This window comes from Streptomyces sp. NPDC048521, from assembly GCF_043199855.1.
Classification (GTDB): Bacteria; Actinomycetota; Actinomycetes; order Streptomycetales; family Streptomycetaceae; genus Streptomyces.
This window is the reverse complement of record NZ_JBICWR010000015.1, coordinates 57672-173014: the sequence shown is the minus strand read 5'-3', so window position 1 is coordinate 173014 and position 115343 is coordinate 57672. Positions and strand designations below refer to the sequence as shown.

General features: G+C 71.7%; 82 protein-coding genes (2 of these 82 cut by a window edge). 42 read left to right on the top strand and 40 right to left on the bottom strand.

Going from position 1 to position 115343, the window contains the following annotated elements:
* The 3 genes in view from ACGFRF_RS30315 to ACGFRF_RS30305 are tightly spaced (at most 20 nt apart) and all read right to left on the bottom strand, a layout consistent with a single transcriptional unit that may run on beyond the window.
* Positions 1 to 190 carry the beginning of a trehalase family glycosidase gene (locus ACGFRF_RS30315; RefSeq protein WP_393745353.1) on the bottom strand. Its footprint begins 1166 nt before the window's first position, so the window shows 190 of its 1356 coding nt (coding positions 1–190); the start codon lies at positions 188 to 190; its stop codon lies off the left edge, out of view.
* Positions 187 to 987, bottom strand: coding sequence for a sugar phosphate isomerase/epimerase family protein (locus ACGFRF_RS30310; protein ID WP_393745351.1), 801 nt, complete (start codon positions 985 to 987; stop codon positions 187 to 189). Before ACGFRF_RS30310 ends, ACGFRF_RS30315 begins: the two co-directional genes overlap by 4 nt.
* Before the next feature lie 20 nt (positions 988 to 1007).
* Positions 1008 to 2054 (bottom strand): zinc-binding alcohol dehydrogenase, encoded by a 1047-nt coding sequence (locus ACGFRF_RS30305; RefSeq protein ID WP_393745350.1) that lies wholly within the window; start codon positions 2052 to 2054, stop codon positions 1008 to 1010.
* A 127-nt stretch (positions 2055 to 2181) separates the two neighbouring features.
* On the opposite strand from ACGFRF_RS30305, the gene ACGFRF_RS30300 reads away from it, so the two are divergent.
* From ACGFRF_RS30300 to ACGFRF_RS30280, 5 genes are all read left to right on the top strand, one after another.
* The gene (locus ACGFRF_RS30300; RefSeq protein ID WP_393745349.1) at positions 2182 to 3585 is read left to right on the top strand and encodes an ABC transporter substrate-binding protein; all 1404 of its coding nucleotides are present in this window, start codon (positions 2182 to 2184) and stop codon (positions 3583 to 3585) included.
* 31 nt (positions 3586 to 3616) lie between these two features.
* Positions 3617 to 4639, top strand: a complete 1023-nt coding sequence (locus ACGFRF_RS30295) for a carbohydrate ABC transporter permease (RefSeq protein WP_393745348.1) — start codon at positions 3617 to 3619, stop codon at positions 4637 to 4639.
* A complete protein-coding gene (locus ACGFRF_RS30290) occupies positions 4636 to 5502 on the top strand; it encodes a carbohydrate ABC transporter permease (RefSeq protein ID WP_393745347.1) in 867 nt (288 codons plus the stop codon). Before ACGFRF_RS30295 ends, ACGFRF_RS30290 begins: the two co-directional genes overlap by 4 nt.
* Before the next feature lie 3 nt (positions 5503 to 5505).
* Positions 5506 to 6720 carry an ROK family protein gene (locus ACGFRF_RS30285; protein ID WP_393745346.1) on the top strand — a complete coding sequence of 405 codons (1215 nt, stop codon included), beginning with the start codon at positions 5506 to 5508 and terminating at the stop codon, positions 6718 to 6720.
* Between the two features lie 84 nt (positions 6721 to 6804).
* Entirely contained in the window at positions 6805 to 7698 is an 894-nt protein-coding gene (locus ACGFRF_RS30280) for a Gfo/Idh/MocA family protein (protein WP_393745344.1), read from the top strand.
* A gap of 90 nt (positions 7699 to 7788) precedes the next feature.
* Here ACGFRF_RS30280 and ACGFRF_RS30275 read toward each other — a convergent pair whose 3' ends face one another.
* From ACGFRF_RS30275 to ACGFRF_RS30265, 3 genes are read right to left on the bottom strand one after another with little or no spacing between them, the layout of a single operon-like run.
* Complete coding sequence (locus tag ACGFRF_RS30275) at positions 7789 to 10782, bottom strand: amino acid adenylation domain-containing protein (RefSeq protein WP_393745342.1); 2994 nt, start codon at positions 10780 to 10782, stop codon at positions 7789 to 7791.
* 40 nt (positions 10783 to 10822) lie between these two features.
* Positions 10823 to 11647, bottom strand: a complete 825-nt coding sequence (locus tag ACGFRF_RS30270) for an SDR family oxidoreductase (protein ID WP_393745340.1) — start codon at positions 11645 to 11647, stop codon at positions 10823 to 10825.
* Positions 11644 to 12351, bottom strand: a complete 708-nt coding sequence (locus tag ACGFRF_RS30265; RefSeq protein WP_393745338.1) for a thioesterase II family protein — start codon at positions 12349 to 12351, stop codon at positions 11644 to 11646. Before ACGFRF_RS30265 ends, ACGFRF_RS30270 begins: the two co-directional genes overlap by 4 nt.
* Before the next feature lie 374 nt (positions 12352 to 12725).
* Here ACGFRF_RS30265 and ACGFRF_RS30260 point away from each other — a divergent pair, with 374 nt between their 5' ends.
* The 3 genes from ACGFRF_RS30260 (at position 12726) to ACGFRF_RS30250 (ending at position 24397) form a co-directional block, all read left to right on the top strand.
* Entirely contained in the window at positions 12726 to 12911 is a 186-nt protein-coding gene (locus ACGFRF_RS30260; protein WP_393745336.1) for a hypothetical protein, read from the top strand.
* A 184-nt stretch (positions 12912 to 13095) separates the two neighbouring features.
* Positions 13096 to 20466: an SDR family oxidoreductase gene (locus ACGFRF_RS30255; RefSeq protein ID WP_393745334.1), complete on the top strand. Its 7371-nt coding sequence runs from the start codon at positions 13096 to 13098 to the stop codon at positions 20464 to 20466.
* Positions 20459 to 24397: a type I polyketide synthase gene (locus tag ACGFRF_RS30250; protein ID WP_393745332.1), complete on the top strand. Its 3939-nt coding sequence runs from the start codon at positions 20459 to 20461 to the stop codon at positions 24395 to 24397. The genes ACGFRF_RS30255 and ACGFRF_RS30250 overlap by 8 nt, the downstream gene beginning before the upstream one ends.
* A 48-nt stretch (positions 24398 to 24445) precedes the next feature.
* On the opposite strand, the gene ACGFRF_RS30245 is transcribed toward ACGFRF_RS30250, so the two are convergent.
* Positions 24446 to 25711, bottom strand: coding sequence for a condensation domain-containing protein (locus ACGFRF_RS30245; RefSeq protein ID WP_393745331.1), 1266 nt, complete (start codon positions 25709 to 25711; stop codon positions 24446 to 24448).
* 288 nt (positions 25712 to 25999) lie between these two features.
* Between ACGFRF_RS30245 and ACGFRF_RS30240 the strand changes: the two genes are divergently transcribed.
* Entirely contained in the window at positions 26000 to 26812 is an 813-nt protein-coding gene (locus ACGFRF_RS30240; protein WP_393745329.1) for an SDR family oxidoreductase, read from the top strand.
* A 16-nt stretch (positions 26813 to 26828) separates the two neighbouring features.
* Positions 26829 to 27656, top strand: a complete 828-nt coding sequence (locus ACGFRF_RS30235; RefSeq protein ID WP_393745327.1) for an alpha/beta hydrolase family protein — start codon at positions 26829 to 26831, stop codon at positions 27654 to 27656.
* A 427-nt stretch (positions 27657 to 28083) separates the two neighbouring features.
* Here the strand turns inward: ACGFRF_RS30235 and ACGFRF_RS30230 are convergent, their stop codons facing one another.
* Together ACGFRF_RS30230 and ACGFRF_RS30225 are read right to left on the bottom strand one after the other, a co-directional pair.
* On the bottom strand, positions 28084 to 28695 hold the full coding sequence (locus ACGFRF_RS30230; RefSeq protein WP_393745325.1) for a DNA-binding response regulator: 612 nt from the start codon (positions 28693 to 28695) through the stop codon (positions 28084 to 28086).
* 92 nt (positions 28696 to 28787) lie between these two features.
* Positions 28788 to 30002 (bottom strand): sensor histidine kinase, encoded by a 1215-nt coding sequence (locus ACGFRF_RS30225; protein ID WP_393745323.1) that lies wholly within the window; start codon positions 30000 to 30002, stop codon positions 28788 to 28790.
* Between the two features lie 707 nt (positions 30003 to 30709).
* Between ACGFRF_RS30225 and ACGFRF_RS30220 the strand changes: the two genes are divergently transcribed.
* Positions 30710 to 31546 (top strand): BTAD domain-containing putative transcriptional regulator, encoded by an 837-nt coding sequence (locus tag ACGFRF_RS30220; RefSeq protein WP_393745321.1) that lies wholly within the window; start codon positions 30710 to 30712, stop codon positions 31544 to 31546.
* Between the two features lie 102 nt (positions 31547 to 31648).
* Here the strand turns inward: ACGFRF_RS30220 and ACGFRF_RS30215 are convergent, their stop codons facing one another.
* A complete protein-coding gene (locus ACGFRF_RS30215; RefSeq protein ID WP_393745319.1) occupies positions 31649 to 32446 on the bottom strand; it encodes a thioesterase II family protein in 798 nt (265 codons plus the stop codon).
* Positions 32447 to 33071: 625 nt separating this feature from the next.
* Here ACGFRF_RS30215 and ACGFRF_RS30210 point away from each other — a divergent pair.
* Entirely contained in the window at positions 33072 to 33659 is a 588-nt protein-coding gene (locus ACGFRF_RS30210) for an RNA polymerase sigma factor (RefSeq protein WP_393745317.1), read from the top strand.
* A gap of 124 nt (positions 33660 to 33783) precedes the next feature.
* On the opposite strand, the gene kynU is transcribed toward ACGFRF_RS30210, so the two are convergent.
* From kynU to paaA, 7 genes are all read right to left on the bottom strand, one after another.
* Entirely contained in the window at positions 33784 to 35064 is a 1281-nt protein-coding gene (gene kynU, locus ACGFRF_RS30205; protein WP_393745315.1) for a kynureninase, read from the bottom strand.
* Positions 35057 to 35902: a tryptophan 2,3-dioxygenase gene (locus ACGFRF_RS30200; protein ID WP_393745313.1), complete on the bottom strand. Its 846-nt coding sequence runs from the start codon at positions 35900 to 35902 to the stop codon at positions 35057 to 35059. The genes kynU and ACGFRF_RS30200 overlap by 8 nt, the downstream gene beginning before the upstream one ends.
* 80 nt (positions 35903 to 35982) lie before the next feature.
* A complete protein-coding gene (locus tag ACGFRF_RS30195) occupies positions 35983 to 37086 on the bottom strand; it encodes a 2Fe-2S iron-sulfur cluster-binding protein (RefSeq protein WP_393745311.1) in 1104 nt (367 codons plus the stop codon).
* 7 nt (positions 37087 to 37093) lie between these two features.
* Complete coding sequence (gene paaD, locus ACGFRF_RS30190) at positions 37094 to 37591, bottom strand: 1,2-phenylacetyl-CoA epoxidase subunit PaaD (protein WP_393745309.1); 498 nt, start codon at positions 37589 to 37591, stop codon at positions 37094 to 37096.
* Positions 37588 to 38376, bottom strand: a complete 789-nt coding sequence (paaC, locus tag ACGFRF_RS30185) for a 1,2-phenylacetyl-CoA epoxidase subunit PaaC (RefSeq protein ID WP_393745307.1) — start codon at positions 38374 to 38376, stop codon at positions 37588 to 37590. The genes paaD and paaC overlap by 4 nt, the downstream gene beginning before the upstream one ends.
* Positions 38366 to 38668, bottom strand: a complete 303-nt coding sequence (paaB, locus tag ACGFRF_RS30180; RefSeq protein ID WP_393745305.1) for a 1,2-phenylacetyl-CoA epoxidase subunit PaaB — start codon at positions 38666 to 38668, stop codon at positions 38366 to 38368. Before paaB ends, paaC begins: the two co-directional genes overlap by 11 nt.
* On the bottom strand, positions 38665 to 39678 hold the full coding sequence (gene paaA, locus ACGFRF_RS30175; protein ID WP_393745485.1) for a 1,2-phenylacetyl-CoA epoxidase subunit PaaA: 1014 nt from the start codon (positions 39676 to 39678) through the stop codon (positions 38665 to 38667). Before paaA ends, paaB begins: the two co-directional genes overlap by 4 nt.
* Before the next feature lie 212 nt (positions 39679 to 39890).
* Between paaA and ACGFRF_RS30170 the strand changes: the two genes are divergently transcribed.
* The 14 genes from ACGFRF_RS30170 (at position 39891) to ACGFRF_RS30105 (ending at position 63620) form a co-directional block, all read left to right on the top strand.
* Complete coding sequence (locus ACGFRF_RS30170) at positions 39891 to 40142, top strand: acyl carrier protein (protein WP_393745303.1); 252 nt, start codon at positions 39891 to 39893, stop codon at positions 40140 to 40142.
* Complete coding sequence (locus tag ACGFRF_RS30165; RefSeq protein ID WP_393745301.1) at positions 40142 to 41647, top strand: class I adenylate-forming enzyme family protein; 1506 nt, start codon at positions 40142 to 40144, stop codon at positions 41645 to 41647. The genes ACGFRF_RS30170 and ACGFRF_RS30165 overlap by 1 nt, the downstream gene beginning before the upstream one ends.
* Before the next feature lie 292 nt (positions 41648 to 41939).
* On the top strand, positions 41940 to 44948 hold the full coding sequence (locus ACGFRF_RS30160; RefSeq protein ID WP_393745299.1) for a glycosyl hydrolase: 3009 nt from the start codon (positions 41940 to 41942) through the stop codon (positions 44946 to 44948).
* 237 nt (positions 44949 to 45185) lie between these two features.
* Positions 45186 to 47747 (top strand): beta-L-arabinofuranosidase domain-containing protein, encoded by a 2562-nt coding sequence (locus tag ACGFRF_RS30155; protein ID WP_393745297.1) that lies wholly within the window; start codon positions 45186 to 45188, stop codon positions 47745 to 47747.
* 35 nt (positions 47748 to 47782) lie between these two features.
* A complete protein-coding gene (locus ACGFRF_RS30150) occupies positions 47783 to 51169 on the top strand; it encodes a glycosylhydrolase-like jelly roll fold domain-containing protein (protein WP_393745295.1) in 3387 nt (1128 codons plus the stop codon).
* Between the two features lie 458 nt (positions 51170 to 51627).
* Positions 51628 to 54894: a family 78 glycoside hydrolase catalytic domain gene (locus ACGFRF_RS30145; RefSeq protein WP_393745293.1), complete on the top strand. Its 3267-nt coding sequence runs from the start codon at positions 51628 to 51630 to the stop codon at positions 54892 to 54894.
* 425 nt (positions 54895 to 55319) lie between these two features.
* Positions 55320 to 56516: an exo-beta-N-acetylmuramidase NamZ domain-containing protein gene (locus tag ACGFRF_RS30140; protein ID WP_393745291.1), complete on the top strand. Its 1197-nt coding sequence runs from the start codon at positions 55320 to 55322 to the stop codon at positions 56514 to 56516.
* Positions 56517 to 56728: 212 nt separating this feature from the next.
* Positions 56729 to 57709 carry a GNAT family N-acetyltransferase gene (locus tag ACGFRF_RS30135; RefSeq protein WP_393745289.1) on the top strand — a complete coding sequence of 327 codons (981 nt, stop codon included), beginning with the start codon at positions 56729 to 56731 and terminating at the stop codon, positions 57707 to 57709.
* A complete protein-coding gene (locus ACGFRF_RS30130) occupies positions 57706 to 59046 on the top strand; it encodes an ABC transporter substrate-binding protein (protein ID WP_393745287.1) in 1341 nt (446 codons plus the stop codon). Before ACGFRF_RS30135 ends, ACGFRF_RS30130 begins: the two co-directional genes overlap by 4 nt.
* Positions 59040 to 59999 (top strand): carbohydrate ABC transporter permease, encoded by a 960-nt coding sequence (locus ACGFRF_RS30125; protein WP_393745286.1) that lies wholly within the window; start codon positions 59040 to 59042, stop codon positions 59997 to 59999. Before ACGFRF_RS30130 ends, ACGFRF_RS30125 begins: the two co-directional genes overlap by 7 nt.
* Positions 59996 to 60883 (top strand): carbohydrate ABC transporter permease, encoded by an 888-nt coding sequence (locus tag ACGFRF_RS30120; RefSeq protein ID WP_393745284.1) that lies wholly within the window; start codon positions 59996 to 59998, stop codon positions 60881 to 60883. The genes ACGFRF_RS30125 and ACGFRF_RS30120 overlap by 4 nt, the downstream gene beginning before the upstream one ends.
* A gap of 125 nt (positions 60884 to 61008) precedes the next feature.
* On the top strand, positions 61009 to 61626 hold the full coding sequence (locus ACGFRF_RS30115) for a TOPRIM nucleotidyl transferase/hydrolase domain-containing protein (protein WP_393745282.1): 618 nt from the start codon (positions 61009 to 61011) through the stop codon (positions 61624 to 61626).
* Between the two features lie 130 nt (positions 61627 to 61756).
* Positions 61757 to 62545, top strand: coding sequence for an SAM-dependent methyltransferase (locus tag ACGFRF_RS30110; protein ID WP_393745280.1), 789 nt, complete (start codon positions 61757 to 61759; stop codon positions 62543 to 62545).
* Positions 62546 to 62627: 82 nt separating this feature from the next.
* Positions 62628 to 63620 (top strand): phosphotransferase, encoded by a 993-nt coding sequence (locus ACGFRF_RS30105; protein WP_393745278.1) that lies wholly within the window; start codon positions 62628 to 62630, stop codon positions 63618 to 63620.
* A 178-nt stretch (positions 63621 to 63798) separates the two neighbouring features.
* On the opposite strand, the gene ACGFRF_RS30100 is transcribed toward ACGFRF_RS30105, so the two are convergent.
* The 3 genes from ACGFRF_RS30100 to ACGFRF_RS30090 are packed head-to-tail and all read right to left on the bottom strand — an operon-like array spanning position 63799 to position 69021.
* The gene (locus ACGFRF_RS30100; protein ID WP_393745276.1) at positions 63799 to 66549 is read right to left on the bottom strand and encodes an alkaline phosphatase family protein; all 2751 of its coding nucleotides are present in this window, start codon (positions 66547 to 66549) and stop codon (positions 63799 to 63801) included.
* A gap of 52 nt (positions 66550 to 66601) precedes the next feature.
* The gene (locus ACGFRF_RS30095; RefSeq protein ID WP_393745274.1) at positions 66602 to 68002 is read right to left on the bottom strand and encodes an ABC transporter permease; all 1401 of its coding nucleotides are present in this window, start codon (positions 68000 to 68002) and stop codon (positions 66602 to 66604) included.
* The gene (locus ACGFRF_RS30090; RefSeq protein WP_393745272.1) at positions 67999 to 69021 is read right to left on the bottom strand and encodes an ABC transporter ATP-binding protein; all 1023 of its coding nucleotides are present in this window, start codon (positions 69019 to 69021) and stop codon (positions 67999 to 68001) included. The genes ACGFRF_RS30095 and ACGFRF_RS30090 overlap by 4 nt, the downstream gene beginning before the upstream one ends.
* 383 nt (positions 69022 to 69404) lie before the next feature.
* On the opposite strand from ACGFRF_RS30090, the gene ACGFRF_RS30085 reads away from it, so the two are divergent.
* On the top strand, positions 69405 to 69851 hold the full coding sequence (locus ACGFRF_RS30085) for a DUF5709 domain-containing protein (protein ID WP_393745483.1): 447 nt from the start codon (positions 69405 to 69407) through the stop codon (positions 69849 to 69851).
* A gap of 262 nt (positions 69852 to 70113) precedes the next feature.
* Here the strand turns inward: ACGFRF_RS30085 and ACGFRF_RS30080 are convergent, their stop codons facing one another.
* Positions 70114 to 71172: a LacI family DNA-binding transcriptional regulator gene (locus tag ACGFRF_RS30080; protein ID WP_393745270.1), complete on the bottom strand. Its 1059-nt coding sequence runs from the start codon at positions 71170 to 71172 to the stop codon at positions 70114 to 70116.
* 227 nt (positions 71173 to 71399) lie between these two features.
* Between ACGFRF_RS30080 and ACGFRF_RS30075 the strand changes: the two genes are divergently transcribed.
* From ACGFRF_RS30075 to ACGFRF_RS30055, 5 genes are all read left to right on the top strand, one after another.
* Positions 71400 to 72695, top strand: coding sequence for an extracellular solute-binding protein (locus ACGFRF_RS30075; RefSeq protein WP_393745268.1), 1296 nt, complete (start codon positions 71400 to 71402; stop codon positions 72693 to 72695).
* A gap of 6 nt (positions 72696 to 72701) precedes the next feature.
* The gene (locus tag ACGFRF_RS30070) at positions 72702 to 73607 is read left to right on the top strand and encodes a carbohydrate ABC transporter permease (RefSeq protein ID WP_393745266.1); all 906 of its coding nucleotides are present in this window, start codon (positions 72702 to 72704) and stop codon (positions 73605 to 73607) included.
* On the top strand, positions 73604 to 74524 hold the full coding sequence (locus tag ACGFRF_RS30065; protein WP_393745265.1) for a carbohydrate ABC transporter permease: 921 nt from the start codon (positions 73604 to 73606) through the stop codon (positions 74522 to 74524). Before ACGFRF_RS30070 ends, ACGFRF_RS30065 begins: the two co-directional genes overlap by 4 nt.
* 32 nt (positions 74525 to 74556) lie before the next feature.
* Positions 74557 to 75843, top strand: coding sequence for a glycosyl hydrolase (locus ACGFRF_RS30060; RefSeq protein ID WP_393745263.1), 1287 nt, complete (start codon positions 74557 to 74559; stop codon positions 75841 to 75843).
* Between the two features lie 64 nt (positions 75844 to 75907).
* Entirely contained in the window at positions 75908 to 78928 is a 3021-nt protein-coding gene (locus ACGFRF_RS30055) for an alpha-mannosidase (RefSeq protein WP_393745261.1), read from the top strand.
* Between the two features lie 137 nt (positions 78929 to 79065).
* Here ACGFRF_RS30055 and ACGFRF_RS30050 read toward each other — a convergent pair whose 3' ends face one another.
* The 5 genes from ACGFRF_RS30050 to ACGFRF_RS30030 form a co-directional block, all read right to left on the bottom strand.
* Positions 79066 to 80325 carry an MFS transporter gene (locus ACGFRF_RS30050; RefSeq protein WP_393745259.1) on the bottom strand — a complete coding sequence of 420 codons (1260 nt, stop codon included), beginning with the start codon at positions 80323 to 80325 and terminating at the stop codon, positions 79066 to 79068.
* Positions 80322 to 80996, bottom strand: a complete 675-nt coding sequence (locus tag ACGFRF_RS30045) for a class I SAM-dependent methyltransferase (RefSeq protein ID WP_393745257.1) — start codon at positions 80994 to 80996, stop codon at positions 80322 to 80324. Before ACGFRF_RS30045 ends, ACGFRF_RS30050 begins: the two co-directional genes overlap by 4 nt.
* Positions 80993 to 81604 (bottom strand): serine O-acetyltransferase EpsC, encoded by a 612-nt coding sequence (gene epsC / locus ACGFRF_RS30040; RefSeq protein ID WP_393745255.1) that lies wholly within the window; start codon positions 81602 to 81604, stop codon positions 80993 to 80995. The genes ACGFRF_RS30045 and epsC overlap by 4 nt, the downstream gene beginning before the upstream one ends.
* Complete coding sequence (locus ACGFRF_RS30035; protein WP_393745254.1) at positions 81597 to 82880, bottom strand: ATP-grasp domain-containing protein; 1284 nt, start codon at positions 82878 to 82880, stop codon at positions 81597 to 81599. Before ACGFRF_RS30035 ends, epsC begins: the two co-directional genes overlap by 8 nt.
* Before the next feature lie 65 nt (positions 82881 to 82945).
* Complete coding sequence (locus ACGFRF_RS30030; protein WP_393745252.1) at positions 82946 to 83977, bottom strand: PLP-dependent cysteine synthase family protein; 1032 nt, start codon at positions 83975 to 83977, stop codon at positions 82946 to 82948.
* 648 nt (positions 83978 to 84625) lie between these two features.
* Here ACGFRF_RS30030 and cysD point away from each other — a divergent pair.
* The 3 genes from cysD (at position 84626) to ACGFRF_RS30015 (ending at position 90089) form a co-directional block, all read left to right on the top strand.
* Positions 84626 to 85564: a sulfate adenylyltransferase subunit CysD gene (gene cysD, locus ACGFRF_RS30025; RefSeq protein ID WP_393745250.1), complete on the top strand. Its 939-nt coding sequence runs from the start codon at positions 84626 to 84628 to the stop codon at positions 85562 to 85564.
* Positions 85561 to 86922 (top strand): GTP-binding protein, encoded by a 1362-nt coding sequence (locus ACGFRF_RS30020; protein ID WP_393745248.1) that lies wholly within the window; start codon positions 85561 to 85563, stop codon positions 86920 to 86922. Before cysD ends, ACGFRF_RS30020 begins: the two co-directional genes overlap by 4 nt.
* 131 nt (positions 86923 to 87053) lie before the next feature.
* Positions 87054 to 90089, top strand: a complete 3036-nt coding sequence (locus tag ACGFRF_RS30015; RefSeq protein WP_393745246.1) for a BTAD domain-containing putative transcriptional regulator — start codon at positions 87054 to 87056, stop codon at positions 90087 to 90089.
* Between the two features lie 173 nt (positions 90090 to 90262).
* Here the strand turns inward: ACGFRF_RS30015 and ACGFRF_RS30010 are convergent, their stop codons facing one another.
* The 8 genes from ACGFRF_RS30010 to ACGFRF_RS29975 all read right to left on the bottom strand — a co-directional run bounded on the left by ACGFRF_RS30010 (position 90263) and on the right by ACGFRF_RS29975 (position 97410).
* Positions 90263 to 90451: a hypothetical protein gene (locus ACGFRF_RS30010; protein WP_393745244.1), complete on the bottom strand. Its 189-nt coding sequence runs from the start codon at positions 90449 to 90451 to the stop codon at positions 90263 to 90265.
* Positions 90452 to 90603: 152 nt separating this feature from the next.
* Positions 90604 to 91776, bottom strand: coding sequence for a hypothetical protein (locus ACGFRF_RS30005; RefSeq protein WP_393745242.1), 1173 nt, complete (start codon positions 91774 to 91776; stop codon positions 90604 to 90606).
* 144 nt (positions 91777 to 91920) lie between these two features.
* Positions 91921 to 92559 carry a thioesterase domain-containing protein gene (locus ACGFRF_RS30000; RefSeq protein ID WP_393745240.1) on the bottom strand — a complete coding sequence of 213 codons (639 nt, stop codon included), beginning with the start codon at positions 92557 to 92559 and terminating at the stop codon, positions 91921 to 91923.
* Positions 92560 to 92808: 249 nt separating this feature from the next.
* Positions 92809 to 93795 carry a formylglycine-generating enzyme family protein gene (locus tag ACGFRF_RS29995; protein WP_393745238.1) on the bottom strand — a complete coding sequence of 329 codons (987 nt, stop codon included), beginning with the start codon at positions 93793 to 93795 and terminating at the stop codon, positions 92809 to 92811.
* Positions 93792 to 95498, bottom strand: a complete 1707-nt coding sequence (locus tag ACGFRF_RS29990; RefSeq protein ID WP_393745236.1) for a WD40 repeat domain-containing protein — start codon at positions 95496 to 95498, stop codon at positions 93792 to 93794. The genes ACGFRF_RS29995 and ACGFRF_RS29990 overlap by 4 nt, the downstream gene beginning before the upstream one ends.
* On the bottom strand, positions 95495 to 96205 hold the full coding sequence (gene ribA, locus ACGFRF_RS29985) for a GTP cyclohydrolase II (RefSeq protein ID WP_393745234.1): 711 nt from the start codon (positions 96203 to 96205) through the stop codon (positions 95495 to 95497). Before ribA ends, ACGFRF_RS29990 begins: the two co-directional genes overlap by 4 nt.
* 326 nt (positions 96206 to 96531) lie before the next feature.
* Positions 96532 to 96684: a hypothetical protein gene (locus ACGFRF_RS29980; RefSeq protein ID WP_393745232.1), complete on the bottom strand. Its 153-nt coding sequence runs from the start codon at positions 96682 to 96684 to the stop codon at positions 96532 to 96534.
* Positions 96685 to 96819: 135 nt separating this feature from the next.
* Positions 96820 to 97410: an NADPH-dependent FMN reductase gene (locus ACGFRF_RS29975; protein ID WP_393745230.1), complete on the bottom strand. Its 591-nt coding sequence runs from the start codon at positions 97408 to 97410 to the stop codon at positions 96820 to 96822.
* Between the two features lie 243 nt (positions 97411 to 97653).
* Between ACGFRF_RS29975 and ACGFRF_RS29970 the strand changes: the two genes are divergently transcribed.
* A complete protein-coding gene (locus ACGFRF_RS29970) occupies positions 97654 to 97782 on the top strand; it encodes a hypothetical protein (protein ID WP_393745228.1) in 129 nt (42 codons plus the stop codon).
* Positions 97783 to 97924: 142 nt separating this feature from the next.
* Here ACGFRF_RS29970 and ACGFRF_RS29965 read toward each other — a convergent pair whose 3' ends face one another.
* The 3 genes from ACGFRF_RS29965 to ACGFRF_RS29955 form a co-directional block, all read right to left on the bottom strand.
* A complete protein-coding gene (locus tag ACGFRF_RS29965) occupies positions 97925 to 98110 on the bottom strand; it encodes a hypothetical protein (protein WP_393745226.1) in 186 nt (61 codons plus the stop codon).
* A gap of 117 nt (positions 98111 to 98227) precedes the next feature.
* Positions 98228 to 100261 carry a hypothetical protein gene (locus ACGFRF_RS29960; protein WP_393745224.1) on the bottom strand — a complete coding sequence of 678 codons (2034 nt, stop codon included), beginning with the start codon at positions 100259 to 100261 and terminating at the stop codon, positions 98228 to 98230.
* 155 nt (positions 100262 to 100416) lie between these two features.
* Complete coding sequence (locus ACGFRF_RS29955; RefSeq protein ID WP_393745222.1) at positions 100417 to 103503, bottom strand: BTAD domain-containing putative transcriptional regulator; 3087 nt, start codon at positions 103501 to 103503, stop codon at positions 100417 to 100419.
* 349 nt (positions 103504 to 103852) lie between these two features.
* Between ACGFRF_RS29955 and ACGFRF_RS29950 the strand changes: the two genes are divergently transcribed.
* A complete protein-coding gene (locus ACGFRF_RS29950; protein WP_393745220.1) occupies positions 103853 to 104299 on the top strand; it encodes a nuclear transport factor 2 family protein in 447 nt (148 codons plus the stop codon).
* Between the two features lie 57 nt (positions 104300 to 104356).
* On the opposite strand, the gene ACGFRF_RS29945 is transcribed toward ACGFRF_RS29950, so the two are convergent.
* The 3 genes from ACGFRF_RS29945 to ACGFRF_RS29935 all read right to left on the bottom strand — a co-directional run bounded on the left by ACGFRF_RS29945 (position 104357) and on the right by ACGFRF_RS29935 (position 109002).
* On the bottom strand, positions 104357 to 105355 hold the full coding sequence (locus ACGFRF_RS29945; protein WP_393745481.1) for a response regulator transcription factor: 999 nt from the start codon (positions 105353 to 105355) through the stop codon (positions 104357 to 104359).
* A gap of 684 nt (positions 105356 to 106039) precedes the next feature.
* Positions 106040 to 107170, bottom strand: a complete 1131-nt coding sequence (locus ACGFRF_RS29940; RefSeq protein ID WP_393745218.1) for a dihydrofolate reductase family protein — start codon at positions 107168 to 107170, stop codon at positions 106040 to 106042.
* 560 nt (positions 107171 to 107730) lie between these two features.
* Positions 107731 to 109002 (bottom strand): helix-turn-helix domain-containing protein, encoded by a 1272-nt coding sequence (locus ACGFRF_RS29935; RefSeq protein WP_393745216.1) that lies wholly within the window; start codon positions 109000 to 109002, stop codon positions 107731 to 107733.
* A gap of 540 nt (positions 109003 to 109542) precedes the next feature.
* On the opposite strand from ACGFRF_RS29935, the gene ACGFRF_RS29930 reads away from it, so the two are divergent.
* The 5 genes from ACGFRF_RS29930 to ACGFRF_RS29910 form a co-directional block, all read left to right on the top strand.
* Positions 109543 to 110844: an ATP-grasp domain-containing protein gene (locus tag ACGFRF_RS29930; RefSeq protein WP_393745214.1), complete on the top strand. Its 1302-nt coding sequence runs from the start codon at positions 109543 to 109545 to the stop codon at positions 110842 to 110844.
* 53 nt (positions 110845 to 110897) lie between these two features.
* Positions 110898 to 111926, top strand: a complete 1029-nt coding sequence (locus ACGFRF_RS29925) for an asparagine synthetase A (RefSeq protein ID WP_393745212.1) — start codon at positions 110898 to 110900, stop codon at positions 111924 to 111926.
* Positions 111927 to 112043: 117 nt separating this feature from the next.
* Entirely contained in the window at positions 112044 to 113357 is a 1314-nt protein-coding gene (locus ACGFRF_RS29920) for an acetyl-CoA carboxylase biotin carboxylase subunit family protein (RefSeq protein ID WP_393745210.1), read from the top strand.
* 49 nt (positions 113358 to 113406) lie between these two features.
* Positions 113407 to 114354 (top strand): asparaginase, encoded by a 948-nt coding sequence (locus ACGFRF_RS29915; RefSeq protein ID WP_393745208.1) that lies wholly within the window; start codon positions 113407 to 113409, stop codon positions 114352 to 114354.
* 38 nt (positions 114355 to 114392) lie between these two features.
* Positions 114393 to 115343, top strand: partial view of an MFS transporter gene (locus ACGFRF_RS29910; protein ID WP_393745206.1) — the 5' portion only. The gene runs 330 nt beyond the window's last position; only the first 951 of its 1281 coding nucleotides appear in the window; it begins with the start codon at positions 114393 to 114395; its stop codon lies off the right edge, out of view.

Sequence of the window (115343 nt, the reverse complement as noted above, 5' to 3'; positions counted from 1 at the left end):
GGCGCACCGACAGGTGGCGCAGCCCGATGGCGATGAAGGCGGAGTCCCAGCTCCACTGGTGGGGGTAGAGGGTGCGGGACGGAACGGTCGAGGTGCCGGTCCAGTTGTCGATGAGGACCCGCGTCGCACCGCCCCGCAGTGTCAGGGCTGCGGTGGTGGTGGACGCGGGCCGGTCCAGGAGGGACTTCACGCGCCGGACCTCTTGAGGAAGGCGGGCACGGAGCGGACGGCTTGTGCCGGGTCGCCGGTCAGCCTGCACTCGAGGGCGAGGTAGCCCTCGTAGCCGATGGTGTGCAGGGCGCCGAGCCAGGCGGGCCAGTCGAGGTGGCCGGCTCCGGGCTGGAAGCGGTTGGAGTCGGAGACCTGGGCGTGGCCGATGACGTCGGCGTGGGCGAGGATCGCGGCGGCCGGGTCGGTCTCCTCGATGTTCATGTGGTAGCTGTCGATACCGATCCTGAGGGAGTCCAGGCCGGTGGCGCGGATCAGGTCGGCGGCCTGTTCGAGCCGGTTGACCATGTGGTCCTCGTACCGGTTGAGCGGCTCGAGGAAGAGGGTCACGCCCTCCTTGCGGGCGTGCTCCCCGAGTTCGGTCAGGCCGGTCAGCAGGACCTCCCGGTCCTCCTCCTCGCTGCGCGGGGGTTCGAAGGGCGGCAGGCGGCGGGAGAACATGCCGTACGAGGCCGGGGTCTGGGCGCCCAGGCCGCCGATCTCCGCGATCACGGTGAGCTGGGACTTCATCTGGTCGATGGCGTCGCGGCGCAGGTCCGCGTCGAAGGCGCCGAGGAAGTGCAGCATGTCCACGCACACGGTGGGCATGACGACGCCGTCCTTGCGGGCCTGCTCGAGTTCCTCGAGGCGGGAGGCGAAGTGGAGGTCGCCCTTGCCGCGCAGTTCGATGGCGTCGTAGCCCGCCTCCTGGGCGAACTCCCACTTGGCCTGCAGGGTGTCTCCGGGCAGGAGTTGCTCCTGCGCCGCGGTCTTGAACATGGGGGGCCTTTCGAGAAGGTTCAGAATTCCAGCACGACCTGCAGCGCCTCGGCGGGGCGCTCGTCCAGCAGCACGTAGGCGTCGGCGGCGTCGGCGACCGGGACGACGTGGCTGACCAGGGAGGTGACGTCCACCTGGCCCTCGGCCACCAGCCGCAGGAAGGTCTGCTGGAGGCGCTCCACGGTCCAGCGGTGGGACAGCTGCGGGGGGACCCCGCCGATCTGTGAGCAGACGAGTTGGACGCGGTTGTGGTGGAACTCGTCGCCGAGCCGCAGGCCGATGCCGTCGCCCTGGTAGAAGCCGGAGGCCACCACGCGGCCGCCGGCGGCGACCGAGCGCAGGGCCTCGTGCAGGGCGGGGTAGGCGCCGCTGATCTCGATGGCGAGGTCGGCGCCGAGGCCGCCGGTGGCCTCCCGGATGCGTTCGGCCACGGCGTCGGTGCGGGCGTTGAGGGTCTGGTGGGCGCCGTAGCGCTTGGCGGTCTCCAGGCGGCCGTCGAGGGCGTCGACGGCGGTGACGCGGGCGCCGTTGAGCTGGGCGAGGCGGGTGGTGAGCAGCCCGATGACGCCCTGGCCGAAGACGGCGACGTCCTCGCCGAGGTGGATGTCGCCGGCCAGGACGGCGTTGTAGGCGATGGCGCCGACGCGGGCGAAGGCGCCGGCCAGCGGCTCGAGGCCGGCGGGCAGGGTGTGGCCGATCATGCGCTCGGCGGGGACGATGCCCTCGCTGCGGTGGCCCCAGATGCCCCAGACCAGGTCACCGGGGTGCGGCAGGCCGGGGGTGCCGGCCAGGTCGGGGGCGACCTCGATGACCTCGCCGACCTCGGAGTAGCCCCAGCCGGCCACCGGGTACTGGATCCCGGCCGCGCCGTCGCGGAACAGCCGTGCCTCCGGGTCCCAGGTTCGCGTCAGGTAGGGGTTGGTGCCGCGGTAGGCGGTGAGTTCGGTGCCGGCCGAGATGCCCGAGTAGCGGGTGCGGACCCTCAGGTGCCCGGCGGGCAGATCGGCCCTGACCTGCTCGGCTACCTGCACCTGGCGGGGGCCGGTGAATTGGACGACGCGTTCCACGGATGACTCCGGAAGGGGGTTGCGAGTGCGGTTGCGTCGACAATAGTCACAACTTATGTCTTGTCAACAAGCAAAAGTGATGCTGTGATGCGTCACCAGTAGACGTAAGTCGGAACGAGGACATGCAATGCGCACCAAGAGCCGGCGATCAAGAGCGATCGCGGTGGGCATCACGGCAGCCCTGGGTTTCGGGCTGCTCACGGGCTGCGCCAGCAGCACCGGGCCCGGGAAACCCGACCGGGAGATCACGGTCTGGTCCCAGGAGAACCTCCCGGATCGCGTCGCCGTGACGCAGAAGATCATCAAGGGGTTCGAGCGGAAGACCGGGATCAAGGTCCATCTCGTCGGGGTCGACGAGGGCCAGATGCCCCAGCTGATCATGTCGGCCGCCGCCTCCGGAACGCTGCCCGACGTCATCGGCGCCGCGCCCATGGGCCAGGTCTGGCAGATGTACAGCAACGGGCTGCTCAACACCGGGATACCGAAGCAGATCATCGCCGAGCTGGGGCGGAAGACGTTCAACAGCAATGCGCTGGAGCTGACGTCGGACGGCGGGACCAGCCTCGGCGTCCCCTCCGACGCCTGGCTGCAGCTGCTGGTCTACCGCAAGGACCAGTTCGACCAGAAGCACCTGAAGGCGCCGGACACCTATGCGACCGCGCTCGACGCCGCCAAGGCGCTGACGGGCAAGGGGCGCTACGGTGTCTCCGCGGCCACCGACCCCGGGGACGTCTTCACCTCGCAGAGCTTCGAGAGCCTCGCGCTCGCCGACGACTGCCAGCTCGTCGACGACCAGCACCAGGTGGCCCTCGAGTCCCCGCAGTGCCGGACCGCGTTCACGACCTATGACCGGCTCGCCCGCACCTACGGCGCTCCGGGCACCCAGACCGTCGACTCCACCCGCGCCACCTACTTCGCGGGCCAGTCCTCCATGATCGTCTGGTCCTCGTTCCTGCTGGACGAACTCGCCGGCCTGCGCAAGGACGCCCTGCCCAGCTGCCCGCAGTGCAAGGACGACCCGCAGTACCTGTCGCGCAACAGCGGCATCGTCACCGCGATGAAGGGCCCCGACGCCACCGAGCCGGCCCAGTTCGGCGAGATCACCTCGTGGGTGACCACCAAGACCGCAGAGACGGCGGCCTCCCGGGAGTTCATCGAGTACATGATGGGCACCGGCTACGAGTCCTGGTTCGGCATGGCGCCCGAGGGCAAGATCCCCGTCCGCAAGGGCACCGCCGCGCAGCCCGAGCGCTACCTCGACGCCTGGCGCCACAGCGAGATCGGCGTCGACACCAAGAAGCCCTTCGACCAGGTCTATCCCGCGAGCCTGCTCAACCAGCTCGCCGCCGGGGTCAGCAACATGCGGCGCTGGGGCATCACCCAGGGCGAGGGCGCCCTCGTCGGCGCCACCAACGGCGAACTGCCCGTCCCGAAGGCCATCGGCGCCATGACCAGTGGGCAGACCTCCCCGTCCGAGGCGGCCCGCGAAGCCGACGACGACGTCGCCGCCCTGCAGAAGTCCCTCCAGTAGCCGCCCTCCTGCACGTCACGAAGGTCACCTCATGACTACAGCTCCAGCCGGCGCACCGCAGCGCCGGAAAACCGGCGCCGTGCCCGCGGACCGTCCCGCCGCACGCGGGCGCCGTCCGATGACCGCGAGCCGCCGCGCCAACCGCGCGGGCCTCGCCTTCGTCTCCCCCACCTTCATCGTGGTCCTCGTGGTGGTGATCCTGCCCATCCTGTGGACCGTCCTCCTCGCGTTCCAGCACGCCAAGCTGGTCGACATCCAGGGCATGGGCCTGTTCGGGAACTGGTCCCTGGACAACTTCACCCAGGTCTTCGACTCGGCAGGCTTCTGGTCCAGCCTGTCCACCACCCTGATCTACACGTTCGGGGCCACCTTCGGCTCCATCGCCCTCGGCCTGATCGCCGCGCTCGCCCTGCGCAAGCCGTTCCGCGGCCGGGGTCTGCTGCGCGCGGCGATGCTGCTGCCCTACGTCGCCCCCGTCGTGGCCGTCTCCTTCGTGTGGGAGGTGGCGCTGAGCCCGCAGTACGGCGTGGTCAACACCTGGGGCCGGCGGCTGTTCGGCTGGGACGACCCCATCGCCTTCCTGTCCACCCGCGCGTACGAAGTGCACCTGCTCGGCCTGCACTTCGACATCCCGCTGGCGCTGCTGACGGTCATCGCCTTCGAGACCTGGCGGTACTTCCCCTTCGCCTTCCTGTTCATCCTGGCCCGGCTGCAGGCGGTGCCCGACGGGCTGGAGGAGGCCGCCCTGGTGGACGGCGCGACCCCCACCCAGCGGTTCCGCCACATCCTGCTGCCGCAGCTGATGCCCGTCATCGCCCTGCTGTGCGTGCTGCGTTTCATCCTGACGTTCAACAAGTTCGACGACGTGTACCTGCTGACCGGCGGCGGCGCGGGCACCGACGTCGCGGCCGTACGCGTCTACGACTTCCTGACCGCCCGCTACGACGTGGGGGCGGCGGCCGCCCAGGCGCTGGTCCTGGCGGTCGCACTCATGATCCTGCTGGGCGTCTACTTCAAGTTCTTCGGCAACAAGCTCCAGGAGGAGTCGTCATGAGCCGGGCTCAGTTCGAGGAGCGGTTCTTCGGCGTCGCGCGCTGGTTCGTCATCGCGTTCCTCGCCCTGATCACGCTGCTGCCCTTCTACTACATGGTGCTGCTGTCGCTGAAGCCCATCGACGCGCTGCTGCTGGACCCGGGCTCCCTGTGGGTCTCGGGCAAGGACTTCACGCTGTCGACGTACCGGGACGTGCTGCGCTCCACCGACGACGGCGGCCAGGGCTTCCTCAAGTTCCTGATCAACTCGGCGCTGGTGTCCCTCGGCACGGTCGCCCTCACCCTGCTGGCCTCGGTGCCCGGCGCGTACGCGGTCAGCAGGCTGAAGTTCTTCGGGCAGCGTCAGGTCAGCGCGTTGTTCCTGGCGGTCTACATGTTCCCCGCGACCCTGCTGGCCGTCCCGCTGTTCGTCGTCTTCGCCAAGCTGCACCTGTCCTCCAGCCTGGTCGGACTCGCCCTCGTCTACGTCGCGCAGACCGTGCCGGTGTCGATCTACATGCTGAAGAACTACCTCGTCACGATCCCCTACTCGATCGAGGAGGCGGCGGCGCTCGACGGCGCCAGCCGGCTGCAGACCGTCCGCAAGGTGATCCTGCCGCTCGCCCTGCCCTCGTTGATGGCGACCGGCCTGTACGTCTTCATGATCGCCTGGAACGAGTTCCTGTTCGCCCTGCTGTTCCTCGCCGCCGACCCCGGCAAGTGGACGGTGCCCCTCGGCCTGGCCCAGCTCTCCAACGGCGTCGAGGTGCCCAAGACCGTGCTGATGGCCGGCTCGGTGGTGCTGACGATCCCCGTGGTACTCCTGTTCTTCGCCGCGGAGCGGCTGCTGACCGAGGGCCTGACCAGCGGCGCCGACAAGAGCTGAGACATGGGGAACCAGATGCTGACACCGAACCAGATCAGCGCGGGCGAGCTGCTGCAGCTGATCCGCAGCGGCCGCGCGCACACGCGCGCCGATCTCCAGCGGATCACCGGGCTGTCCCGTTCGACCGTCGGCCAGCGACTGGACCTGCTCAACCGGGCGGGGTGGCTCAAGCACGTCACCGGCTCGTCGACCGGGGGCCGCCCCTCCCAGCAGATCGTCTTCGATCCCCGGCACGCCTCGGTCATCGCCGTGGACCTCGAGACCCGGTACGCCCGTGCCGCGGTCCTCGATCTCGCGGGCACCCTCCTCGCCGAGAACACCGGACCGCTGGACATCAGCGAAGGACCGGACGCGGTGCTGGACCAGCTCGCCGGCTGGTTCCCGGACCTGATCACCGCGGCCGGCGTCGACGCCGGGCACGTCTGCGGGATCGGGCTGTCCGTCCCCGGCCCCGTGGAGTGGGACACGGGCCGGGTCATCGAACCACCGATCATGCCGGGCTGGGACCGGTACCCCATCCGCGAGCGCCTGCAGAAGGCCTACGCCGAACATGTGGGCGCGAGTTCGGAGGACGGTCCCGTCCCCGTCTTCGTGGACAACGACGCCAACCTCATGGCGTTGGCCGAACACCAGGCCAACCACCGGGACTGCACGGCGTTCGTGCTCGTGAAGGTCTCCACCGGCATCGGCGCCGGCGTCGTCGTGGACGGCAAGGTGTACCGCGGCATCGACGGCGGCGCCGGCGACATCGGCCACATCCGGCTGCACGACAAGCCCGACGTCCTGTGCCTGTGCGGCTCCCACGGCTGCCTGGGCGCCGTGGCCAGCGGCCGGGCCCTGGCCAGGGAGCTGTCCGCCCTCGGGGCCGACGCCACCTCGGCCTCCGACGTCAAGCGCCTGCTCGCCGAGGGCCACCCGGACGCCCTGCGTCTGGCCCGGGAGGCCGGGCGCCGGGCCGGCGAGGTCCTGGTGACCGTCGTCAGCCTGCTCAACCCCGGAGTCCTCATGATCGCCGGCGAACTTTCCGGGGTGCCGTTCATGACCGGTGTCCGGGAGCTGCTCTACCAGCGCGCCTTCCCCCGTGCCACCGCGAACCTACAGGTCGTCACCTCACGCCTGGGCGACCACGCGGGCGTCATAGGGGCCGGCGCCATGGTCGTCGAGATCCTCTACTCCCCCTACCGCGCCGACGCCCGCCTCGGCCGCCTCGCGGCCTGAACCGGCGAGCCGCGCACCCCCGTCGCAGCAACCGAGGTTCGCGAGCAGCTTCTCGCCCGGCCTCCCCGTACAGACAGGAACACCGTGACCGCCATATCCGCCCCCTGGACGCACCGGCCCGTCGAGGTCGGCCTCGTGGGTGCCGGCCCCTGGGCCCGGGCGATGCACGCCCGCATGCTCGCCGCGGGGCCGGAGACCCGCCTCGCCGCCGTGTGGGCCCGCCGCCCGGAGGCCGCGCAAGAGACCGCCGCGCCCTACGGCGCGCACGTCGCCGCCTCCTTCAGCGAACTGCTCGACCGATGCGAGGCCGTAGCCTTCGCCGTGCCTCCCGCGGTGCAGGCCGACCTGGCACCCCTGGCCGCGCGACAGGGCAAGGCGCTGCTCCTGGAGAAGCCGCTCGGACCCGACCTGCCCGCCGCACAACGCGTCGCCGATGCCGTCGCGGACGCCGGAGTCGTCTCCCAACTGGTCCTGACCAAGCGCTACCACCCGGTCACCGACGCCTTCCTCGACGCCGCACGCACCCGCGAGGTCACCGGCGCACGCTCCTGCTACCTCCACGGCGCCTTCCTCGGCGGCGACTTCGCAACCGGCTGGCGTCTCGAGCACGGAGCGCTGCTCGACCTCGGCCCGCACCTCCTCGACCTGCTGGACACCGCCATCGGCCCCATCACCGGCATCCGGCGCACCGGCGACCCGCGCCGCTGGATCGAGCTGAGCTGCGAGCACGAGAACGGTGCGGTCAGCCAGGCGACCCTGTCCGGCTCCGTCGCCGTGCCGCGGACGCTCACCCGTGTCGAACTCTTCGGGCCCGAAGCCCCGTTGACCTACGACACGGCGGACATCGACCACGAGGAATGCTGGCCGATCCTACGGCGGGCCTTCGCCACCGCCGTACGCACGAACCGGCCCACGGCCCTTGACGCGGCGCGCGGCCTGTACCTGCAACGCCTCATCGATCAGGCAGCCCGGTCATAGCCCCGACCGGGCAGCGCAGGACCTCGTGTCACCGAACGCCCGGAGGGCGCGGCCCGGGCCGCGCCCTGCGGGTGTCGGTCGGTCCAGCGGTCACCGCTCCAGTTGGGCGGCGAGCGTTCTCGGTGTGGGATTGCGGTACAGGTCCCGTGTCTGCGGGGCCGGCAGGCCCTTTTCCCGGAAGACGGCCGCCAGTCGGGTGGCGAGCAGGGAGTTCCCGCCGATGCCGAAGAAGTCGTGGTCGGGCCCGACGCTGAAGCCGAACACCTCGCTCCAGACCGAGCACACCTGGGCGAGCAGCCCGGACTCCGCCGCCTCGGACGCTTCGGGTCCGGGCACCGTGTCGGCGGGGCGGACGCTCCCCGGCGCGGCGGGCCGCGGTGCCGGGAGCTTGCCGGTGTCCAGCTTTCCGTTGATCGTGCGGGGGATCTCGGAGATCGGCGTCCAAGTGCTGGGCAGCATGTACTGCGGCAGGGTCTTGGCGGCGCGTTCCCGCACCTCCGCCGTGCCGTAGGCGGTGCTCACGCCGCCGCGGAACATCAGATAGGCGTCGAGCCGGAGACCGCCGACATGGTCGCGGCCGGGGATCACCACGGCGTCGGACAGGGCCGGGTCCTCCAGCAGGACGGCCCGCACCTCGTCCGTCTCGATGCGGTAGCCGCGTATCTTGACCTGGTTGTCCAGTCGGCCCCAGTGCTCGATGCGGCCGTCGGGAAGAAGCCTGCCGCAGTCGCCGCTGCGATACAGGGTGCCGCCGCCGGCCGGATCGTCGAGGAAACGTTCGTCGGTGAGTTCCGGACGGTCGAGATAGCCGAGCGCCACGCCGGCGCCACCGACGTAGATCTCGCCCCGTACGCCCTGCGGGAGCAGTCGGCCCCTGCTGTCCCGGACGGACACGCTCCAGCCGCGCAGCGGACGGCCCACCGACCGGTCGCCGTGCAGTATCCCGGTCCGTGTCACGGTCTGAGCCGTGACGTGCACCGTGGTCTCGGTGATGCCGAACATGTTGACGAAGCGGCACTGTGACCAGCCGTCGGTGTCCAGGCAGGGCCTGAGGATACGGGGGTCGAGCGCCTCTCCGCCGAAGACGAGCAACCGCACCGACACCGTCCCGTCTCCCGCACCGGGCCTCACGAGCCGGACGAGCTCACCGAACGCCGATGGCGTCTGGTTCAGCACGGTCACCCGCTCCGACACCAGCAGGTCCAGGAAGGTCTGCGGTGACCTGGCCGCAAAGTAGGGGACGATCACCAGCCGTCCGCCGGTGAGCAGACAGCCCCAGATCTCCCACACGGAGAAGTCGAAGGCGACCGAGTGGAACTGCGACCACACGTCGTCGGCCGAGAGCGCGAAGTCCGAGCGGGTGGCTTCCACGAGTGCGGTGACGTTGCGGTGTGGCACGACCACCCCCTTGGGATGGCCGGTGGTGCCGGAGGTGTAGATGACGTATGCGGGCCGTCCCGGGTCGGTCCGGTCGGTCACGGGCGTGTCCGGTTCCCGCTCGGCGTGCGACGCCAGGTCGGTGACGGACACCGTGCGGACGCCGGCGATGTCCGGCACCGAGTCCTTCTCGGGACCGATCACGAGCCGCAGACCGGCGTCCTTCACCGTGTAGGCGATCCGCTCCGCGGGATAGCCGGGGTCCGTGGGGACATAGGCCGCTCCGCTCTTGAGGACGGCCAGCAGCACCACCACCAGGTCGGCGGAGCGTTCCATGCAGACCCCGACCCGGTCCCCCTCCCGCACGCCCAGGGACCTCAGCGCGTGGGCGAAGCGGTTGGCCCGCGCGTCGAGCCGGCGGTAGGTGAGGGTCTGCTGCTTGTGTGTGACGGCCACGGCATCGGGCTGGGCGGCGGCGACCTCCTCGAAGGCACGGTGGACACAGCGGGGTTCCGCATCGAGCGGGCCTCCGTCCGCCAGTTCCCGGATCGAGGCCTCCTCCTCGTCGTCCAGGATCCGCAGACGGTCCACGGGCGTCGTGGGCGGCTGTTCGAGAAGCTGTCCGAGGACTGCGGTCAGGTGTCGGCAGAACTGTTCGACGAGGGTCCTGTCATGGCCGCTCTCGTCGAAGAGGCACACCCCTTCCAGTCCCTCGGAGCCCTTGTCGAACCAGTGGACGGCGAGGGGGGTGCCGGGCCAGGTGCCGGGGAAGTACGACATCTCGCGGCCGGGGCTATCGTCGTCGAACGCCACGGTGATCCGCGACATCCCGCCCTCGCCGCCGCCCCCGGCCTCCGATCCGGCACCTGCGAACCGGGCGGGATCGTCGAGGGCGGACCGCGCCTGAGCGAGCAGCTCGCCCGTCGTGTCGGCCTCCGTCAGCGTCAGCGGCACCGTTTCCTCCGCCGCTCCCAGTACGGCGGCGCTGCGGTGGCGGCGCCGCACCACGTCCACGGTCGCCTCGGCGCGGTCCAGGTAACGCATCGCCGTGTACGCGACGGCGGCCAGCTGGGCGGCGCGGAGTTCCGGCGTACCCGGTGCCGGGCGTTGGCCGGGCGGGGCCGCGGGAACCGTGAACCGGTGTGCCGCACGGCAATCGGGACCGCCGTCGGCGCCGGGCACGCCGGCGTTCGCCGCCCGTGAAAAGCCCGCCCCGTCGTCCGGGCCCGCGACCGGAAGATCCCACCACAGCCGCGGCACCGGGCTGTCGGGGCTCTCCGCCACGGCCCTGGCGACCGAGGTGAGGGACGCCCGGTCGAGACACCACCGGGCTGCGGTGAAGACGAGTTGGTCGCCGTCCGCGCAGCGCAGGATCACCAGGCGCACCGGCGCCGGACCGTACCGGGGTACCGGCCGCAGCAGTTCCCGGTGCAGTGCCCGCACCGCCCGAGGGTCGTCCGAGCGATGCGGCACCGTCTCCAACCACACCGTCCGGGATGCCCCGGCACCGCGCCGCACCGCCGCGCAGAGGTCTCGTTCGTCGGGTACGGGGCATCCGTCGACGACGTCCCGCAGGCGCTCGGCGAGGACCTCCGGGTCCACTCGCCGGCCCTTGCGGAGGACGACCGCGTGGTGGTCGAAGGGGCGGGAACGCTCGGTGGGCGAGAGCGCGTTGTGTGACTCGTATGCGGTCAGGACCGCTGACATCTGGGCTCCCTGTCGCAGGTGCGGGCCGTGGGCGGCCGTGCTACTTGGCCGTGAATCCGCCGTCGACGGTGACCACGCTGCCGGTGACACCGCGCGAGCCGTCACCGACCAGCCACAGCACGGCTTCGGCGACATCGCCCGCTTCGACCAGTTCGTTCGTCGGCTGGGCCTGGACGAAGATCTCCTCGTGCTCCGAGACGGGCACGTCCAGGGACTTGGCTATCTCGGAGAGCATGCGTCCTTCCAGCACCGGGTCGTCCCGTACCGACCCGGGGCACACGGCGTTCACGCGTACCTTGAGCGGCGCGTAGTCCAGGGCGGCGGCACGCGTCAGGCCGATCAGTCCGTGCTTGGCCGTGACGTAGGCGGCGAAGTTGCGGTAGCCGACCAGCCCGGCGGTGGAGGAGACGTTGACGATGCTGCCGGAGCGCTGCCGCGCCATCACCTCGCCGACCGCCCGGGTCATGCGCCAGGCCCCGGAGAGGTCCACGTCCAGCATGATGTTCCACTCGTCCTCGCCGATCTCGTGGACCGCCTTGCCCGACGGGGCGGCGATGCCGGCGTTGTTCACCACGGCGTCGACACGTCCGAAGCGCTGAACGGCCGTCGCGACCGTGGCCTCGACGGCGTGGAGATCACGTACATCGGCGGGGCAGGAGACGACGGCGGCCCCGTGCGCCCGGCACAGCTTCTCCGTGTGGGCCAGCTGGCCCTCGCTGCCGAGGGCGTACGGGACGAGGGGGAGATCGTCCGCGACGTCGACCAGCACCAGGTCGGCGCCGTGGGAGGCCAGCAGTTCGGCGCAGGCGCGGCCGATGCCGCGGGCGGCGCCGGTCACGATGACCGCTTTTCCACCCAGCCTCATGCCCACGCCTTGAGTTCGTCGTCGATGAGCTTCAGCAGCGGCCCCGGGTACTCGGTCAGGTACATGTGGCCGCCGGGCAGTTCCTCCAGACGGAACCCGGACCGGGTGGCCGTCTCCCACTGAGCGGCCTGCTCGGACGAGACCAGCGCGTCGTCCAGGCCGCGCACGGACGTGATCGGCGCGTCGAGAGGGTCCTTCGCGGTCGAGACGTACGCCTCGTGCATCTCCACATCGGAGCGGAGGGTCGGCAGCAGCAGCTCCAGCAGTTCCGGGTCCGCCATGGTCGGGTGGTCGTACCCGGCGAACTCACGCACCCGGGCCAGGAACTCCTCGTCCGGGAGCCCGGTGGCACCCGCCTCGCGCCTGGTCGTGGGGCCGGCCGAACCGCTGACGAAGAGGTGGGCCACCGGTATCCCATGCCGCTCGCGCAGGTGACGCGCCATCTCGTAGGCGAGGACCGCCCCGAAGCTGTGGCCGAAGAGGGCCACCGGTCCCGGCGACAGATCGGCCTGGGCGACGAGTTCGCCGGCCAGCGACTCCACCGCGGTGAAGACGTCCGGGAAGGGCGGGTCGTCGAGGCGCCGCTCGCGCCCGGGGAGCTGGACGGGATGAACCCGGGTGGCCTTCAGGTCGTAGCGCTGCCACGGGGTGAAGAAACTGGCGCCTGCTCCGGCGAAGGGGAAGCACAGCAGGGGAACGGTCATGGGGGTACGGCTCCTGTCAGTCGCCTGTACAGGCTGTCGGTCGGGGATGGGCCGTGCGCGGGCGAAGGGTGGCGCGCGGCACCGGAACGCCCCTCTGCGGCGCGGGACGGCCATGACGGTGCATGCGGAAGTCGCGACAGCCGCCTGCCGGTCAGCAGCCTGTCCATGCCGTGGCCCGGACGATGCCTTCCGCTGTCCGTTGCACGGCGACGTGCCCTCGGCGCGCAAGGCGATGTGACTGTGTCACGGCATGCTTGAGCCGCCCTTGAGGGTGCCTGTCTGTCGCGATCAAGTTTTTCAACCGCTTTTTGACCGCGGTTCTAGGCGGGGTGCCCGAAGCTGGCTGCCCTGAGCATTCCGACGCTGGAGACCCGATGGACACCCCCGCGCACTCCGAGTGGACCACTGCCCTGGCGACCGGCGGCATCGCCCGGGCCGTGCCGTTCGGCGGACCGGATTCCCGCGTGGTGAAGTGCCAGGCCCGCGCGCCGGTCGTCCAAGGGCCCCCGATCCGCTCCGGTACCTCTCCCGGACGACGGGAGTTCGACGACAGGACCTAGCCCAGCGGGGTGGACCGGGGAAGGACGGTCCGCATGCCTCGGCGGCCGATCTCCGGTGCATGAGGTCCCCCGCGGGTCGGCCGCCGCCCCTGCCTGTCCGGGGCGGCCGGGACCCCCGCTCCGTCGCTACCACGGCGTGCGAGCCACGCAGCCGTTGTCCATTTGTCTGACGAGGGTGATAACCGTGCTCCAAGACGCAGACGGATCCAAGGCTTCCACGTCGCCGCCGCGGCGTGCTCCCGAGCCGGCCACGGCCTCAGGCCCTGCGGCGTCGGCGGCGCAGAACCATGCGCCGGCGGGCCTCACCGGAGCGCAGGAAGGCATCTGGTACGGGCAACAGCTCGACCCGCGGAGCCCGGCCTACAACACCGGCGAGTACCTGGAGATCCACGGGCCGGTCGACAGGGACCTGTTCGAGACGGCGCTGCGCCGCACCGTCGCCGAGACGGAGGCACTCGGGCTGCGCTTCGTCGACACGCCCGAGGGGCCGCGCTGTCTGTCGGCGCCCAGCACCGACTGGGTGCTGCACGTACGGGACGTGAGTTCCGCGCCGGACCCCGTGGCGGCGGCCGAAGCATGGATGCGCGCAGACCTCACCACCGCGGTTTCGCTGGGTGACGGCCCGCTGTTCACCCAAGCCCTCTTCAAAGCGGCCGACGACCGCCACCTGTGGTTCATGAAGGTCCATCACATCCTCCTGGACGGCTACGGTTACCTGCTCGTCTTCCGCAGGACCGCCGAGATCTACAGCGCCCTCGCGTCCGGGCAGGAGGTACCCGGCGCGTCGTTCGCCTCCGTCCGGACCCTCCTGGACGAGGAGGCCGCCTACCGGGCCTCGGACCGGTACGAGCGTGACCGCGACTACTGGACCGAGCGCTTCGCCGGCCTCTCCGAGGCCGTCACTCTCACCGAGGGCACCGCGCTGCCCTCGCCGGCCTTCCTGCGCCGTGCCGCGGCCTTGTCCCCGGCCACCGCCGAACGGCTCTCGGCCGTCGCGTCCGAGGCCGGCGCGAACCGGAACGAACTGCTGCTGGCGGCCGTCGCCGCGTACACGCACCGGGTGACGGAACGCGAGGACGTGATCCTCGGCGTGACGACCATGAGCCGGCTCGGATCCGCCGCTCTGCGCACACCGGGCACGGTGTCGAACAACCTCCCGCTGCGACTGTCCGTGCGGCCGGGCACCACGGCGGGAGAGCTGCTCTCCGCCGCGGCCGCCGAGCTGCGGGGCGTGCGCAGGCACCAGCAGTACCGCGGGGAGGACCTGCGCCGGGACCTGAAGCTCCTGGGCGGTGACCGACGGCTGTTCGGGCCGCTCGTCAACCTGGTCCCCTTCTCCCACCGGCTGCACTTCGGCGACCACCCCGCGACGCCGCACCACCTGTCGGGCGGCGCGGTCGACGACCTGCTGATCACCGTGCGGCCGGGCGCGGACGGCACCGGTCTGGACTTCGCCTTCGACGCCAATCCGGCGCTGTACACCGAGGACGCGCTCGCCGGGCATCTGGAGGGACTCCTGGCCCTGCTGGACCGACTGGGCGCCGCAGGAACGGGGTTCACGGTGGGCCGGGCGGGCCCGCGGCCGTCGGGTGAGGCTTCCGCCCACGTGTCCCCCGTGCCGGCCGGCGGTCCAGCACCGACCGCGGAAGGCACGCCGGGCCGCGAGGCGCTGCCGACGGCCGACGTCGAGACCCCGGGCGGCTCCGGGGCCGCCGGGGCCGAGGCCGTGGTCCGCCGCCTCTTCGAGGAGCTGCTGGGGCTGCCCGCGTGCGCGGTCGGGCCGAACGACGACTTCTTCGACCTCGGCGGGCAGTCCCTGCTCGCCTCCAAGCTGCGGGCCAGGCTGCGTGCCGTCACCGGCGCCGAGGTGGCCCTGAGGACGATCTTCACCAAGCCGACTCCCGCCCAGATCGCCGCGGAGCTGTCGGCCCCCTCCGCCGCGCGGGAAACGGCACGGCCGGCGCTGGTACCCGCGAAGCGCCCGGCCCGGATCGCGTTGTCCTCCGCCCAACAGGGCATGTGGTTCCTCAACCAACTCGACACCACGGCCGCCACCTACAACATGCCGCTCGTCGTACGGCTGGAGCGTCCGGTCGCCGACGAGGCCCTGCGCGCGGCCCTGGCGGACCTCGTCGACCGGCACGAGAGCCTGCGCACCCTCCTGCCGCAGGCCGACGGCACTCCGTACCAGGACATCCGCGCGCCGGGAACCGCGCAGCCGGCTCTGGAGGTCGTGGACTGTCCTGCCGAGGAGGTGGAGGCGCATGTCGCGACGGCGCTGCGCCGCCCGTTCGACCTGACGCGGGACCTCCCCCTGTGGGCCGGGCTGTACGGCCCCCGAAGCGGGCCCCGTGCGCTGGTGCTCGTCCTGCACCACAGCGCCGCCGACGGCTGGTCGCTGGTGCCGTTCGCACACGACCTCTCGACGGCGTACGCGGCCCGGCTGGAGGGCCGGGCGCCCGACTGGGCGCCGCCGGCCGTCCAGTACGCCGACTACACGCTGTGGCAGGAGAAGCTGCTCGACGGGTTGCGCGACCCTCATTCCCTGATGGGCCGTCAGCTGGCGTTCTGGAAGAAATCCCTGGCCGGCCTGCCGGAGGAGATCCCGCTGCCGACGGACAGGGAACGTCCGGCCGTGCCCGGTCGCCATGGCCGTGGCCTGACCGTGGACATCGGCGCCGACCTCCACCGCGCCCTGCTGCGGCTGGCCGACACCGGCGGGGCCAGTCTGTTCATGGTCCTTCAGGGCGCCCTGGCCGCCCTGCTCACCCGCTGCGGCGCCGGCACCGACATCCCCCTGGGCACCCCGGTCGCGGGACGCGCCGACGCGGCCCTGGACGAGATGGTCGGCCTGGTCACCAACACCCTCGTCACGCGCACCGACACCTCGGCAGACCCCGCGTTCCGCGACCTGCTGGCCCGGGTGCGGGCCTTCGACCTGGCCGCCTACGACCATCAGGACCTGCCGTTCGACCGGCTCGTGGAGGAGCTCAACCCGGCCCGCGCGGCCGCCCGGCATCCCCTGTTCCAGGTGATGCTGGCCCTCCAGAACAACACCGAGGCGGTCCTGCGGCTCGGCGCCGACGCGGCCCCTCTGCATCCCACGGCGACCGGCACGGCGAAGTTCGATCTGTTCGTCGAGTTCACCGAGCGCCGGGCCGACGACGGGGCACCCGGTGGGCTGACCTGCCATGTCGAGTACGACACCGACCTCTTCGACGAGGCCACGGTCCGTCGGCTGGCCGACTCACTGCGCGAGACCCTCGCCGCCGTGGCCGCGGACCCGGACCTCAGGATCAGCGGGCTGCCCGACCCCGGCCCGTGGTCTTCGCGGGCCGCCGCGGTGGACGAACCGTTCGACCCGCAGGCCCTGGAACGGGCCGTGCTCGCGGTGGGCGGCATCCGGGAGTGCGTGGTGCTGCCGCCCGAGGACGGCGACGCCGCCGGGCCGACCGTCCTGGCCGTACCCACCCGGGCGAACGCGGTCGAGAGGGCGGAGCGGGAGCTGCGGCGCGCGGCCCCCGAGGGACGAGCGCCGCGGGTCGTGGGCGTCTCCGACCTGCCCCGCACCGCGGACGGCTCCCTGGACACCGCCGCGCTGCGAAGCCTGCCGAGGATCGGCACGGAGCAGGCGGAGCGGTGGCAAAGGGCGCTGGCCGAGCTGCCCGGAGTGTCCGACGTCGCCGTGGAACTGGAGGAGGACGCGGAGCCGCTGGGCCGGCTGCACGCGGGGCCGGCCGCCTCCCGTCCCGCCGAGCGCCCCGGTACGGGGGCCGAGGCAACCGCGAAGGCGGCGGCCGGTTCCACCGGGCAGGACGCGGTTCCCTCGCTCAGCGAGGGGCCCGAGTTGCCCGAGCCGCAGGTGCGGACGTGGGCGGAAGCCCTGCGCCGGGCGGCGGCCGGCGGACCGCATGCCGAGGTGGTGCATGTGCGGGCCGACGGCAGCGTCCTGCGCCGCAGCTACGCGACCCTGGCGCAGGAGGCGTCCCGGGTCCTGGGCGGGCTGCGCGGACTGGGACTGCGCCCCGGCGACCAGGTGATCCTCCAGTGCGACGACACCGAGGACTTCCTGGCGGCCCTGTGGGGCTGCATCCTCGGCGGGTTCGTCACCGTGCCCCTGACCGTCCCGTCCTCCTACGCGGAGGACTCCGCGGCGGTGAACAAGCTGGAGGGCGTCTGGGGGATGCTGGGCCGCCCGTGGATCGTCACCTCGGGCGGCCACGAGGAGGGGCTGCGCGCATTCGCCGACCGGCGCGGGCTGACGGACCTGCGGCTGACCACGGTGGACGAGCTGCGCTCGGGACCCGCCGACTCCGCGTGGCATCCGGCGCGCCCCGACGACCTGATCCTCCTGCTGCTCACCTCCGGCAGCACCGGCCTGCCCAAGGCGGTCCGGATCAGCCACCGGGGCGTCCTCACCCGTTCCGCGGCCACCGCCCAGGTCAACGGCCTGACGGAACACGACGTGTCGCTGAACTGGATCCCGCTCGACCACGTCACCGGCGTCGTGATGTTCCACCTCAGGGACGTGTACCTGGGCTGCCGGCAGGTCCACGCGCCCACGTCCTGGGTCCTCGAGGACCCGCTGCGCTGGATGGACCTGGCGGACCGGCACCGGGTCACCGTCACCTGGGCGCCCAATTTCGCCTTCGGTCTGTCTGCCGAGCACGCCGACCGGATGGTCGACCGCCGCTGGGACCTGTCGGCGATGCGGCTGGTGATGAACTGCGGAGAGGTCGTGGTGGCCGCCACCGCCCGCCGCTTCCTCCAGGTGCTCGCCCCGTTCGGACTGCCGCCGACGGTCGTGCACCCCGGCTGGGGGATGTCCGAGACCTGTTCGGTGGTGACGGACGCCGAGCTGCCGGCCGAACCGGCGGCGGACGAGGACGGCTTCGTCAGCTGCGGGCTGCCCTACCCCGGATTCGCCATGCGGGTCGTGGACGACCAGGGCCATGTCGTGCCGGAGGGCACGGTCGGGCACTTCCAGGTCCGCGGCACCTCGGTGACCTCCGGCTACCACGACAACCCGGAGAAGAACGCCGAGTCGTTCACCGAGGACGGCTGGTTCGACACCGGTGACCTGGCCTTCCTGCGCTCCGGCGAGCTGTACATCACCGGCCGGGCCAAGGACGTCATCATCATCAACGGCGTCAACCACTACAGCCACGAGATCGAGGCCTGCGTGGAGGAACTGCCGTTCGTGGAGCGGTCGTTCACGGCCGCCTGCGCGGTGCGGCCGGACCCGGCGGCGGACACCGACGAACTGGCCCTGTTCCTGCGTGTCGTCCCCGGTACGGATCTGGCCGACGCGCTGCGCACGGTACGCGGCAAGGTGACCCGGCAGATCGGGATCACGCCCGCCTACGTGGTCCCGGTGGAGCCGTGGACCATACCCAAGACCGAGATCGGCAAGATCCAGCGGACGCAGTTGCGGAAGCGGTTCGAGGCCGGCGAGTTCGACGAGGACGTACGGCGCACCGAAGTGCTGCTGGGCACCGCGGCGACGGTGCCGGACTGGTTCCTGCGGCCGGTGTGGCAGCGCGTGCGGCGCCCGTGGACCACGGCGTCCCCCGCACGGCACACCCTGGTGCTCGCCGGACGCGACGCCCTGGGCGCCCGGGTCGCCGAGGAGGTGGCCGCGGAGCTGCGGCGAGGCGGTGCCCTGTGCACGGTCGTCACCGCGGCCGCCGGGTTCCGCCGTATCGACGCGGCCCGCTACCACATCCGCGTCGACCGGCCCGAGGACTACGAGGCACTGCTCGCCGCCCTGACCGTGGACGGGCGTGCGGTGGACACCGTGGTCCATCTGGGAGCGCTGACCGCCGGCCGCGAGGAGCCCGAGTGCGTGCGGGACCTGCAGGAAGCCCAGCGGGACGGTGTGGACAGCCTGGTGTGCCTGGCCAGGGCCCTGTCACGGAACGGCACCCCGGACCGCTCCGTCGGCCTCCACCTGGTGACCGGCGGAACCCAGGACGTGCTGGCCGAGGACCGGCCCTCCTGCCTTGACGCGGCCACGGGCGGCCTGCTGAAGAGCCTGCGAGAGGAACTGCCCTGGCTCGACGCCGGCCGGCTCGACCTCCCGGTCGCCGACCCCGCCGAGGCGGCCCGCCTGATCCTCGCCGAGGCGGGCGGTCCGGTGACCGACCCCGAAGTGGCGTACCGCAACGGCGAGCGCTGGGTGCGCCGCCTGGCACCGCTGCCCGATCCGCTCCCCCGCAAGCCCCTGGCCGCGGCCGACGGCTTCCTCCTGGTGAGCGGCGGTCTGGGTGGCGTGTCCGCCCTGGTCGCCGAGCATCTGCTCGCGGCACCGGGCACCCGGCTCCTGCTGGTCGGCCGCACCGAGTTGCCGCCCGAACACACCTGGGACGCACCGGCCGGTCAGGACCGTGAGACGGCCCGGCGCATCGAGACGTACCGCAGGCTGCGCGAACGCGGGGAGGTGCGCTACGAGTGCGCCGACGTCACCGACCCGGCGCAGGTGCGCGCCGCGGTGGACAAGGCCGCCGCCGAGTGGTCGGCCCCGCTGGCCGGGGTGGTCCATCTCGCGGGCGCTTTCGACCAGCGGCCCGTGGCCGAGTACGACCTGGACGGGTGGCGTGCCGCGCTCGCCGCGAAAGTCACCGGCGGCTGGGTGCTGCACCGGCTGGCCGAGGAGCACGCGGCCTCCTCGTTCCTGTCCTTCTCCTCGGTCAACGGCTTCTTCGGCGGCTCCATGACGGGCGCGTACGCCGCCGCCAACGCCTTCCTGGACGCCTTGGCGGTACGTCAGCACCGCGAGGGCAGGCTGACCGCCCACAGCCTGTCGTGGAGCATGTGGGACGACATCGGCATGAGCCGGGGCTACGCGTTGCGGGCGCTGACCGAGGCGCGCGGTTACCGGGTCCTGGACCACAGGGCCGCTCTGCGCTCCCTCGACCTCGCCCGGTCCCTGGACGAGCCGCACCTGCTGATCGGCGTCGACCGCGCAGCTCCCTGGGTACGCGGCCGGCTTTCGGGCCCGGCGCGCCCGGTGCACCGGCTCGCGGCCCGCGTGGCGCTGCGCGAGGGCACGGACATCGGGGAGCTGTACCGGGCCGCGGCGAACGGCGCCGGGCTGGTCGGGGCCGCCGACAGGTGGGTCCTGCGGGCGGCCGGGACGGCACCCACCGGAGCGTCGCCCGTACCGCCCGCCGATCCGGACACCGACCGGCGCCGGGCGCTGGAGGACCGGCTGTGCGGCATCTGGAGCCGGGTCCTGGATCGTGACCAGGTGGGGGTCGACGACAGCTTCTTCGACCTCGGGGGCACGTCCCTGCTGCTGGTGCGCGCGATGACCTCGATCAACCGGGAACTGGGCTGCGCCCTCACCGTCGTGGACCTGTTCAGCCATCCCACGGTCGCGGCACTGGCCCGGCACCTTGCCGACCGGGTGACCGTCCCCATGACGGGGGACGGCGGACCGGTCGGGGACGGATCCCTGGCAGACGCACGGCAACGGGCGCAGCGGCAACGCACCGCACGGAACAGGACCACTCGGCGGAACAAGCAGGACAAGGGGACCGACCGCGATGACTGACACTCCGGAGAACGGCCTGTCGGACAGCGAGTTCCCGGGCGACGGGCTCACGGACGACAGGCTCGCGGACGACGACATCGCCGTCATCGGCATCGCAGCGCGGTTCCCCGGAGCCGACACGGTGGAGGAGTTCTGGGAGAACGTCGCCGCCGGCAAGGAGTCGATTCGCCCTGTCTCCGACGAGGAGTTCCTCGCCGCGGGCGGGGATCCGGCAGACCTGAAGGACCCTTCCTTGGTGCGCAGGGCGTCGGTGGTCGACGGGGTCGACCTGTTCGACGCGGCCTTCTTCGGCTACAGCCCCGCCGAGGCCGCGATCGTGGACCCGCAGCAGCGGCTGCTGCTGGAGTGCGCCTACCACGCGCTGGAGGCGGCGGGGTACGCGGCCGACCGGGAGAAGCGGAAGATCGGTGTCTACGCGGGTGCCGGGGACAGCCGTTACTACGCGTCCCACGTGTATCCGAGGTTCGCCGGCCGGCCCGGCTCGGTGGAGCTGGTGCACAGCACCGCCGCCAACTCGCTCGGCACCCTGGCCACCAGGATCTCGTACGAACTCGGGCTGACGGGCCCGAGCCTGTCTCTCCAGACGGCCTGTTCCACCGGGCTGGTGGCGATCCACACCGCCTGCCAGGACCTGCTGAACCACGCCTGCGACATGGCGCTGGCCGGGGCGGTCTCGGTCAACCCGTCGGCGAAGCTCGGCTACCGCCATGTCCCGGGCGGCATGTTCTCCCCGGACGGCCGCTGCCGGGCCTTCGACGCGGACGCCGCGGGCACCGTGCCGGGGGACGGGGTGGGCGCGGTGGTCCTCAAGCGCCTGGGCGACGCCCTGGCGGACGGCGACCGGATCAGGGCCGTGATCAGAGGATCGGCGGTCAACAACGACGGTCGCCGGAAGGTGGGTTTCAGTGCGCCCAGCACCGAGGGCCAGGCCGAGGTGATCCTCACGGCTCAAGCGCTGGCCGGCGTCGAAGCGGACTCCATCGGCTACCTGGAGGCCCACGGCACGGGCACGAACCTCGGCGACCCCATCGAGGTGGAGGCGCTGACCCAGGTGTTCCGGGAGACCACCGACCGCACGCGGTTCTGCGCCCTGGGGTCGGTCAAACCCAACATCGGCCACCTCGGGGCCGCGGCCGGCATGGCGGGTTTCATCAAGGCCGTGCTGGTCCTGGAACATCGGCTGATTCCGCCGGTCCCGCATTTCCAACGCCCCAACCCGCTGATCGACCTGGCCGACGGGCCGTTCCGGGTGCCGACCGAACCGGAGGAGTGGCAGTCGGGGAACGGTCCGCGCCGGGCCGGCGTCAGCGCCTTCGGCATCGGCGGTACGAACGCACACGTCGTGGTGGAGGAAGCGCCGCCGGCACCGCACCGGGACCGGCCGGTGCGCCGGAGCGACACCGCCGGGGCGCGGTGGCAGGTGCTGCCCCTGTCCGCCCGCACCCCCGGAGCCCTGCGCGGTCAGTGCGACCGGCTCGCCCGGCATCTGTCGGACCACCCCGGCGCGGACCTGGCCGAGGTGTCCCACACCCTGCGCACCCGCCGCCCCGCGATGCCCCACCGGGCCGCGGTCGTCGCCGAGAACGGCCGGGACGCCGTCGAGGCGCTGGGCCGTCCGCTGTCCGACACGCCGGTGCGCGGCGCGGACCGCCCCCCGCGGGTGGCCTTCCTGCTGCCCGGCGGCGGCGCCCAGTACACCGGCATGGGCGCGGAGCTGTACCGCGGCTGCGACCCGTACCGCGACGTCGTCGACCACTGCGCCGGCCTCCTGCGGCCCGTGCTGGGCCGGGACCTGCGGGACACGCTGTTCGGCTCCGGCACCGCCGACGCCGGCGTGCAGGGGCTGCTGTCGGTGGTGGTCACCGAGTACGCCCTGGCGACCGTGCTGATGGAGCGCGGGGTCCGTCCGGACGCCATGATCGGCCACTCCCTCGGCGAGTACACCGCGGCCTGCCTCGCCGGGGTCATGAGCCTGGAGGAGATGCTGCCGCTGGTGGCGGAGCGCGGGCGGTTGATGGTCGCGGCCGGCGGTGCCACCGTCAGCGTGGCCCTGGAGGAGGCGCGGCTGCGCCCGCTGCTGACCGGCGGTCTCTCCCTCAGCGTGGTGAACGGTCCGGACGCCTGCACCGTCGCGGGCAGCGAGGAGGCGGTGGCCGCGCTGGAGCGGCGGCTGGCGGTCGAGGAGATCCCGCATCGCCGGCTGGCGCTGTCCCTCGCGGCCCATTCGCACCTGCTCGACCCGATCCTCGGCGACTTCGCCGAGGCCGTTCGCGGCGTCACCCTGCGCCCGCCCCGGATCCCCTACGTCACCGACACCACCGGCACCTGGGTCACCGGCGAACAGGCGACCAGTGTCCAGCACTGGGTCGACCAGCTCCGCCAGACCGTCCGTTTCGCCGACGGCGTCAGGGCCCTGTGGGGAGACGGCGAACCACTGATGGTGGAGGTGGGCCCCGGCGACACGCTGTCGAAGCTGACCCGGGCCTGTCTGACGGAGGCGTCGCCGACCACGGTCACCACCATGCGCCACGCCAAGGGCACGCGGTCCGACGTCCAGGTGTTCACCGAGGCACTGGCCCGGCTGTGGACGGCCGGGGTACCGGTCGATCTCGCACCGCTGGACGGAGCCCGGAACCACGGGCCGGGGGCGCCTCTGCCCCCCTACGCCTTCGACCGCCGCCGCCACTGGATCGACCCGCCGCAGCGTGTCGCCCGCCCACGGACGGAGGCCGCCTCGCCGGCCGCCCCGGACACCTGGTCGAGCGCCACGGACGCCTCGTCGCGCTCCGAGAACCCCGAGGATGTCCCGGAGAGCACGGTCGCACCGGCCCACTCGCCGGCCCCTCGGCCGTACCTTCAGACCTCGTACGACGCCCCTCGCAGCAGCCTCGAACGCGCGGTCGCCGAGCAGTGGCAGGAGGTCCTGGGGGTGGAGCCGGTCGGCGTCCACGACAACTTCTTCGACCTGGGCGGCGACTCCATGCGTGCGGTCATCCTGGCCGGCCGGCTGCGCGACGCGGGCCTGCTCGACGTGCCGGGCTCTGCGGTGCTGGCCACCCCCACCGTCGCCGGGCTGCTGAGCCACGCGGGCCGCCGCGGCAGCGGGCTGGACGCCTTCGCCCCGGTCCTCCCCCTGCGCGCCGCGGGCGATCGGCGCCCATTGTTCTGTCTGCATCCCGGCGGCGGCATCGGCTGGCGGTACGCCGGGCTCCTCGCCCACCTGGGAGATCAGCAGCCGGTCTACGCCATCCAGGCGCGCGGTCTTGACGGCTGCGCACCGCCCGCGACGGACCCGAAGGACATGGTCGAGTCGTACCTGAGACTGCTGCGCGAGATCCAGCCGGAGGGCCCCTACCGGCTCCTCGGCTGGTCCTACGGCGGCATGGTGGCCCACGCCATGGCCACCGCGCTGCAAGGGGAGGGCGAGCGGGTGGAGTTGCTGGCCATGCTGGATGCCCCGCTGCTGCACCAGCACCCCCCGTCCCCGGAGGTGGCCGAACGGCAGGTGGTGTCCCTGGTCTCCAGGCTGACCGGGGTCCACCTGCCGGACGGTGCGCCCGCCGACGTCGCCGAACTGCTGCGGCTGCTCGACTCGTCCGGCCCGGCGGCGGGCGCGGAGGTGACGGCTGTGGAGGCGGACCGGATCGCCCGCGTCATGCGCAACAACCTGCGCATCGCGCCCCGGTTCAGCCCGGAGGTGTTCCACGGGGACGTGCTGTTCTTCAGCGCCGTCGGCGGTTCGGCCGGGGCCGGCGGCTCGGACGACCCCTCGGACGCCCAGGGCAAGGCCGAGGAGTGGCGTGCGTATGTCGACGGTGTGGTCGAGGACCACGAGGTGGCCTGCGGCCACTACGACATGACCGAGCCGGAGCCGATCGCGCGGATCGGTGGAATCGTGGCGGCGGCTCTGGAGAAGAAGAATCTCCCGTAGCGCTTCACCGTCCGCGCATTCCGCTGCCCTTTCTTTTCCGCCCTCGCCTTATTCGGCGAGGGCGAGCAGGCTCGCGCCGACCTCGTCACGCAGTTCGCGCATGAACGGTCGGCTGAAACAGGCGGTGTGGTGGGGGAATTCGATGGCGAGACGGCCGTCGAAAGAGGTGACGCAGGCCATGATCGGGCTGCGGCCGGCCTGCGGAAAGTAGTGTTCGCGGGCGGGCACGAGCCGCACGTCGGTGAGCCGCGTGCCCTTGGGGAGGCGCGGGCCGGACACGACGCCCATATTGGTGACGATGACCGTGCCGAGGTGGAGTGCCGGATGCTGTGGAGCCGATGGCATGATCCGCATCTCCCGGACATGGTCGCCGCGGTCGAGGAGGTCCCGTATCCCGGCGCCGGCTTCGCGGGCCAGCTCCAGGATGTCGGTGTCCTCGGCGACGGGCAGGGTCTGGAGGTGCATGGTGACCGCGGCGACCATGCGGCCGGCGGGCACCGGCGGCGACAGGCGCGAGCGCAGATCGACCGGTGACACGCAACCCAGGACACGCGTGCCGGTGCCCTCCAGGCGCCGACGGGCGACGAGCAGCATGACGGCACTGATGAGGGCGTGCACGGACACGCCTTCCGCACGGGCCCGTTCACGCAGCCGGGCGGTCGCTCCGGCGTCGAGCAGCAGCCGCCGGACCTCGATCCGGTGGGCTTCCCCAGGCGCTTCCTCCCCCCTCGCGTCGGTGTCGAACGGGACGAGTGCGACGGGGTGGCGGCCGATCTGCTCCACCCGCTGCCGCAGGTACTTCTCGGTCTCCTCCGGGTCCGCGGCCGGCAGCAACGCGCTGATGGGCCCGGGGAGTTCGGTCACGGGCGCACGCCGGACCGCGGTGCCCTCGACGAGCTCCCGGTAGCGGTCCCAGACAGCGTTGAGGAGGGCGATCGCGCTGTGCCCGTCGGTGATGACGTGGTCGATGCTCAGCACCAGGGTGTGCCGCTCGGTTCCGGGGTGACTGACGAGCACCGCGCGGGTCAGCGGGCCCCCCACCGGCAGCGGGGTGTTGAACTCCTCCAGGTACGCCTCCGCGCCGCCGGTGCGCAGCCGCAGCCGGGGCCGCTCGGCCGCCGGGAGGGGGGCGAGGGCGTGACCGTCACCGTCCGGGACGATACGCGTCAGCAGCGTGGGGTGCTCCGCGGTGACCGCCTCGAACGCCGCGGCCAGGACCGCCGGTTCGACGGGGCCGTCCAGGACGCAGGAGAGGACCGCCCTGCTCCGCTGGGCGACGTAGAGGTTTTCCGCGGGGCACAGCATGCGTCGCATGTAAACAGCCTTTCTCCGCACTGTGTGATCTTTTCACACGGCAGGATAAGGCGTTTCGGCACCAGGAGGAACGGAACATCGGAAGACCGAAAGGGAATCAAGACGAATTCAAGGGACCCCTTCTACGGGCGAAACCTGAAGAAGCGCCTTGACATCACCTGGAGTCATTCTCCACATCCGGCTTGAGTTTACCTGGAAAACCTTGACCGGCCAACTCCTCGTCGACCACTGTCAGGTGGCGGAATACGGCGTCACCATCGCGCTCTCCCACCGAACGAGACGACCCACATGCCCGAGCAGGACAAGAAGGAGAAGACATTGGCAGGCGCAGGACGACACCAGGGCAAAACCGCCCTGGTCACGGGAGGCAGCCGCGGCATCGGACGGGCCATCAGCAGACGGCTCGCGAGGGAGGGCGCGCTGATCGCCGTCCACTACGGGCACGACGAGGCGGCGGCGGACCGTACGGTCAAGGAGATCGAGACGGACGGCGGCCGGGCGTTCGCGATCCATGCGGAGCTGGGCGTCCCCGGCGACGCGGCCGCCCTGTGGACCGCGTTCGACCGCGAGCTGGCCGCGTACGCCCCGGACGCCGAACCGGGTCTGGACATCCTGGTCAACAACGCCGGGATCACGCTTCCCCGGCCGATCGAGCAGGTCACCGAGGAGGCCTACGACCGCGTCTTCGCCGTCAACACCAAGGCCCCCTTCTTCATCCTCCAGCAGAGCCTCGGCCGGCTGCGGGACGGCGGCCGGATCATCAACGTCTCGTCGGCGGCGACGCGTTTCGCGTACCCGTCGATCATCGCGTACTGCATGACCAAGGCGGCCATGGACCATCTCACGCTGCCCCTCGCCGTCCAGCTCGCCCCGCGGAACATCACGGTGAACGCGGTCGCCCCCGGCTTCACCGAGACCGAGATCAACCCGACCCTGAAGGACCCGCGGATCCGGCAGGCGCTGTCCGCGCACTCGGTGTTCGACCGGCTCGGCCAGCCGGAGGACATCGCCGACGTGGTCGCCTTCGTGGCGAGCGACGACGCCCGCTGGGTGACCGGTCAGTGGCTCGACGCGGCCGGTGGCGTCCACCTCGGCCTGTAGGCGGAAGGAGCACCGCATGACCTTCAGGGAGATCTCGGCCTTCGCCGCCGAGGAGGAGCGGCGCGTGCTGAGCCTCAGGCCGGTCCTCGCGCCGGTGCACGGGAGATACGGCGACCATCCCCACCAGGTCTACGACGCCTGGCCCGCCGAGGACGCGGACGCACCGCTGGTGCTGCTGCTGCACGGCGGGTACTGGCGCTACGACCGGATGCATCTGACGCCGTTCGCCGCCTGGCTGGCGAAGCAGGGCTTCTCCGTGCTGCTGCCGGGCTTTCGCCGGTCCGGAGGTGCCGGCGGCTATCCGGAGACGTTCGACGACGTCGCCCGGATCGTCGACACCCTGCCCGAGGGGCGGCCGTACGTCCTGGCCGGCCACTGCTCCGGCGGCCATCTCGCCCTGTGGTGCGCGGCGCGGGCCCTGCTGCCCGCCGACTCGCCGTGGTACACGTCGTCCCTCCCGCCCGCTGTGCTCGCCCTCGCTCCGCTGACCGACCTGGAGGCCACCCGCCGGGACCGGCTCAGCAACGACGCGGCGCTGCAGCTCCTGGGCGGGCACGACCTGTTCGAGGCACGATTGCCGTACGTGGATCCGCTGACGCTGCTCAAGGGGCCGAGGACGACGGGTGTGCGGACCGTACTGCTGCACGGGGCGGTCGACGAGGAGGTACCGCTGTCGCAGTTCGCGGACTACGCGGCGGTCCACGACGACGTGGAGACGGTCGTGCTGCCCGGCATCGGCCACTACACGCTCATCGAGCCCGACGCCCCCGGCGCGCTCGCGGTCGCCGCCACCCTCCGCCGCCTGACCGCGGCCCTGCCCGCCGGCGGCCACCGGTGCCCCTGACCGTCACCTCCGCTCGAGCTCACTTCATCTCCTACGACCCCGTCGACCACGACCGCATGGTGCGACTGCGCCCGGCCACGGTGGACGGCACGACCCGTCCGGGGGACGCCCGGCCGCCAGTGCCGGGCTGGGGCCCGGCCTACGGCCGGTCAACGCGGCGGTACGCCAGGTGCGGGCCACCCGTGGCAGGGCCGCGAGGACGCGTCCGCGCCACCTCGGGAGGCGCGCTGGAGCTCGTCCGAGGGGGCGGGAGGCGGGAGGTGGACCGGGCACGGCGGGCGCAAGCCGGTCCGTCGCCCCGATGAGCGACGCTCGCCAGGGAGGGCGTCTCGCGGCCGGCACCCGTCGCGGTGATCGTGCCGGCCGCTTCCAGGCCGGCGTACCGGCCGGGGGTCTGCATGGCGCGGACGCCCGGCATCTGGCCGGCTCAGGAGACCCATCCCTCCTCGTAGGCGATCCGGACCGCGTCGATGCGGTTGCGCGCGCCGAGCTTGCAGACGATGGAGGTCAGATAGTTCCGCACGGTCCCCTGGGACAGGCACAGGCTCGTCGCTATCTCGACGACATCGGCGCCCCGGGCAGCATGCTGCAGGACCTCCGCCTCCCGGGCCGAGAGGGGGTTGTCCTGATGGTTCCAGGCGTCCAGCAGTAGCTCGGGGGCGATGGCGGGCCGGCCGGCGGCGACCGCGCGCACCGACGTGGCGAGTTGGGCGGGCGGAGCCTCCTTGAGGAGGAACCCCTGAACGTGGGCGGCCAGAGCACGCCGCAGCAGGCCCGGCCGACCGAAGGACGTGAGGATCAGGGTGGGGCAGCTCGGCAGCTTGTGATGGAGTTCCTGCGCTGCCGTGAGCCCGTCCATACCAGGGAGGTTGATGTCGAGCACCGCCACGTCGGGTCGGGTCTCGAGGGCGGCCGGCACGATGTCGTCCCCCCGGCTGACGGAGGCGACGACGAACAGGTCTTCTTCCAGTTCCAGCAACGCGGCCAGTGCCCCGCGGACCATCTGGACATCCTCGGCGAGCAGGATTCTGGTGGCCATGATTCCGCACTTTCGTCTCGATCGATGCGCCCCGGCCCCAGGCCGGTGCGCTCCTCAGCCCCCGTTGTCGTCGGCGGTCGCCGCCCGCCCGCCTAAGAGTTGAGTGGTGCCTCCGCGAGGAGCAGGAAGCGGCCGCCCTCGCGGACGCCCGCCTCCGCGCGTCCGCCCAACTCCGCCATACGGGCGCCGAGATTGGCCAGTCCCTGGCCGCCGCGGAGTTCGGCGGCCGCCGGGACGACGCCGTCGTTCACCATGACCAGTCGCGCGGAGCCGCCGGACGCGGTGAGCGTGACCTGGCAGTTCTTGGCTTCGCTGTGCCTGATGACGTTCGCGGCCCCTTCCCTGAGCACGATGGCCAGGGCCTCGTCGAGCGCCGGGTCCAGCCTGTGCGGGGCGGTGATGTCCATGGTCACGTCCACGCCGGCCATGGTCAGGACCGACCGCACCGACTCCTGCTCGGCCGCGAACGAGAGGGGACTGCGATAGCCCCTGGCCATCACGCGCAGGTCGGTGAGGGCCTGACGTGAGGTGGCCACGATCGCCTCGATCTCCTCACGGGCGCGGCCCGCCTCCGCCGGGACCAGTCGGTGGGCCAGCTCCCCCTTCAGGATGAGGGAAGAAAGGCTGCAGCCGAACAGATCGTGCAAGTCCCGCGAGAAGCGCAGCCGTTCCCGCGACACCGCGGCCCTGGCCAGTTCCTCCCGATCCTCGTGCACCTCGGCGACAAGGCTGGAGAGCCTGCTGAATCCCCAGATCATCCAACCCATCAGCACCGTGTGCACGGCGTGCGACGCCGCTGGCAGGAACGGTGCCCGCGACCAGGAGATGCCCAGGACGCTGAGCACGACCAGAGACCAGACGAGCCAGGCTCCGCGCACGTTGACGAGCAGGACCGAAGCCGCCAGCAGCCCCGTCATGCTGGTCCACGGATCGCCGTACCAGAGCAGGGGCAGATAGGTCAGCGCAGCCTGCACCCCGAGGATCGGCAGCAGCCGACCGTCCGTCCGATGCCGGGTCCCCGCCGTCATGACGACCGCCTGCGCGGCGAACATGACAGCGACGAGCACGAAGAAGGCCACCAGGAGCGCGGGCCGCGTGTGCTCGCGCAGCAGGCCGAGCAGGCTCTGCGAGACGATCCATGCGAACGGGACGAAGGTGATGAACCGGGTCAGGCGGTACGCGGGAATGTCATGGTCCGGCAGCCGGTCGAGTCGGGCCAGCCACGATTTCAGCACCGTCGGGGCAGTCTCGCCCGGGGCGCCGACGCGCCGTGCGGGCCGGGCGGCCACCACAGTCTCTCCCGTCACGAGCGCCGGCCGTTCGCCGTACCGGACCGGCCATGGCCCCGATGAGCAGAGCAATGCGGGAGTTCTCGTCCGCATGTCGCATGCCAGGGGTGCGAATGCCTTTTGCGGTCGCCCGGGCGGTGTCGCGTCGTGAAATTCGACGCACCCATGAATAAATAAGGGTACGGCAATAAAACGGAGGGGAAATCCGGGGAGACACCCCCTCCCGCTTCACCGCATGAGGTCCATGCCCCACGACGCCCGCAGATAACCCCGCCGACCCGAATATGACGTAGATCACCGGCGACCTGCGCACCCTCATTGCCCTGGTGGGACGGGCGTTCCCGATTCCGCGGTCCACGACACGCAGATAATTGCGCAAAGCAAGTACCGGAGAGGAAGCATGGGGGGACGTTCATGGGTCCATTAATGACGGAACCGGCTACTCTGTCAAGAAGTCTGAGTTTAGAAGACTCACATTTCCATGCGTCGACCTGCATCAATGGGCGCGCGATTATCGTGGTTTGAACTTTCGATCCGGCAAAAAGGTCCGATTTGTGAGGGATCGACGTTTGCTCAGGGGCCGACGCCCACTCCGGCCATCGCTGCGGCAGGCTTGCGTCGCGACATGACATATTCACGTACGGACTTGTGAAGGGATCACTGGGCCCCACGACACGCTTTTGCGAGGCTGCATGGCAGGTTCCGCCTGACAGTGGAGGACTCAGATGACAGACATCACGGTTCTCGGGCCGTTCACAGCTGCCTACAAACAGTCATCGTTCGCGCCCAACGCCACCAAAGCCCGCCAGATCCTGGCGCTCCTCGCACTACAGGCAGATCGCGTCGTCGCCGCGTCGACCCTGATGGAGGAGATATGGGGCGAGAAACTGCCGCGCAGCGCAGCCACGACACTGCAGACCTACATCGTGCAACTGCGCCGGAAGCTCTCCGCCGCACTGGAGGACGGCACCGACCCCAAGGAGGTGCTGGTGACCCAGCACGGCGGGTATCTCCTGCGGGTCCGGCCCGGACGTGTGGACGCGCAGGAATTCGAGAAGCTGGCCGCTTCCGGAGGCAAGGCCTTCGAGGGGGGTGACGACCGCACGGCTTCCAGGCTCCTCGGCCAGGCTCTCGGGCTCTGGCACGGCCCCGCACTGATGGACGTGAAGGTGGGCCGGGTGCTGGAACTGGACGTCGTCCGGCTGGAGGAGAAGCGGATGACCGTCCTGGAGCAGCGGATCGACGCGGACCTCGCACTCGGCCTCCATGGCGAGCTGGTGCCGGAACTCTCGGTCCTGGCCGCCCGGCACCCCATGCACGAGGCGTTCTGCGCGCAGCTCATGACGGCCCTGTACCGGTCCGGCGGCGCGTGGCGGGCCCTGGAGGCTTACCAGCGATTGCGCTCGGCCCTGGTGGAGGAACTGGGCCTGGAACCCTCGCAACGGCTGAAGCGGCTGCACCAGGCGGTGCTCTCCGGCGAGGAGTTCTCCGACCACCGCAGCTTCGCCACACCCCACCCCCACACCAGGGTCCGCATGAGCAGGCGGACCACGGCCGCCTGAGGCCGCGCCGCGCGCCGGTCCCGGGGGCCCTGTGGCCCCCGGGACCGGCGCGTCCTGGACCCCGCGGGGCTCGACGACGGCAGTCGCGCCCCGCCGTTCCCGTCAGTGCTCGGGTGACGCGGTTGCGCCCCCTTCGGTCGCCGTCGGGACGGGCGACAGAGCGATCCGGGTGAGCCGGTCCTCGAAGGCTCCACGGAAGCCGGGTTCGTCGAGGAAGAAGTGGCCGCCAGGCAGGAAGGCCAGATCGAAGGCCCGTGAGGTGAGTTCGGACCAGGCCTTCATGCCCTCCGTGTGGGTCAACCGGTCCCCGAGGCCGGCGAAGGCGGCGATCGGCACATCCAGGGGCTCGGTGTGCGGGTGCACATAGGTCTCGACCATCCGCAGGTCGGCCCGGAGGGACGGCAGGAACAACTGCAACACCGCCGGCGTGGCGAACAGGGCTTCGGGGATGCCGCCCATTCGGCTCAGCCCGGCCGTGAACAACGGATCTGGGAGCATGTGCAGCGGCTCGTGCGTCGGCGGCCACGCCGGGCTGATGCGCCCGGAGACGAGCAGCAGCTCGGGTACTGCGCCAGACTGCCGCAGCCGCCGCGTGGTCTCGTAGGCGACGAGTGCGCCGAAGCTGTGACCGAACAGGGCGAAGGACCGGTCACGTCCGTCCCCGTCGCCCTGCTCCTCCTGGTCCCTCCGTATCAGCCGGACCACCTCGGTCACGACCAGCTCCATCTCCCCCAGCAGGCTCTCGCGCAGCCGCGTCCCGTGGCCGGGCAGTTCCAGCGGGACCACCCGCACTCCCCGTGGCACCGCTGCGCCCAGCCGGCCGTACGGCTGCGCGCTGCCGCCCGCGTGCGCCAGGCAGTAGAGCGTGAGCCAGGTCCCGGAACAGGACAGCCGCGTCATCGATCGGTCCCTTCCACGGCGCGGCACGGCCGGCCCCTGCCGCGATCAGCGATGGGTTCGGGACGACCTCGACCGAGGCGCTCCCGGTGTCTCCTTCGGGCGGGGTTCAGGCAGGACGGATCGGTGACGCCCAGCCCCTCGCGAGGGGCCGTGCAGAGCACTGCCGGATCCGCGCCGGCCGGCACGGCCTCGGTCGGAGACGACACGGAGATTCCTCCCGCTCGCCCCGCAGCGGTTTCTTTCCCGGCTTCGACCTCGGCAGGCGCGGTGCTGTGCTCGCACGGCTCCGACGGTCGGGGGACGTGGGCCCCGTCCGGATCACACCACTGCCGGGTCGCATGTCGGCGGAGATCCGCTTGAGGCCCGGCAGGACACCGCGCGGCCCCGTTCACCTGTTGTTCAAGGCAGATTCCAGGCGGGCTGGCCAGGCTTCGGAGCATGAGGAATCCCTATCTCGCAGACGACGGGCGGGAGCGGAGGAACCTGGTCCGGCCCCGCCGCGAGCCGGCACCGCGCCGCCAGGAGCCGCGCGGCACTCGCCACTGACCACGGCGACCGGCGCCGAGGGACGTCCTCGAGGAGAGTCGCCCATCCCCCCGACCATCCGCCGCACTCGTGAGGCCTCATGTCCACCCCCCGTACATCCGCCACGCCCACAACCGGCGCCGAGCCCCGCGACGCCGACGTCATCCCCCTCCGCGATCGCCACGCCCCTGTGGTGAACCTGCTGTTGCCCCGCGCTCAGGCCGGCGACCGGCAGGCCATGAACGATCTGCTGCGGCACGTCGCCCCCATGGTCGTGCGACAGTGCCGGCGGGTCACCCAGCGGCACGGCTCGGATGCCGCGCAGGAGGCCATGCTCGCGATCTACCGTGGCCTGCGTGGCCTGCGCGATCCGGGCGCCTTCTACTCCTGGGCCCGTGCGATCGCGGTGCGGGAAGCCGTCCGCACCCGCCGCCGCCTGGGTGACTTCTGCGACCAGGACCTGCCCGATCTGGTGCAGGACACCAATCCCATGACCACCGTCCACATCAGCGACGTACTGGACCGGTTGCCGCACCACCATCGTGAGGTGCTCACCCTCCGCGCGGTCTACGGCCTGGACGAGCAGGAGATGGCGACGGCACTCGCCCTCCCGCTCGGGACGGTCCGCTCCCGGCTGCATCGGGCTCGGCGGAACTTCCACGACGCCTGGCACCAGCAGTCCGCCTGACGATCCCGGACATCGACGGCCACCGGGGCACGGCACGGAGGTCCTCGGGATCACGAAGGCCTCCGTTCCGTGGCCGTGCTGCCGGGTGCTCCGTGCGGTACGGCGGTCCTTGTCGCGTCGGCCGTCAGGTGACGGCAGCGCGCTGCCGGTGGCGTGGTTCCAGGTGCTCCCGCAGGGTCAGGGCCTGCCGCAGATGCCGTACGGCGGTCAGGACGTCGTGGTGGGAGACGTACAGGGAGTTGACGCCGAACCGCAGCAGGTCGGGTGCGCGCATGTCGCCGATCACGCCGCGGGCTGCCAGCGCGCTCACCAGTGGGTAGGCCTCCGGGTGCCGCAGAGCCACCTGGCTGCCGCGCCGGTGCGGTTGCCGTGGGGTGACCACGGTGAAACCCAGACCGTCCAGCAAGATGTCGGCGCAGTCCATGAGGAACCCGGTCAGCGACAGGCTCTTGGCCCGGACCTGCTCCATTCCGATTCCCTCGAAGGCGGTGAGGGCCGCCTCCAGGGCGAGCAGGGAGAGGATCGGCGGCGTGCCGATACGGGCCCGCTCCACTCCGCGGGCCGGAGAGTAGTCGCCGCTCAGCGCGAAGGGGTCCGCGTGCCCGTTCCAGCCGGTGAGCGGCTGGTCGAAGGCGTCCTGATGGCGCCGGGCGACGTAGAGGAAGGCAGGGGCGCCGGGGCCGCCGGACAGGAACTTGTAACCGCAGCCCACTGCCAGGTCGACGCCCAGTTCGTCCAGCCGTACGGGCAACGCACCGGCCGCGTGGCACAGGTCCCACAGCATCACTCCCCCGGCTTCCTGAACGGCACGGGTGACGGCGGCCATGTCGTAGAGCTCGCCCGTGCGGTAGTCGACCGGGGAGTAGCCGGCCACTGCCACCTCGTGGCCGCGTTCGGCCAGGCAGCGCGGCAGGTCGGCCACCGCGACCCGGAGGACCTCCAGGCCGAGCAGCCGGGCCACCGAGTCGGCGATGTACGTGTCGGTGGGGAAGTGGCCCGGGTCGGTCAGCAGCAGCCGCCGCGCGGGGCGCAGCCGCGCCGCCGCGGTCAGGGCGTTGAACAGGTGAACGGAGGTGGAGTCCCCCGCCACCGTCTGCCCGGGCGCCGCGCCGAGCAGGCGTCCGATCGTGTCCCCCACCCGCAGGGGCGCCTGCCACCACCGGTGCTCGTTCCAGGAGCGGATGAGGCCTTCTCCCCACTGCCGGCGGACCGCGTCCGCGAGCGCCTCCGGCACGGCGGCCGGCAGCGCGCCGAGCGAGTTGCCGTCCAGGTAGACGATTCCGTCCGGCAGGAGGAAGCGTTCCCGCTGTGCCGCCAGCGGGTCCGCGGCGTCGAGCACGGATGCCTGTGCCCTCAGTTCCTCCAGGGTGGTCGCGCTCTCGGTGGGGACCGGCTGCCTAGACAAGACCGCGCACCGTCCAGATCTCGGGGAACACGGGACGGACGGCTCGTTTCTCCAGCCAGGCGACGCCCGACGAGCCGCCGCTGCCGCTCTTGGCGCCCATGGCCCGGCGGGTGGCGAGCAGATGGTCGCCACGCCATCGCATGACCGCCTCGGCGATGTCGGTCAGCGTCTCGCCCAGGGCCAGCAGCGGGTCGTTCTGCGGGCCGGCGTACACGCGCCGCCAGACTTCCTCGACGCCCGGGTCGGCCTCGTAGGGGGCGGTCACGTCGCGTTCCAGCACGTGCTCCGGGACGGGCAGTCCGCGGCGGTGCAGGTAGGCCAGCGTCTCGTCGTACAACGAGGGCTGGTTCAGCAGTTCCTCCAGTTCGGCGTACGCGATGGGGTCCGCCCGCTGCGGGTTCATCAACGAAAGGGACTTGTCGCCGAGCAGAAACTCCAACTGCCGGTACTTGGCCGACTGGAAGCCGGACGCCGCGCCGAACGCCGCGCGGAACCCGTTGAACTGAGCCGGGGTCATCTTCGCGATCGGCCGCAGGGAGTCGTTGAGCGCATGGTGCGCGCTGACGCTGCGGCGCAGGGCGTCCATGGCGCCCTCGTGGTCGTCGTCGACCAGCGCTTCCCGGGCCGTGCGCCACTCGTGGACGACCAGGGTGAACCACAGTTCCATCACCTGGGTCGTGACCAGGAACGACATCTCGTGCGGGGCGTCGGTCAGGGGCTGTTGCAGGGAGGACAGTACGGAGGCGTGGACGTAGTCGTCGTAGGGGGTCCTTCCCCGGAAGGCCACCACAGGGTCGTCCGTGCCCAGGTCGCGGGGCAGTGACGTGGTGTCGGTCATCGCGTCTCCTCAATAGGGGCACTGGTCAGCGGGAGCGGAGATACGTCGGGCAGTCGTCGAGCGGCGCTCTTCCCGCCCACTCACAGGTCGAAGTCCAGCCCCGTCTCGTCGGTCTCCGGACGGGCGCGGCAGGCGAGCGTGTATCCCGCCGCGAGTTCCGCGGGCCCCAGCACGTACTGACGGCCGGTCGTGACGGCTCCGTGGGTGACCTTGGCGCGGCAGCTTCCGCACAGGCCTTCTCGGCAGGAGTACGGAATGTCCGGCCAGACTCGCACCAGCGCGTCGAGCACCACGCGGTCCTCGTCCGCCATGGCGGTCACGGCCGTACGTCCGCCGGAGGAGGCGGTGATCCGTTCGCGGCGACCGCGCTGTTCGGCCTCCGGCGGTGCCAGGCCCCGCGGTGCGGCGGAGAAGAGTTCGAAGCGGGTCCGTGCCGGGTCGGCGCCCCATCCGGTCAGAGCCTCGCGCAGCGACGTGACCATCTCCCAAGGCCCACAGAGGTAGAAGTACGTGTCGCTGTCCGGCTCCGCGCCGACCGCACGCATGAGGGCCGGCAGCCTCGTGGTGTCGAGGCGACCGGAGAGCAGCTCTGCCTCCCGGGTCTCCCGGGTCAGCAGGTACAGCGGCTGGAACCGGTCGACGTACGCGTCCTTGAGGTCGGCCAGTTCGTCGGCGAGCAGCACCGACCGGGCCGTACGGTTGGCATAGACCAGCGACACCCGGCAGCGCGGGTCGTCGCGCAGGGCCGCCGTGGCCATGTCCAGCAGCGGGGTGATGCCACTGCCGGCGGCCACCATCACATGGTGTGCGCCGGGCCGTTCCGCGAGCCCGAAGCCGCCGCTCGGAGGTGCGACGTCCAACGTCTCACCGGCTCTCATCGCGGTCGTGGCGTACTCCGCGAAGCCGCCGGGTCCGAGCCGCTTGACCACCAGGCGCAGTTCGGGCCGCGCGAAGGGGGGCGGGCAGATGGAGTAACTGCGCCGGATCTCCGTCCCGTTCAAGACGTGCCGTACGGTCACGTGCTGGCCCGGCCGATGGGCGAAGGCATCGGTCAGCCGTTCCGGGAGGTCCAGGGTGAGGGCCACCGCGTCATCGGTGAGCGGCCGCACCCGCCCCACCCGCAGCCGGTGCCACCCGGTGGCCTGTCCGGTGGGCGCCGCCGTGCCCTGCTCGGTCGTCGTCATAGGGCCGTCACACCGCCTTCAGGTGGGCGAAGGACTCGCGGCAGGCGGCGCACATCAGGATCGTCTGGCATCCGGTGGGGCCGAACGGGCCGACCGGGCGGGTCGCCACGGAACCGCAGTTCGGACAGGGCCGGCCGAGGCCGAGCCGGACCGGCAGCGGCGCTGCGGCGGGGGCGGGGGGCACGATGCCGTGTGCGGCGAGCTTGCGGCGGCCCTCCTCGCTGATCCGGTCGGTGGTCCAGGCGGGCGCGAGCGCACGCGTCACCCGTCCTTCAGGATGCCCGCACTCCGCGAGTACGGCCCGCAGGTCGGTCTCGATCACCGGGAGCGCCGGACAGCCGAGGTAGGTCGGCGTGAAGACGACCTCCATCACGCCGTCCACGCCCTCGCCCACCGACCGGATCACGCCGAGGTCGGCCAGGGTGATCATCGGCAGTTCCGGGTCCGGTACTGCCTCCACCCGGGCGCGGACCCGGTCGGCGTCCAGCCGCGGGGCCGCGCTCACCAGACGCCTCCGGGGTACTGCCGGAAGACCGACTGGAACTCGGCCAGGAGCGGGGCGAACGCCTCGGTGTGCACTCCCGCCCGCCCTCCGGTCGCCTGCCAGGACGGTGCCGGGACGGTGAGCCCGGCCTCCGTCAGGACCTCCGTCACCTCCCGTTCCCAGGCGGCCCGCAGCCGGTCCGGGGCGCAGGCGATACCGTCGGCGTCGAGCCGCGCCGTCAGCGCGTCGCCTTCGAACAGCTCGGCCGTGTACGGCCAGACGTGTTCCAGCCCCGCCTGCATCCGCCGGCGGCTCTCCTCGGTTCCCCGGCCCAGCCGTACGGTCCACCGTGCGGCGTGCAGGCGGTGGTACTCCGCGTCCTTGGCCGCGCGGGCGGCGAAGGACGCCAGTTCCTCGTCGGCCGATGCCGCCAGCTCCGCGTAGAGCAGGCTCGTGCCGTGCGCGTACGCCAGCTGCCGGGCGATCGTGACAGCGAAGTCGCCGTTCGGGAGCTCCGACAACAGCACGTTGCGGAACTCGCGCTCTCTCCTGCGGTAGGCGAGGTCGTCGTCGCTGCGGTTCGTCCCGTCCCGCCGGCCGCTGAGGGTCAGCAGGGTCCGGGCGTGACCGAGCAGGTCCAGCGCGATGTTGGACAGGGCGAGGTCCTCCTCGACGGTGGGCGCGTTGGTCACCCAGGCACACAGCCGCTGACAGAGGATCAGCGCGTCGTCACCGAGCCTGAGGGCGTACTCGGCGATGTCGTGGTCCCGGGTACCGGCGAGGGAACCGGGGAGTTCACTGGTCATGGTCGTCTGCCTCGCTGAGCGGCGTGTACATCTGCGGATACCGGTAGGGCTTGTCGGCTCCGTTGCTGAAGAAGGGGTCCTTCTCACCGGGGGAGGAAGCCCGCACCGCGTCGGAGCGCACCACCCAGATCGACACCGGGTCGCCGCGGCGGGTGTAGAGATCCCGGGCGTTGGCGATGGCCATGTCGGCGTCCGCGCCGTGGACCGAACCGACGTGCTGGTGGGAGAGGCCGCGGCGTGACCTGAGGAACACCTCCCAGGACGCCTGCGCCCGGCCGGTCTCGCGGCTCATGCCTCCTGCCCTTCCGTCGCCCGGCGTGCCGCGTAGGCGTCGGCCGCGGCGCGCACCCAGGCCCCGTTCTCGTGGGCCGCCACCCGGTGCGCGAGGCGCTGTCTGCCGGTCTGCGCGCCGCCGGCCAGGGCCGTGCGGTACAGCGGCCAGTCCACCGGGGTGAAGTCGTAGTGCCCGCGCTCCTCGTTCCAGCGGATCGCGGGGTCGGGCAGAGTCACGCCGAGACGCTCCGCCTGCGGGACGACGTTGTCCACGAAGCGCTGCCGCAGCTCGTCGTTGGTGTGGCGTTTGATCCCCCATGCCATCGAGCGCCGGCTCACCGCGGCACCCAGGGCCGCGGCCCGTGCGTCCCCGCCGCCCTCGGACGTGTCCGGCGGGCCGAACATCAGGGCCACCGCGGGCAGCCACCACCGGTCGACCGCGTCCTGCGCCATCTCCCGCTGCTCCCGAGTGCCCCGGCACAGCGCCCACAGCAGGTCGTAGCCCTGGCGGACGTGGAAGGTCTCCTCCTGGCACACCCGCTGCATGGCCCGCGCGTACGGGCCGTAGGAGGTGCGGCACAGCGGAGCCTGGTTGATCACCGCCGCGCCGTCCGTCAGCCAGGCGATCGCCCCGGTGTCGGCCCAGGTCAGGGCGGGATGGTTGAACGTGTCGGAGGACCGCTGGTGTCCCTTGTGCAGCGCTTCGAGGAGTTCGGCGCGGGTGACGCCGAGGGTCTCCGCCGCCGCGTACAGGTACAGGCCGTGTCCCGCCTCGTCCTGCACCTTGGACAGCAGCACGGCCTTGCGCTGCAACGACGGTGCCCGGGTCAGCCAGGATCCCTCCGGCTGCATCCCGATGATCTCCGAGTGCGCGTGCTGGGCGATCTGCCGGATCACCATCCGCCGGTAGCCGTCGGGCAGCCAGTCCCGGGGTTCGATCGTCTCGCCGGCGGCGACGAGTGACTCGAAGTACGCGTCGCGCTGCCCGCCGTCGTCCGCACCGGCGGCCGTGGATCCTGCCTCCGTGATCACCTGGAACCTCCGCTCGCCTCTGTCCGGCCCGTGTGCTCGAACTCCCGGGCAAGGCCTCACATACGAAGGGAGTGCCGACGTGACCGGTCCAATCCCTCACCCCCTGCCGGAATTCGAGTGAGGCACGCCACAGTGGCGGCGGGGATTGTCGGGGCGTCCCCAGCCCTCCTTACCGATCGAGATCTTGGCGTACCGAAAGGTGGACGGGCATGGGCACCATACGAGAGCTACTCACCGAGCTGACCGGGACGTCGGAGTACGCTGAGAAACTCAGCGACGACACCGATCTGGCCGCCAGCGGCATCGACTCGGGGGACCTCGTCCGACTGATCCTGCTGATCGAGCAGCGCACGGGGGTGGAAATCACCGCCGGGGACATGGAGCACCTGTCCACGATCGCGGACTACGAACGTTTCCTCACCGACCGGGCCGGCTCCGGTGCGCGGCCGGGCAGTGCGTGATGTGGCTGACCCAGCTGCTGCACCGCAACCGTCAGTGCTTCCCCGACCGGACGGCGCTCGTGGACGCGCGCCGTTCGGTCACCTGGGCCGAGCTTGACGACCGGGTGGCCCGGCTCGCCCACGGACTGCTCGGACACGGCATCCGCCCCGGCGACCGGGTGGCCGTCCTCTCCCTGGACCGCATCGAGGTGCTGGAGACGTACTTCGCGTTGGCCCGGCTGGGTGTGCTGTTCGTCCCCCTCAACCACAGCCTCACCCCCGCCGAGGTGACCGCAATCGCGGAGCGCTGCGACCCGGCGGCGGTGATCGGTGAGTCGGCCCTGCTGGAGCGCCACCCGGATCTGCCGGTGCGGATCCGACTGCCCCTGGACGGCCCGGAGTTCGCCGCACTGTGCGAGGCGGACGGGTCGGCACCCGCCGACACCGCACCGGCCCCGGCGGGGACCTCAGGTCTTCCCGACGTGGCGGACGACGCCCTGGCGGCGATCCTGCACACCTCGGCGACCACGGGCCGGGCCAAGGGGGTCGTAGTCGACCACGCCTCCTTCCGGGCCATCGCGCTCGGCTGGCTCGCCCAAGTGCGGCCCACGGACGACATGGTGCTGGTCAACTGCTGCCCGCTGTACCACGGCAGCCTGGTGGTCTCGCTCACCTACATGGCCGCGGGTGCCACCGTGGTGCTCATGCCGGGCTTCCAGCCGCAGCGGGCGCTGGCCGCGATCGCGGGCAACCGGGCCACGCACATCTGGCTCGTGCCACAGATGCTCCGTTTCCTTCTCCGGGCGAAGTCGCTGCGGAGCACGGACCTGTCCAGTCTGCGCGAGGTGCTCTACGGTGCCGCGCCGATGCCCCCGGAGATCCACGCCGAGGCCGCCGAACGGCTCGGCTGCGGCTTCCGGCAGGTCTACGGGATGACCGAGGTGGGCGGTCCGTTCGTCACGCTCGGTCCGGACGAGCACCCCGCGCCGGGCACCGTCGACGTGATCCCGGCCGGCCGGGTGATCCCCGGCATGTCGGTGAGAGCCCTGGACCACAAGGACCGGGAGGCGCCCCCCGGCGTCATCGGGGAGATCTGCGCACGCGGCCCCGGAGTGATGCGCGGTTACTGGAACGACGACAAGGCCACCGCGGACATCACGACGGACGGCTGGATCCGCACCGGCGACCTCGGCTTCGTCGACGGCGAGGGCCGGGTGCATCTGATCGACCGGTGCAAGGACCTGATCATCCGGGCGGGGCAGAACGTCTACCCGAGGGAGATCGAGCAGGCGCTGCGTTCCCACCCCGCGGTGCACGACGCCGCCGTGATCGGGGTGACGGACGCCGACTACGGAGAGGTGCCGCTGGCCTTCGTGGTGGCCGAGGACGGGACGACGGCCGACGAGGTGCAGGCCCACCTGACCGGCCTCCTCGCCGCGTACAAGCGGCCCCAGCGCATCCGGTTCATCGAGGAGGTGCCCAGGAATCCCGCGGGCAAGATCCTCAAGAAGGCGCTGCCCGTCTGACGATGCCAGGGGCGACCACCTGGTCGAACTCGCCTGAACCCCACCGGTGTCGCACCGCCCGAGCGTGACCCGCGTTCGGGCGGTGCGTGTTTCACCGCCAGTGCCCGGCAGGCGGCGTCGCCCGTCGTGACGGGGGCGAACCCCGGCTGTCAGAGCACTGGTTCGGGCCGTGCGCGCGAAGTTACCGGCCGGCCACGTCTTGACCCCCCGGAGCCACAGGCTTAGCGTTCCGGCGTTCACATCGGATTGAAACGATTCAATCCGGTCTCGAGTCATCTTGTGGGGCGCACCTATGCCTGAATTCCTCTCGCAACGTGGCGGGATGTCCCGGCGCACGGTCCTCGCCGTCGCGCTGGCGGCCGGAACCGTCGCCGCCGTCGGTACCGTCTCAACCGGCGCCGCCGCCCTTCCCGCGGACGGTACCGCCGGGCCGGCCGCCGACTGGTTCGCGCGCCCGCCGCGCTCCGTGCGTCCCAAGTTCCGCTGGTGGTGGCCCGACGGCCTCGTCGACCCCGACGAGATCGCCCGAGAGATCGACCAGATCGCGGACGCGGGCTTCGGCGGAGCCGAGATCGCCGCCGTCCACCACAGCGTCAAGAACAAGTCCCTGCTGGACACCGAGCACCACGGGTGGGGCAGCGCACCCTGGCGCGCAGGAGTCGAGGCGGCCCTGAGCCGGGCGGCCAGACGCGGCCTCACCGTCGACCTCACCCTCGGCCCCAGCTGGCCCGTGGCCGTGCCCGGCGTCACCCCCGACGACGAGGCCGCCGCCCAGGAACTCGCCCACGGCCGCGTCACGGTGACCGGCGGAACCGCCTACCGGGGCCCGGTCCCGCCGCCGGTGCACGCGGCGGCGGCCGGCGTCACCCGCCAGAGTCTCCTCGCCGTCCAGGCCGCCCGGATCAACCCGGCCTACTCCACCCGCAAGGAGACCGGGCTCGACCTCGACAGCGTCCGCGACCTGACCTCCTCCGTCACCGACGGCACGCTCTCCTGGACGGCCCCCGCCGACGGGGACTGGGCGCTGATCTCCTACTGGCGGCGCGGTTCCGGCCAGCAGCCGGAATCCGGGCCGCACTCCGCGCCCGCCGCCTACGTCGTCGACCACTTCAGCGCGGCCGGCACCGCCGCGGTCACCGGCTTCTGGGAGCGGGCCGTGCTGACCGACTCCCTGCGCAGCCTGCTGAAGGCGGCGGGCGGCGCGTTCTTCGAGGACTCCATCGAGATGGAGACCGACGGGCTGACCTGGACCCCACTGCTGCCGCGAGCCTTCGAGGAGCGCACGGGACGGCCGCTGCTGCCGTACCTGCCCGCCCTGGTCCTGGACAACAGCAACCAGGTCTTCGCCTTCGAGGCCCAGCTGACCCGGCAGGTCCGGCACGACTTCTGGGCGACCGTCTCCGACCTGTTCAACCGGCACCACGTGCGCGCCCTGCGGGACTGGGCGCACTCCCTCGGCATGAGCCTGCGCGCCCAACCGTACGGGCTGCAGACCGACGCCATCGAGTCCGCCGCGCTGCTGGACATCCCCGAGGGCGAGTCCCTCGGCTTCAAGAACCTCGACGACTTCCGCTGCCTGGCCGGTGGCCGGGACATGGCCGGCCACACCGTGCTGTCCTGCGAGTCCGGCGCCTACAACGGCTCGGCCTACAGCACCACCTGGGACCGCTTCCTGCGCACCATGGGCGGCGCCTACGCGGCGGGCGTCAACCAGACCGTCGTGCACGGCTTCTCCTACGCCACCGCCCCGGAGGCCCAGTGGCCCGGCTTCGCGGCGTTCAGCCCCTACAACGGCGCCCCCGGCTACGGCGAGTCATGGGGCCCCCGGCAGCCCACCTGGCGGCACGTCGAGGACATCGCCGGCTACCTGGGCCGCGTGCACCGCGTCCTGCAGTGCGGCACCGTCCGCGCGGACGTCGCCGTCTTCCGGCAGACCGGCTACACCGCCACGGGCATCGGCGCGTCCTGGTTCACGGCCACCGGCGTCCCGCTCGGCTGGACGCACCAGTTCCTCAGCGGCCCCCTGCTCGACCTGCCGAACGCCACGGTCTCCGACGGCCGGCTCGCCCCGGACGGCCCCGCCTACAAGGCGCTGTTCGTCGAAGGGGACTTCTTCTACGGCTCCACCCCGACCCTCGCCCTGGCCGACGCCCGCAAGCTGCTCACGCTGGCACGGGCCGGCCTGCCCATGGTGCTGCTCGGCGCCTTCGACCAGGCGCTCACCCCGGGCGTCCCCGGTGCCGGCGAGACCGACGAACTGCGCGCGGTGCTCACCCGGCTGCTCGCGCTGCCGAACGTCGTCCGCGTCACGGACAAGGCGGCGGTCGGCGACGCCCTCGCCGGCCTCGGCGTCACCGCCGACGTGCGGCACGCCACCGCGTCCACCCTCCTCAACGCCCACCGGGTCACCAAGGACGCGGACTTCTACTACTTCTGCAACGGCAAGCACGCCGAGACCGTCAAGCCGCCCGTCGCGGCCATCGACCACGACGTCACCCTGCGCCGCACCGTGGGCGGCCACACGGTGCCGTACCTGCTCGACCCGTGGAGCGGCGAGGTGGTCCGCCTCGCCCGCTACACCGAGGACGGCGACGACGTCACCCTGCGCATCAGCCTCCAGCCGGGCCAGACGACGATCGTCGCGCTGGGCCGGCCGGGACTCTTCGGCGACCGGCTCGGCAGCCGCCCGCACGCCGTCGCCACCGACGCCGACCAGGTGCTGTTCACCGAGCGGGGGCTGACCGTCCGCGCCGGCGCCGCGGGCACGTACACCACCCGTCTGTCCCAGGGCCGCACGGTCACCACCACGCTCCCGCCGGTGCCCGCCTCCATCGTGCCGGGCCGCTGGGAGCTGGACGTCGAGGACTGGTACCCCGGATCCTCCCCGGCCCGCACCGAGACCGTGCGGCGCACGCTGACCCTCGACACCCTGCTGCCCTGGTCGCAGATCCCGCAGCTCGCGGACTGCGCCGGCATCGGCCGGTACCGCACCACGGTCGTCCTCCCGGCCGACTGGAGCGACGCCCACGGCGCCGTACTGGAGCTGGGACAGGTCAGCGACACGGTCCGGGTCACGGTCAACGGCACCCGGACCGCACCCGTCGACCGCATCCACCCGGTCGTCGACCTCGGGGCGCTGCTGCGGGCGGGCGAGAACACCGTCGAGATCGAGGTGGCCACGCCGCTGATCAACCGTCTCCGGGTGACGCGGCCCGAGGTCTTCGGGACCACCGCCCGGCAGGCCTACGGGCTGACCGGTCCGGTCCGGCTGGTGCCGTACGCCCAGGCCACCGTCGAGTGACCCCTCGAGGCGCACCGGCCACCGGTGCGCCCCGCCCGGCCCTCATGGCACGGCCGCCGGAGGGCCACGTCGTCGATCCACCTGCTTTGAACGATTCAACCCCGCCTTCCTCCCCGCCCTCCTCCCCGCCCTCCTCCCCGACCGAGCGTCCTGGTCCGCGACCGAGCGTCCTCGTCCCCGCTCGGGCCACCCCCCGTTCCGGAAGTCAGTGCCGTCTACCCGAAGGGAAACCGTCCTGTGCCCGCACAGCACCACGGATCGCGCCCGTCCCGACGCCACGTCCTGTTCGCCGCCTCCGCCGCGGCGGCCCTCACCGTACTGCCGGTGACTCCGGCGGCCGCCGCCGAGCCGCCCGGCGCGGCACGGTCCGCGCCGACGCCGCCCCTCACCCCGTTCCCGCTCTCCGCCGTCCGGCTGCTGGAGAGCCCGTTCCTCGCCAACATGCGCCGCACGTGCGCCTACCTGCTCTTCGTCGACATCGACCGGCTGCTGCACACCTTCCGGCTGAACGTGGGCCTGCCGTCCTCGGCGGAGCCCTGCGGCGGCTGGGAGGCCCCCACCGTCCAGCTCCGCGGCCACACCACCGGGCACCTGCTCAGCGCCCTGGCCCAGGCACACGCCAACACCGGTGACACCGCCTACGCCGACAAGGGGCGCCGGCTCGTCGCGGCGCTGGCCGAGTGCCAGCAGGCCGGGCCAGCGGCCGGCTTCCACCGCGGATACCTCTCCGCGTTCCCGGAGACGGTCTTCGACCAGCTGGAGGCGGGCGGCAGGCCCTGGGCGCCGTACTACACGCTGCACAAGATCATGGCCGGTCTGCTCGACCAGTACCGGCTGAGCGGCAACCGGCAGGCGCTCACGGTGCTGCTGGAGATGGCGGCCTGGGCGGACGCGCGCACCGCACCGCTGTCCCGGGAGCGGATGCAGAGCGTGCTGAAGGTCGAGTTCGGCGGCATGAACGACGTCCTGACCCGGCTGTACCTGGAGACCGGGGACCCGGTGCACCTGCGCACCGCCCGGCGCTTCGACCACGAGGAGCTGTACGCGCCGCTCGCCGCGGGCCGCGACGAACTCGCCGGACGGCACGCCAACACCGAGATCGCCAAGGTGGTCGGCACGGTGCCGGGCTACGAGGCCACGGGCGACGCCCGCTACCTGGACATCGCCGACACCTTCTGGACCCACGTGGTGGACCACCACTCGTACGTCATCGGTGGCAACTCCAACCAGGAGCTGTTCGGCCCGCCCGACGAGATCGTCAGCCGGCTCTCCGACGTCACCTGCGAGAACTGCAACAGCTACAACATGCTCAAGCTCGGCAGGCACCTGTTCCTGCACCGGCCGCAGCGCACCGCCTACATGGACCACTACGAGTGGACCCTGTACAACCAGATGCTCGGCGAACAGGACCCCGACTCCGAGCACGGGTTCGTCACCTACTACACCGGCCTGTGGGCCGGCTCCCAGCGGCAGCCCAAGGGCGGACTCGGCGCCGCTCCCGGCAGCTACAGCGGCGACTACGACAACTTCTCCTGCGACCACGGCACCGGCCTGGAGACCCACACCAAGTTCGCCGACACCGTCTACTTCCGCGGCGTCGGCACCGACCGGCCGACGCTGTACGTCAACCTGTTCATTCCCTCGGAACTGCGCTGGCAGGAAACGGGAGTGACGATCCGTCAGGATACGTCTTACCCGACCGGCGACCGCACCCGCCTCACCGTCACCGCGGGACAGGCGCGCTTCAGCCTCCGCCTCCGCATCCCCGGCTGGGTCGCCGCCACCGGCAGGCCCGCCGTCCTGAAGGTCAACGGCCTCCCCGTCACCGCCCGCCTCCGGCCCGGCACGTACGCCGACGTGGAACGGCAATGGCACCCCGGCGACACCGTCGACCTCGTCCTGCCCCGGGTGCCGGTCTGGCACCCGGCGCCCGACAATCCGCAGGTGCAGGCGCTGTCGTACGGCCCGCTCGTGCTGGCCGGCGAGTACGGCGACACTCCGCCGGCCACACTGCCCACCATCAGCCCCGCCGGCCTGAGCGCCGCCTCCGCGGGCGGGACCGCCTTCACCGCGCTCGCCGACGACCGGGAGGTGTCCCTGCGGCCCTTCCACGAGGTCCACCACCAGCGCTACAACGTCTACTGGGCCGTGCCACCGCGCCGCACACCCGAACGGGACGTCGTCCGCTACCCGTTGGACGAGGGCTGTGGCACGACCGCCGCGGACCGCACCCGGACCTTCCCCGACGCCGCGCTGGTCGGCGGCGCCGCCTGGAGCACGGACGGCGGGAACCCCTGCGTGACCCTTGACGGCCTGGGCGGCCACCTCCTGCTCCCGCCCGGCCTGCCCAGCGCACTCGACGAGCTGACCGTCGCCGTGCGCGTCCGCGTCGACACCCTCGTGCCCTCGGCCCGCGTCTTCGACCTCGGCTACCACAAGGACACCTACCTGTTCCTCGCCGCGGCCACCGGCGCCGGACGCGCCCGCGCCGCGCTGAAGATCGCCGGGATGAAGGTGGAGGACGTCATCGACGCCACCGGCCCGCTGCCGGTCGGCCGCTGGACCCATGTGGCGCTCACCCTCGCGGGCGGCACCGGCGTGCTCTACATCGACGGCCGGGAGGCCGGGCGGAACAACAGCATGGTCGCCGGTCCCCTCCTGCTCGGCCGTACCAGCCGCAACTATGTGGGCCGCTCCCAGAACAGCGCCCACCCCTACCTGCACGGGGCCGTCCGCGATGTCCGGCTGCACAACCGTGCCCTGACCGCCGCCGGCGTGCTGGCCCTCGCCCAGGGCTGACCTTCGCGTTCCCCCTCGACACCAGGAGCTTCGCCATGCCCGACAACGCCCTGTCCAGACGCCGGTTCGTGGCCGCGGCCGGCGCCACCGGCACCCTGCTCGCGGTGGGCCTGCCCGGCACCGCCCGCGCCGCCGGCTCACCCACCGCACCCGATACCACCGCCTGGTCGGCGAGCCGGTTCGCCGACCCGCGCCGTGACAGCCGCCCCACCGTCTACTGGTACTGGAACGGTCCCGTCACCCCCGACCTGGTCGACCGCCAGCTCGCGGACCTGCGGTCCAAGGGCATGTACGAGGTGGTCCTCTTCCCCTTCGACAACGCCGAGATGCTGCCGGTGTTCTTCACCGAGGACTGGTTCGCCGTCGTCGGACACGTGCTGGAGACCGCCGAGCGCACCGGCATGCGGGTGTGGATCTTCAACGACGACCACTTCCCGAGCGGCCGGGCCGGGGAGTTCATCGTCAACGGCGGCCGGGTCGGCGCCCGCACCTACGCGCCGCGCCCGGATCTGCGCCTGAAGGCGCTGTGGCGTTCGACCACCGTCGTGCACGGCCCCGCAACGGTCGACCTGCTGCGCAGCACCGGCGTCGGCGTCGAGGCCGGCCGCCTGGTCGCCGACGGCACGGTTCTCGCCGGGGCCGCCGTCCTGCGCGGCAGCGACGGCTGGGGCGACTGCACCGTCACCGGCAGCGCCAAGGCCGAGCACACCGCGGCCGGCCTCGTCGTGCGGGCGTCCGCCGACGGCGGCAGCGGATACGCCGTCGCCTTCGACCAGACCGGCGTCGTCACCGTCCAGCGCCTCACGCCCGGCTCCGACCCGGTCGAGCTGCTGCGCAGCAGACGCACCGACGGGTTCAACAAGACCAAGTTCCACACGCTCCGGGTCACCGTGCGGGGCACGGCGCTGTCCGTCACCCTCGACGGCGTCGACAAGGGCAGCGTCGACGATGCCGCCCACACCACCGGCGGCGTCGGTGTCCGCGCCGTCGACGACCAGCGGGCCCTGTGGGACAGCCTCGCGGTGACCGCCGCCGACGGCACCGCCCTCTACCAGGCCACGTACGACGAGCCCGCCGCCGCGGGCGACTTCCCCGACCGCGCCCTGCCCGGCACGGGCATCACCGTCGCCGCGGCGGCCGCCCGGCCCGCCGGCCAGGGCGACGGCGACGACGTCGTCGAGCTGACGGACGAACTGGCGGACGGGCACACCTGGCAGGCGCCGGCGGGCACGTGGCAGGTCGACGTGTTCGGCGGCGTCGTCCTCGTCGACGACTCCCAGGGCTACAGCCGCGGTTACGTCGACCTGCTCGACGACGAACCGGTCGACCTGTTCCTGGACATCGTGCCGGGTGAGTACCACCGCCGCTTCGGCCGGCACTTCGGCACGGTCGTCCCCGGCTTCTGGGACGACGAGCCCTTCTTCGCCTCGGCCGAGGCCCACTTCAAGCGGCTGCCCTGGTCGCCCACCCTCGACCGGGCCCTGCGCGCGGTCGGCGTCACCCCCGGCCTCGCCTACGCGAGCGCGTTCGACGACCTGGGCCGCGCGGGACGCATCGCCCGGGGACGGTACTGGCGGGCCGTCTCCGACCGCTTCGCCGCCGCGTTCGAGAAGCAGTCCCGCTGGTACGAGGAGCGGGGCGTCGCCCTGATCACCAACCCGCTCTACGACGAGACCGCCCCCGCCAAGCGCATCCCGTCCACCGGCGACCTGCACAAGGTCAACCAGTGGGCGCAGGTGCCCGGCGGCGACATCATCACCGCCGAGTACGTCGCCGGCCGGCCCACCATGATCCCCCGCAACCCGGCCTCCGTCGCCCACCAGCAGGGCCGGGAGCGGGCCCTGCTGGAGATGTTCGGCAACATGGGCTGGCAGGTCACCCCCGCCTTCGTGCACGCCACCGTCGGCGCGCAGGCCACGCGCGGCATCAACCTGACCGTGCTGCACGCCCTGTGGACCGACGAGACCCGGGTGTACTTCCCGCCGCCGTTCGGGCCGCGCGCCCCCTGGTGGTGGGCGATGCGGCCGCTCGCCGAGTGGATCGGACGCGTCATGGAGGCCGGCCGCGGCACCTCTGCCGCCCGCACCGCGCTGCTGCAGCCGCAGCGCGCCGCCGAACAGTGGACCGGCACCGCACGCCAGCAGGACGTCGACGGCCCGCTCGCGGACACGGCCTACGCCCTCGAACGTGCCCAGGTCGACTTCGACCTGCTCCACGAGGGCGCCCTCAGCGGCGACCCCGCCCTCCTCGCCCACGCACAGGTGCGCGGCGGACGGCTCGTCGTCGGGGCGGCCGCCTACGACCTCGTGGTGGTGCCCCCGGCACCGACGCTGGACGCGGCCGGTCTGCGGGTGCTGCGGGCCTTCGCCGAGGCGGGCGGTACCGTCGTCGCGGTCGGCGCCCTCGACAGTGACGACGCCGACGGCAACGACCGGTCCCTGGCACACGGTCTCGCCGACCTCTTCGGCGACCGGCTGCCGGGCACCCGTCCCCTGGGCCGCGGCAGCGCCGTACGCGTCGCCGACACCGCCGGGCTGGCCGCGGCCGCCCACGCCGCCGGAGCGGCCGCCGCCGTCCTGGACCCGCCGCAGGACGCCGTCCGGGTGCTGCGGGTGCGCCGGGCCGCCGACACCGTCTTCCTCGTCAACAACGAGAGCGGCGCGCCGGTGCGGACGGTGGCCACGCTCCCCGCGTCCGGCGCGCCGGAACTGTGGGACCCCGCCACCGGCACCGGGGGCCCGGCGCCCCTGCACACCAGCGGCCACGACGCCGTGCGGCTGCCGCTGACCCTGGAGCCGTACCAGACCCTCGTCGCCGTGGTGCACGCCGGCACCCGGCCCGGACCGCACCTCACCGACTCCCCGCTGCCGGTCCTCGGCGTCGAACGGCAGGGCACCGGCCTGACCGCGACCGTCGAGGCGGACACCCCCGGCACCTACACCCTCACCGGCACCGACGGCAGCCACCGCTACCGCGGCACCGTGCGCGTCGACGACCCGCTCACCCCGCTCCCGGTGACCGGTGACTGGACCCTCATGCTCGAACGGGACGGCGCCACCCCGGTCACCGGGCCCCTGGGCAGTTGGACCGGGCGCGACCCGCTGTTCTCCGGTACCGGCGCGTACGTCACGGACATCGACGTCGACGCCGCCCGGCTCGACGGACTCCGCGTCCTGCTCGACCTCGGCGACGTGCGCGACGTCGCGGAGGTCACGGTGAACGGCCGGACGCTGGCTCCGCTGCTGTGGGCGCCGTTCACGGCCGACGTCACCGGACTGCTGCGCACGGGCCGCAACACGGTGCGGGTCCGCGTGGCCAACACGCTGTCCAACGAGCGCAACAAGCCGCTCCCGTCCGGCCTCCTCGGGCCCGTGACCCTGCGCTTCAGGCGCCGCGTCACCGCCACGCTCCACCGCATCTGACACCCCGTCACCTTTTGCAAGGAGCCGCCATGCGCAGACCGCGCTTGCGCCAGGAGCACAGGCCGACCGCACTCCTGGCCGCCACCACCGCCCTCGTCACCCTGCCGGCCGGCGCCGTCACCGCCACGCTCCACCGCACCTGACACCCCGTCACCTTTTGCAAGGAGCCGCCATGCGCAGACCGCGCTTGCGCCAGGAGCACAGACCGACCGCACTCCTGGCCGCCACCACCGCCCTCGTCACCCTGCCGGCCGGCGCCGTCACCGCCACGCTCCACCGCACCTGACACCCCGTCACCTTTTGCAAGGAGCCGCCATGCGCAGACCGCGCTTGCGCCAGGAGCACAGACCGACCGCACTCCTGGCCGCCACCACCGCCCTCGTCACCCTGCCGGCCGGCGCCGTCACCGCCACGCTCCACCGCACCTGACACCCCGTCACCTTCTGCAAGGAGCCGCCATGCGCAGACCGCGCTTGCGCCAGGAGCACAGACCGACCGCACTCCTGGCCGCCACCACCGCCCTCGTCACCCTGCTGGCCGGCGCCGTCACCGCCGAGGCCGCCGCCCCCGGCACCATCTCCCCGACCCGGCTGCGGAGCCAGCACCTCACCCGGGCGCTGGGCATCGACGACACCACACCCGACCTCAGCTGGCAGACCACCGCCACCGCACCGGACACCCGGCAGACCGCCTACCGCGTGCAGGCCGCCACCTCGCCGGGCCTGCTGAACGCCTCCCGGCCCGACCTGTGGGACTCCGGGAAGGTCGGCTCGACCACGCCCGCGACGACGTACGCGGGCAAGGACATCGGCTCGAGAACCCGCGTCTACTGGCGCGTCATGCTCTGGTCCCAGCGCGGACCGCAGCACTCGGCCTGGAGCCGGCCCGCCGTCTTCGAGACCGGCCTGACCCGGCCGTCCGACTGGGGCGCCGACTGGATCACCCACCCCGCCTGGCAACTGAGCGAGCGCACCGTCGAACCCGTCGTCGTCCGCCTGCCCCGCACCACCGCCCGCTACGTGCGTCTCGACGTCACCAGGCTCGGACTCCCGCTCGCCGAGAGCTTCCCGGACCGCACCTGGCGCCTCCAGCTCGGTGAGATCGACCTGCGCGACTCCGCCACCTCCACCACCGGCCTCGCCCGCGGCGCCGCCGTCACCGCCTCCGAGAGCAACACCGTCCGCAAGACCTGGGAACCGGCGCTGGCGGTCGACGGTCTGCCCAACAGCGCCCTGCAGACCGCGGCCGGATACGCGAGCGCCGCCCACACCGGACCGGACGTCTCCGCCGCGCCCGTGACGCTCACCCTCGACCTCAAGAGCACCAAGACCTTCGACGAGATCGCCCTCTACCCGCGCGCCGACGTCCTCACGGACGACGGCCGCGTCCCCGGCTTCCCCGTCGACTACGCCGTCTCCGCCGCCGACGCGGCGAGCGGCCCCTTCACCTCCCTCGCGCAGGTCACCGGCCGGCAGCCGCCCACGCCCTATCTGCCGGCCGGACTGCCGCTGCTCACCGACGACTTCACACTGCCGCAGGACGCGCGCAGCGCCCGCCTGTACATCGCGGGCCTCGGCGTCTACGACGCCACCCTCAACGGCAGGCCGGTCGGCGACGCCGTCCTGGAGCCCGCCAACACCACCTACGCCCAGCGCGTCCAGTACGCCACGTACGACGTGACCGACCTGCTGCGCGCCGGGGCCAACACCGTCGGCGTCGCCCTCGGCAACGGCATGGCCAATGTCGTCAGCACCGCCGACCGCTACCGCAAGCTGTACGGCAACCTCAGCGACCCCAAGCTCATCGCCCGCCTGGAGGTCACCCTCGCCGACGGCAGCGTCCGCACCGTCACCAGCGGCGACGGCTGGCGCACCACGCTCGGCCCCACCACCGCCGGCAACTGGTACGGCGGTGAGGACTACGACGCCCGCCGCGAGATCCCGCGGTGGGACGAGCCCGGCGGCGACCGGCACGCCTGGCCGCACGCGGTGGCGGTGAGCGCACCAGGAACGGCCGACCGGCCCGCCGTCCTCAGCGCCCGCGAGACCGAACCAGTCAAGGTCGTGCAGACCCTCACCGGCACCGAGGTCGCCGGCGCGGACAGCCGCGTCTTCGACCTCGGACGCAACATCGCCGGCTGGCCCCAGCTCACCGTCGACGCCCCCGCCGGCACCACGGTCCGCGTCTACCCGGCCGAAAGCCTCAAGGACGGTCACGCGTTCCAGTCGATCAGCAACGTCGGCGCGCCCCTGTGGGACAGCTACACCACCCGCGGTGACGGCAGCGAGACCTGGCACCCCCGCTTCGGCTACCACGGCTTCCGCTACCTGGAGGTCAAGGGCCTGCCCGAGGGTGCGACGGTCACCGTCCGCGGCGAGGTCCTGCGCACCGCCAACGCCCCGGCCGGCGACTTCACCAGCTCCGACCCGCTGATCAACGACATCCACGGGCTGATCCGGCGGGCCATCGAGGGCAACATGATGAGCGTCCTCACCGACTGCCCGAGCCGGGAGAAACTGGGCTGGCTCGAACAGGACCAGCTCGTCTTCCCCGCCCTCGCCGCCAATTACGACATGCAGGCCTACCTGCGCAAGATCGTCCGCGACATGGCGGACGCACAGACCACCGACGGGCTGATCCCCAGCACCGTCCCCGAGTACACCAGCCTGCCCGGCGCCTACCGCAACGACTCCAACTGGGGAGGCGCCTTCGTCCTCGTCCCCTGGCAGCTCTACACCACCTACGGCGACCGGCAGACCCTCCAGACGTACTACCCGCGGATGCGCGCGTACGCGGCCTTCCTCGAACGGCAGGTCAGCGGGGGCATCCTCGACTACGGGCTGGGCGACTGGTTCACCCCCGACCGCACCTTCCCGCGCGCCGTCGCCGGCACCTACGGCTACTGGCGGGTCGTCGACGCCCTGAGCCGCATCGCCGGTGTCCTCGGCGACGCGGAGGCCGCCGCCACCTACCGGGCCAAGGCCGACGCCGGCGCCACGGCACTGGCCGCCAAGTACTACGACGCCGCCACCGGGACCTTCGGCGGGGGCGGCCAGGGCGCCGAGGCGCTCGCCCTGGACATGGGCGCCTACCCGGCAGGGGAACGCGACCGCCTGCTCGCCCACTTCACCTCGTCCGTGCGGAACGCCGGCTACCACCTGCTGCTGGGCGAGATCTCCCTGCCCGCGGCCTTCCGCGTGCTCAGCGCCGCCGGCCGGGACGACATCGTCCACGCCGTCGCCACGCAGACGACCAGCCCCAGCTACGGCTACCAGGTGAGGGCCGGCAACACCACTCTGGGCGAGTCCTGGGACGGCGGCCCCGGCCAGTCGCAGAACCACTTCATGCTCGGCGCGATCGACTCCTGGTTCACCACCCGGGTCGCCGGCCTCTCGCAGACCGCCGACTCCGTCGCCTACGCCGAACTGCTCGTCGACCCGGCCGTGGAGGGCGACATGACGTCCGCGTCCGCCTCCCACCGCACCCCCTACGGCACCGCCCGCACCGCCTGGCAGCGGGACGCCGACACCTTCCGGCTGACGGTCGACGTCCCGGCCGGCAGCACCGCGGAGGTCCACGTCCCCGCGACCGAGGGCTCCGTGCGGGCACCGGAAGGGGCGCGGCTGCTGCGCACGGACAGCGCGGAGGCGGTGTACCAGGTCGGCTCGGGCCACTGGGAGTTCGGCTCGGCCCTGCCGGCGACCGGGTCACCGACCGTGAACTGACGGCGCATCAGACAGCCTCCGGCGCATCCTTGCCGGCCCCGGGGCCCGGTCGTCGTCCGACCGGGCCCCCGCGGGGGGCGGAGACGGCTCATCCACGTCTGGGCTCAGGTGCTGTTCCACCCGTACCGGCCGGGCCGGCGGACGGTGTCCCGGCGGCACCGCACGGTGCACGCCATGCCCGAGCTGTCGTTCCAGGCGTCTCGGGCACGCGGCACGCCGTCGAGCGGATCCTGGCCGGCCGCCCTCACCCGGACGGGTTCGTCACGGCCAGGCAGGCGACGGAAGCCGTTCGGCCGAGCCACGGTCCGTGCGGGCACCGGCAGTGCCGCCACGGGCTGGGACAAATCACTGCTAAATTCCGATACCGGCACGTATGGAGGTTTCCGACCGCCGCTTCGAGATGTCACCGCAGACGGGGGCAAAGGATGAGCACGGACCACCGCGTCGCGGTGACGACCGGGATCGCTCGGCTGCACGTGTCGCCGGAACTCGCCGGGACCGGCCGGCTCGGGCTGGTGACCAACCACACCGGCGTCCTGCCCGACCTGCGCCCGGCCGCGCCCGCGCTGCTCGAGGCGGGCGCGCGGGTGGTCGCCCTGTTCGGTCCGGAGCACGGGCTGCACGGGACCGGGCAGGCCGGCGAGAGCGAGGCCGCTCGGGTGGACCCCGCCACCGGTCTGCCGGTGCACGACACCTACCGGTGCGACGGCGAGCGGCTCGACAAACTGGTCATCGACAGCGGTGTCGACGCCCTGGTGTACGACCTGCAGGACATCGGGGCCAGGTTCTACACCTATGTGTGGACCATGTTCGACCTGATGGCCTCGGCGGCTCGCACTGGCGTACGGTTCGTGGTCGCCGACCGGCCGAATCCCCTCGGTGGACTCGTCAGCGAGGGCCCGCTGCTCGACCCGGCGTGGGCCGGCTTCGTCGGGCGCGCCGCGATTCCCGTCCGGCACGGCCTCACCTGCGGTGAACTCGCCCGGCATCTCAACGCCGCGGCGGTGCCCCGAGTGGCGGGCCGGGCCGCCGACTTGACGGTGATCGAGGCCGTCGGCTGGGAGCGCGCCATGGACGCGGCGGCCACCGGCCTGCCCTGGGTCGCGCCCTCGCCGAACATCCCGACGCCCGCCACTGCGGCCGTCTACCCCGGCACCTGCCTGTTCGAGGGCACGAATCTCTCGGAGGGCCGAGGGACCACGCAGCCCTTCGAGATCGTCGGGGCCCCGTACATCGACGCGCGGTTCGCGCCCTCGCTCGCCGAGCTGGCCCTGCCGGGAGTGCACTTCCGTGATCTGCGGTACGTACCGACCTTCCACAAACACGCCGGACGGACGCTGCGCGGGGTCCAGCTCCACATCACCGACCGCGAGGTGTTCGCTCCGGTACGTACGGCCGTCGCGATGCTCGCCACGCTGCGGCGGCTGTACCCGGACGACTTCGCCTGGCACACCACGGACGGTGGTGGCGAGAGGACCGGCCGGCGTCACTTCATCGACCTGCTGTGGGGATCCGACCGGTTGCGGCGCGCCGTCGACGCGGGCGACGACCCGTTGCCGCTGTGCGATCCCCCGGCGCCGCCCGGCCGGTGGGCCGGCGACGACGTGCTGCTCTACCCCTGAGACCCGCTGCCCCCACCCCCGCGGCTGCGCCCCTGAAAGGAGCAGACGCTCATGACGACTCGACAGCCGCCCACCCGGACCGCGTTGCGCCTCCGCGCCGGCCGGACCGTTCCGATCGCCCCGGCTCAGCCCACCCCGCCATGGACCGACGCGGCGCGGCGGGCGGCGTTCAGTACCGTCCGCGACCGGCGTATGGAAGGACGACCCCGTCGATGACCGCTCGCACGACGACCTCCGGGGCCGCGATCCGTGGCTTTCGCACGGGTGACGGCCCGCCGTTGGTGGAGGCGTGGCGCCGGAGCGCGCCGGCCGACCCCGTGACCCCGGACCGCTTCCGCTCCCTGGTGCTGCTCGACGCCAACTTCGATCCGCAGGGGCTGCGCGTCGCCGTCGACGGCGGCCGTGTCGTCGGTGCCGCCTACGCGGTGCGCCGTCTGACGCCGATGACCGGCACCGATCTGGAGCCGGAGCAGGGCTGGATCCCGTTCTTCTTCGTCGACCCGGCCGCCCGCGGGCGCGGTCTCGGCCGCCGGCTGCTGACCGACGCCCTCGACTGGCTGCACGGCCACGGCCGCACCCGGGTGGACTTCTCCTCGTACACCCCGAACTACCTCCTCCCCGGCCTGGACACCGAAACCTATCCGGAAGCGGCCGGGCTCCTCGGGTCCCTGGGCTTTCGCACGCTGTACGAGGCGGCGGCGATGGACCTCTCTCTGGTCGGCTACCGCCTGCCGGCGGAGGTCGCGTGCCGCGTGGACGAACTGACGGCGCGCGGCTACCGGTTCGCCACCCCGTCCGACGACGACCTGGTGGAACTGGTCGCTCTCGCCGGGAACCACTTCAACCCGGACTGGGCGCGCGCGATCCGGGAGTGTCTGGCCGCGGGCACCCCGCTCGACCGGATCGTCGTCGTCCGGTCCCCTTCGGGTCGCCTGGTCGGCTGGGCGATGCACGCCGCGTACGAGTCGGTGGACGAGCGGTTCGGCCCGTTCGGGGTGCTGGAGGAGATGCGCGGCACCGGACTCGGCAAGGTCCTGCTCCACCTGGTCCTGCAGCGGATGCGGGCGCGCGGCGCGCACTCGGCGTGGTTCCTGTGGACCGGCGAGCGGTCCCCGGCGGGCCACCTGTACCGCAAGGCCGGTTTCACCACGACCCGGGTGTTCCGCGTGCTGCGCCGGGAGGCCGCCCGGTGACGCCGTCGCGCCGCACCGGCGGCCTGAGCCGCCGTCACTTCGCGCTCGCCCTGCCCTCGGCACTGCTCGCCGGCGGGTGCGCCGCGCCGCACCAGGGCACCGGGCGGCCCGGGGACCCGATCGTCCTCACCCTGCTCTCCCACTACGCGAGCGGGGCGCTCAAGGAGGCCCTGCAGGGCCCGGTCGACGAGTGGAACGCCACCCATGACCGGGTCAAGGTGCGCACGGAGGCCGTCGAGTTCACGGACCTGCTGACCACGTTCATGGTCCGGCAGGCCGCGGGCCAGGGCGCCGACATCCTCCACCCGTACTGCCTGTGGAACGGCCAGCTCGTCCGGGCCGGTGTCCTGCGGCCCGCTCCGCCCGAGCACGCCGAGGAGATCAGGCGCGGCTACGGCGAGGCCGCGGTCGGCTCCTCCTCGGTGGACGGCGAGGTCTACGGCTACCCCACCGAGGTGCAGACGTACGCCCTCTACTACAACAAGCGGCTGCTGCGCGAGGCCGGCATCGACGGCCCTCCGCGCACCTGGCGGGAGCTGGAGGAGACGGCCTACCGCACCACCAGGCGGGACCGGTACGGCAACACGCTGGTCCAGGGGTTCGGGCTGTCGACCATCGACGACTCCACCACCGTCGGCCAGACCCTCGCCCTGCTCAACGCCGCCGGCGGAACGTTCGTCTCCGCGGACGGCAGGAGCACCGCCATCGACTCGCCGGCCGGCCGGGCCGTGTTCGACCTGGAGCACCGCCTCGTCACCCGAGGTGCGAGCGCCCCCGGCGTCAACGTCTACAAGGCGTTCCCGTCCGGGCAGGTGGCCATGGTGGTCAGCGCCGGCTGGTGGACCGGGAACCTGAAGGAGCTGATGGGCAGGGCGTACGGCGATGTCGGCGTCGCGCCGCTGCCGATCCCCGAGGCGGACGGCGAGCGCGCCACGCTCTCCACCGGCTTCATGCTGGGGGTCAACGCGGCCGGCAGGCACCCGCGCGAGGCCTGGGAGTTCCTGCGCTGGCTCAACACCGAGAAGGTGAGCGTGCGGAGCCCCGGGAAGGCCGCGACAGCGACCCGGATGAGCGCCCTGCAGGTGTCGGTGGGCTCCCTGACCGGCCGCGCCGACGACATGCGGACGCTCCTGGGCGCGGGCGGCGACCGGAACCTGCGCCCGTTCCTGGACGCACTGGCGTACGCGGTGCCGGAGCCGAACGTGCCGGGCGCGCAGCAGGCCAAGTCGCTGCTGCGCAAGAACATCGAGGCGTTGTGGACCGGTCAGCGGTCGGTCGACGAGGCACTGCGCGTCACTCGCCGACAGGTCGATCAGGAGGTGTCGCGCTCATGGTGAACATCCTGGTGCCGGAGACGACCGAGCGGGCGCCCGGCCCGCGGTCCCCCCGGCCCGCCGTCGACCGGCGCAGCCGGACCCGGCCCCGCCAGGCCGTCGTCGCCTACCTCTTCCTGGCACCGACCTTGCTGTTCTTCGCGGTCTTCCTGATCCTGCCGCTCGGCTTGGCGCTGCTGCTGTCGATGTCGCACTGGGCCGGGTTCGACCTCGGCGACATCGATCCGGTCGGCCTGGACAACTTCACCGGCCTCTTCGCGGACGGATCGACGTTCCTGGTGCCGATCCTCACCAACACGCTGCTGTTCGCCCTGGGCACCGTGGCCCTCGCGCTGGCCGGCTCCGTGCTCGTCGCCACCTGCATCGACAAGCTGCGGTTCCAGGGGCTGTGGCGCACCCTGTACTTCCTGCCGATCGTCACGACCGTCGTCGCCGTCGGCAACGTGTGGAAGTACATGTACGAGCCGGGCGGGCTGGTCAACGGGGTCCTCAACGCCCTCGGGCTCGGCTCGGTGGCGTTCCTCCAGGACCCGGACACCGCGCTGCCCTCGGTCGTGGTCGTACAGGCCTGGGCGTCGGTCGGTTCGGCGATCCTCATCCTGACGGCGGGGCTGAAGTCCGTTCCCGAGTCGTACTACGAGGCGGCCGCGCTCGACGGTGCGGGGCCCGTCACCGTCTTCTGGAGGATCACACTGCCGCTGCTGCGGCCGTCCCTGCTGTTCGTGTGCGTCACCCAGTTCCTCACCGGCCTGCAGTCGTTCGCGCTGATCAGCGTGATGACCAAGGGCGGCCCGGGCGACGCGACCAATGTGGCCGCGCTGGAGATGTACCGGCAGGCCTTCAGCCACGGCGACTGGGGCACCGCGAGCGCCGCCGCCTTCGTGCTGTTCGTGGTGGTCCTCGCGGTCACCCTGGCTCAGTTGTGGATCTTCCGGCGCACGGGGGAGGACGCATGACGCAGAGAGGACGCATGGTCCGGCGCCGTTTCCCGTGGCTGTCGTACCTGGTGGTCGTGACCGGCGCCGTGCTCACGGTGGTGCCGTTCCTCGACATGGTGATGACGTCCTTCAAGGGGCCCGGCGAGTCCGGCACGCTGCCGTACCGGTTCCTGCCCGAGGCGTTCGACTGGTCCAACTACCGGTCGGCGATCGACCAGCTCGATCTGCCGGTGCTCTTCCGCAACAGCGTCGTCGCCACCGGCGTGATCACCGGATCGGTGCTGCTCACGTCGTCGCTCGCCGGCTACGCGCTCGCCAAACTCCGGTTCCCCGGCCGGGACTTCGTCTTCCGACTGGTGCTGTCGACGATGATGTTCCCCCCGTTCCTCTTCTTCATCCCGCACTTCCTGATCCTGGTGCACTGGCCGCTGGCGGGCGGCAACGACCTGTTCGGGCGCGGCGGCGCGGGTCTGACCGTCAGCATCGCGGCGCTCGCCGTGCCGTTCCTCGTCAACGGCTTCGGCATCTTCCTGACACGCCAGTTCATGCTGTCGATCCCGGACGAGGTCCTCGAGGCCGCGCGCATCGACGGGGCCGGCGAGTTCGCCGTGTGGTGGCGGATCGTGGTGCCGCAGACCAAGCCGGTCCTGGTGACGCTCGGGCTGCTGACCTTCGTCGACGCCTGGAACGAGTACATCTGGGCGCTGCTCGTGTCGACCGCCGACCCGGACGTGATGACCCTGCCCGTCGGCATCCAGCTCTTGCAGGACCACGTCGACCCGACCCGCACGATGCCCATCGTCATGGCCGGCCTCGTCCTGAGCATCCTGCCGGTCCTGCTGCTCTTCCTGCTGCTGCAGAAGTACTACATCCGCGGCGTCATGCTCAGCGGCCTCAAGTAGACGAGCGACTCGGCCGTCCGTCCGCCGGCTTCCGTCGTGCACGCCGCCCCCGGCCGCGCACCGGTGATCGACGGGCGGGCGGAAATTCCCTACCGTCGCGGCCGGAAAGGACACAGACTCCTCTCATGGCTGACATGGAGTCGTTCCGCGAGGCGGTCACCGCGTGGGCGGCCGGCGGCCCGGGCGACCGCGCGCGCGAGCTGGCCGGGCGGCTGGCCGTCCGGGCGGTCGTCCTGCTGGAAGGGCCGAGCGATGTCGCGGCGGTCGGCGCGCTGGCCGCGCGGCGCGGCCGGGACCTGGCGGCCGAAGGCGTCTGCGTCGTGTCGATGGGCGGTGCGATGAACGTCGGCCGTTTCGCCGGCCTCCTCGGGCCACCCGGCCTGGACCTCCGCCTCACCGGACTGTGCGACGAAGGGGAGCGCCGCTACTACGCTCGCGGCTGGGAGCGGGCCGGTGCGGACCAGCAGGGGTTCTTCGTCTGCGCGGCGGACCTGGAGGACGAACTCATCCGCGCGCTGGGCGTGGCACGGGTGGAGGAGCTGGTCCGGGCCGAGGGCGACCTGCGTGCCCTGCAGACCTTCCTCCGCCAGCCCGCGCAGCGGGGCCGTACCCCGCAGCGGCAGTTGCGGCGCTTCCTCGGCACGAAGAAGGGGCGCAAGATCCATTACGGCCGTGTCCTCGTCGAGGCCCTCGACGCCGACCGCGTACCCGCCCCGCTCGACGGTCTGCTCGCCGCCCTCTGAGCGTGAGTGCCGTGAGGGTGCGCGCGACGTACCCGGGTCCCAATTCCCCTCCCCTCGCCACGACATGAAGCGCCCGAGTAGGGTGATCACATCATCGGTCCGATCCGTTCACCGGCTCCATGGAGTTGCTATGACGACCGCCTCACAGCCGCCGCTGCCGATCGACACCGGCAAGGCGCATCCCGCGCGGGTCTACGACTGGCTGCTGGGCGGTAAGGACAACTACCCGGTCGACGAGGCGGTGGGGCGGCAGTTGCCGCCGGAGGCGAAGAACGCGGCCCGGCAGAACCGTCAGTTCATGCACCGGGCGGCCGCCTGGCTGGCCGAACAGGGCATCGACCAGTTCCTGGACATCGGCACGGGCATTCCGACGGAGCCCAATCTCCACCAGATCGTGCAGGAGATCCTGCCGACGGCGAAGATCGTGTACACCGACAACGACCCGATCGTCCTCCGGCACGCCGAGGCGCTGCTGGTCAGCCGTCCCGAGGGAGTGACCGACTACATCGAGGCCGACGTACGGCAGCCGGAAGGCATCGTTCAGCACGCCCGGCAGGTCCTGGACTTCACCCGCCCGATCGCGCTGTCGCTGATAGCGCTGATGCATTTCATCCCCGACGAGCAGGAGGCCCACGGCATCGTCCGCACGCTGGTGGCCTCGCTGCCGGCGGGCAGTTGTCTGGTGCTGTCGCACGCCGCGTCCGATCTGTATCCGGAACTCGCCGCCCAGGTCACCGCCGAGTACGCCAAGGGCGGCATCCAGCTCGGTTTCCGCACCCGGGCGGAGGTGGAGCGCTTCTTCGACGGCCTGGAACTCGTTCCGCCCGGCCTGGTGACGGCGACGGAGTGGGTCACCTCGGCCCCGGCCTCGGTGGCCGAAGGCAGCGGTATCTACGCGGGAGTCGCACGCGTTCTCTGACCTCACCTGACCCCGTACGCCTCCATGAGCTGGACCGGGTGCCGGTCGCACGGGTGTGGAACGTCTTCTGTAGGTTCGGCGGATGCGGCGATTCGCGGAGATCGAAGACCTGTCGGGGTTCGTGGGTGAGGCGTTGGGAGCGGGGTGCCGTGTCGTCGCGGTGGACCGATTGCGCGGGGGGAGCAAGAAGGGCGTGTACCGGGTCCGCGTCGAGGGGGCCCGCGTGGCGAGTGTGATCGTCTACAGGTGGGCCGAGACCGAGAACTTCTGGTCCGGCGTGGAGGCGGCCGACAGCGCCGACCCGTTCGCGCCGGCATCCGGGCTGGTCCCGTTCCTGGCCGCGCAACGGACCCTGGACGGACTGGGGGCACGGGTTCCCGAGGTGCTCCTGGCGGACGCCGGCCGAGACCGCCGGCCTGCGGACGTCGCCGTGGTCGAGGACGTCGGTGGCGGCACGCTCGAGGCTCTCTTCGGCACCGATCCCGCCCGCGCGGCGGCCGCCCTGGGCGAGCTGGCCGAGATGCTCGAGACCATGCACCAGCACCGGTCCCCCAGGTACGGCAGGGTCGACCTGCCGGAACGGGACGCCGCCGGCGGCGGGACCTCGTGCGAGGCTCGGGTGCTCGGGCGTGCCGTACGGGATCTGGAGGAGGCGGCGGATCGGCACGACGGGATCGCGGAAGCCGCCGGTGCGTTGCGGGACCGGCTGCGGGAACTCGCCGCACGGGTGACTCCGCGCGCCGAGTACGGGATGATCCACGGAGAACTGGGTCCGGACCACGTCCTGGTCGACGGCTCGGGCCACCCCGTGCTGATCGACATCGAGGGCCTGATGTACTTCGACGTCGAATGGGAACACGTCTTCCTCCGGCTCCGCTTCGGCGAGCGGTACGCGGCGCTGTCCCGGCCCGGTCTCGATCCGCGGCGGCTCGACCTCTACATGCTCGCGATGCGTCTGTCGCTGGTGGCCGGCCCGTTGCGCCTTCTCGACGGGGACTTTCCCGATCGCGCGTCGATGCGGGGGATCGCGGAACACAATGCCACGGAGGCACTGGCGCTCCTGCCGCAGTCCTGACGCGGGCGGTGTGGCCGTGCCGACCCCAGAACGAAGCGGAGGCCGCCCGCGGGTGACACCTCAGCGGGGTTTCCGGGGTGCTCCGGGCTTCGGCGGCGGGCCGACGCGCACCAAAGAGGGCAGGGCCCCCGCCCGGCGGTGGGACCGGGCAGGGGGCCCTGGGCCAGAGCGGGCCGTGTCAGCCGTCGGACTCCGCCGACGGGAGGTAGGCGCCCGGCACGTCCTTCGGGGCGTAGATCCTGTGCTCGCCGGGATAGGGCTTCGTCCAGTTGTGCGTCTGGTACCAGGTGAAGTGGTTCATCTGCGCGGGGTTGGCGAAGTCCGGTACGGCGTGGGGTCCGGTCAGCCGCTGCTTCGACTTCCAGTTCTCCCACTGCGCCACGAGCTCCTGCTTGTCCGCCGGCACCTTCGCCGACGGGACCGCCGCCGCGCCGGGATTCTGCGGCGCCGGGGTGTCCACACCGCAGGCGGGCGGGGTCTTCAGACCGGCGGTCAGCGAGGTCCGGTTGGGCAGCGCGGTGAACGGCGTGAAGTCGGCCTCGCGGGTGAACGCCGCACTCATCGGCGTGGCCGCGCTGTCCTTCTGGTTCATCGGGTGGATCCCGAGGATCTGCTCGAGGGTGCGGATCACCGTGATCTGCGAGTAGTAGTGGCTGTCGACGACGCCGTGCCGGGCCCAGGGGCTGATGATCTGGATCGGGGCGCGGTGGCCGTCGACGTGGTCGAGGCCGGCCTGGGAGTCGTCCTCGACCACGAAGATCGCCGAGTCCTTCCAGTACGGGCTGTGCGCGATCTCGTCGACGATCTTGCCGGTCGCGAGGTCGTTGTCCGCGACCTGGGCGGGCGCGTTCGCGGGTCCGCCGGTGTGGTCGCTGGAGAGCCAGAACATGTTCAGGTTCGCCGGCCCGTTCCGCTCGAAGTCACGCTTCCAGATCTGGTACCGGTAGATGTCCGGGACGCTGGTGTCGAACTTCGGGAAGCCGTGTACCGAGACGTCGTTGAGCGACGGGATCGGCGAGGACGAGACCAGGGGGTAGGCGGTGTCCTGTCCGGTCGCCTCCATGGTCTTGCTGTCGCAGTACAGGTTCTGCCAGCTCGCGCCCGACGGCTTGGTCAGGAACTGGTGGAACTCGCCGAAGTTCCGCACCGACTTGCCGGCCGCCTGGGCGCCGGTCCACAGGAACCCGGTCCGCTGGTGGCCGAGGGCGTCGTCCTCGGTGTCGTAGCTGCGCTTGTACTCACCGGCCGAGGACTCGGTGTACTCGGGGTTGTCGGCCTGCATCAGCCAGTTGTGCCCCTCGGCCGAGTTGGTGCCGATGTCGTACGTGTTGTCGTACAGGCCGAACTGCTTGGCCAGCGCGTGCTGGTTCGGTGTCACGTTCTCACCGAACTCCGCCAGCGACGGGTCGCCGTTGCCCTGCGGGATGTCGCCGAGGACCTGGTCGTAGGTCCGGTTCTCCTTGACGATCAGGAAGACGTGCTTGATCGTCGAGGGGTCGCCGAGCCGCGCCGGCACCGGCACCGGCTTCGCGTGGCTCTTGCCCTTGGCCAGCTTGACCGAGCCGCTGCTCCAGCCGTTCTGCCGGAAGACCTTGGCGGTCTGGGCGCGGATGACACGGTCGCTGGGCAGGGTGAACTGCGTCAGGCTGGAGGTCGTGTCGTGGGTGCCGTGGCCGGCGCTGTCGGGGCGGCGCGCGTCGATGCCGCGGGTGTGGGAGACGACGACCTTCTTGCCCACGGTGGTGATCTCGGCGGGGAAGTAGTCCGTCGGGAGGAGACCGATGTAGCTGACCGGCTCCTGCGGGGTCGTGTACCGGTAGACGGCGACCGCGTTGGCGCGGCCGAGCGTCACCAGCAGGTGACCGTCGTCGGTGAGCGTCACCGCGTCGGGCTCGTAGCCCACCGACGCCTCCGGCCACGGCTGGGTGGCGATGGTCTGTACGACCTTGTTCCTGGCGGTGTCGATGACCGACACGTCGTTGGTCGCGGTGTTAGTGACGAACACCGCGCCGCGCCGGGCGTACACGGCGGTCGGGTGCAGGCCGACGTCGATGGTGCCGACGGCGGTGGACGGGTCGGCCAGGTCGATGACGCTGACCGTACCGGTGGTGGTGGCCCCGGTCTTCGGGTCGGCCGGCACCTGGGTGCCGTAGGAGTTGAGCGTGGAGTCGCCGGCCTTCGCGGGGCGGCCGCCCTCGTTGCTGACGTAGAGCGTGTCGCCGACGCGGGCCATGCCGCGCGGGGCGTTGCCCACCGCCCAGCTCTGCTTGACGGCGCCGGTCGCCGCGTCGATCGCGACCACCCGGTTCTGGCCGTTGACCGCGGCGTACACGGTGGAGCCGTCGGCCGAGAACACCGCCGCGGCGACCAGGGCCTGCTTGCTGCCGTCGGCCGGGATCTTGACGGTCACCGGGTCGGCGAGGGTGCCGTCCGCGTTCACGGTGAACTTGGTGTAGCCGTCGGTCTGGCCCAGCCACAGCTGCTTGCCGTCGGGTGAGAACGTCGGGCCCTCCTGGCCGACGGCGTTGCTGCTGATGCGCAGGTCGTCGACGGCGTTGGTGCCGACGCGCTGCTTGATCTGCCCGGTCGAGAGGTCCACGATGACCAGCGCGGCGTCGCCGTCGGCGACCGCGGCGGCGAGGTGGCCGCCGTCCGGGCTGACCGTCGACGACATGATCTTGCCGTCGTTGATGACGAGGCGGTCGCCGTACGGGGCGATGTACTGGTCGGCGGAGACGACCTGGCCCCTGGCGGTGACCTGGCCCACCTGGTCGGTGCCGAACTGGCGGGTCTCGGCGACGGCGGTGCCGGTGGCCAGGGCGGCCGTGGTGATGCATGCCGTGACCAGCGTGGCCCGGCGGCTGACACGTCTGCCCAGCAGGTCGTAGTACTTCTTCTCGGCCTGCCGGCGGCGGCGTGCTGTCTGCATGTGATTCCTTCTGGAATTCGGAGAGTTCGGGGGGTGGCCGGAGAGGAAGAGTTCAGGGAGCCGGGGAGTCCGCGGACGCGGAGAGCAGGTCGACGTCGCCGTCGAGCTGCCAGAGCGGGTTCGGTGCGTCTCCGGTCGAAGTCCGCACCAGGAAGTAGCCGTTGACTTCCTTCGGTCCGTCGCCGTCGGCGACGAACCGCCCGTCCGCCGTGATGTCGAGCTGGTAGACGGCCGACCCGGTGGCCGCGACGCCCGGCAGATGCCAGGAGACGACGCACCGCCAGTCGTTGCCAGGGCCCCGGGCGCCGTCCTGGACGCCGGCCTTGGCGCACGTCGCCGCGGTCTTCAACTGCGCTTCGGTGACCGCGGGCCGGTGGAGTTGCTCGGTCTGTATGCGGTACAGGTGGGCGAACTCGGTGGCGAGCGAGCGCTCCACCTTGGCCTGCTCGATCCCGGAACCCGTGGCCGTGGTCGTCGCCGCCACGACGGCGACCGTCACGCCGAGCAGTCCCGCGAGCGGCAGGGCGGCCGTGGTGACCGCGCGGCGCGCCGAGCCGTCGTCGGTGGGGTTGGTGAAGTCGCGCCGCAGGAAGAGGACACGGGCCAGCGCCGTCGCCGTCACGGCCCACAGAAGACTGACGACGATGCCGGCGAGGAGCGGGGTGAGCTGAGCCGGGCTGGTGAACAGGCCGTTCCAGGTGAGGAAGGCGTCGCCGGGCAGGGCGAGGCGTACGGCGACGGGGAGCGGCAGCATCTGGGCGAACTGCATCGCGAGCGCGACGAGCGCGGGCAGCAGCAGACCCATCGGGGAGCGCCCGAGTACGACCGACCCGAGGAGCCCGATTCCGGCGAGGGCCAGGGTCGGGGCGAGCACACAGGCCCATGCGAGCAGGACCGTGCCGGCGGCGTCCCCGGGGGTGAGCAGGTGGCCGTCGAGGCCGACCAGCGGCTGGTTGCCGACGGCCATTAGACCGCCGGCCGTGCTGGAGAGAGCCAGCCCGGCCACCAGCAGGAGGATGACGGTGAGGCCGGCCAGTGCCTTCGCCGCGAAGATCCGCCCGGGCGAGCGGACGGCGACGAGCAGGTGGCGCCAGGTGCCGAGCCGGTCCTCGAAGGCGAACACGTCGCCGGCGACGACGGAGGTGAGCAGCGGAAGCGCCCAGGTGCCGGCGAAACCGAGGGTCACCAGCGGCCCGGCCCACCCGGTGGCGTGCATCCAGCGGCCGAAGAGGGTGTCCGTGGGCAGCGTGCTCTGCGCGCTCACCCCGGCCACGAAGAGCGCGGGCGCGATCCAGCAGACGAGGAGCAGGAGGCGGATCCGCCACTGGGAGAGGAGCTTGACGACTTCGAAGCGGTAGCTCCGGGCAACTGTGATGCGGCCCGGTGCGGTGGTGTGCGCAGGGGGTACGGCGGTCGGGGCGGGCCTTGCGGTCGGGGTCGTGGTGGCGGTCATCGACCGGCCTCCTGCCGCAGGGCGCCGGTCTTCCGCGCTGCGTCGGCGTCGTCCTGCCGCTGGGCGTCGGTCTGCTGCGGTGCGTCGGTCTTCCGCTGCTCGGTCAGGGCGAGGAACGCCGCCTCCAACGGAGAGACGACCGGGGCGAGTTCGCGTAGCGCGATGCCCTCGTGGACGAGGCGCGCCACCAGGTCGTCGAGGGCGGGTACCAGCGCGCGCACCACGAGCGCCTCCCCGCCCTGGCGTCCTGCGGTGTCGCCGGCCAGGCGGATCCCCGGCGCGTCGATGGCCAGCAGCCGTGCGCGCTCCGGGTCGGACGTGACCAGCCGGTAGTCGAGTTCACGGTGCTCGGCGGCCAGCTCGCCCAGCGGTCCGGAGAACACGATCCGCCCGGTCGCGAGGATGGTGACCTCGGAGCACAGGGCCTCCAGGTCGTCCATGCGGTGGCTGGAGAGCACGACGCTCGTTCCCTCCCGCGCGAGCCGGGTGAGGACACCGTGGACGTGCTTCTTTCCGGCCGGGTCCAGGCCGTTGGAGGGCTCGTCCAGGACGAGCAGCCGCGGCCTGGTGAGCAGGGCCGCGGCGAGGCCGAGCCGTTGGCGCATGCCCAGGGAGAAGCCACGGGTGCGGTCGTCGGCGACGTCCGTGAGCCCGACCTGTTCGAGTGCGTCGTCGATCCCCGCCGACCGCGCGTCGTCGCCTCGCAGAGCTGCGAGCGCGGCGAGGTTCTGCCGGGCGGTGAGCGACGGGTACAGCCCCGGCCCGTCCACGAACCCGGCGACACCGCCCGGTGCCTCGAACGCGCGGCCCACCGGCGTGCCGAGGATCTCCAGACGGCCGCTGTCGGCGACGGCCAGGCCCAGCAGGAGGCCGAGCAGCGTCGTCTTGCCGGCACCGTTCGGACCGACCAGACCATGGATCCGGCCCTGCGTCACGTCCAGGTCGACGCCGTCCAGTGCGACGACATCGCCGAAACACTTGGTGATCCCGCGAGCCCGGACTGCGAGCGGTGAGTCCATGCGTCCCTTTCCTTCCACAACTTCAAGGACCCTAGGGACGGCACACGGCACGGGCAGCAACCGCTGGTTGAACGCTCAGGGAACGGAAGACGACCGTCAGCCGCGACGACGTGGGCCGGAGCGCCACATCGGCCGTTCAGCACGGTCCGGCCCCAACTCCCCCACGGCACGGCCTCATCCGATGACACGTACTGCGCAGGCGGGCCGAAGTGGCGGCTCGCGCAGCGGGCCTACGCAGGACGCGCGCCGGACGGACGGCACAGATACGCTGGTGGCGGGGAGTTGACCAGGAGACACAGGGCGTCGACTGTGCGATGACGGACGGGCGCCGCCCTCCTCTGCCCCTCGGCCTGAAGCAAGGAGTTGCGTTGACCGACGAAGCGATGGGTGACGACGTCTACCAGCCGGACGGTTCGGACGTACAGGACGATGCCGGACTGCTGGACGCGTCGGACACTCTGGACTACCGGGCCGGCGAGGAAGCGCTGGACGAGGGCTACTCGCCTCCGGAACGGCCGTGGGGTGTGCAGCACACCGGCGTGACTGCCGCGGAGCGGCTGCGCGGGGAGAGCCTTGACGAGCGCCTGGCCGAGGAGGTTCCGGACGTCGCGGTCCCGCTGGGCGACGGCATCGGAGACACCTGGGACACCGACGGTGAGCTCTTGGACGCCGAGGTCGGCGACGCACGCGCCGGACGGCTCGTGGCGCCTGACGAAGGCCTGCCGACCAACGCCCGGACCGGCCTTGCCGCCTGGGACGTGGGACTGGACGGGGCGGGCGCGTCGGCCGAGGAGGCCGCCATGCATCTGACCTCCGAGTCCGACATCTGACTCGACCGGACCTGACCGGCCCGGCCGGAGGTGCCGGCCGGCGGGCGTTCATGGGCGCCGCCGTCTACGGCGACGTGGGCACGGGTTTCACCCCCACAGCCGGCCGCCCCTGACCGGACCGCGTCGGACACCACGGAGGCGCGTCCGCGCACGTACCCCGCCGGGCACGGGTTTCACCCCCACAGCCGGTCGCCCGGACCGGACCGCGCAGCAGCCGTGTCCGTGTGCGTCCGGCGTGGCCCCGGTCGGGCTCGCCGCGGCCTCAGCCGTCGCGCGCGGGGCCCGTGCTCTGCCGGCCGATCAGCTCCGGCAGCGGCACCTGGACGGTGCCCGGGGGAGCACCGTCCAGCAGGGAGACCAGCTCTCTCGCGGCGGTGCGGCCGAAGGCCACGCTGTCCCGGGACAGCGCGGACAGCCAGGGTTTGACCATCCGGCACAGCGCGGAGTCCTCCCACGCGACCACCGACACGTCCTCGGGCACCGCGAAGCCGAGTTCGGCCGCGGCGGCCACCCCGGCGACCGCCATCACGTCGTTGTCGTAGATCAGCGCGGTGGGCGCGGCGGGCCCGGACAGGACCCGGTGGGTGACGGCGGCTCCCTCGGCGTCCGAGTAGTCGGTGGTCACCGAGCGGACCTCGGTCAGGCCGCGCCGTTCGGCCTCGGCCCGCAGGCTGCGCATCCGCCGCTGGGTGTGCGCGAGTCCGGGAAGGCCGGCGATGTGCACGATCCGCCGGTGGCCGAGGGCGTGCAGCTCCCCCACGACCGCGGCCATCGCGCCGGCGTCGTCCGCCCACACCGCCGACAGCCCGTGATGCAGTTCGGCCGGCGCGCCCCCGATGACCACGGCGGGCAGGCCGAGTTCCTCCAGGAGCGCGGGACGGGGATCGTCGGTGCGGGGGTCGACCATGAGGACGCCGTCCACCCGGTGTTCGGCCCACCAGGTGCGGTAGACCGCGCATTCGTCGGCGATGTCCTCCACCACCTGGAACAGCAGTCCGAGATGCCGCTCCGCCAGCACCTCCTGGATCCCGGAGACCAGTTGCAGGAAGAAGGAGTCGACGCCGAGGGTGTGCGCGGGGCGGGCCAGCACGAAACCGACCGTGGCCGCGCCCTCGCCGGACAGCTGCCGTGCGGCGGTGCTCGGCCGCCAGCCCAGTTGCTCGGCCACCCGGCGCACCCGGGCGCGGGTGCCCTCGGAGACGCCGGGGCGGTCGTTGAGCGCGAAGGAGACGGCGCTCTCGGAGACTCCGGCGCGCTGCGCGATGTCCTTCATCGTCGGCCGGCGAGCCGGTGAACGCTTGCCCGACACTTCCGCTCCCATTCTCTGGCGGGTGAACGCTAAAGCGCTTGAGCACTCACAACCTAAAGCGCATTAGCGATCTCCGCAAGAGCCCGGACCAGATCGGCCTGACCTGGGCCTTTGCAAACCATGGGCGGGTTCTCGCTCCGAATCCATTGACATTTTTCACCGGAAGGATGCAAGGTCTGCCCCTGTAACCCGTGGCCGGCACCGTCGCCGTAGCCCGCCGTATGAAGGAGCCTCCAGCCGTGCGCATATCCCGCAGAATCCTCGCCACCGCTGTCGTCGCCGCGGCCCTGCTGCCGCTGGCCGCCTGCGGCTCCGGAAACGACGACGGCTCGTCGGGCGACGCCTCGGGCAAGGTCGAGGGCGACATCACGTTCCAGACCTGGAACCTGAGGGCGAACTTCAAGTCGTACTTCGAGGGCGTGATCGCCGACTTCGAGAAGAAGTACCCGGGTACCCACGTCAAGTGGGTCGACCAGCCCGCCGAGGGCTACGCCGACAAGCTCAGCGCGGAGGCGGCCGGCGGCACGCTGCCCGACGTCGTCAACGTCTCCCCCGACCTGGCCGCCCCGCTCGCGAAGGCCGGGCTCGCCCTGGACCTGGACAAGGACAAGGCGGCGGCGAAGTACCGGGACGAGTACCTGCCCGGCGCCTGGGCCAGCAGCCGGATACCGGGGCTGCCCGGCACGTACGCCTTCCCCTGGTACCTCAACACCGGGCCGCTGTTCTACAACAAGGCCCTGTTCAAGAAGGCGGGCCTGGACCCGGACCAGCCCCCGAAGACGTACGCCGAGCTGTTCACGGACGGCCTGGAGATGGCGAAGAAGACCGACGGCAAGGTCGCCACGCTCGCCAACGTGCCCACCGTCGAGGACTTCGGCCGCTACGGCGTCCAGCTGATGAACAAGGAGGGCACCGCCTTCACCTTCAACGACGCCAAGGGGGTCGAACTGCTCGCCAAGTACAAGGAGTTGTTCGACGCCAAGGCGCTCGACCCGCAGGCCCTGACCGCCACCCCGGAGTCCTCCGGCCAGAAGTTCCTCACGGGTGCCGTGGCCATGAATCCCGGCAGCGCGCTGGACCTGAAGAACTTCAAGACCCAGGCGCCGACCCTGTACAAGAACATCGGCATCACCGACCAGATCACCAGCACCGGCCACGTCAACATGTACGTGCAGAACGTGATGGTGAGCGCGCAGTCCAAGCGGAAGCCGGCCGCCGTCGCCTTCGCCCACTTCGTGACCGACGCCCAGAACCAGATGTCGTTCGCGAAGCAGGTCGCCATCTTCCCGAGCACCAAGGGCTCGCTGGACGATCCGTACTTCACCAAGGAGGACGGCACCGACGAGACCCGGGTGCGGGTGGCGGCCGCCAAGTCGCTGAAGACCGCGGTCAACTACACGCCGGTGGTCTTCAGCGACCAGATGAAGACCGAGCTGCGCAACGAGGTGGCCAAGGCACTGCAGGGCAAGCAGAGCCCCAAGGCGGCGCTCGACAACGCTGTCAAGGCCTGCAACCAGCTGCTCCAGCAGGGCTGAGCCGTCATGGCCCGTTCCACTGTCCCTGTTCGCTCCCGGGTGCGGCGCCAGCTGCCCACCAGTCCGTGGCTCTTCGCCGCACCCGGGTTGCTCGTGACCGCCGCGTTCATCCTGTACCCGTTCGTCTCCACGGTGGTCAACGCGTTCACCGACCGCCGCACGCTGATCCCGGGCCACTTCGTGGGTCTCGCCAACTTCCGCGAGCTGCTGCACGACGACACGTTCTGGATCGCCCTGCGCAACAGCACGCTGTACGTCGTCGGGGTGGTGCCCGCGCTGGTCGTGCTGCCGCTGCTGCTGGCGCTGCTGGTGCAGAAGAACATCCCCGGCATCGCCTTCTTCCGGTCGGCCTTCTACACCCCGGTCGTCGCCTCGATCGTCGTGGTGGGCCTGATCTGGGTGTGGCTGCTGGACGACCGGGGCCTGATCAACTCGCTGCTGGAGCTGCTCGGCGCCGGTCCGGTCGGCTTCCTCAGCGACCAGTGGCTGCTGCTGGTCAGCGCCATGGCGGTCACCGTGTGGAAGGGCCTCGGCTACTACATGATCATCTATCTGGCGGCGCTGGCCAATGTGCCGCGCGAGCTGCACGAGGCCGCCGCCGTCGACGGCGCGGGCGCGGTGCGCCGGTTCCTCACCGTCACCGTGCCCGCCGTCCGCTCCACCATGGTGCTGGTCGCGGCACTGTCCTCGGTCGCCGCCTTCAAGGTGTTCTCCGAGGTGTACCTGATGGCCGGCCCCACCGGCGGCCCGGCCGGCGAGGACACCACGCTCATCATGCTGGTCCAGCGCACCGGCACCGGTCTGAGCGGCCGGGTCGGCTACGCCTCCGCCATCTCCCTGGTGGTCTTCGTGATCACCGTGGCCCTGATGCTGCTGGTCCTGCGCGCCGACCGGAAGGACGACCAGTCATGAGCGTGACGGCAAAGACGCGCCCCGAGCACCGCGCGCCGCGGCCGGCCGCCGTCCGCGGGCGCCGGTCCGCCCTGACCGACCGCGACGGCCACAGCGTGCGCGGCTGGGAGCTGGTGGTGCGCTACGCGCTGCTGCTCCTCGTGCTGGCCCTGACGATCGGCCCGTTCCTGTGGCAGCTGTCGACATCGCTGAAGGGCCCGACGGAGGACATCTACAGCTCCCCGCCGTCGTTCCTGCCCGAGCACCCCACGCTGCACAACTACACGCGGGTCGCCGCCACCATCCCGGTCTGGGACTACGCGCTGAACTCGCTGAAGGTCGCCGCCGCCAGCGTCGTCACCAACTGCGTCGGCTGCGCTCTGGCCGGCTACGCGCTCGCCCGGCTGCGCTTCGCGGGCCGGCGCGCGGCCACCCTGGTGTTCCTGCTGGCGACGCTCGTGCCCGTGGAGAGCATCATCATCGCCCAGTTCACGACCATGCGGGAGCTGGGCCTGAACAACACGCTGATCGGCGTCGTCCTGCCCAGCTGCGTCAGCGCGCTGAACGTCCTGCTGATGCGCAACGCCTTCCTCAACCTGCCCCACGAGGTGGAGGAGGCGGCCTACGTCGACGGCGCGAACGTCTGGCAGCGCTTCTGGTACATCGCGCTGCCGTCCGTGAAGGGCACCCTCGCGGTCGTCGCGATCTTCGCCTTCATGGGCGCCTGGGACGACTTCCTGTGGCCGCTCATCGTGCTGAACGACCCCTCGAAGTTCACCCTCACCATCGGCCTGAACTACCTGCACGGCACCTTCGCCAACGACCAGCGCCTGGTCGCCGCGGGAACGATCATCGCCGTGGCTCCGCTCATCGTCCTCTTCGCCTGCCTCCAGCGGTACTTCTTCCGCGGCGTCGGCGAGGGCGCCGTCAAGGGCTGAGCCCCGCCACCCCCCAGCTCAAGGACATCCGCATGCCCCCTGCCGTGCGCTTCGGCGTCAACTACACCCCCAGCGAAGGATGGTTCCACCACTGGCTCGACTTCGACCTCGACTCGGTACGCGCCGACCTCGACTCGATCGCCGCGCTCGGCCTGGACCACGTCCGGGTGTTCCCGCTGTGGCCGTACTTCCAGCCGAACCGGGCCCTGATCCGCCCGCGGGCGGTGGAGCAGCTCGTGGCGCTCGCCGACGCCGCCGCCGAACGCGGCCTCGACGTCAACGTGGACGGCCTGCAGGGCCACCTGTCCAGCTTCGACTTCCTGCCCGCCTGGACCCGCACCTGGCACCGCCGCAACCTGTTCACCGACCCCGACGTCATCGACGGCCAGGCCGCCTATCTGCGCACCCTCGCCGCCGCCCTGGCCGACCGGCCCAACTTCATCGGCATGACCCTCGGCAACGAGGTCAACCAGTTCTCCGCCGGCCCCCACCCGGACCCCGACCGGGCCACCGCCGAGCAGATCGACACCTGGCTGCACCGCATGCTCGCCGCCTGCGAGGAGGGCGCCCCCGGCCGGCTGCACCTGCACGCCGAGTACGACGCCACCTGGTACCAGCACGACATGCCGTTCACCCCGGCCCAGGCCGCCCGGTACGGCGGCGTCACCGCCGTGCACTCCTGGGTGTTCAACGGCACCGCCCAGCGGCACGGCCGTAGCTCCGTGCCCAGCGAGCACCACGCCGCCTACCTGGTCGAACTGAGCAAGGCGTGGGCGGACGACCCGCACCGGCCGGTGTGGCTCCAGGAGGTCGGCGCCCCCGCGCCCCTGGTGCCCGCCGAGCACGCCGCCGCCTTCGCCGAGGCGACCGTCACCAACGTCCTGGACTGCCCCGACCTGTGGGGCATCACCTGGTGGTGCTCCCACGACGTCTCGCGCGGCCTCGCCGACTTCCCCGAACTCGAATACAGCCTCGGCCTGCTGACCAACGACCGGCAGCCGAAGGACATCGCGCGGGTCCTGGCCGACACGGCCCGCCGGACCCACCGCGCCCCGGCACCACGCACGACCGCGCTCGTCGTACCCGCCGACCCCGAGCGGCGTGCGGCGCTCGCTCCGGGCGGGACCGTGTACGACGCCTTCTTCCGGCTGACCGCCGACGGCGTCCGGCCCACCACCGTCCTCGACGTCCGCGCCGACGACGCGGAGCACCTGCGGGCGCGGGGCATCACCGAGGTGGTCACGGCCGGGCAGGTGCTCCCGGCGGCGCGGGCGGACACGACGCGGACGAGCACGGAGCGGGCGACCGGTTCCGCGTGAAAACCGCCCGCCCGTCACCCACCCTGGTAACCACAGCCGACGTACGACTTACGGAGCATCCCGCATGCATGACGACCGCACGCTGATCGAAGCCCGCCTCAAGCGGGTCCTCGACGAACGCATCCGCCCCGCCGTGTACCCCGAGTCGGTGCCGCTGGAGGTCGCGGTGTGGCACGCGCCCGGCGAGCCGGTGCCGGTCGCGGAGGGGCTGGCCGCCGAGCCCCAGCCGGTCGAAGTGGGCGCCCGGTGGGGTGCTCCGTGGGGCACCAGCTGGTTCCGGGTGACCGGGACCGTGCCCGAGGCGTGGGCCGGGAAGACCGTCGAGGCCTTGCTGGACCTCGGCTTCGACGAGAACATGCCCGGTTTCCAGTGCGAGGGCCTGGTCTACCGGCCCGACGGCACACCGGTGAAGGGCCTCAACCCGCGCAACCAGTGGGTGCGGATCGGCACGCCCGTGGAAGGCGGCGAGGAGGTGCGGCTGCACATCGAGGCCGCCTCCAACCCGGTCATCCTGGACTACCACCCCTTCCTGCCCACGCAGCTCGGCGACAAGGACACCGCCGGCAGCGCACCGCAGTACACCCTGACCCGCATGGACCTCGCCGTCTTCGACGAGACCGTGTGGCAGCTGGTGCTGGACCTGGAGGTGCTCGGTGAGCTGATGGCCGAGCTGCCGGTGGACTCCGCGCGCCGCTGGGACATCCTGCGCGCCGTGGACCGGGCGCTCGACACGGTCGACCTGCAGGACGTGGGCGGCACGGCGGAGCGGGCGCGGGCGCAGCTGGCCCAGGTGCTCGCCGCGCCCGCCGTGCCGTCCGCGCACCGGATCAGCGCCGTCGGGCACGCGCACATCGACTCCGCCTGGCTGTGGCCGCTGCGGGAGACGGTGCGCAAGGTGGCCCGTACGACGTCCAACATGACCGCGCTGATCGAGGACGAGCCGGAGTTCGTCTTCGCGATGTCCCAGGCGCAGCAGTGGGCGTGGGTGAAGGAGCACCGGCCCGAGGTGTGGGCGCGGGTGAAGAAGGCCGTGGCGGAGGGCCGTTTCGTGCCGGCCGGCGGGATGTGGGTGGAGTCGGACACCAACATGCCCGGTTCGGAGGCGATGGCCCGCCAGTTCGTGCACGGCAAGCGGTTCTTCCTCGACGAGTTCGGCATCGAGAACGAGGAGGCCTGGCTGCCCGACACCTTCGGCTTCGCGGCGGGCCTGCCGCAGATCATCAAGGCGGCCGGCTCCAAGTGGCTGCTGACCCAGAAGATCTCCTGGTCGCAGACGAACAAGTTCCCGCACCACACCTTCCAGTGGGAGGGCATCGACGGCACCCGGATCTTCACGCACTTCCCGCCCGTCGACACCTACAACTGCTCCATGAAGGGCAGCGAGATCGCCCACGCGGCGAAGAACTTCAAGGACAAGGGCCGCGCCCGGCACTCGCTCGCGCCCACCGGCTGGGGTGACGGAGGCGGCGGCACCACCCGCGAGATGGTCGCCAAGGCGGCCCGGCTGCGCGATCTCGAAGGCTCGGCGACCGTCGAGTGGGAGACACCCCGCGCGTTCTTCGAGAAGGCCGAGGCCGAGTACCCCGAGCCGCCGGTGTGGGTGGGCGAGCTGTACCTCGAACTGCACCGCGCCACCCTCACCAGCCAGGCCCAGACCAAGCAGGGCAACCGGCGCAGCGAGCACCTGCTGCGCGAGGCCGAGCTGTGGGCGGCCACCGCGGCCGTGCGCACCGGGTTCCCCTACCCGTACGAGGAGCTGGACCGGATCTGGAAGACGGTCCTGCTGCACCAGTTCCACGACATCCTGCCCGGCTCGTCCATCGCCTGGGTGCACCGGGAGGCGCGGGCGACGTACCGGCGTCTCGCCGCCGAACTGACCGCGATCATCGAGTCCGCCCAGCGTGCCCTGGCCGGCGAGGGCACCACCGAGCTGGTCTTCAACGCGGCCCCGCACGCCCGCCACGGCGTCCCGGCGGGCGGTGCCACCACCCCGGCCGTGGCCGGCGGCACCACGCTCACGGCGCGCGAGAACGGCGGGTTCACGCTGGACAACGGCCGCTTGCGGATCGAGGTCGACGCCCGGGGGCTGGTGGTGTCGGCGTACGACCTCGCGGCCGGCCGGGAGACGGTCGCGCCGGGGCAGGCCGCCAACCTGCTCCAGCTGCACCCCGACTTCCCGAACATGTGGGACGCCTGGGACGTCGACGAGTTCTACCGCAACACCGTCACCGACCTCACCGAGGCGGAGTCGGTGCTGCCGGGCGAGGACGGGGCGTCGGTGCGCATCGTCCGCGCCTTCGGCGACTCCCGGGTCACCCAGGTGCTGTCCCTGCCGGCGGACGAGGGGCGGCTGGTCATCGACACCGAGGTGGACTGGCACGAGACGGAGAAGTTCCTCAAGCTGGCCTTCCCGCTCGACCTGCACGCCGAACGGTACGCCTCCGAGACCCAGTTCGGGCACTTCTACCGGCCCACCCACACCAACACCTCCTGGGAGGCGGCCAGGTTCGAGGCGTGCAACCACCGCTTCGTCCACCTGGAGGAGCCCGGCTGGGGCGTCGCCGTCGTCAACGACTCCACGTACGGCCACGACGTGACCCGGACCGTGCGGTCCGACGGTGACCACGGTACGACCACGACGGTCCGGGTGTCGTTGCTGCGCGCCCCGCGCTTCCCCGACCCCGAGACCGACCAGGGCGTCCACCGCTTCCGGCACGCCCTGGTGCCCGGAGCCGGGATCGGGGACGCGGTCCGCGAGGGCTGGCGCGTCAATCTGCCGGAACGGCACCTGACCGGTGCCCACGAGGTCGCTCCGCTGGTCACCGTGGACGACGACGCGGTGGTGCTCACGGCGGTGAAGCTCGCCGACGACGGCAGCGGGGACGTGGTGGTGCGTTTCCACGAGGCACACGGCGGCCGGGCCCGCGCCACGCTCACGGCCGGGTTCCAGGTCGCCGAGGTGACGGTGACGGACCTGCTGGAGCGCCCGCTGTCCGCGGCGGCCGCCCCGGACCGTGACGGCGACCGGATCACCGTACGGCTGCGGCCGTTCGAGCTGGTGACGCTGCGGCTGCGGCGGGCCTGAGCGACGCGGCGCCGGCCGCGGCCCGTGCGGGGTCGCGGCCGGCGCCGTCATGCCTGCGTTCCTCTCGGGCAGGGACCGGGCGACGATCGGCGACCTCGCCGAGGCCGTCGCGTTTCTCACCGGCCCGGCACGCGGGATCACCCGCCCGCGTGTGACCGGCCGCGTCCGGCCGTCACCAGCAGCGCACCCGCCCCGGCGACGGCCGCGCAGGACGCCAGGGCCGCCCTGGCCCCCCAGTTGTCGACGGCCCAGCCCACGACTGGTGCGCCGAGCGTGGTGCCTCCCGAGTACACGAGGGAGTACAGCCCCATGACCCGTCCCCGCATCTGCTGACTCACGGACAGCTGCACCGTGGAATTGGCCGTCGTGCTGAAGACGATGCCGACGGCCCCGACGGCCACCAGTGCCGTGACGAAGGTCAGGTACCCGGGTGCCACCGCGGCCGCCGCTTCGGCGCCCGCGAAAACCCAGGCGGCCCGGACCAGGTGTCCGCCCGCGCTGCCACCACGCCAGGCCGAGACCAGTGCTCCCGCCACGGCTCCCAGGCCCAGCGCGGTGGTCATGAAGGAGTACTCCCGGGCGTTGCTGCCGAAGGTGTCGGCGAAACCGGTCAGCAGGGTCGGGAAGTTGTAGCCGAGCGTGCACACGAAGCCGACCAGCGTGATGGGCCACAGCAGTTCGGGGCACCGCCTCACATGGCGCAGTCCCTCACGCACCTGGCCCTTGGTCCGTGGTCCGCGTACCGCCGCCGAGCCGTCGCCACCGCGGATGGCGAGGAGCGAGCCGATCACGATGCCGTACGAAGCGGCATTGACGGCGAAGGCCCAGCCGATGCCGACCACCGGGATCAGGATGCCGGCGAGCAAGGGGCCCACCAGGCGTGCGCTCTGGAAGTTGAGCGCACCGAGGCTGACGGCGTTGCGCAGGTGCTGCGGCCCCACGACCTCCGCCACGAAGGACTGCAGGGCCGGAGCGGAGAAGGCGCTCACCGCACCGGTCAGCAGCGCCGCCGCGAAGACCCCGTGGACGGTCACGGCGTCCGCCAGCGTCAGCGCGGCGAGCGCGGCGGCACACAGCGCCAGCAGGAACTGGCAGGAGACGAGAAGGGTGCGCTTGGCGTAGCGATCGGCCGCCACGCCGCCGACCATGCCGAGCACCAGGACCGGCAGGGACTGCAGGGCCGAGGCGATGCCGACGTCGAAGGACCGGCCGGTCAGCCGCAGGACCAGCCAGTCCTGTGCGACGAACTGCATCCACGTGCCGGTGTTCGACGCCAGCTGGCCGTAGAAGAAGCGGCGGTAGTCGGGCAGGCGCATGGCCGCGAACACGCGGTGCGGCGTGCCGTCCGGACCACCCTGGACACCGGCGTCCGAGCGGGCGTCCCGCGGAGTGCTCACGGCTCGTCTCCGCGGGGTACGGCGGACGCCACGACGAGGAGGTAGGCGAGTCCCGCCAGTTTCCTGCCGACCTGCTCCGAGGCGAGCGTGCGGAATCCCGCCGCGTTCAGCAGGCTCTGGGCTTCGTCGTCGGTGAACCAGCGTGACAGGCGTCCGTCCTCGGCGCGGTTGAGCACACCCGCCGACCTCTTGTCCACGGTGGTGAAGAGGCTGACGGCCAGCAGCCCGCCGGGGCGCAGCGAGCGGTGTACCGCGGCGAGGTACTCCGTGTAGTGCGCGGGATCCTGGTGGTGGAGGACCCCGTTGTCCACCACCGCGTCGAACTCCCCTTCAGGCAGGTCGAGTTCGGTGATGTCTCCGCGCAGGAAGGTGACCCGGTCGCCCCACCGGCGCTCGATCGCGTCCCAGTCGGGCAGTCGCAGCAGGTCCGTGGCGGTGACCCGGTGCCCGGCCTCCAGAAGCGCGAGGGTGTCCGGTCCGCGCCCGGCCCCGAGGTCGAGAACGTGGGCGGCACGGGGCTCCAGGTGCCGCGACAACAGGGGTACGAGCCGTCGCATGGCCCCCTCGTCGCTCCAGGAGTCCTCGCCCTGCTGGTAACGCCGTTCGAATGCGGCGTACAGGACGTCGTCATAGCCTGGCCCGGCTGTGTCCGCGCGGTCGGCGGTGGTCATGCCGATTCCTTTCTGTGCGTCTCGGTGGGCAGGGGCGGCCGTGGCGCGGACCGGGGGCGTACGACGCCCGCCGGTGAGCTGACCCGGCTGCCGGCGGGGATGTCGCAGGTGATGACACAGTGCGCGCCGACCAGGGACCGGTCCCCGATGTGCACCGGCCCCAGCACGGACGCCCCGGTCCCGATCACGACACCGTCGCCCACCGTGGGGTGGCGGCGCTCGCCGGGCAGTCGCCGGCTGTCCCGCCACCAGCCGACCGCGCCCAGGGTGACCTGGTGGAAGAGGGTGACGTCAGCTCCGATGACGGCCTCCTCCCCGATCACCACCGCGGCCGCGTGGTCGATGAACAGCCCGCTGCCGATGCGTGCACCGGGATGGATGTCGCAGCCCCCGGACAGGATGCGGCCCAGCAGGGACAGGATTCTGGCGAGGACGCGGTGGTTGTGCTGGTAGAGGGGGTGTGCGAGCCGGTGCAGCCAGAGGGCCGGCAGGTAGGAGGCAAGACAGGCTTCGGTGACGGACCGTACGGACGGGTCGCGCTCCATCACGACGCGGAGGTCGGCCCGCAGTCGCCGCCACGTCCTGCGGACGCCGGGGACGTCACTCATGGACCGGCTCCATGACGTGCCCGAGGGGGACGTCGTCCGCCGTGTCGACGTCCACCCGTATCCGCGCGTGAGCATCGTCGGCCGCGGCCCGGGCCGTGCGTGCGGACGGGCCCGTGGTGATGATGAAGGCGAGCCGGTCCAGGTTGTCGCGGGCCGGCCGCACCGGCCGGCCCGGCCGGGCGTGCAGGACCACCTCGCGCACACCGGGGACGGACCACGCTTCCTGGGCGTCGATGGCCGTGAGGACTCCCGTGGCCGGCGCCGTCACGGACCGGATGCAGCCGACGCCGGTGGTCGCGGGCACGGACGGACGGTGTCCCAGGGCCAGGGCTATGACGTCCTCGTAGATGTCGCCGTCGAGCACGTGGTTCATCATGGTGGGCACGAGGCCGCCGATCAGCCGTCCGTTGATCTCGATGATCTGCGGGCCCTGCGGCCCCAGGACGAGTTCCGTGTGGGCGTGGGAACGCCGCAGGCCCACCGCGTCGAGCGCCTCGAGGCAGACACGTGCCACTTCTTCGAGCGTGCTTCCCGGCAGGTCCGCCGGGAAGCAGCCTCCCAGCTCCACGGGGAACGGCCCGTCGGCCATGCGGCGGTCGACGCATCCGTACACCTGGTGGCGGCCGTCCGCCGTGACCGTCTCACAACTGATGACGGGGCCCGGGACGAAGCGTTCGACCAGGATGCGGCCGCTGCTGCGGATGCCTCGGCCGTAGCCCTCGGCCCGGGTGATCGCCCGGGCGAGCGTCCGTACCTCGTCCGGCGTCCCGGCCACTCCCACATGGAGTGAGGACATGCCGTCCGCGGGTTTGACGACGACCGGGTAGCCGAGGGCCGAGGCCGCCGCGACCGCCTCCTGTTCGGTGGTGGCGGACCGGAAGTCGGGCTGTGGGACACCGGCGCGGCGCAGCGCCGTCCGCATGGCGTGCTTGTCGCGCAGGCAGGCGATCGTCTCGGGGGCCTCGTGGGGTATGCCCAGCTGCCTCGCGGCCAGTGCGGTCGGCAGCAGATGGCCGTCGCTGAGGGGCAGAAAGCCGTCGATGGGCCTCTCCTCGTGCAGTTTCGCCAACGCGCGTGTCAAGGCGTCCGCTTCGCCGGTGCTCACCCCGGACCGCACTCGGGCGGCCGAGCGGAGCGCTGCCTGCGCACCGCTCGTGACGAGGTAGGGAGCCAGATCGTGCGCCACGAAGGTCACCTCATGGCCCAGTGCCGAGGCAGTACGCAGGATCTGGAAGCCGGCCGTCGTCGTGGACTCGACGAGAACCAGATGAGCCATGCTGGGTCTCCCCCTTCCTGGAAGAAGATGCGCAATCAGGTCATGTCACACGCCTCCTGTCTCTCTCAGGCGTCCAGGCGTGCCCATTCCTCCGGACTCCCCGCGTCCGGCAGGACGGTCACCACGGTGCTGGAGGGCGGGAGCGTCTCCGCGATGCGCCGAGCCGTCAGCCAGTTCGCCGCGGCCGAACTTCCGATCCGCAGGCCCGTCAGGCGGCGGAACTCGGCCATCCCTTCCAGGGCTTCGGGGTAGGAGACCGTCCGCTGCTCGATCTCGTCGTCGTACAGGGTGACGAACGGCTGCCGGATGCCGTGCCCCATGCCCCCCGAACCCGCGTACTTGGGAAGCCCGTTCGGCGGTTCCGCGCTGCCGTAAGGGAGTTCCCGGGGTGTCACACCCACGGCGCGTACGCCGGGGAAGTGGGCCCGCAGCGCCCTGAGCACGCCGACGAGCGTGCCGCCCGTCCCGATCGAGGCGACCCATACGTCGGGAGCCGTCCCGCCCAGCTGGCGCACGATCTCCCGGCCGGTCGTCGCCTCGTGCAGCAGGAGGTTGGCCGGATTGCGGTGCTGGTAGAGCAGCGTCCAGCCGTCGTCCTCCGCGGCCGTCCGCAGGGCGCTCCTGACCACCTCCAGGAACCCCAGTTCCTTGTCCACCAGCGTGACCTGGGCGCCGTGTTCGGCGAGGAAGGCGAGCAGGCTGTGCGGACTCGCCGAGGACAGCACGAAGCGGGCCGTGACGCCCAGATCGGCACAGAGCAGGGACAGGGATCGTGCGAGGGTGCCACCGGAGTACTCCAGCACCCGCAGTTCGCCGAGCGGACGGGTCCCGTGGCGCTGCAGGGCATCGGCCATCAGCGCGTAGGCGACTCGGTCCTTGACGGAGCCGGCCGGATTCTCCCACTCGCACTTGCCCAGCAGCCGGGCTCCTCCGTTCCCGGGCAGAGGGATCAGCCGGGTGTCGCCCAGCGCGGCCCCGAAGCGGCGGAGCGCCGGGTAGCGGTCTCCCAGAGTCGCGTAGTCCGTGGGGGGTACCGCCAGCGCCTCGGGCGTGAACGGCGCCTCGAGCATCGGCACCCCCACAGCGTTCGTGGTCAAGGTTCCTCCCCTTTGCGGGCCTCGGTCTCGGCCGCTGTTACGGGCGGAAGGGTCTCGGACAGGTTTCCTGACGGCGTCCCGACGCGTTCCCCCTTCATTCCCGCGGCGTCACCCGCCGCCACGGCACGCCGGTACGCGGGAGCGGCCGCCCGGGCCACGGACACGGGCCCGGTGCCGGGAACGCCGGCGACGGACTGCACGACACGGGCGGCACGGCTGTGGCGCCGGCCTCGCGGCGGTGGACAAGGATCGGCCCCACCGGCTCGCTTTCCTGCACGGCCGGTTGCTGAGGGGCCTTTCCCCTGGCGATGACGGGGGCCGGACGCGACGCTGGCTCCTGGAGCGCGAACGACTTCCCGTCGCAGGTGCTCCGCATCCAGCGGTCGGACTCCCTCGTCCGCGCCGCCGCCCCCGGTGTGAGCCACGCGCACGGCGTGCTCGGGCCGGGGGCGCGGCGCGGCGAGCGGTCCGGGGGCTCGTGGCCCCGAAGGGCGTGCGTGGCGTCACGGGCGGAGGAGGGGGACCGCCGGGATGCCGGGCCCTGCTGGATCGCGCAGGGCGGAACGCCATCGGGCAGGAGGGAGAATCCGGCGTGTCAGCTGTGCAACCTGTGGGTGGAAGCCGACCGCGCACCGCGTGGAGCAGGACATGAGGACGCAGACCTGTTGCGAGGTGTCCCCGGCGGCCGTCGCCCCGGACGAGCTGGGTCACCTGGACGTCCTCGAGTCCGAGGCGATCCACATCATGCGCGAGGTGGCGGGGCAGTTCGAGCGGCCGGTCCTGCTCTTCTCCGGCGGCAAGGGCTCCCTGGTGATGCTGCACCTGGCGCTCAAGGCGTTCCGCCCGGCCCCCATGCCCTTCCGTCTGCTGCACCTGGACACCGGGCACAACTTCCCCGAGGTCATGGCGCATCGGGACGCGATCGTGGAGCACCACCGGCTGGATCTGTCCGTGGTGCCCGTGCGGGAGTACGCCGACGCGGATCCGCTGCGGGAGCGGCCGGCCGGCTCCCGTGACCCGCTGCGGACCTTCCCCCTGGCCGACGTCCTGCGGCGGGGGCGGCACAACGCCGCGCTCGAAGGCACACGAGGCGACGCGGACACGGGCCGAGCCGGACCGCGCGTGTTCTCGCCGCGGGGCGAGTCCCGGCCGGAACACCACGAGCAGCGGCCCGAGTTGTGGTCCCTCTACAACAGCCGGCACCGAGCCGGTGAGCACATGCGGGTCCTTCCGCTCGCGCACTGGACCGAACTCGACGTCTGGCACTACGTCGACCGGGAGGGGATAGAACTCCCCGACGTCTACTACGCTCACGAACGCCGTGTCGTCCCCCGTGCCGACAGGTGGCTGGCCGCCGGCGACCACGCCCCACGCGGGAGCGAACCGGTGGAGAAGCGTCTCGTGCGCTACCGCACCGTCGGGGACATGTCGTGCACCGAGGCCGTCGAGTCGGCGGCCGTGACCGTCACCGAGGTGATCGACGAGATCACCTCCCTGCGCACCGGCGAACCCGGTTCCACCCGGGCGGATGCCAGGTGGCCGGCGGCCGGCGTGGAAACCCGCGAACGTGAGGCGTACTTCTCATGACTCCACAACGGCTCCTGACATGCGACACGGACCTCCTGGCGAACGCCCCGCACCCCCTGCGCCTGACGATCGCCGGTTCCGCCGGCGCCGGCAGGTCCACTTTGCTGGGACGGCTGCTGCACGCCGGCGCGGCCGTGTCCGTGGACCAGTGGGAAGCCGTCCGCGCGGCGAGCCGACGGCGCGGCGCACTCCGGGCCGATGCGGCCCTGCTCACGGACGGGCCGCGCGCGCCGCAGCCACAGGGCGGCACGAGCGCCGTGGACCACCCCCGCTCGGCCACGCCACGGCGCCGCATCCTCCTGGCCGACGGCCCCGGAGACCGGTGGTGCGCACGCGACGCGGCGACCGGGATGTCCCGCGCGGACCTCGCGGTCGTCCTGGTCGATGCCCGGCAGGGCCTCGTCGAGCAGACCCTCAGGCATGCGGCCCTGGCAGCGCTGTTCCGGGTCCCGGGTGTGGTGCTCGCCGTGAACAAGGTGGACCTCGTCGGTTTCTCGGCGAACGTCTTCGACAGCCTGGCCGCCGAGTTCCGGACCTGGACGGCGGCGTTGGGCATGGACGAGGTGCGCGCCGTCCCCGTGGCCGCGCTGTCCGGTGACAACGTGATCCGCCCGGCACGATCCATGAGCTGGTACGACGGCCCCACGCTGCTGCGCCTCCTCGAGGAGACGCCGTCCGCCGCGGCGGACGGGCACGGCCCGGCCAGACTGCCGGTCCAGTACGTGCTGCGAGCACCCGACGCCTCCCAGGGCAGCCGCCGTTCCTACGCCGGGCGGCTGGCGTCGGGGGCGCTGCACGCGGGCCAGCGGGTCACCGTGCTGCCGTCGGGGCTGACGTCCACGGTGCGGTCGATCAGTGTCCTCGGCCGGCCGGCCCACGCCGCGCGGGCGCCTCAGTCGGTCGATGTCCGGCTCGCGGACGACATCGATGTCGCCCGCGGCGACATGATCGTCGCCGGAGGGTCTCCCGAGGTCACCACGGAGACATGGGCGACCGTCTGTCACCTCCACGAGCGCCGGCTGCGCCCCGGCGACCGGGTGCTGGTACGGCACAGCGCGAGAACGGTACGCGCACGGGTGGTGGCCGTCACCGGACGACTGGATCCGGAGCAGCGCGCCTGGAGTTCCGCCGGCGAACTGGCCGCCGACGACATCGGACGCATCCTCCTGCGCACCGCGGAGCCGTTGGCCTGGGACCCGTACCGCACCTGCCGGGAGACCGGCTCGTTCCTGCTGCTCGATCCCGCCGACGGCGCCACGCTCACCGCGGGCACGTGGGCGGACACACCGCCGGCCGCCGAGGAGCCGGCGCTTCGGGAAGACGTCCGTCACGCGCCATGGTCACACCCACAGAAGTGATCGCAGACCCGGGGCGTGGCTCCGGGCGGGCGGTGGACGGTCGTGAGCAGGCCGTGCTCGCGTCGGCCGGCCGCCCGCGCGGGTCGCGGCCGCACAACGGCCGTCCGGGAACCGAGCAGAGGACGTGTGCTGTGAAGACCTCATCGATGTCCTTCCGGGTACTTGGCTCCCTCGAATGCTGGGACGGCGACCGCCGTGTCCACCTCGGCGGATCGGTCAACGAACGGGTGCTGGCCACGTTGCTGCTCGAGCCCCGGCGGGTACTCCCGGTACACCGCCTCGTGGAAGCCGTCTGGTACGACAACGCGCCGACGACGGCCGCACACCAGATCCGCAAGGCGGTGGCGGACCTGCGCCAGCGCATCCCGGACGGCCGCGAAATCCTCATCACCGAGGGGCCCGGCTACCGCGCCGACGTCTCCGACACGCAACTCGACCTGCTCCAGTTCACCCAGGGACTGCGTCTGGCCCGCGAGCACTCCGCGGCGGGACGGGTCGCGGACGCCGCCGCCCACCTGCGTGAAGCTGTCGCGCTGTGGCGCGGGCCCGTGCTGTCCGGACAGGGCGGCTCGGTCGTCGACGCCGCCTCGGCCACTCTGGAGGAGAAACGGCTCACCGCCATCGAGCAGCTCTTCGACCTCAGACTGGCGGCCGGGGAAAGCGGCGAACTGGTCGCCGAGATCCGCGAGGCCATCGCCCTCAGCCCGCTGCGGGAAACCCTGCGCGGCCAGCTGATGCTCGCCCTGTACCGCTCGGGACGCCAAGCGGAGGCGCTCGAGGAGTACGGCGCCGTGCGCACCCTCCTCGACGACGAACTCGGCATCGAACCCGGCGACGCCCTGCGCGAGCTGCACCAGTCCATCCTGTGCAACGACCCCGCCCTCGCCGCACCCGCCGCGCCCCCGGCGCCGGGAAGCCTGCCGGCAGGACCGGCCCACGCCCCCTCCACCCTCCCCTACGACCTGTGCGACTTCACCGGACGGGAGGAAGAGCTGGCCACACTCCTGGGCCTCGCCGAGGAGAGCACCGGCATCGGACCGCTCATCGTCGCCGTCGACGGCATGGGAGGCAGCGGGAAGACCTCTCTCGCGGTACGCGCGGCACACCGCTTGGCCGACCGGTACCCGGACGGGCAGCTCTATCTCGACCTGCGCGGCCACACGCCGGGCGAGCAGCCGCTGTCCCCGGCAGCCGCCGCCGAGGCGCTGCTGCGCATGGTCGGGGTCCCCGGCGAACGCATCCCCGAGGACCCCACGGCACGCGTCTCGGCATGGCGCTCCCACATGGCCAGGCACCGCATGCTGCTCCTCCTGGACAACGTCGTGGACGGCAACCAGGTGAGACCGCTGCTGGCCTCCCCGACGGGCACGCTCGTCCTGGCCGTCTGCCGTGCCCCCCTGGTGGATCTGGACGCGGCGCACTCGATCTCCCTGGGCACCATGGCTCCTTCGGACAGCGTCGCCCTCATCACCAGCATCATCGGCGAACACCGGGCGCGGGCCGAGGCGGCAGCCGTCGTGGAACTCGCCGAACTCAGCGGACACCTGCCGCTCGCGCTGCGCATCGTCGCGACCCGGCTGCGCAAGCGCCCCCGCTGGACCGTGCGCTACCTCGTCGGCCGCCTGCGTGACGACGCCCGCCGCCTGTCCGAACTCACCGTGGGCGAGCGCAGCGTCGAGATGACCCTGCGGCTGTCCTACGACGGCCTGGACGCGGAGAACCGCAGGTACTTCCGGCTGCTGGGCCAGCACCCGGGAAACGATCTGGACGTCCCCACGGCGGCCGCGCTGCTGGACCTCGGGGTGAGCGAAGCGGAAGGGGTGCTGGAGTACCTCCTCGACATGCATCTGGTCCAGCAGCACGAGCCGGGCCGGTACGCCCTGCACGACCTGGTGCGCAGTTTCGCCCGGATGCAGTCGCGGACGCAGGGTCCCGGCGGGGCGGGAGGGTTCAGCGAGGAGGCGGCGGGTGCGGTGCGCCGGCTGCTGGAATTCTCCCTCGCCGCCTCCGACGCGGCGTGCGACCTCCTCTTCCCGGGGCGGGTGCGGGTGGCGCGCCCCCGCCCGTCGTTCCGGGCGGAGCCGGCGCCGCTGGCCTCGCCGCAGGAGGCTCGGGAGTGGTTCGAGCGTGAGCAGGACAGCCTTCTCGCCGCCATCGCCCTGGCCTCTCGCCGGGGGTTCGACCGAGAGGTGGCGCTGCTGTCCGCCAACGTTGTCTTCCCTCTCGATCTGCGGGGCCGGCTGGCCGAGTTCCTGAAGCTGTGCCGCACCGCCGTGGTGTCGGCCCGTCGGCTGGCGGAGCCCGACCTGCTCCGGCTGAGCCTGTCCAACCTCGCCGTGGCCTGCTGGAAGCGGGGATGCTTCGAGGACGGCATCGCGGCGGCGCTGGAGGCACATGAACTGGCCGTCGAGCTGGGTGATCTGCGCGGGCAGGCGAAGGACACCGGCGTTCTGGGGCTGCTGCTCGCCACGACCGGCCGCTTCGACGAGGCACTGCCTCGTCTGGAGCGGTCCGTCGCTCTCAAACGCGAACTGGGGGCCGCGCGTGCGGAGGCGGAGTCCCTGTCGAGCCTGAGCAGCGTGCAGTTGGAGCGCGGCAGGTTCGACGAGGCGTTGCGGGCCGCGCAGCGGTGTGTGGAACTGGCCCGCGGCATCGGTGCGGTGGAGAAGGAACTGGCGGGGATCAGCGACCTGGCGCAGGCACAGCTCGCCCTGGGCGACGTCGAGGCGGCCGCCGTCGGTCTGGAAACGGCCCGCGAGCGAGGGTCCGGCGTGCTCCCACCGGCCGAAAGGGCCGTTCAGCTCGTCCTCTGCGCGGAGGCCGACAGCCGGCTCGGGCGGCGGGCGGCGGCGCTGCGACGGGCCCAGGAGGCGCTGGATGCCGAGGGGCTGGATGACGCGCCGGTTCGTCAGGTCATGGTGTGGAACGTCGCCGGCCGCGTCTTCAGGCGCCACGGAGAGCACCGGCGAGCGCTGCGGTGCCACCAGTGGGCGCACGACTGCGCCGCCCGGCTGGGCTGCCGGGTGGAGGAGGCGTACGCACTGGACGGCATGGCGAGCGCACTGGCGTCGCTCGGCGATGTGGAGGGTGCCGCCGCGCGGGCCGCCGCCGCGGACGGCGCGTTCCGTGCCCTGGGAATCAGCGGACTGCACCGGCGAGGTGAGTGAGGCCTGGCCGCGACGCACCCGGTGCGCGTCGCGCCGGTCAGGGTCTTCGGGTCCGCAGGACAGGCTCTTGGGCCTGTCCTGCCCTTCCCGTCCGCCGCGCGACTGCCGTGCACGCAACTCGTCGCACCTGCCACCGCACGGCCGCCCTTCGGGCGACGACGCGAATTGCGGCCCTAGTTCGGGCCCTCCACGGAGGCGGGCGCGGAGCCGGCCCGGTTGGGGCCCTCGTCCGAGGCGAGCACGACGCCGGCGGGAGACGGTGAGCCGCCGGCGAGCACGGTGACCGGACCGATCACGGCCGCCAGGCCGATCGCCGCGCAGGTGATGAGTCGGGCTGCCGCACCGATCCCGTTGCTGAACATGTTCCCTGCCTTCTCGTCGTCGTGGTGGGAGGTGCCGACGGTGAACGATCCCCCGGTGCGCTCCCATGCCGTTCCGGCTGCGTTACCCGCCCTGCCCGGTTACGGGGGAACGATCCGGGAATCGGGTCGCGTCCGTGCGGATGCCCGGCCCGTCAGCCCCGGTCGGCGCCTTCGTCCGCCCCGGCACGCAACAGTGCCTCGGCCGCGGCGACGGTTCGTGCGGCCTCCTGGGCCGTCGCCGCGGTCAGCATGACGTACCCACGTGTTCCGCCTCCGCGGTCGCCCGTGTCGGTGTCCGCGGCCGGGGGGAGGTGCACCTTGTGCACGCCGGGCAGCCCGCCCACCGCCTCCAGGGTGGCCACCGCCCGGGACCGGCCGCCCGGCAGACGGCAGGAGACCGCCGCGGCGATCCCGCGGACCGCGGGCGGTCGCACGGGCCGGCCGGCCAGGGCCCGGACGATCACGGTCTCCGCGCTGAAGCCCGTCGCGAGCTCCACCAGCGAGCCCACCGGTTCATCGGGGAAATGCGCGTGCGCGTGGGCCACTTTGAGGCCGTGCCGGGTCAGGGCGACGACCGTGTACGCGAAGCCGAATTCGTACCCGGCGAGATCGAGCAGTTCCGCCGCCATCGCGCGGGCCTCGGCCTCGTCCCGCTCCCCGAGCGGTGCCGGGAACAGACAGCCGTTGCCCGGATGCCAGCCCGTGTGCAGGGCCGCGATGCCGATCACCTGGTGCATGCCGTCCACGGTGAACGTGACGACCCCGTACTCCGACCCTTCCAGGTGCTGCTCGACGAGGTACGAAGGCTCGCGCCCCGTACCGGGCGACGGGCCGGTGGACCGCACGACGACCGGCGCCCCGATCTGCTCGATGGCAGCGGACAGTTCCTCGGCGTTGCGGGTCTCGACCGCCGCCACGTAGGAGTGCGCACTGGTGTTCAGCAACGACCGCATCGCCGCCTGGTCGCTCAGCAGGAAGGCGGCGTCACCCGGGTTCGGGTCCACGCCCAGGCGTGCCGCCGTCTGTGTCACGGCGGGCAGCCGGGCCGCGTCCGCGCACGCGAGCGAACGCTGCGTTCCGTGCTCGCGGACGGCCGTCTCGATGGCCGAGGCGACGGCGGTCGGGTCGGCGAAGTCCACGACGTCCACAGCCGCGGACGCGGGGACGTGGTCGATGCCCGCACGCGCGTCCGCGAGCACTCTCACGGAGAACCCCGCCTCCACGGCCGCGTGCACCAGGCGGGTGGAGGGACGGACCAGCAGAAGCCGTCGCAGTGCGCGCTCCCCGAAGGTGCCGGGGGTCGGCTGATCGTCCGTCACGCTCATGGGTGGTGGCTCCCCTCCGGTCCGCGCCGTGCTGCCTGAGCGGGTTCTGGGCGGGGATTCTCCCGCCGGCCGTTCCCGCTCCGCTCCCGCCGGGTTCCCGGCCGGAGCGTTGCGGGGCCGCGGTGCGGCGATGCCCGACTCCCGTCAGCCCGCGGCGGGAGCCACGGGTGTGCGCGCCGGGCCGGCGATGCCGGGGAGTCGCGCGGTCATGACCCCGGACACCGCCGCCGGCCAGGACGGGGAGGTCGAACGAGGCAGCGCGACGAACTCGGTCTCCTGGGTCGAGTTCCTGCGCCACGGGGCCAGGTGCGGTTCGGGCCGGCCGCCGACCGCGGTCGGGGAGCCGACCACCAGCCGGCTCTCGGTGACGGTGCGCCCCGCGGCGCGCACCAGGACTGTTTGCGGTGGTGGGGTGCGGTCCGCCGGGACACTCCGGCAGGGGGCTGTCGCGTCCGACACGAAGAGTGCCGTGCAGGCGGAGTGCCCCCTGACGACCTCCAGCCGGGCGGCGAGGACCAGCGCCGCGTAGGCGCCCGCTCCCCAGCCGTACAGCGCGAACGGACCGTGCACGCCGGCGACGGCGACCTGCGCGGCCAGCGAGTCCGCCATCGAGTCGACGGCCCGCGCGGGAGACTGTCCGGGCTGCGGGCCCGGCGGCATGGACAGGACCACCGGGGTCACCGCGGCCGGCAGCGCCTGGAGCAGGTTCCTGGTCTCCGAAGGCGGAGCATCGGGCCGGGGGATGAGAATCAGGGGGAACAGGGGGGTGTGTGCTGTCGTCATGTCGGCCTCCGCCGTCGATGCCGTACCGGCGCCGGCGGTCCGGACCGGGCCGGCGACCGCCCGTCGTCGAGGAACCTTCCGGTGCCTCGCTTCCGCTCCCCGGGCCGGTGCCCGGAAGGACCCCTTCAGCGTCGGCCGATCCGATCCCCTGCGGGTTCCGTCCCGGTCCCGGCCGGCACCCGCCGAGCGGCGGGCGACGAGCCGGGACCGGGTCTTTCCGCGCGCCCCTCACCGCGCGCCGGGTCCGGCTCAGGGGGTCTCGGCCAGCCGGAACCCCATGGCGTACAGGTCGCGGCGGTACCAGCCGTGGCGCCGACGGCAGCGCGCCAGGTCGGCGTAGCGGGTGAAGCTGCCACCGCGGGCCACCCGGTAGGTGGTGTCCGGGCTGCCGCAGAGATCGTCGTCGACGTACCGGCCGCCGGGATAGGGCCGGTAGTCGTCCGCCACGTACTCCTCCACGTTGCCGGCCATGTCGTGAGGTCCGAAGGGGCTGCGCCCCGCCGGATACATGCCGACGGGAGTCGTGCCGAGCGGCCCGTACTCCACCGTGTTGGCCCGTTCGTCCTGCGGCTGTCCGCCCCAGGGGTACTCCCGGCCGTCGCCTCCGGAGGCCGCGTATTCCCACTCGGCCTCGGTGGGCAGCCGGAACGACCGCCCGGTACGCCGCGACAACCATGCCGCGTAGGCGTCGGCGTCCTCGGGACGGACGCTCCACACCGGGTGGTTCGCCAGGTGGTGGGGATAGACGCCGAACTGCCAGGACGACGGAAGCCCGGCTCGGGGGTTCTCGGTGAGGAACAGCCGGTACTCCTCGTTGGTGACGGGATAGCGGGCGATGCGGAACGCCGCGAGGTCGGCCTCGTACGAAGGAGCCTCCTTCGCGATCCAGTCACGGACCACGCCCACATGCCGCCAGGCGTCCGTGACCGCGTCGACCTGGTCGTCGGGCAGTCCCAGCCGGACCCGGGCGGCGGGCACGTCGTCCATCGCCGGGTCGAGGGGGACCACACGCGGGTCGCCCACCAGGGCCAGCAGCGTGCCCGCGGCCAGCCGCACGTGCCGGTCGGCAGCCGGATCCTCGACGCGGCGGGCCAGTTCGCCCGGTTCCTCGCCCGCGAGCCGGCGGACGAGGACACGCAGCCGGTCGTGGTCGAGCCGGTCGACGAACGAGGGCGGCAGTCCCATCGCGGCCCGGTCGTCCAGCTCGTTGGGGTTGACCCCGGCCGTGACACTCATGCGGTACGTCCCGTCGCGATCTGGATCGGGTAGACCTGCCCGTCGTAGGACGAGGCGAGGAAGCGGTCACGGCCGGTGTCGTAGTGCAGGCTGGAGATCCCGGCCGTGGTCGGACGTACCACGTGGGGCCAGGTGCCCGTCGCCGTGTCGTACACGGCGACCGTCCCGGAATAGGAGCCGGTCGCCACCAGCCGGCCGTCGGCGGAGGCCGCCACGCACTTGACCGAGTGGTCGTGCGGGGTCGGCACGACACTGCTTCGGTGACCGGTCCACAGACGCAGCGTCAGGTCCCGGCTGACGCTGGCGAACCGGCCGTCCGGCAGCGCCGCGCAGCCGTTGACGATCATCGCGTGGGCGTCGTCGGCCCGTCCTGTCTCGGTCAGCGTGTCGAGCGAGAACCAGGACACCGACGTGTCGGCGCAGACCGCGAAGAGCGTGTCACCGGACACCGCCACACCCTTGACGGCGTTGGTGTGCAGGGCGAGCGTGGCGACGTGCTCCACCTCGCCGTCGCGGACGGCGAAGACGAGCCCCTCGCCGGTGTAGGCACCGACCACGACGTGCGGCACCCCGTCACGGGTGAAGGCGGCGCCGCAGTTCAGCGGCGACCGGTGCTGGTGCAGGACACGTCCGTCACGGGCGTCGAAGACCTGGCCGAGCTGACCGCCGGCGATGATCCGGTCGCCCGCTTCCACGAGGAAGTTGCACAGGCTGCCGGTGTCGGCGTACCGCTCCCCGTCCGCCCACACCAGGCCCGCGTCGCCGGTCGTCCACACCGTGCCGTCGTCTGCCGCGATGACGGAGTTGACGCAGTTCGTCGTCTCCACCCCGTTCAGGTCCCAGGTCGCCTCGGCCAGTCGGTAGACGGCGTAGGAGGAGCCGAAGGTGCCGAAGACCAGTGTGGAGTCGTCGAGGAAGGCGCAGGAGCGGGCCCAGACCTCCGCCGGGAACTGTGCGGTGTGCGTCAGCCGCAGCCCCGTGTCCCGGTCGGCGGCGTCCCACACGCGCAGGGTGCGGTCGTAGCTGAGGCTGACCAGGGACTCGGTGGCGGCGTTGTACGCGAGACGCTTGATGCCGGCCTCGTGGGCGGGCGTCTTGCGGGTGTCGCCGTCGGCGATGGTGATGATCTCACCGTCGTCGTTGCCCGCGTACACGATGCCGGAGCGCGTGATGGCGATGGTGTCGGTCTCCACACCGCCGAGGTCCACCTCCGAGACAAGGCCACCGGTCGTCAGCGACCAGCGCTTGACCGTTCCGTCGTCACTGGAGGTGAGCAGCTCGTCGGAGTCGCCGAGCCAGGCCACGGAGATGACGTCGGCGGTGTGTCCCTCGAAGCGGGCCACCAGCGTCCCAGTGAAGTCGTGGACGCGGACCAGGTGGTCGCGGGAGGCGGTGGCCACCAGCTCGCGGCTGGGGTGGAAGACGGACATCTCCACGTCGTCCTTGTGATCGCTCAGGACGGCGCGCAGCTTGAGGTCGGGCACCGACCACAGCCGTGCGGTGTAGTCGCTCGAGGACGTCAGCAGCAGGCTGCCGTCCGGGCTGAACGCGACCTGGTTGGCGAGGTGGTCGTGCACGGCGCGGGCGAGCGGCCGGCGCTGCGCGGCGTCCCACAGGATGACTTGGTTGTCGTAACCCGCGGTGGCGACGAGGGCGCCGCCGAAGGCCGCGACGCCGCTGATCGGTCCATGGTGGCGTATCACGCTGTTTCCTCCAGTCGGATGGTGTGAGCGGTGTGGGCGACCTTCGCCGTCAGGTACGCGGTGTTGTGCGGATTGACGAAGACGCCCGTGGCGACGGTCCGTCGCACGGCGATGCCGTATCGGCGCAGTTGCTCGCCCTTGTTGGGGTTGTTGGTGAGCAGGTCGATCTCGTCGTGGCCCAGTGCGTGCAGCATCTGCGCGGCCACCGCGTAGTCGCGCAGGTCCTCGCTCAGCCCCAGCGCCCGGTTCGCCTCGTAGGTGTCCAGGCCCTGGTCCTGCAGGCTGTAGGCGTCCAGCTTGCTGTACAGGCCGATGCCGCGGCCCTCCTGGCGCAGGTAGAGCAGCACGCCCCCGGCGGCGTCGATCAGCTCCAGCGCCTCGTGCAGTTGGGGGCCGCAGTCGCACCGGGCCGAGCCGAAGACGTCTCCCGTGAGGCACTCGGAGTGCAGCCGCACCAGCGGTACCTCAGACAGCGTGCGCCCCAGCTGAAGGGCCAGATGCTCGCGACCGTCCACCAGGCCGTGGAACGTCGAGACCCGGGCGGTGACCGGGTCGCCGCCGGTCGTCCTCTCGAACAGGGGGATGCGCACGGTCCGCCGCACCTCGGCGAGCGGTGGTGCTGTCGGTGTGGCGGTGGCCTGACGTGACGGTACGCCAGGGGCCGCGGGGCGTTCGGCGGTTCGGATGTTCCTGTGGACGTGGGGCATGGTCTTCTCCTCCTAGGCCGGCTCGGTGGTGGCCGGGTGTGATGTCCAGGCGGTGTGGGAGCGGCGCAGGCGGACAGCGGCGCCGGCAAGCCGGCCCCGGACGCCAGAACGTCGTGCGTGCCCGTTCCGTCCGCGGCCGGCGAGGTCACGGCGGCCGGGATGCGGCGCGTCGCGAAAGAACGGGCCGGCCGGTGGGTGAGCAGCGGCCGCGCGGGGGCGAGCCGTTGACGACGTTCTGGGCGGCACGGGCGTGGAACACGCGGAAGGTGACGGGGTCCGGCCCCGCTCACCTCGCCGCGCGGGATCCGACCGGTCCGGCCGGCATGTCAGGGGCCGGGCCGGACGGCATCGGCGGAACGGACCGGCCGCACGTCGCGTGGGGCGGTGGGGGCCAGGCCGCAGCGGTCGGCCGCCTCCTGGCCGCCGACGGCCAGGAGGGTCGCGGCGGCGCGGATCAAGCGGCGGACGAATCTGTTCATGGCAGGTACACCCCCTTCCGGTCGACCGGCCTTCACGTCCTGTGCTGCCGGGTCTGTCCTGCGCCCTCACCATCAGCGGTGAGGGCAAGTCATGGGCGAAGGGGCCGGAGGGGCCCACCGCACGAGGAACGCTGCTCAGGCGCCCACGGGCTGAGACAGCCCTGAGGGCTCGGACGAGGTGCGGCACGCGTCCAGGACCGCACCGGCGAACACGTCCAGCTGCGCGAGGACCGACGCGTCGGTGAACTCTCCCTCGCTTCGCGACAGCGATCCGGCACGGCTCAGCGCCAGGGGCGGGTGATCGACGAGGACAGCACCGCTGCGCTCCAGGTTCACCCGCAGTCCCGACTGCGCGTCGGCGGCTCCACGCTGTCCGGGTGACGCGCTCATCACCGCGACCGGCCTGCCGGTCAGCGCGCTGTCACCCCAGGGCCGCGACAGCCAGTCCAGGGCGTTCTTGAGGACACCCGGCGCCGACCCGTTGTAGGAGGGGGTGCTGATGACCACGGCGTCCGCCGAGGACACGAGCCGCTTGGCGGCCGCCACCGGTGGGGAGCCGTCTGTGGCCTCCACGTCCTGGTCGTAGTGAGGCAGGACGCGCAGGTCCAGTGCCCGTGTCCGTACGGAGGCGTCCCGTCGAGTCAGCAGGCTCCGCACGGTGGCGATGGCGGTGCTGTTCAGCGACTCGCGCCGCAGGCTGCCCGATATCAGGATGATCGTCGTCACTTCTCGCCTCCCTCTCGTCTCGGCGGTCCTCTTCTGTGGTGCGCCGGCACGAAAGACAGTGCGGATCCCGATTCCCGCTCCGCTCCTGGTCCGGTACCTCCACCGTCCCGGGAACGCGAGGCCCGATGCCGACCCGGTCGGGATCCCGGGCGAGGCCCGGCGGCCGGGACAGGGGCGGGAACCGGTGGGGAAGCGGATCGCACACGGTGGCGTCACCGAACAGCAGGAATGGAGAGCAGCGACATGAACACGAACGCGAACACCAACATGAACACCAACGACAACGCGAACGCGAACATCAACATGAACGCGAACCTGAACGGGAACGCGAACGTCAACAACGGGCGTCGCGCGGCGCGCTTCGACGTCTGATTCCCTCACGGGCCGGGAGGAGGCGTGTGAGGGCGTACAGCGCGACGCCCCCACGCCCTTGCCTGTCCCCGGGGGGCGAAGTCGGCCCCCCGGGGCGGCAGTCGGAGGAGTGTGGGTCGGCCTGCGACCGGATCGGGCTCGCTCAGCCCCAGGGGTTGGTGCCGTCCGTCCCACCGTCGCCGTCGGCCTGCACGGTGACGGTGTGCTGCGGGTGAGCGGTCGCCTCGGCAGCGGCGGCCGTCGTACCGAACACGGCCGCCAGGACCAGGCCGCCGAGAGCGACGGCCTTGAGAAGCTGCTTCGCACCACGCGCGACGGTGTTGTTCATAGCGACTCCCTTTCTCCGTTCGCAGCCCCCTCCAGGGCTGCCGGGAACGAAGTTAGGAGCCGCCGTAATCCCGTTCCTTTGACGCCGCTATCGCCCGCCGATAGCCCGCGTGAGCGACTATCGGCCAGTGGTGTCCGAAACACCGTCCGAGTTTTCTCCATAGTGCAGGCGTCCGGAACGTGCCTGTGCGACATAGGTCCTCTCCTGCTCCCAGAGGTACCAGCACACCCGCTCCACGCCGCGTTTCAGGTAGCGGCGGTAGGTACTGAAGGAGACCGAGAGTTCGCGGGCCACGGCCTGCTGGGTACTGCCGCCCTTCAAATACGTCGCCCACACGGCCGCTCGCTGCCCCTTGGCCTTGGGGTCATGGTCGATGGCCTCGACCGCGCGCACGATCAGTCTGCGCAGGACCTGCTCCGGGTCGCCGGAAGCCTGTGCGACGAAGGCGGCACGCAGCAGAGGGTTGGCCGCCAGACGATCCCTCTGGTGCCAGGCCCGCAGAGCGTCGTGCACGGCGTCGTCGAAGGACGCTCTGGACAGAACCGCCGCACGGGGCAGGCTTCTGCTTCTCGGTGCCCGGGACCCGGATAACATACGGACGTCCAGCAGCTCGGCCCACTCGGACACGCCCGTTGTGCGCCAGTCGTGCCCGTAGATCGTGACTCCGTGATCGCCCCATGACAACGTTCCCCTCAGCTGACGGAAGTCCGCGTACTCCAGAAGGCGCCGCAGTCGGCCGTTGCCGCTCACCGCGACGAAGGTCCAGTCCAGACGCTCCTGGCTCAGTACTTCCTTGGTGATGCGGGCGAGCATTCTGGGGAGCACGGCCGCCCCCTCGGTCGAACGTTTCTGCACGAGCATGAAGCGCACCAGGTCGGCCCGCTGCCCCAGCCCTGTCCCCGCCTCCGACTCAACATGGTCGCGCACGGCACGCACAACGGGGTCGATCACCGTCTCCACGGCGTCCCACCGGTCGAAACGCAGCAGGCCCAGAACGCCGACGACCTCGTCCGTGCCGGCCGACCGGTACAGGTGGAAGCCTTCCGGCTGCCGGTGCAGCCAGAAGTCCACGGTCGCGAGGCCGTCCGCGCCGAGCGCCTCGTGCGACAGATCGCGTATCGCCCGGATGCCCTCGGCATCGCAGGGCGTCTCGTAGACACTGTCATGGCGGTCTCCCCAGTCGAAGCCGTGCGCCCACCTCCCGCGTGCCTGCACGTGGTTGAAGGCGGCAGCGGCCCTGAGCGACTCCGGCTCCGGGCGGCTGCGCACCAGGTCCTGCACATGGGTCCGCACCGCCTTGTGCAGCGACAGATAGGCGTCGGGCGCGCGCCACCGCAGATCCCGGTTCACGGCCTCCGCCACCACGGGCAGCAGGCGAAGCGCGTTCGCTCCGGTCGACACGTACGGCTGACGCCGCAGCCAGTCGAACACCTCGTACGCACGGTCCGGCATGAACACGCTCAACAGGTCTTCCGTCGCGTCCGGCACGTGCGCGCAGATCTCCAGGGCCCGCCGGTGGGCGGCGGAAGGGGGAGAGCCCACCACACGGCGCAGAAGTTCCCCGACCACCGCGGGCGACGGGCTCCAGCCGTCCCCGCGCTCCAGGCCGTCGTCCCGGCCGGCGAGCCGGAGCGCCAGTGGGTGCCCGTCGGCGAAGGCGATCCGAGCCCCTCGGCCGGCGATCCCGCCCGTCATGGCGTCCGACACGACGCGCAGCGACTCCGCCGGCGACAGGCCGCCCAGCTGCCTGACCCGGAGGCTGTCGCCCCACTCCGGATCGCTCCGCCAGCGCAGGCTCGGGGGCCGCCTCCCCGCCAGCACGACCACCGATCCGGGGGCCAGGGACAGCAGGAACCGCTTCCTGAACCAGTCCTCGAGGTGGGCGAGGGAGTCCGCCGCGTCGACGAGCAGGATCACCCGCCCCCCACCGGTCACGGTCGCCGCGGCGGCGAACGCCTCCTCGGTCGGCTCGACCATCCCCGCGTCCACCTCGACGACAGCACAGCCCCGGTGCGTGGCCTCGATGGCGTAACGTCTGAGCAGAGCACTCTTGCCGATACCACCCGGACCGTGCAGAGCCAGGACCACGACGTCGTCCAGCTGTTCGTCCAACGCCGCGCGGAACTCCTCCAGTTCGGTCTCCCTGCCCACGAAGGCGCGTACGAAAGCCGCCTCTCGCCTCCGAAGGGCTGCGTCAGCGGCGACGGCGAGCTCCCCTTCGCCCTGAGTGGTCTGCGGTTTCATCGAAAGACAGAGACCTCTTGTCGGTGTGGTCCGAAATCCCCCGGTACAGGAAGGAGCGATCGTCAACCCGGCCGATCATCGGAAGCACTCCGGCGCGACTCACCGTCGGCGGCAAGGTCGTGATCGGGACCGCCCAGCAAGCGCTCGGCTCGCCGCCGTTCCTCGGACAGGCCCGTCCGGTCCAGTACCTCGACGGCGCTCTCCAGCAGGGCACCGGCCCGCTCCGGTTCGCCCATTCGCTGCCACAGCTCTGCCAGGTCGACCCTGACCGAGGCCGCGCCGGCCTGGTCCAGAATGTGTTCACGGACGGTGAGGGCCCTCTCGAGGCATGCCATCGCCTCGGCCGACTCCCCCAGACGCGCGTGCACCCGCCCCAGGTCGTGCAGCACGTACCCTTCGCCGATCACATCACCGTCGTCCGTGACCGTGCGCAGCACGTCGCTGAGGACCTGCCGCGCTAACTCCAGTTGCCCTCGGTGCAGTTGGAGGTGAGCCACTCGCCAGAGCGCTCGGGCCTGACCGCCCAGGTATCCGGCGGCACGCCAGGCCTCCAGCGCCTGGTGCAACTCCGCGTCCACCCTCTCCAGCTCGCCCCGCCGAAGCAGGATGTCGGCTCGTGCCGTGAACACGGACGCCAGTGACCAGACGTCACCACTCACGTCGAAGTCCCGGGCCGCCTGCTCGTACAGACTCATCGCCAGCTCATCGCGGCCGACCTTTCGTTCCACGGTGGCCAGGTCCTTACGGCACAGACCCATGCCCCTGCGGTCGGCCAGCGCCTCGAAGATCCGCATGGCCGACGTCAGCGACTTCCGCGCCTCGCTCGTCTGCCGGCGGTTGAGGTGGAGGGACCCCAGGGAGTACAGCAGCGCTGCCTGGCCCTGGAGATTGTGCGCCCGGCGCACCGCGGTCAGCGCCTTGCGGTGGGTACGAGCCCAGTGGTCGAGATAGCCCCGCGCCTCGTAGAACGGGGCGAGGTTGACGGCGATCTCCCAGGCGTACTCGTCCTCGCCCTCCTGGGCGAGGGCCTCGACGGTCAGGCTGAGGTTCTCCCACTCGGAGTCCAGCCACTCCATCGGCTTGGCGAGAATGGTCTGGACGTGACTCGCCGGTGGGTTCCAGCGCATGGCGGAGCCCGTGAAGAAGTCGTGTCCGAAGACGGCCCGGTGGGCCTGTGTGACCAGGGAGAGCCAGGCGCCGGCCATGCGCCGGACCGCGGCCCGTCGCTCGGTGTCGTCGCACTCGGCGTGCAGCCGGTCGCGGGCGAACAGCCGGATGACGTCGTGGAATCGGAAGCGCAGCTCTCCGACGGCCTCCACCCCGGCGACGTCGAGCATCTGCACGTCGACCAAGGGCTCCAGGAGGTCGGAGGGGTAGGCGTGTTGATCGTCCAGCAGGGCGCCGCCGACCCAGCTCGGGAACGTCGACCCCTTGGCCAGGCTCAGCAGGCGCAGGAGCTTGCGGTCGTTGTCCGTGAGCCCGTCGTAGGTGAGGGCGAGGCTGGCCCGCACGGTCATCTCCCCGTGGGCCAGTTCGTCGAGGCGGCGGCGTTCGTCCGCGAGACGTTGCACCATCGACGCCAGCGACCAGTGCGGACGGGCCGCCATGCGCGCCGCCACGATGCGCAGGCCGAGCGGCAGCCCGCCCACGGCACGGGTCAGCGCCTTGGCGGCCTCCAGTTCGCCCTGGACCCGCTCCGGGCCGATGACCTTCTCGAAGAGTTCCAGCGACTGCCGCTGCTCCAGGATGTCCAGGGGGATGCGGTGTGCGCCGGGCAGCGCCGTGAGCCGCGCCCTGCTGGTGATGAGGACGCCGCACGACCGGCTGCCCGGCAGCAGCGGGAACACCTGTTCCTCGCTCGCGGCGTCGTCCAGGACCACCAGAATCCGTTTGGCCGCCAGCTGACTGCGGTATATCTCGGCCCGCTCCTCCAGGGAGTCCGGGATGGCCGGTCCGGGCAGTCCCAGCGCACGCAGGAAACGCCCCAGAACCTCCCGCGGGTTGACCGGGTCGGCCCGGCCTCCGCGGAGCCGGCAGAAGAGCTGCCCGTCGGGGAAGTGCAGGTCGGCCAGCCGGTGGGCGACCCTGGTGGCGAAGGTGCTCTTCCCGATGCCGGGACGGCCGGTGACGACGACGATGCCTGTGGCCCGGCGGGACGAGGTGTCGGTCAGGACGCCCTCGGTCTCGGCCACCAGGGCTTCGTGACCGACGAAATCCGCGGTGTCCACGGGTAGTTGCCGGGGTATGGCGCCGGCCGAGGGCGCCATGGGGTCGTCGGCCGGCGCCCTGCCGGCAGGCTCCGCCACGTCGGAGCGCAGGGCCGTGGGGCGGCCGGAGACGATGGCGGCATCCGGCCGCAGACGCAGGGACGGGTCGTCGGTCAGGATGGCCTGTTCCAGCCGACGCAGATCCTGGCCGGGTTCGAGGCCGAGTTCCTCCTGAAGCAGGAGGCGGCCTCGCCGGTACACCTCCAGGGCTTCCGCCTGCCGTCCTGAGCGGTACAACGCGAGCATCAACTGACCGCGGAAGCGCTCCCGCAGTGGGTTGTCGTCCACCAGGCGTCCCACCTCGGCGGTGAGCTGGTGATGGCGCCCGAGACCGAGTTCCAGTTCGATGAACGTCTCTGTGGCCGCGAGGCGCTCCTCGTCCAGCCGTTGGGCGACCCGGTGGAGAGCCTCGCTGGGAATACCGTGCAGGCACGGCCCTTGCCACAGGCCGACCGCCGTACGCAGTTTGTCGGCCGCCTCCTCCGGCCTGCCCGCGCCGACCATGGTCCGGGCCTCGGTCACCGCGTCTCTGAAGACGCGCAGGTCCAGTGCGGTGTCGCCGATCTGCATCAGATATCCCGGCGGACGGGTCACGATCGTGGCGTCGACACCGGCCGCTGCCAGCGTCTTGCGCACACGTGAGACACATATCTGCACCTGCGTACGTGCCGTGTCGGGCGGATCCTCCCCCCACAGCAGCCGTATGAGGTGGTCGCTGCTCAGCAGTCGTCCGCTCTCCAGCAGGAGCGCCGCGAGGACGACTTCCTGTCTCCCCGGAGTGATCGCCACGGCACGACGACCGTCGAAGACCTTCAGCTCGCCCAGCACACGAAAGGTGTATCCCACCGCCAGATCTCGCGATGCGAGGTCCACTGTCGCCACGGCCCCTCCCCGAGCCCACACTTCCCTGCGCGCCTGTCGCTGATGAGTGTAGGGCTGGAAACATGTTGAGCGTTCTGCGTGAGCACTAGGTGAACAGCCGACACTCATGTACTCCGGCCTGATCCCGCATCTCGCTCGCCGTGAAATCCGGCATTCGGCCCCCCGGGGATTAACGAATACTGGCCGTCGACTGATCACTGATGATCAAAACCGGAACAAAAGTTGACCACCTGTTCGATCGGGATACCGCCCCGATAGCGGCTGGACAAGGGTCCGCCGGAGGATGGCACAGCGGGATCCGCAAGCCCGCTCACACACCCGGACACGACGAGGGACAGGTCATCACGTGATGAAAAGGAATGAATTCGAGTCATATTCGGCCGGTTCCCCGGTCACGGCGGCCGGTGCCAGACATGTACTGCTCTCCTACCACTACGAGGATATCGGGGACTTCGACGGATATGCCTCCCTGCTGGCGGACGACGTGACGTTCGAGCGTCCCGGCACACCGCCCCAGCACGGCCGCAGCGCGGTTCTGCGTGCCCGCACCGCCGGGGCGACGCCGTACAGGCAGCACGAACTGGTATCGGTGGTGGCCGAGGGCGATGTCGTCGTCGTGCTCGGACGGGTGGTGCAGTCCGCTCCCGGCGCCGTACGAGGCACCCCGCACGGTGTGGATTTCGCGGATGTGTTTCATTTGTCCGAGCACAGCCTCATCAGGAGCTGCCGTCGGTACTACCACGTGCCCGCCTGTGATGGCTCGGCCCCTTCGGCAGCGGACCGGGGACGGCCGTAAGCGGAGAACGAAGGACAGGCGGGGGCACCATCCGGCGCAGGCGGGTCCGGGGACTGGTCAGGCGCCGGCGTGGAACGTTCGCGTGAGGTCGGTCGGGTCGTCGAGCAGTCCCCGCTGGGCGGCGATGACACCGGCCTGGAAGCGGCTCGTGGCCCCCAGCTCCTGCATGATGCTGGCGACGTGCCGCCTGGTGGTCCGCAACGACATGCCCAGGCGGCGTGCCAGCGCCTCGTCCTTCAGTCCCGCCGCCAGCAGCCGGAGGATCGTGCGGTGCACCTCGCGGGCAACTTCCCCCAGCCCGTCGACCGAGGCATTGGCGAACGGTTTCGCCATGACCCAGGTGCGTTCGAAGATCTCGCAGAGATACGCGACCGTGGAGGGTTCCCGGACCACGACGGCGCCGAACTGGTCGTCCTGGGTCTGGATGAACGCGATCTCCCGGTCGAAGACGATCAGGCGCCCGAACAGGTCGTGCACCGTGCGGTATTCGGCACCCAGCTCGGAGGCGGCCGATACGTACTCCTGGCTGGGGCCGTTGAACCGGGCGGTGTGGTGGTACAGCGTGCGCAGCCGGATGCCGCGCGCCAGCATCGCTCGATCGCGCTCGAGCGCCTCCGACATCGCCTCCGGCACCCGTGTTCCTCCGCCGGGCTGCGCGCTCATGACCTCGCTGACGCACCGCAGCGCGGCCTTGTTGAGGAGATGGCGGACGTCGTGGACGTTGTCGACCACCTGAAACGCGTTGAACCGCCGGTCCCGGTCAAGATAGACCGGGAGAAACCGGGACAGCTCCGCCTGAGACCTCGACAGCCACTGGCGCTGCTCCCTGATCCGCTCCTCCACCGGAGCGGCCATCTTCGCGGCCGCCGCATCGGGCGAGACCGCCAGGAGGGCCGCGTCGCCCTGCGCACCGCAGCCCCGCGTCAGGAGGTGGAGTTCGAGCAGCCGGACGACACTTCGCTCGGCCACTTCCTCCCGGACGCCCACCGCTTGGGCGATGCTGTGTACGTCGTGGCCCGGCTCCTCCAGACAGCACGCGTACACGGCCAGATCCACATCGCTCAAGTCCCGCACCGCTCCGCCGTTCCCAGCCCGACCGCGATCGTCCACCACCGCACCTCCTCGCCTGGCCGCGAGACACCTTGCTCGTGCGACGTCGGCAAGGCGCCGCACACTGTCCGAACCTGCCCTCGCCGGCCATCCGGCCGCGCCGTACCTGTGCGCTCGCTCGCCCGCCGGTACACCGCCCCGCGTGGCGAGGCGTCGCGACAGGCGGACGGGTCACGGCCGGACTCAGCCACCCCAGGACGTGTCGGAGCGGGACTCCGGCTCTCCTTCCGGCACGCCCCGGTCGGCACACGGCACCGGTTCGCGCGTCCGGCAGGACGTGGTCACCCATGGATTCAGCAGCATTTCCACTCCCCTCACCGACCGAGCCCACCGAGGGGGTGGAGGAGTCATCTCCGCCCGCTCCATGGACACAGGCCGCGCGCCCTTCGGGCAGGACCTCTTGTACGCCGCACGTTAGGGACGTCCTCCATTGCGCCGCTATGCCCGGCCTATCTCGGCGGACGGCGGGGGGCGGCCGGCTCGATCCCGGAGTCGTGCCGCGCCGCGCCGCGGGCCGGTTCCGGCCGCACAGCGGTTGACCCTCCCCGATACGGTCGTGCGGAGCTTTCGGCCGGACGTCACCGGCACGCGGGCGGTGTGTCCCCGCAGGCGTGGGAGCCGCCGGCCGGCTCAGACCCCCAGGTGATGGTTGGGTTCCTTGGCCCGGTCCGCCAGTTCCGGCAGGACCACCACGCGCGCCCCGCTGCCCGTCAACAGCCCATTGCCGTCCGCGGCCTCGACGAACGTGTCGGGCTCCCGCCAGGCCGTCACCACGCGCCGCACCCCGGCGTCGAGAATCAGCCGGGCACAGGGCATCGGCCGGGAGGACCTGCGCGCGCACGGTTCGAGACTGCTGTACACCGTGGCACCGGCCAGCCGCGGCTCATCGGGGGTGATCTTCGCCAGAGCGGCTTCCTCCGCGTGGACGACCGAGTCCCCGCCTTCCCGCGAGTGGCCCCGCGCCAGCTCGGTGCCGTCGGCGGCCACCACCACCGCGCCGACGCTGAACGCCGTCGAGGAGGGCGGGCACTGGGCCGCCAGGTCGCAGGCGATCCGCAGCCAGTGCCGGTCGGCCGGCACGGCCGCATCACCGGCGCCGGGCGCCGTCGGCTCGTAACGCGCCAGGACCACGTCCTCGACGGCTCTGACCTCCACCAGCCTGAGCCGACCGCCCTGGTAGCCGCCGGGCCCGAACAGCCGCGGTGCCTGCGGGTCGCCCACCAGCAGCGGTGCGAGCACCAGTTGCAACTCGTCGGCGAGCTGCTGCCGAAGCAGCTGGGTGTGCACCTTCCCGCCGCCCTCGACCATCAGCCGGCCGACCCCGCGCACGTCGTGCAGGTGCTCCAGCAGCCGGTGCCAGTCGACCTCGGCGCCCAGGGACACGACCTCGGCCGGCACACCGGCACGGCGCAGCCGGCCGGCGCCCTCGTCCGTCGTGTAGACGACCTTCTCCCCGCCGGTGTGCCAGAAACGTGCCCGCGGGTCCAGCTCTCCGGAGGAACTGACCGTGACCTTCAGCGGGTGCTCCGGCCGGCCCGCGGAGATCCGGGCGTCGCGCCGAGCGGGCGATGCCACCAGCAGCCGGGGGTTGTCCGCCCGGATGGTCCCGGCGCCCACGAGGATCGCGTCGGCCGAGGCCCGTACCGCGTCGACCCGGTCGAAGTCGGCCGGGCCGGACAGCAGCAGCCGCTGGGGGCCGGCGTCGTCCAGGTGACCGTCGAGGGAGACGGCGGCGGACAGCAGAACATAAGGGCGAGGCATCGGCGCGCTCCTGTTCGTGGGGGGACAACCTGACGGGCACACATGGCGGATGGGGTTGTCTTCCGAGCAATGTACTACCCGCAACCGGTGTGCTGCGGGGGTCCGTTCACACCTGGCCGGTGAAGCGTCCGCCGCTGCGACAACCCACGCGGCGGCGGCGTGACCGCACGGCCAGGCCCATGCCGTCAGCCGGACGCGGGCAGGCCGGTTCCGCCACCGAGCTGACCGGACGGGACTGCGGGCGAAACACGTGTGCCGCGGTACCGGCCGACAAGGCAGGTGCCCACGCGGTCCGGAGCAATCGCGCGACGAGGAGAGCGGGCAGGGCGGCCGACCGGCCGAACCGCGCCATCAGCGGCGGACGGGCAGGCGACTTGGGCACGAGTGCCAGGACGTCCCGCACCGGCCGGCCCCAGTCGTCGGCCGGTGTTCCGACGAGCGCCTCGGTACCGGGGCCGTCGCGAGCTCGGCCGCCAGGAGGGTGACCCGGAGGCCGGCCGTGGACGGCCGGGTCGCCGCGGTGCGTCCGTCGGGGCCGCTGCCGGCGAACGCCGTCGGCGTCACTGCGGGTTCTCGACCGCGGACCCGTCCGGGTTGTCGGTGGTGTCCGGGTCGCGGTGGACGCCCGCAAGGGTGGTTGCCAGCACTTGCCAGACCTGGGCCGCCAGGTCGAGGTTCTTCGACTCGGTGGCCTCCTGCCCCAGCTTCTGCAGGGTCGCCACGCCCTTGTCGTAGTCGCCGTCCAGAATCATCAGACGGCCCGCGAGCGCCGACAGGCGCACCCGGTCCCGGTAGGCCAGCCGCTCCCCGCCGTTCTCCAGCACCTCGGCGCACAGCCGCCGGGCGTCGTCCAGGCGTCCTTCGTGGAAGGCCAGATGAGCTTGCAGAGACTGCAGTTCCAGTACCTGCACCGGTGTGCCGACCAGTTCGACAGCGGGCTCGACCTCGCTCAGCCGGTGACGGGCGGAGTCGAGTTCCGGCGGTGCCATCTGCAGCGCCACCGCGGCGGCCGCGATCCTGAGCCGGGTCCACAGTGTCAGGTCGTCGCCGGCCTCGAGGAGCCCGATCGCCTCCTTGAGCCGGGCCTGGGCGGCGTCGAGGTCACCGCGGCGGCCGTGGACGACGGCCGACGTCCACAAGGCTTCGGCGGCCTGTGCGGGTGCGGCGGCGGGGACCCATTCGTTCTCCAGCTCCTGCGCATGGCGGAAGGCGTCGTCAAGTGCCCCGCCCTCGGCCTCCACGCTGATCAGGGTCGTCAGCGCGGGGATGCCGTCGACCGCCGGCAGGTTCTCCATCCAGGCGAGGTCCAGCGCCTCGGCGGCCACGGACTGGGCCGTGCGCACATCGCCCCGCACCCGCAGGCAGCGCGCGTGGTGCACCCGTGCCCTGACCCGCAGCTCCGGTGTCTTGAGGACGTCGCTGAGCTCGACCAGCTCGGTCAGGACGCGCAGTTCCCGTTCGTGGTCGCCCTGGCGGTTGAATTCGAGGCTCACCAGCCACAGCGCCTGCCAGCGGGCCGCCGGATCGCCACCTTCGTCGTCCTCGACGGCCTTCAGCAGGACGTGTGTGGTGTCCAGGGACGCGGGCGCCGATGTCACGGAGGCTAGCGCCTCACCGAGGGAGGCCCCGCCGAGCTGCTCGAAGGCCGACACCTCCACCCCCAGCCGGTCGGCCAGGTAGGCGACGGCCCGTTCGGTGGGCCGCCGTTCACCCGATTCCAGCCGGGACAGATAGCCGGTGGACAGGCCGTCGCCGGCGACCACGGCCTGGCTCATGCCCCGCTCCAGCCGGAGCTTCTTCAGACGGCGGCCGAAGTGCGGTTGCTCGATCATCTCCACCTCACAGGTTTCTACGGGCGTCCTCCGACCTCTATGCCCTGTCTGTGAACGACCAGGTCCCGGGCGGCTGCTCGTCAGCCTACCGGAGGGGACACAAGTCCTGGCAATTATTTGCCTACGTTTGTCACCATGCCCTCCCCGCGGGCAATCAACCCCACTTCCGATGCCCCTGTCACCCATACGCTTAGGCGGCATATCGACCCATATGCCGCTGCAGCTTCGCCCCGCAGTCTGACAACCCTCTGGAAAAGGTTGCCAAACCTGTTGGCAGCGTCATAGCCTCAAGGCGCTCGACCGGCTTCCCGCCGGCCCAACCACGTGGGGGTTTCCATGCCGGTTTCCATGCCGGTCCCGTCCCGCCCCTCCTCCCGAGCGGTCATCGGAGCCGGCAACTCCGAGATCGAGTGGCCCTGACCCAGCCGGCAGACACGGGTCGCGTGTCCTTGCCTTCGACCTTGTCAAAGTTGCCCACGGATGATCGGCCGCCGAGCCCGCCCCGGCAACGTTGTCGCGCAGCAGTCCGAGAGGTGAATGATGTCCGTCGCAACGCACGAGAAGCAGTCCACGATCGTCCTGTGCAAATGGCAGCCTGACCTGTTCAGGCATCTGACGGAACTGGCCGAGCGCGTCTACGTCGTGCTCGACGAGTTCGACGTCACGCGTATGAACCCGGACTGGGCCGCCCTGACGCGGGCGGACAAGGTGTACCGGATCAGCAACTTCAATTCGCTCGAGGAACTCGGGACCGTCGCCGCGGACATACTCAGCCGGCGGGTGAACGTCGACCGGGTGCTCAGTTTCACCGAGTTCAGCCAGTTCGGCGCCGGTTATCTGGATCTGCTGCTCAGGCCCGGTTACGCCGACCCCACGGACCACGTCGCCATCCGCGACAAGCGTCTCATGAAGGAGAAGGTCACGGCCGCCGGGGCCATGGCGGCGAGATTCCGTTCCGTGAGTCATCCGGTCGACCCGGAGGACATCGGCTCCATCGCCGCGGATCTCGCATTCCCCGTCGTGCTCAAGCCGGCCGTCGGCTTCAGCACCATGAGCACCGTCAAGGTGGAATCTCCGGAAGACCTGGAGCAGGCGGTGCGGGACATCGCCATCGCGCCGGAGATCCGTTCCCCCCAGCTGATGGTGGAGGAGTTCGTGCGCGGCCGCGAACTCCACGTGGACTCGCTGTGGCTGGACGGCGAGGAGCAGATGTTCCTCGTGAGTTCGTACGAACAGCCACGGCTGTCGGTGATCGAGCGGTGGCGGGCGGGCGAGCGGGACCTCATGGTCGACGGCAGCTCCGTCATAGCCGAACAGGACGCACCCGCCCTGTACGAAAGGGCAAGGGAGCTGCAGCGCATCGTGAACACCGCGCTCGGCATCGACAACGGCGCCAGCCACATGGAGGTCTTCGAACAGGCGGACGGCACTCTCGTCTTCTCGGAGGTCGCCACCAGGTTCCCCGGGGCGTGGGGACCGGACCTGCTCTCCCAGTACTCGGGGCGCAGTGTGTGGAAATCCCTCGCCCAGGTTTCCACCGGAAATCCCGCTCCGTCCGAGGAGCGGTCGCACCGCTACTTCGCGAGTTTCGACCTGAAGGCGCCCGGACCCGGCCGCATCACGGCCATTCCGAGCGACAAGGAGATCGAGGCGGTGGACGGAGTCCTCAAGTGGACTCGCATCCGCCGCGTGGGCGACGTCGTCACCTTCGACCACCCCTCCGAATGGTGTCTGTTCGTCACCGTGGGCGCGAATTCACCGGAAGAGCTCGAAAAGGCTCTGCTCCGAGCTCGAGAAAGCCTGCGCATCGAGGTCGACGGGAACGACGGCCCGACCGGCTGACACACCCGTACGACCGCAGCCGTAAAAAACACATTCAGAAAAGGAGCACGAACATGACCGCTACGTATCAGCCTTCGAAGATCTGGGAGAAGACCGAGAACTACCAGCGTGAGGTGCTGCGTAACCCGTGGTACCGGGTGATCGCGGAGCTGCAGAACTCGATCACCGAACTGACCGTCGACTTCTGGCGCGCACGCGACGCCCGGACCGCCTACCTTCCCGTCACCACCGGCTCGATCTCCAGCCCCATGGGGCTGGGCAGCGACTCGCTGCCCGTTCAGGTGGACCTGTTCGGGCAGAAGACCTACCTCGCCGACTCCATGCAGTTCATGCTCGAACTGGGCTGCCGCATCACCGGCAAGGACACGTACTACATCATGCCGTCCTTCCGCGGCGAGGACATCGACCCGCGGCACCTCAGCCAGTTCTTCCACAGCGAGGCCGAGATCCGCGGCGGCCTGACCGACGTGATGCGGGTCGTGGAGGAATACCTCGTCCACCTCGCGGGCGGCATTCTCGAGCGGCACAGCGCCGAACTGCGGGCCGCGGGCCGGGATCTCTCCGACATCGAGACGCTGGCCAATGGCGGCAAGTTCCGGGTCGTCACGTTCGAGGAGGCGGTACGCCTCCTCGACGGCGAGGGGGTGCACAACGAGCCGGGCGAGCCGGGCAAGCCGGGCTGGCGGACCCTGACGCACGCCGGCGAGCGTCTGCTGATGAAGCGTCTGGGCGAGTTCACCTGGGTCACCCACTTCGACCACCTTTCCGTCCCCTTCTACCAGGCCTTCGCCGACGGTGACCGCTCGACGGCCGCCAACGCCGACCTGCTGTTCGGCATCGGCGAGATCGTGGGCTCCGGCGAGCGGCACCAGAACGTCGAGGACCTGGTGGAGGCGCTCGCCATCCACCAGGTCGACCTGGAGCCCTACGCCTGGTACGCGGACATCCGCAAGTCCGAGCCCCTGCGGACCGCCGGCTTCGGCATGGGTGTGGAGAGGTTCCTGATGTGGCTGCTGGACCACGACGACATCCGCGACATGCAGCTGGTCCCGCGGGAGAACGGCAAGAACATCGTCCCGTGACCCGCTGACCGGGACAGCCTCACCAGACCTCGCGACGCCGGGCAGGCGACGGGACATGTCCGTCGCCTGCCCGCCCGAGCGACCCCCCCACCCCATGAGAAGGGAACGAAAAAGACAATGTCCGGGAAGTCGGCCCTGGTGATCGGGCTGGATCGGTACGTACTGGATGCCTGCCGCGAGCTGGGCTACGACATGGTCGTCGTGTACGGCGCGGCGGTGAAGGACTTCGCCTTCTACCCCGTGCCCGAGGACGTGCCGGCCGTCCTGGTGGACGATCAGCGCAGCCTGGAAGCCGTCATGATGGGGCTGGGCCGGGCCGGACTGCTGGAGCGCCGCTATGACGTGGTCGTGACGTCGGACGAGTTCGCGGTCGTCACGGCGGCCGCGCTGGGCCGGCACTTCGACGCGCGGGCCGTTCCCCTGGACGTGGCGGTGAACTTCCGCGACAAGTCGGTCCAGAAGTCGATCGTGACGGCGGCCGGTGTTCCCACCGCCGCGTTCCAGTGCGTCCCCGACGTCCTGGACATACCCGACGACTTCGAACTGCCCTTCAGCCCCGCGGTGCTCAAGCCGGTCGGTGGCGCGGCGACGAGTCTGACGTCGGTGGTGCACACCACGGCCGACGTCAGGGCGTTGTCGGAGGAGTACCTGCGGGCCGGGGTACCCGTCCGGTCGTTCATCGTGGAGGACTTCTCCCACGGCGAGGAGTGGTTCGCCGACGGCTTCCTGGTCGACGGCACCATCGGCTTCTTCGCGCTCGGGCGTTACCTCAAGACGTGCCTGGGCACGGTCCAGGAGAACCTGCCCCTTCAACTGGTCCAGTTGGACCCCGTCACCGAGAAGTGGGCGTTCGACTCCGCGGAGCCGGTGATCCAGCAGGCCCTCACCGCTCTGGGCCTGCGGTCGGGCCCCTTCCACATGGAGCTGTTCGCCGACCCCGAGTCCGGCCGTGTCGTGTTCGGGGAGTGCGCGGCCCGCAGGGGCGGCGTGCTGACGCGGGACGCCGTGCTCGCGAAGTACGGTGTCGACCTGGCGCGGGCGGGTGTCCAGGCCCTGGCCGGGGAGCGGCCGGACTTCCAGGTGCGGCACGAACCGGCGGTCATCGGTTCGACCTTCCTGCCCTGCACACCGGGTGTGCTCGCCGATCGTCCCTCCGTCGACCAGATCATGGAGCTGCCCGGGGTGCTCTATGCGCAGATCGAACTGCCGCGCGGTTTCCTGATGCCGCATTCCCTCAGCAACGCGGTCGTCAAGCTGGGCCAAGTGCTGCTGACAGCCGACTCTCACGAACAACTCTTCGATCGCATGGCGTACGTGACGAGCTGGGTGGCAGAACGGACGCACGCTCTGTCCTCGGATCTGCCGGCCCGGATGCTGCGACGCGACGACCGCGAGCCGATGTGCTCGTTGCCGGTCACGCTCACGGCCTGACGAGTCGACACGTGTCGACCGTCCTCATTGCCCAACGGTAGGTACGAATATGTCGAAAAGTCAGAAACTGGCCGATGTCATGCGCTCCGGGTTCGTGGAGAGCCTCCACTACGGCAGCGTCGCCGGAATCATGCCGGACGGCTCGGTCGGCCTGCGGATGGGAGACATCGCGCAGCCGATCCTGCCTCGCTCGACGGCGAAGCCCTTCCAGGCGTTGGCGTGTCTGCGGGCCGGCGCCGGTCTCTCGGGCACTTCGCTGGCCATCGCCGCGGGGAGCCATATCGGGGAGCCGCTGCACACCGCCGTCGTCGCCCGCGTCCTCGCGGACGCCGGCCTGGACGAGAAGGCGCTGCGCTGCCCACCGAGCGTGCCGGGTCACGAGTCCACCCGAAATGAGCTGATCCGCCGGAACGAGGAGCCGTCCCCCGTCTACATGAACTGTTCCGGCAAGCACGCCGCCATGCTCGCGGCGTGTGTCGCCTCGGGTTGGCCGACCGAGTCGTACCTGGACCCGCGGCATCCGCTGCAACGTCTTGTGTGTGCGGTCGTCGGCGAGGCGGCCGGTGACGCGGTCGAGCACGTCGCGGTCGACGGATGCGGTGCGCCCATCTTCGCGATCAGCCCGGTGGGGCTGGCCAGGGCGGCGCGCGGCCTCGTGCTGGCGGAGCCGGGCACCGCGCCGCGCGCCGTGGTCGACGCGATGCGGGCGCATCCCGAGTTCGTCGGCGGCACCCACAACCACGTCGACACCGATCTCATGCGTCTGGTGCCGGGCCTGGTGGCCAAGAGCGGCGCGGAGGGGACCCTGCTGCTCGCCACCGAAGCCGGCCACGCCGTGGTGGTCAAGGTGAGCGACGGCGGCGCGCGTGCCACGGTCGCGGTCGGTCTCGCCGCGCTGGACGCGATGGGCGTGGACGTGAGCGCGGCACACGCCCTGAGAAGCACGTCCGTCATGGGGCCCACCCGGATCGCCGACGCGATCCGCGTCGCGCTCTGACCGTCCTCTCTCACAGGAAGAGCGAAGGAATATACGCCATGTCACCCTTGCGGGCTTACCGCGATCTTCCGAGGAACGCCAAGATCCTCCTCGGCAGTATGTTCGTCAGCGCGACCGGAGGGGGACTGGTCCAGCCCTTCCTCATCGTGTACTTGACGCAGTACCGGCACATCGCCGTCGCCTCGGCCACGGCAGCGCTCTCCCTGATCGCCGCCGGCTCCATAGTCGGTGCGCTGGCCAGTGGGTTCGCTGTCGACCGGGTGTCCCTGAGACGGGCGGGGCTCGTCTATCTGACCGTCGTGTCCGCGGGCACGGCCGGGTTCGCCGCGGCCGACTCGACGTGGTCCGCCCTCGCCACGTCCGCGGTGTACGGGTTCGGGCTGGGCGGCGGCGGAACGGTGCTGAACGCCGCCGTCGCCGAGTCCGCGCCCGAGGGCCGCTCCACGAGCGCGCTGTTCGGTGCGAAGGTCGCCGCCGTCAACGCGGGAGTGGGCATCGGTGTGCTCCTCGGCGCTGTCCTCGTCGACGTGTTCGGCTCCGGTGTCTTTCCCGTGATGTACCTGGCGGACGGGGCCAGTTCCCTGACCGTCGTCGGCGCTTTCGCCGTGGTGGTGACGGCCACGCGCCGTGGGTCGCGGTCCGGCGCGCAAGGGCGCGCGGCGAAGGAGGCGAAGGCCGGCCCGCGCACGGCCGGAACCCGCCGGACGGGTCCCCTGCTCCTGGTGACGCTGGCCACGGCAGGCGTCCTGTTCGCCGTCGGGTACGGCCAGATCCAGTCGACCGTGCCGGTGATCGCGACCTCGGCGCACGTGACCTCCAGCATGCTCGCCGTCACCTTCTTCGTGAACGCCGTGTTCATCGTGGTCTGCCAGGCCGCGTTCGCGTCGTGGATGGACTCGACCGCGCCGGGGCGGGTCCTGGCCTGGGGCGCGCTGTCCTGGGTGGCGGTCTGGGCGGTCTTCTTCCCACTGGTTCTCTCACGGTCGTTC

Coding starts and splice junctions, on each gene's coding strand:
- ACGFRF_RS30115 (WP_393745282.1), top strand. CDS start 61,009: ATGGCTGACATGGAGTCGTTCCGCGAGGCGGTCACCGCGTGGGCGGCC.
- ACGFRF_RS30055 (WP_393745261.1), top strand. CDS start 75,908: ATGCATGACGACCGCACGCTGATCGAAGCCCGCCTCAAGCGGGTCCTC.
- ACGFRF_RS30080 (WP_393745270.1), bottom strand. CDS start 71,172: ATGGGAGCGGAAGTGTCGGGCAAGCGTTCACCGGCTCGCCGGCCGACG.
- ACGFRF_RS29995 (WP_393745238.1), bottom strand. CDS start 93,795: ATGAGTGTCACGGCCGGGGTCAACCCCAACGAGCTGGACGACCGGGCC.
- epsC (WP_393745255.1), bottom strand. CDS start 81,604: ATGAGTGACGTCCCCGGCGTCCGCAGGACGTGGCGGCGACTGCGGGCC.
- ACGFRF_RS30085 (WP_393745483.1), top strand. CDS start 69,405: ATGGGTGACGACGTCTACCAGCCGGACGGTTCGGACGTACAGGACGAT.
- ACGFRF_RS30235 (WP_393745327.1), top strand. CDS start 26,829: ATGACCTTCAGGGAGATCTCGGCCTTCGCCGCCGAGGAGGAGCGGCGC.
- ACGFRF_RS30135 (WP_393745289.1), top strand. CDS start 56,729: ATGACCGCTCGCACGACGACCTCCGGGGCCGCGATCCGTGGCTTTCGC.
- ACGFRF_RS30100 (WP_393745276.1), bottom strand. CDS start 66,549: ATGCAGACAGCACGCCGCCGCCGGCAGGCCGAGAAGAAGTACTACGAC.
- ACGFRF_RS30160 (WP_393745299.1), top strand. CDS start 41,940: ATGCCTGAATTCCTCTCGCAACGTGGCGGGATGTCCCGGCGCACGGTC.
- ACGFRF_RS30165 (WP_393745301.1), top strand. CDS start 40,142: ATGTGGCTGACCCAGCTGCTGCACCGCAACCGTCAGTGCTTCCCCGAC.
- ACGFRF_RS30295 (WP_393745348.1), top strand. CDS start 3,617: ATGACTACAGCTCCAGCCGGCGCACCGCAGCGCCGGAAAACCGGCGCC.
- ACGFRF_RS30285 (WP_393745346.1), top strand. CDS start 5,506: ATGGGGAACCAGATGCTGACACCGAACCAGATCAGCGCGGGCGAGCTG.
- ACGFRF_RS30140 (WP_393745291.1), top strand. CDS start 55,320: ATGAGCACGGACCACCGCGTCGCGGTGACGACCGGGATCGCTCGGCTG.
- ACGFRF_RS29915 (WP_393745208.1), top strand. CDS start 113,407: ATGTCGAAAAGTCAGAAACTGGCCGATGTCATGCGCTCCGGGTTCGTG.
- ACGFRF_RS29980 (WP_393745232.1), bottom strand. CDS start 96,684: ATGAACAGATTCGTCCGCCGCTTGATCCGCGCCGCCGCGACCCTCCTG.
- ACGFRF_RS30095 (WP_393745274.1), bottom strand. CDS start 68,002: ATGACCGCCACCACGACCCCGACCGCAAGGCCCGCCCCGACCGCCGTA.
- ACGFRF_RS30060 (WP_393745263.1), top strand. CDS start 74,557: ATGCCCCCTGCCGTGCGCTTCGGCGTCAACTACACCCCCAGCGAAGGA.
- ACGFRF_RS30310 (WP_393745351.1), bottom strand. CDS start 987: ATGTTCAAGACCGCGGCGCAGGAGCAACTCCTGCCCGGAGACACCCTG.
- ACGFRF_RS30065 (WP_393745265.1), top strand. CDS start 73,604: ATGAGCGTGACGGCAAAGACGCGCCCCGAGCACCGCGCGCCGCGGCCG.
- ACGFRF_RS30010 (WP_393745244.1), bottom strand. CDS start 90,451: ATGTTCAGCAACGGGATCGGTGCGGCAGCCCGACTCATCACCTGCGCG.
- paaC (WP_393745307.1), bottom strand. CDS start 38,376: ATGACCAGTGAACTCCCCGGTTCCCTCGCCGGTACCCGGGACCACGAC.
- ACGFRF_RS30250 (WP_393745332.1), top strand. CDS start 20,459: ATGACTGACACTCCGGAGAACGGCCTGTCGGACAGCGAGTTCCCGGGC.
- ACGFRF_RS30245 (WP_393745331.1), bottom strand. CDS start 25,711: ATGCGACGCATGCTGTGCCCCGCGGAAAACCTCTACGTCGCCCAGCGG.
- ACGFRF_RS30270 (WP_393745340.1), bottom strand. CDS start 11,647: ATGAGGCTGGGTGGAAAAGCGGTCATCGTGACCGGCGCCGCCCGCGGC.
- ACGFRF_RS30240 (WP_393745329.1), top strand. CDS start 26,000: ATGCCCGAGCAGGACAAGAAGGAGAAGACATTGGCAGGCGCAGGACGA.
- ACGFRF_RS30215 (WP_393745319.1), bottom strand. CDS start 32,446: ATGACGCGGCTGTCCTGTTCCGGGACCTGGCTCACGCTCTACTGCCTG.
- ACGFRF_RS29925 (WP_393745212.1), top strand. CDS start 110,898: ATGACCGCTACGTATCAGCCTTCGAAGATCTGGGAGAAGACCGAGAAC.
- ACGFRF_RS30090 (WP_393745272.1), bottom strand. CDS start 69,021: ATGGACTCACCGCTCGCAGTCCGGGCTCGCGGGATCACCAAGTGTTTC.
- cysD (WP_393745250.1), top strand. CDS start 84,626: ATGAGGACGCAGACCTGTTGCGAGGTGTCCCCGGCGGCCGTCGCCCCG.
- ACGFRF_RS30000 (WP_393745240.1), bottom strand. CDS start 92,559: ATGACGACAGCACACACCCCCCTGTTCCCCCTGATTCTCATCCCCCGG.
- ACGFRF_RS30220 (WP_393745321.1), top strand. CDS start 30,710: ATGACAGACATCACGGTTCTCGGGCCGTTCACAGCTGCCTACAAACAG.
- ACGFRF_RS30035 (WP_393745254.1), bottom strand. CDS start 82,880: ATGGCTCATCTGGTTCTCGTCGAGTCCACGACGACGGCCGGCTTCCAG.
- ACGFRF_RS29930 (WP_393745214.1), top strand. CDS start 109,543: ATGTCCGTCGCAACGCACGAGAAGCAGTCCACGATCGTCCTGTGCAAA.
- ACGFRF_RS30045 (WP_393745257.1), bottom strand. CDS start 80,996: ATGACCACCGCCGACCGCGCGGACACAGCCGGGCCAGGCTATGACGAC.
- ACGFRF_RS30210 (WP_393745317.1), top strand. CDS start 33,072: ATGTCCACCCCCCGTACATCCGCCACGCCCACAACCGGCGCCGAGCCC.
- ACGFRF_RS30195 (WP_393745311.1), bottom strand. CDS start 37,086: ATGACGACGACCGAGCAGGGCACGGCGGCGCCCACCGGACAGGCCACC.
- paaB (WP_393745305.1), bottom strand. CDS start 38,668: ATGAGCCGCGAGACCGGCCGGGCGCAGGCGTCCTGGGAGGTGTTCCTC.
- ACGFRF_RS30230 (WP_393745325.1), bottom strand. CDS start 28,695: ATGGCCACCAGAATCCTGCTCGCCGAGGATGTCCAGATGGTCCGCGGG.
- ACGFRF_RS30275 (WP_393745342.1), bottom strand. CDS start 10,782: ATGTCAGCGGTCCTGACCGCATACGAGTCACACAACGCGCTCTCGCCC.
- ACGFRF_RS30290 (WP_393745347.1), top strand. CDS start 4,636: ATGAGCCGGGCTCAGTTCGAGGAGCGGTTCTTCGGCGTCGCGCGCTGG.
- ACGFRF_RS30020 (WP_393745248.1), top strand. CDS start 85,561: ATGACTCCACAACGGCTCCTGACATGCGACACGGACCTCCTGGCGAAC.
- ACGFRF_RS29935 (WP_393745216.1), bottom strand. CDS start 109,002: ATGATCGAGCAACCGCACTTCGGCCGCCGTCTGAAGAAGCTCCGGCTG.
- ACGFRF_RS30145 (WP_393745293.1), top strand. CDS start 51,628: ATGCGCAGACCGCGCTTGCGCCAGGAGCACAGACCGACCGCACTCCTG.
- ACGFRF_RS30105 (WP_393745278.1), top strand. CDS start 62,628: ATGCGGCGATTCGCGGAGATCGAAGACCTGTCGGGGTTCGTGGGTGAG.
- ACGFRF_RS30005 (WP_393745242.1), bottom strand. CDS start 91,776: ATGAGCGTGACGGACGATCAGCCGACCCCCGGCACCTTCGGGGAGCGC.
- ribA (WP_393745234.1), bottom strand. CDS start 96,205: ATGCCCCACGTCCACAGGAACATCCGAACCGCCGAACGCCCCGCGGCC.
- ACGFRF_RS29940 (WP_393745218.1), bottom strand. CDS start 107,170: ATGCCTCGCCCTTATGTTCTGCTGTCCGCCGCCGTCTCCCTCGACGGT.
- ACGFRF_RS29950 (WP_393745220.1), top strand. CDS start 103,853: ATGAAAAGGAATGAATTCGAGTCATATTCGGCCGGTTCCCCGGTCACG.
- ACGFRF_RS30170 (WP_393745303.1), top strand. CDS start 39,891: ATGGGCACCATACGAGAGCTACTCACCGAGCTGACCGGGACGTCGGAG.
- ACGFRF_RS29965 (WP_393745226.1), bottom strand. CDS start 98,110: ATGAACAACACCGTCGCGCGTGGTGCGAAGCAGCTTCTCAAGGCCGTC.
- ACGFRF_RS29970 (WP_393745228.1), top strand. CDS start 97,654: ATGAACACGAACGCGAACACCAACATGAACACCAACGACAACGCGAAC.
- ACGFRF_RS30300 (WP_393745349.1), top strand. CDS start 2,182: ATGCGCACCAAGAGCCGGCGATCAAGAGCGATCGCGGTGGGCATCACG.
- ACGFRF_RS30120 (WP_393745284.1), top strand. CDS start 59,996: ATGACGCAGAGAGGACGCATGGTCCGGCGCCGTTTCCCGTGGCTGTCG.
- ACGFRF_RS30125 (WP_393745286.1), top strand. CDS start 59,040: ATGGTGAACATCCTGGTGCCGGAGACGACCGAGCGGGCGCCCGGCCCG.
- ACGFRF_RS30265 (WP_393745338.1), bottom strand. CDS start 12,351: ATGACCGTTCCCCTGCTGTGCTTCCCCTTCGCCGGAGCAGGCGCCAGT.
- ACGFRF_RS30110 (WP_393745280.1), top strand. CDS start 61,757: ATGACGACCGCCTCACAGCCGCCGCTGCCGATCGACACCGGCAAGGCG.
- ACGFRF_RS30260 (WP_393745336.1), top strand. CDS start 12,726: ATGGACACCCCCGCGCACTCCGAGTGGACCACTGCCCTGGCGACCGGC.
- ACGFRF_RS30150 (WP_393745295.1), top strand. CDS start 47,783: ATGCCCGACAACGCCCTGTCCAGACGCCGGTTCGTGGCCGCGGCCGGC.
- ACGFRF_RS29920 (WP_393745210.1), top strand. CDS start 112,044: ATGTCCGGGAAGTCGGCCCTGGTGATCGGGCTGGATCGGTACGTACTG.
- ACGFRF_RS30070 (WP_393745266.1), top strand. CDS start 72,702: ATGGCCCGTTCCACTGTCCCTGTTCGCTCCCGGGTGCGGCGCCAGCTG.
- ACGFRF_RS30200 (WP_393745313.1), bottom strand. CDS start 35,902: ATGACCGACACCACGTCACTGCCCCGCGACCTGGGCACGGACGACCCT.